General features: G+C 71.1%; 104 protein-coding genes (2 of these 104 only partly in view). 59 read left to right on the forward strand and 45 right to left on the reverse strand.

Annotation, left to right across the window (positions count from 1 at the left end):
• The 4 genes from AB0H21_RS22345 to AB0H21_RS22360 all read right to left on the reverse strand — a co-directional run.
• A protein-coding gene (locus AB0H21_RS22345; protein ID WP_358519497.1) for a hypothetical protein crosses the window boundary here: on the reverse strand, window positions 1-150 show its 5' end (the start). It extends 603 nt beyond the left edge of the window; 150 of the gene's 753 nt are visible here — the first part of the coding sequence; the start codon lies at window positions 148-150; the stop codon falls past the left edge of the window.
• A gap of 102 nt (window positions 151-252) precedes the next feature.
• Window positions 253-1014 (reverse strand): DUF6879 family protein, encoded by a 762-nt coding sequence (locus tag AB0H21_RS22350; protein WP_358519500.1) that lies wholly within the window; start codon window positions 1012-1014, stop codon window positions 253-255.
• Window positions 1015-1038: 24 nt separating this feature from the next.
• Window positions 1039-1926, reverse strand: coding sequence for a helix-turn-helix transcriptional regulator (locus AB0H21_RS22355; protein WP_358519502.1), 888 nt, complete (start codon window positions 1924-1926; stop codon window positions 1039-1041).
• Window positions 1927-2159: 233 nt separating this feature from the next.
• Complete coding sequence (locus AB0H21_RS22360) at window positions 2160-2663, reverse strand: ATP-binding protein (RefSeq protein ID WP_358519505.1); 504 nt, start codon at window positions 2661-2663, stop codon at window positions 2160-2162.
• 495 nt (window positions 2664-3158) lie between these two features.
• Between AB0H21_RS22360 and AB0H21_RS22365 the strand changes: the two genes are divergently transcribed.
• Both AB0H21_RS22365 and AB0H21_RS22370 read left to right on the forward strand, forming a co-directional pair.
• A complete protein-coding gene (locus AB0H21_RS22365; protein WP_358519507.1) occupies window positions 3159-4025 on the forward strand; it encodes a helix-turn-helix transcriptional regulator in 867 nt (288 codons plus the stop codon).
• Complete coding sequence (locus tag AB0H21_RS22370; RefSeq protein ID WP_358519510.1) at window positions 4022-4255, forward strand: DUF397 domain-containing protein; 234 nt, start codon at window positions 4022-4024, stop codon at window positions 4253-4255. The genes AB0H21_RS22365 and AB0H21_RS22370 overlap by 4 nt, the downstream gene beginning before the upstream one ends.
• A gap of 144 nt (window positions 4256-4399) precedes the next feature.
• Here AB0H21_RS22370 and AB0H21_RS22375 read toward each other — a convergent pair whose 3' ends face one another.
• The 6 genes from AB0H21_RS22375 to AB0H21_RS22400 form a co-directional block, all read right to left on the reverse strand.
• Window positions 4400-6259, reverse strand: a complete 1860-nt coding sequence (locus AB0H21_RS22375) for a sigma factor-like helix-turn-helix DNA-binding protein (RefSeq protein ID WP_358519512.1) — start codon at window positions 6257-6259, stop codon at window positions 4400-4402.
• A gap of 68 nt (window positions 6260-6327) precedes the next feature.
• On the reverse strand, window positions 6328-8397 hold the full coding sequence (locus AB0H21_RS22380; protein ID WP_358519514.1) for a UvrD-helicase domain-containing protein: 2070 nt from the start codon (window positions 8395-8397) through the stop codon (window positions 6328-6330).
• Window positions 8398-8408: 11 nt separating this feature from the next.
• Complete coding sequence (locus tag AB0H21_RS22385; protein ID WP_358519517.1) at window positions 8409-10892, reverse strand: hypothetical protein; 2484 nt, start codon at window positions 10890-10892, stop codon at window positions 8409-8411.
• Window positions 10893-10961: 69 nt separating this feature from the next.
• The gene (locus AB0H21_RS22390) at window positions 10962-11714 is read right to left on the reverse strand and encodes a class I SAM-dependent methyltransferase (protein ID WP_358519519.1); all 753 of its coding nucleotides are present in this window, start codon (window positions 11712-11714) and stop codon (window positions 10962-10964) included.
• Between the two features lie 170 nt (window positions 11715-11884).
• On the reverse strand, window positions 11885-12967 hold the full coding sequence (locus AB0H21_RS22395) for an extracellular solute-binding protein (protein WP_358519522.1): 1083 nt from the start codon (window positions 12965-12967) through the stop codon (window positions 11885-11887).
• 175 nt (window positions 12968-13142) lie between these two features.
• Complete coding sequence (locus AB0H21_RS22400) at window positions 13143-13394, reverse strand: hypothetical protein (RefSeq protein WP_358519524.1); 252 nt, start codon at window positions 13392-13394, stop codon at window positions 13143-13145.
• Window positions 13395-13499: 105 nt separating this feature from the next.
• On the opposite strand from AB0H21_RS22400, the gene fdxA reads away from it, so the two are divergent.
• The 3 genes from fdxA to AB0H21_RS22415 all read left to right on the forward strand — a co-directional run bounded on the left by fdxA (window position 13500) and on the right by AB0H21_RS22415 (window position 15689).
• Window positions 13500-13826: a ferredoxin gene (gene fdxA, locus AB0H21_RS22405; RefSeq protein ID WP_114028798.1), complete on the forward strand. Its 327-nt coding sequence runs from the start codon at window positions 13500-13502 to the stop codon at window positions 13824-13826.
• Window positions 13827-13935: 109 nt separating this feature from the next.
• On the forward strand, window positions 13936-15015 hold the full coding sequence (gene dapC / locus AB0H21_RS22410) for a succinyldiaminopimelate transaminase (RefSeq protein WP_358519527.1): 1080 nt from the start codon (window positions 13936-13938) through the stop codon (window positions 15013-15015).
• A gap of 11 nt (window positions 15016-15026) precedes the next feature.
• On the forward strand, window positions 15027-15689 hold the full coding sequence (locus AB0H21_RS22415) for a DUF4178 domain-containing protein (protein WP_358519530.1): 663 nt from the start codon (window positions 15027-15029) through the stop codon (window positions 15687-15689).
• A gap of 19 nt (window positions 15690-15708) precedes the next feature.
• Here the strand turns inward: AB0H21_RS22415 and AB0H21_RS22420 are convergent, their stop codons facing one another.
• Window positions 15709-16557, reverse strand: coding sequence for a hypothetical protein (locus tag AB0H21_RS22420; RefSeq protein WP_358519531.1), 849 nt, complete (start codon window positions 16555-16557; stop codon window positions 15709-15711).
• A 55-nt stretch (window positions 16558-16612) separates the two neighbouring features.
• Between AB0H21_RS22420 and AB0H21_RS22425 the strand changes: the two genes are divergently transcribed.
• The 3 genes from AB0H21_RS22425 (at window position 16613) to AB0H21_RS22435 (ending at window position 19604) form a co-directional block, all read left to right on the forward strand.
• A complete protein-coding gene (locus AB0H21_RS22425; protein ID WP_358519533.1) occupies window positions 16613-17449 on the forward strand; it encodes a 2,3,4,5-tetrahydropyridine-2,6-dicarboxylate N-succinyltransferase in 837 nt (278 codons plus the stop codon).
• A 16-nt stretch (window positions 17450-17465) separates the two neighbouring features.
• Window positions 17466-18545 carry a succinyl-diaminopimelate desuccinylase gene (dapE, locus tag AB0H21_RS22430; RefSeq protein WP_358519535.1) on the forward strand — a complete coding sequence of 360 codons (1080 nt, stop codon included), beginning with the start codon at window positions 17466-17468 and terminating at the stop codon, window positions 18543-18545.
• 261 nt (window positions 18546-18806) lie between these two features.
• Complete coding sequence (locus tag AB0H21_RS22435; protein ID WP_358519537.1) at window positions 18807-19604, forward strand: TIGR00730 family Rossman fold protein; 798 nt, start codon at window positions 18807-18809, stop codon at window positions 19602-19604.
• An 89-nt stretch (window positions 19605-19693) separates the two neighbouring features.
• Here AB0H21_RS22435 and AB0H21_RS22440 read toward each other — a convergent pair whose 3' ends face one another.
• The gene (locus AB0H21_RS22440; protein WP_358519540.1) at window positions 19694-21103 is read right to left on the reverse strand and encodes an FGGY-family carbohydrate kinase; all 1410 of its coding nucleotides are present in this window, start codon (window positions 21101-21103) and stop codon (window positions 19694-19696) included.
• Window positions 21104-21132: 29 nt separating this feature from the next.
• Window positions 21133-22632, reverse strand: a complete 1500-nt coding sequence (locus AB0H21_RS22445; RefSeq protein WP_358519542.1) for a PLP-dependent aminotransferase family protein — start codon at window positions 22630-22632, stop codon at window positions 21133-21135.
• A gap of 106 nt (window positions 22633-22738) precedes the next feature.
• Here AB0H21_RS22445 and AB0H21_RS22450 point away from each other — a divergent pair, with 106 nt between their 5' ends.
• Window positions 22739-23620, forward strand: a complete 882-nt coding sequence (locus AB0H21_RS22450) for an NADP-dependent phosphogluconate dehydrogenase (protein WP_358519544.1) — start codon at window positions 22739-22741, stop codon at window positions 23618-23620.
• Entirely contained in the window at window positions 23617-24150 is a 534-nt protein-coding gene (locus AB0H21_RS22455) for an SIS domain-containing protein (RefSeq protein WP_358519547.1), read from the forward strand. The genes AB0H21_RS22450 and AB0H21_RS22455 overlap by 4 nt, the downstream gene beginning before the upstream one ends.
• Before the next feature lie 301 nt (window positions 24151-24451).
• On the opposite strand, the gene AB0H21_RS22460 is transcribed toward AB0H21_RS22455, so the two are convergent.
• Window positions 24452-25768 (reverse strand): MFS transporter, encoded by a 1317-nt coding sequence (locus AB0H21_RS22460; protein WP_358519550.1) that lies wholly within the window; start codon window positions 25766-25768, stop codon window positions 24452-24454.
• A gap of 180 nt (window positions 25769-25948) precedes the next feature.
• On the opposite strand from AB0H21_RS22460, the gene AB0H21_RS22465 reads away from it, so the two are divergent.
• Window positions 25949-26983 carry a zinc-dependent alcohol dehydrogenase family protein gene (locus AB0H21_RS22465; protein ID WP_358519552.1) on the forward strand — a complete coding sequence of 345 codons (1035 nt, stop codon included), beginning with the start codon at window positions 25949-25951 and terminating at the stop codon, window positions 26981-26983.
• A 256-nt stretch (window positions 26984-27239) separates the two neighbouring features.
• Here AB0H21_RS22465 and AB0H21_RS22470 read toward each other — a convergent pair whose 3' ends face one another.
• Window positions 27240-27962, reverse strand: coding sequence for a MerR family transcriptional regulator (locus AB0H21_RS22470; protein ID WP_358519555.1), 723 nt, complete (start codon window positions 27960-27962; stop codon window positions 27240-27242).
• A 63-nt stretch (window positions 27963-28025) separates the two neighbouring features.
• Between AB0H21_RS22470 and AB0H21_RS22475 the strand changes: the two genes are divergently transcribed.
• Window positions 28026-28502, forward strand: a complete 477-nt coding sequence (locus AB0H21_RS22475) for a DUF6194 family protein (RefSeq protein WP_358519558.1) — start codon at window positions 28026-28028, stop codon at window positions 28500-28502.
• 238 nt (window positions 28503-28740) lie between these two features.
• Here AB0H21_RS22475 and AB0H21_RS22480 read toward each other — a convergent pair whose 3' ends face one another.
• Window positions 28741-29784, reverse strand: a complete 1044-nt coding sequence (locus tag AB0H21_RS22480; RefSeq protein WP_358519560.1) for a medium chain dehydrogenase/reductase family protein — start codon at window positions 29782-29784, stop codon at window positions 28741-28743.
• Window positions 29785-29891: 107 nt separating this feature from the next.
• On the opposite strand from AB0H21_RS22480, the gene AB0H21_RS22485 reads away from it, so the two are divergent.
• Window positions 29892-30548 (forward strand): TetR/AcrR family transcriptional regulator, encoded by a 657-nt coding sequence (locus AB0H21_RS22485; RefSeq protein WP_358519563.1) that lies wholly within the window; start codon window positions 29892-29894, stop codon window positions 30546-30548.
• Window positions 30549-30779: 231 nt separating this feature from the next.
• On the opposite strand, the gene AB0H21_RS22490 is transcribed toward AB0H21_RS22485, so the two are convergent.
• The gene (locus AB0H21_RS22490) at window positions 30780-32081 is read right to left on the reverse strand and encodes an aminotransferase class V-fold PLP-dependent enzyme (RefSeq protein ID WP_358519564.1); all 1302 of its coding nucleotides are present in this window, start codon (window positions 32079-32081) and stop codon (window positions 30780-30782) included.
• A gap of 362 nt (window positions 32082-32443) precedes the next feature.
• On the opposite strand from AB0H21_RS22490, the gene AB0H21_RS22495 reads away from it, so the two are divergent.
• On the forward strand, window positions 32444-34348 hold the full coding sequence (locus AB0H21_RS22495; protein ID WP_358519567.1) for a hypothetical protein: 1905 nt from the start codon (window positions 32444-32446) through the stop codon (window positions 34346-34348).
• Window positions 34349-34536: 188 nt separating this feature from the next.
• Window positions 34537-35124: a TIGR00730 family Rossman fold protein gene (locus AB0H21_RS22500; protein WP_358519828.1), complete on the forward strand. Its 588-nt coding sequence runs from the start codon at window positions 34537-34539 to the stop codon at window positions 35122-35124.
• A gap of 5 nt (window positions 35125-35129) precedes the next feature.
• On the opposite strand, the gene AB0H21_RS22505 is transcribed toward AB0H21_RS22500, so the two are convergent.
• On the reverse strand, window positions 35130-35414 hold the full coding sequence (locus tag AB0H21_RS22505; protein WP_358519568.1) for a hypothetical protein: 285 nt from the start codon (window positions 35412-35414) through the stop codon (window positions 35130-35132).
• Between the two features lie 90 nt (window positions 35415-35504).
• Here AB0H21_RS22505 and AB0H21_RS22510 point away from each other — a divergent pair, with 90 nt between their 5' ends.
• Both AB0H21_RS22510 and AB0H21_RS22515 read left to right on the forward strand, forming a co-directional pair.
• Entirely contained in the window at window positions 35505-36224 is a 720-nt protein-coding gene (locus tag AB0H21_RS22510) for a hypothetical protein (RefSeq protein WP_358519571.1), read from the forward strand.
• Between the two features lie 89 nt (window positions 36225-36313).
• The gene (locus AB0H21_RS22515; RefSeq protein WP_358519574.1) at window positions 36314-36871 is read left to right on the forward strand and encodes a DNA-3-methyladenine glycosylase I; all 558 of its coding nucleotides are present in this window, start codon (window positions 36314-36316) and stop codon (window positions 36869-36871) included.
• A 2-nt stretch (window positions 36872-36873) separates the two neighbouring features.
• Here the strand turns inward: AB0H21_RS22515 and AB0H21_RS22520 are convergent, their stop codons facing one another.
• Together AB0H21_RS22520 and AB0H21_RS22525 are read right to left on the reverse strand one after the other, a co-directional pair.
• Complete coding sequence (locus AB0H21_RS22520; protein WP_358519576.1) at window positions 36874-37749, reverse strand: enoyl-CoA hydratase-related protein; 876 nt, start codon at window positions 37747-37749, stop codon at window positions 36874-36876.
• On the reverse strand, window positions 37749-38537 hold the full coding sequence (locus tag AB0H21_RS22525) for a PaaX family transcriptional regulator C-terminal domain-containing protein (protein ID WP_358519578.1): 789 nt from the start codon (window positions 38535-38537) through the stop codon (window positions 37749-37751). Before AB0H21_RS22525 ends, AB0H21_RS22520 begins: the two co-directional genes overlap by 1 nt.
• A 179-nt stretch (window positions 38538-38716) precedes the next feature.
• Here AB0H21_RS22525 and AB0H21_RS22530 point away from each other — a divergent pair, with 179 nt between their 5' ends.
• Both AB0H21_RS22530 and AB0H21_RS22535 read left to right on the forward strand, forming a co-directional pair.
• Window positions 38717-38884 (forward strand): DUF3117 domain-containing protein, encoded by a 168-nt coding sequence (locus tag AB0H21_RS22530; RefSeq protein WP_114033903.1) that lies wholly within the window; start codon window positions 38717-38719, stop codon window positions 38882-38884.
• Between the two features lie 125 nt (window positions 38885-39009).
• Window positions 39010-40485 carry a leucyl aminopeptidase gene (locus tag AB0H21_RS22535; RefSeq protein WP_358519581.1) on the forward strand — a complete coding sequence of 492 codons (1476 nt, stop codon included), beginning with the start codon at window positions 39010-39012 and terminating at the stop codon, window positions 40483-40485.
• An 18-nt stretch (window positions 40486-40503) separates the two neighbouring features.
• Here the strand turns inward: AB0H21_RS22535 and AB0H21_RS22540 are convergent, their stop codons facing one another.
• The gene (locus AB0H21_RS22540) at window positions 40504-41154 is read right to left on the reverse strand and encodes an O-methyltransferase (RefSeq protein WP_358519584.1); all 651 of its coding nucleotides are present in this window, start codon (window positions 41152-41154) and stop codon (window positions 40504-40506) included.
• Window positions 41155-41422: 268 nt separating this feature from the next.
• Between AB0H21_RS22540 and sigE the strand changes: the two genes are divergently transcribed.
• The 4 genes from sigE (at window position 41423) to AB0H21_RS22560 (ending at window position 44954) form a co-directional block, all read left to right on the forward strand.
• Window positions 41423-42082: an RNA polymerase sigma factor SigE gene (gene sigE, locus AB0H21_RS22545; RefSeq protein WP_358519586.1), complete on the forward strand. Its 660-nt coding sequence runs from the start codon at window positions 41423-41425 to the stop codon at window positions 42080-42082.
• Window positions 42079-42615, forward strand: coding sequence for a zf-HC2 domain-containing protein (locus tag AB0H21_RS22550; protein ID WP_358519589.1), 537 nt, complete (start codon window positions 42079-42081; stop codon window positions 42613-42615). The genes sigE and AB0H21_RS22550 overlap by 4 nt, the downstream gene beginning before the upstream one ends.
• 188 nt (window positions 42616-42803) lie before the next feature.
• On the forward strand, window positions 42804-44456 hold the full coding sequence (locus AB0H21_RS22555) for a trypsin-like peptidase domain-containing protein (RefSeq protein WP_358519592.1): 1653 nt from the start codon (window positions 42804-42806) through the stop codon (window positions 44454-44456).
• 123 nt (window positions 44457-44579) lie between these two features.
• The gene (locus AB0H21_RS22560) at window positions 44580-44954 is read left to right on the forward strand and encodes a sec-independent translocase (protein ID WP_358519595.1); all 375 of its coding nucleotides are present in this window, start codon (window positions 44580-44582) and stop codon (window positions 44952-44954) included.
• Window positions 44955-45077: 123 nt separating this feature from the next.
• On the opposite strand, the gene AB0H21_RS22565 is transcribed toward AB0H21_RS22560, so the two are convergent.
• The gene (locus AB0H21_RS22565) at window positions 45078-46217 is read right to left on the reverse strand and encodes an Mrp/NBP35 family ATP-binding protein (protein WP_358519598.1); all 1140 of its coding nucleotides are present in this window, start codon (window positions 46215-46217) and stop codon (window positions 45078-45080) included.
• Window positions 46218-46336: 119 nt separating this feature from the next.
• On the opposite strand from AB0H21_RS22565, the gene AB0H21_RS22570 reads away from it, so the two are divergent.
• Window positions 46337-46786, forward strand: a complete 450-nt coding sequence (locus AB0H21_RS22570) for a MarR family transcriptional regulator (protein WP_358519831.1) — start codon at window positions 46337-46339, stop codon at window positions 46784-46786.
• A gap of 13 nt (window positions 46787-46799) precedes the next feature.
• Here AB0H21_RS22570 and AB0H21_RS22575 read toward each other — a convergent pair whose 3' ends face one another.
• On the reverse strand, window positions 46800-47306 hold the full coding sequence (locus AB0H21_RS22575; RefSeq protein WP_358519600.1) for a DUF1003 domain-containing protein: 507 nt from the start codon (window positions 47304-47306) through the stop codon (window positions 46800-46802).
• Window positions 47296-48576: a CBS domain-containing protein gene (locus AB0H21_RS22580; RefSeq protein ID WP_358519603.1), complete on the reverse strand. Its 1281-nt coding sequence runs from the start codon at window positions 48574-48576 to the stop codon at window positions 47296-47298. The genes AB0H21_RS22575 and AB0H21_RS22580 overlap by 11 nt, the downstream gene beginning before the upstream one ends.
• A gap of 175 nt (window positions 48577-48751) precedes the next feature.
• On the opposite strand from AB0H21_RS22580, the gene AB0H21_RS22585 reads away from it, so the two are divergent.
• Window positions 48752-49762, forward strand: a complete 1011-nt coding sequence (locus AB0H21_RS22585) for a DMT family transporter (protein ID WP_358519832.1) — start codon at window positions 48752-48754, stop codon at window positions 49760-49762.
• 299 nt (window positions 49763-50061) lie between these two features.
• Here AB0H21_RS22585 and AB0H21_RS22590 read toward each other — a convergent pair whose 3' ends face one another.
• Entirely contained in the window at window positions 50062-50628 is a 567-nt protein-coding gene (locus AB0H21_RS22590; protein WP_358519605.1) for a biotin transporter BioY, read from the reverse strand.
• Between the two features lie 157 nt (window positions 50629-50785).
• Between AB0H21_RS22590 and AB0H21_RS22595 the strand changes: the two genes are divergently transcribed.
• The 3 genes from AB0H21_RS22595 (at window position 50786) to AB0H21_RS22605 (ending at window position 56310) form a co-directional block, all read left to right on the forward strand.
• The gene (locus AB0H21_RS22595; protein ID WP_358519608.1) at window positions 50786-51724 is read left to right on the forward strand and encodes a CoA ester lyase; all 939 of its coding nucleotides are present in this window, start codon (window positions 50786-50788) and stop codon (window positions 51722-51724) included.
• A gap of 60 nt (window positions 51725-51784) precedes the next feature.
• Window positions 51785-52828, forward strand: coding sequence for a type II CAAX endopeptidase family protein (locus tag AB0H21_RS22600; RefSeq protein WP_358519610.1), 1044 nt, complete (start codon window positions 51785-51787; stop codon window positions 52826-52828).
• A 284-nt stretch (window positions 52829-53112) separates the two neighbouring features.
• The gene (locus AB0H21_RS22605; RefSeq protein ID WP_358519612.1) at window positions 53113-56310 is read left to right on the forward strand and encodes a hypothetical protein; all 3198 of its coding nucleotides are present in this window, start codon (window positions 53113-53115) and stop codon (window positions 56308-56310) included.
• Here the strand turns inward: AB0H21_RS22605 and AB0H21_RS22610 are convergent.
• Window positions 56300-56740 carry an NUDIX domain-containing protein gene (locus tag AB0H21_RS22610; RefSeq protein WP_358519614.1) on the reverse strand — a complete coding sequence of 147 codons (441 nt, stop codon included), beginning with the start codon at window positions 56738-56740 and terminating at the stop codon, window positions 56300-56302. The genes AB0H21_RS22605 and AB0H21_RS22610 overlap by 11 nt on opposite strands.
• 72 nt (window positions 56741-56812) lie before the next feature.
• On the opposite strand from AB0H21_RS22610, the gene AB0H21_RS22615 reads away from it, so the two are divergent.
• The 3 genes from AB0H21_RS22615 to AB0H21_RS22625 all read left to right on the forward strand — a co-directional run bounded on the left by AB0H21_RS22615 (window position 56813) and on the right by AB0H21_RS22625 (window position 59221).
• Window positions 56813-57448, forward strand: a complete 636-nt coding sequence (locus AB0H21_RS22615; RefSeq protein WP_358519617.1) for a DUF6758 family protein — start codon at window positions 56813-56815, stop codon at window positions 57446-57448.
• 154 nt (window positions 57449-57602) lie between these two features.
• A complete protein-coding gene (locus AB0H21_RS22620) occupies window positions 57603-58322 on the forward strand; it encodes an MBL fold metallo-hydrolase (protein ID WP_358519619.1) in 720 nt (239 codons plus the stop codon).
• The gene (locus AB0H21_RS22625) at window positions 58319-59221 is read left to right on the forward strand and encodes a PD-(D/E)XK nuclease family protein (RefSeq protein WP_358519622.1); all 903 of its coding nucleotides are present in this window, start codon (window positions 58319-58321) and stop codon (window positions 59219-59221) included. Before AB0H21_RS22620 ends, AB0H21_RS22625 begins: the two co-directional genes overlap by 4 nt.
• 83 nt (window positions 59222-59304) lie before the next feature.
• Here the strand turns inward: AB0H21_RS22625 and AB0H21_RS22630 are convergent, their stop codons facing one another.
• Together AB0H21_RS22630 and AB0H21_RS22635 are read right to left on the reverse strand one after the other, a co-directional pair.
• Window positions 59305-60180 (reverse strand): alpha/beta hydrolase, encoded by an 876-nt coding sequence (locus AB0H21_RS22630; protein WP_358519625.1) that lies wholly within the window; start codon window positions 60178-60180, stop codon window positions 59305-59307.
• 224 nt (window positions 60181-60404) lie between these two features.
• Window positions 60405-62291, reverse strand: a complete 1887-nt coding sequence (locus AB0H21_RS22635) for a DEAD/DEAH box helicase (RefSeq protein WP_358519627.1) — start codon at window positions 62289-62291, stop codon at window positions 60405-60407.
• Between the two features lie 398 nt (window positions 62292-62689).
• On the opposite strand from AB0H21_RS22635, the gene AB0H21_RS22640 reads away from it, so the two are divergent.
• Window positions 62690-63376 (forward strand): ferritin-like fold-containing protein, encoded by a 687-nt coding sequence (locus AB0H21_RS22640; RefSeq protein ID WP_358519630.1) that lies wholly within the window; start codon window positions 62690-62692, stop codon window positions 63374-63376.
• Between the two features lie 398 nt (window positions 63377-63774).
• On the opposite strand, the gene AB0H21_RS22645 is transcribed toward AB0H21_RS22640, so the two are convergent.
• The 4 genes from AB0H21_RS22645 to ligD form a co-directional block, all read right to left on the reverse strand.
• Window positions 63775-64005 (reverse strand): DUF3107 domain-containing protein, encoded by a 231-nt coding sequence (locus AB0H21_RS22645; RefSeq protein WP_358519632.1) that lies wholly within the window; start codon window positions 64003-64005, stop codon window positions 63775-63777.
• 107 nt (window positions 64006-64112) lie between these two features.
• Window positions 64113-64733, reverse strand: coding sequence for a TetR/AcrR family transcriptional regulator (locus AB0H21_RS22650; RefSeq protein ID WP_114033883.1), 621 nt, complete (start codon window positions 64731-64733; stop codon window positions 64113-64115).
• 159 nt (window positions 64734-64892) lie between these two features.
• Window positions 64893-65126: a hypothetical protein gene (locus AB0H21_RS22655; RefSeq protein ID WP_358519636.1), complete on the reverse strand. Its 234-nt coding sequence runs from the start codon at window positions 65124-65126 to the stop codon at window positions 64893-64895.
• A gap of 62 nt (window positions 65127-65188) precedes the next feature.
• A complete protein-coding gene (ligD, locus tag AB0H21_RS22660) occupies window positions 65189-66133 on the reverse strand; it encodes a non-homologous end-joining DNA ligase (protein WP_358519638.1) in 945 nt (314 codons plus the stop codon).
• Window positions 66134-66359: 226 nt separating this feature from the next.
• Here ligD and AB0H21_RS22665 point away from each other — a divergent pair, with 226 nt between their 5' ends.
• Window positions 66360-67283, forward strand: coding sequence for a Ku protein (locus AB0H21_RS22665; protein WP_358519641.1), 924 nt, complete (start codon window positions 66360-66362; stop codon window positions 67281-67283).
• 297 nt (window positions 67284-67580) lie between these two features.
• Here AB0H21_RS22665 and AB0H21_RS22670 read toward each other — a convergent pair whose 3' ends face one another.
• A complete protein-coding gene (locus AB0H21_RS22670) occupies window positions 67581-68099 on the reverse strand; it encodes a hypothetical protein (RefSeq protein ID WP_358519643.1) in 519 nt (172 codons plus the stop codon).
• Window positions 68100-68415: 316 nt separating this feature from the next.
• Between AB0H21_RS22670 and AB0H21_RS22675 the strand changes: the two genes are divergently transcribed.
• The 10 genes from AB0H21_RS22675 (at window position 68416) to AB0H21_RS22720 (ending at window position 82261) form a co-directional block, all read left to right on the forward strand.
• Window positions 68416-69414, forward strand: coding sequence for an alpha/beta hydrolase (locus AB0H21_RS22675; protein ID WP_358519646.1), 999 nt, complete (start codon window positions 68416-68418; stop codon window positions 69412-69414).
• 157 nt (window positions 69415-69571) lie between these two features.
• Entirely contained in the window at window positions 69572-70750 is a 1179-nt protein-coding gene (moeZ, locus tag AB0H21_RS22680; protein WP_358519649.1) for an adenylyltransferase/sulfurtransferase MoeZ, read from the forward strand.
• Window positions 70751-70953: 203 nt separating this feature from the next.
• Complete coding sequence (locus AB0H21_RS22685) at window positions 70954-71655, forward strand: hypothetical protein (protein ID WP_358519651.1); 702 nt, start codon at window positions 70954-70956, stop codon at window positions 71653-71655.
• Window positions 71649-72980 carry a S8 family serine peptidase gene (locus AB0H21_RS22690; RefSeq protein WP_358519653.1) on the forward strand — a complete coding sequence of 444 codons (1332 nt, stop codon included), beginning with the start codon at window positions 71649-71651 and terminating at the stop codon, window positions 72978-72980. Before AB0H21_RS22685 ends, AB0H21_RS22690 begins: the two co-directional genes overlap by 7 nt.
• Before the next feature lie 361 nt (window positions 72981-73341).
• Window positions 73342-74127, forward strand: a complete 786-nt coding sequence (locus tag AB0H21_RS22695; protein ID WP_358519656.1) for a hypothetical protein — start codon at window positions 73342-73344, stop codon at window positions 74125-74127.
• 5 nt (window positions 74128-74132) lie between these two features.
• Window positions 74133-75341 carry a S8 family serine peptidase gene (locus AB0H21_RS22700; RefSeq protein WP_358519658.1) on the forward strand — a complete coding sequence of 403 codons (1209 nt, stop codon included), beginning with the start codon at window positions 74133-74135 and terminating at the stop codon, window positions 75339-75341.
• A 136-nt stretch (window positions 75342-75477) separates the two neighbouring features.
• Complete coding sequence (locus AB0H21_RS22705) at window positions 75478-75840, forward strand: hypothetical protein (RefSeq protein WP_358519660.1); 363 nt, start codon at window positions 75478-75480, stop codon at window positions 75838-75840.
• Window positions 75841-75893: 53 nt separating this feature from the next.
• On the forward strand, window positions 75894-76196 hold the full coding sequence (locus AB0H21_RS22710) for an MGMT family protein (protein ID WP_358519662.1): 303 nt from the start codon (window positions 75894-75896) through the stop codon (window positions 76194-76196).
• Window positions 76197-76267: 71 nt separating this feature from the next.
• The gene (locus tag AB0H21_RS22715; RefSeq protein WP_358519664.1) at window positions 76268-79255 is read left to right on the forward strand and encodes a CDP-glycerol glycerophosphotransferase family protein; all 2988 of its coding nucleotides are present in this window, start codon (window positions 76268-76270) and stop codon (window positions 79253-79255) included.
• Window positions 79256-79420: 165 nt separating this feature from the next.
• Window positions 79421-82261, forward strand: coding sequence for an AAA family ATPase (locus tag AB0H21_RS22720; RefSeq protein ID WP_358519666.1), 2841 nt, complete (start codon window positions 79421-79423; stop codon window positions 82259-82261).
• A 182-nt stretch (window positions 82262-82443) separates the two neighbouring features.
• Here the strand turns inward: AB0H21_RS22720 and AB0H21_RS22725 are convergent, their stop codons facing one another.
• Window positions 82444-84663, reverse strand: a complete 2220-nt coding sequence (locus AB0H21_RS22725) for a M4 family metallopeptidase (protein ID WP_358519667.1) — start codon at window positions 84661-84663, stop codon at window positions 82444-82446.
• A 463-nt stretch (window positions 84664-85126) separates the two neighbouring features.
• Here AB0H21_RS22725 and AB0H21_RS22730 point away from each other — a divergent pair, with 463 nt between their 5' ends.
• From AB0H21_RS22730 to AB0H21_RS22740, 3 genes are all read left to right on the forward strand, one after another.
• Complete coding sequence (locus AB0H21_RS22730) at window positions 85127-86002, forward strand: GNAT family N-acetyltransferase (protein WP_358519669.1); 876 nt, start codon at window positions 85127-85129, stop codon at window positions 86000-86002.
• A 193-nt stretch (window positions 86003-86195) separates the two neighbouring features.
• Window positions 86196-89429: an ATP-dependent DNA helicase gene (locus tag AB0H21_RS22735; protein ID WP_358519671.1), complete on the forward strand. Its 3234-nt coding sequence runs from the start codon at window positions 86196-86198 to the stop codon at window positions 89427-89429.
• 50 nt (window positions 89430-89479) lie between these two features.
• Window positions 89480-92764, forward strand: coding sequence for an ATP-dependent DNA helicase (locus AB0H21_RS22740; protein WP_358519835.1), 3285 nt, complete (start codon window positions 89480-89482; stop codon window positions 92762-92764).
• A gap of 8 nt (window positions 92765-92772) precedes the next feature.
• Here the strand turns inward: AB0H21_RS22740 and AB0H21_RS22745 are convergent, their stop codons facing one another.
• Genes AB0H21_RS22745 through AB0H21_RS22755 form a run of 3 tightly spaced genes read right to left on the reverse strand, consistent with a single transcriptional unit; the run spans window position 92773 to window position 93927 of the window.
• The gene (locus tag AB0H21_RS22745) at window positions 92773-93216 is read right to left on the reverse strand and encodes a hypothetical protein (protein WP_358519672.1); all 444 of its coding nucleotides are present in this window, start codon (window positions 93214-93216) and stop codon (window positions 92773-92775) included.
• The gene (locus AB0H21_RS22750) at window positions 93203-93418 is read right to left on the reverse strand and encodes a hypothetical protein (RefSeq protein ID WP_358519674.1); all 216 of its coding nucleotides are present in this window, start codon (window positions 93416-93418) and stop codon (window positions 93203-93205) included. Before AB0H21_RS22750 ends, AB0H21_RS22745 begins: the two co-directional genes overlap by 14 nt.
• A 59-nt stretch (window positions 93419-93477) precedes the next feature.
• Window positions 93478-93927 (reverse strand): hypothetical protein, encoded by a 450-nt coding sequence (locus AB0H21_RS22755; RefSeq protein ID WP_358519675.1) that lies wholly within the window; start codon window positions 93925-93927, stop codon window positions 93478-93480.
• A 169-nt stretch (window positions 93928-94096) separates the two neighbouring features.
• Here AB0H21_RS22755 and AB0H21_RS22760 point away from each other — a divergent pair, with 169 nt between their 5' ends.
• The 7 genes from AB0H21_RS22760 (at window position 94097) to AB0H21_RS22790 (ending at window position 97807) form a co-directional block, all read left to right on the forward strand.
• Window positions 94097-94918, forward strand: a complete 822-nt coding sequence (locus tag AB0H21_RS22760) for a helix-turn-helix transcriptional regulator (protein WP_358519676.1) — start codon at window positions 94097-94099, stop codon at window positions 94916-94918.
• The gene (locus AB0H21_RS22765) at window positions 94894-95118 is read left to right on the forward strand and encodes a DUF397 domain-containing protein (RefSeq protein WP_358519677.1); all 225 of its coding nucleotides are present in this window, start codon (window positions 94894-94896) and stop codon (window positions 95116-95118) included. Before AB0H21_RS22760 ends, AB0H21_RS22765 begins: the two co-directional genes overlap by 25 nt.
• Before the next feature lie 102 nt (window positions 95119-95220).
• Window positions 95221-95424, forward strand: coding sequence for a DUF397 domain-containing protein (locus AB0H21_RS22770; protein WP_358519679.1), 204 nt, complete (start codon window positions 95221-95223; stop codon window positions 95422-95424).
• Window positions 95425-95481: 57 nt separating this feature from the next.
• Window positions 95482-95736, forward strand: a complete 255-nt coding sequence (locus AB0H21_RS22775) for a DUF397 domain-containing protein (protein WP_358519682.1) — start codon at window positions 95482-95484, stop codon at window positions 95734-95736.
• Between the two features lie 933 nt (window positions 95737-96669).
• The gene (locus AB0H21_RS22780; protein WP_358519684.1) at window positions 96670-96882 is read left to right on the forward strand and encodes a hypothetical protein; all 213 of its coding nucleotides are present in this window, start codon (window positions 96670-96672) and stop codon (window positions 96880-96882) included.
• A gap of 369 nt (window positions 96883-97251) precedes the next feature.
• Entirely contained in the window at window positions 97252-97596 is a 345-nt protein-coding gene (locus AB0H21_RS22785; protein WP_358519686.1) for a hypothetical protein, read from the forward strand.
• A 64-nt stretch (window positions 97597-97660) separates the two neighbouring features.
• Window positions 97661-97807, forward strand: coding sequence for a DUF397 domain-containing protein (locus AB0H21_RS22790; protein WP_358519688.1), 147 nt, complete (start codon window positions 97661-97663; stop codon window positions 97805-97807).
• A 228-nt stretch (window positions 97808-98035) separates the two neighbouring features.
• On the opposite strand, the gene AB0H21_RS22795 is transcribed toward AB0H21_RS22790, so the two are convergent.
• Window positions 98036-101350, reverse strand: coding sequence for an FG-GAP-like repeat-containing protein (locus AB0H21_RS22795; protein WP_358519690.1), 3315 nt, complete (start codon window positions 101348-101350; stop codon window positions 98036-98038).
• A 359-nt stretch (window positions 101351-101709) separates the two neighbouring features.
• On the opposite strand from AB0H21_RS22795, the gene AB0H21_RS22800 reads away from it, so the two are divergent.
• On the forward strand, window positions 101710-102858 hold the full coding sequence (locus tag AB0H21_RS22800; protein WP_358519692.1) for an AbrB family transcriptional regulator: 1149 nt from the start codon (window positions 101710-101712) through the stop codon (window positions 102856-102858).
• Here AB0H21_RS22800 and AB0H21_RS22805 read toward each other — a convergent pair.
• Window positions 102815-104374 carry a hypothetical protein gene (locus AB0H21_RS22805; RefSeq protein WP_358519694.1) on the reverse strand — a complete coding sequence of 520 codons (1560 nt, stop codon included), beginning with the start codon at window positions 104372-104374 and terminating at the stop codon, window positions 102815-102817. The genes AB0H21_RS22800 and AB0H21_RS22805 overlap by 44 nt on opposite strands.
• Window positions 104375-105253: 879 nt before the next feature.
• Between AB0H21_RS22805 and AB0H21_RS22810 the strand changes: the two genes are divergently transcribed.
• The 4 genes from AB0H21_RS22810 (at window position 105254) to AB0H21_RS22825 (ending at window position 107247) form a co-directional block, all read left to right on the forward strand.
• Window positions 105254-105886, forward strand: a complete 633-nt coding sequence (locus AB0H21_RS22810; RefSeq protein ID WP_358519696.1) for a hypothetical protein — start codon at window positions 105254-105256, stop codon at window positions 105884-105886.
• A gap of 13 nt (window positions 105887-105899) precedes the next feature.
• Window positions 105900-106064: a hypothetical protein gene (locus AB0H21_RS22815; RefSeq protein WP_358519697.1), complete on the forward strand. Its 165-nt coding sequence runs from the start codon at window positions 105900-105902 to the stop codon at window positions 106062-106064.
• A 12-nt stretch (window positions 106065-106076) separates the two neighbouring features.
• A complete protein-coding gene (locus tag AB0H21_RS22820; protein ID WP_358519698.1) occupies window positions 106077-106625 on the forward strand; it encodes an AAA family ATPase in 549 nt (182 codons plus the stop codon).
• A 115-nt stretch (window positions 106626-106740) separates the two neighbouring features.
• Complete coding sequence (locus tag AB0H21_RS22825; protein WP_358519700.1) at window positions 106741-107247, forward strand: hypothetical protein; 507 nt, start codon at window positions 106741-106743, stop codon at window positions 107245-107247.
• Window positions 107248-107342: 95 nt separating this feature from the next.
• On the opposite strand, the gene AB0H21_RS22830 is transcribed toward AB0H21_RS22825, so the two are convergent.
• On the reverse strand, window positions 107343-108095 hold the full coding sequence (locus tag AB0H21_RS22830) for a tyrosine-protein phosphatase (protein WP_358519702.1): 753 nt from the start codon (window positions 108093-108095) through the stop codon (window positions 107343-107345).
• A gap of 114 nt (window positions 108096-108209) precedes the next feature.
• Entirely contained in the window at window positions 108210-108386 is a 177-nt protein-coding gene (locus AB0H21_RS22835) for a hypothetical protein (RefSeq protein WP_358519703.1), read from the reverse strand.
• A gap of 75 nt (window positions 108387-108461) precedes the next feature.
• On the opposite strand from AB0H21_RS22835, the gene AB0H21_RS22840 reads away from it, so the two are divergent.
• Window positions 108462-108740 (forward strand): helix-turn-helix domain-containing protein, encoded by a 279-nt coding sequence (locus tag AB0H21_RS22840; RefSeq protein WP_358519705.1) that lies wholly within the window; start codon window positions 108462-108464, stop codon window positions 108738-108740.
• Window positions 108741-108821: 81 nt separating this feature from the next.
• Here AB0H21_RS22840 and AB0H21_RS22845 read toward each other — a convergent pair whose 3' ends face one another.
• The 4 genes in view from AB0H21_RS22845 to AB0H21_RS22860 are tightly spaced (at most 49 nt apart) and all read right to left on the reverse strand, a layout consistent with a single transcriptional unit that may run on beyond the window.
• On the reverse strand, window positions 108822-109928 hold the full coding sequence (locus AB0H21_RS22845) for an alanine racemase (protein ID WP_358519707.1): 1107 nt from the start codon (window positions 109926-109928) through the stop codon (window positions 108822-108824).
• Window positions 109929-109977: 49 nt separating this feature from the next.
• A complete protein-coding gene (locus AB0H21_RS22850; protein WP_358519709.1) occupies window positions 109978-111780 on the reverse strand; it encodes an IucA/IucC family protein in 1803 nt (600 codons plus the stop codon).
• The gene (locus tag AB0H21_RS22855; RefSeq protein WP_358519711.1) at window positions 111777-113654 is read right to left on the reverse strand and encodes an IucA/IucC family protein; all 1878 of its coding nucleotides are present in this window, start codon (window positions 113652-113654) and stop codon (window positions 111777-111779) included. Before AB0H21_RS22855 ends, AB0H21_RS22850 begins: the two co-directional genes overlap by 4 nt.
• On the reverse strand, window positions 113651-114574 hold the 3' portion of the coding sequence (locus tag AB0H21_RS22860) for an ATP-grasp domain-containing protein (protein ID WP_358519712.1). 222 nt of this gene lie beyond the right edge of the window; the window shows 924 of its 1146 coding nt (coding positions 223-1146); the start codon falls outside the window, past its right edge — the gene reads right to left on this strand; its stop codon occupies window positions 113651-113653. Before AB0H21_RS22860 ends, AB0H21_RS22855 begins: the two co-directional genes overlap by 4 nt.

The following is a 114574-nucleotide window of genomic DNA, read 5'->3' on the forward strand; positions in this document are numbered from 1 at the left end:
GGTGTGCTCGGTGAACTTGAAGAAGTACTGCTCCGGGTCCACGGTGATCGTGTGGCCGTTCACGCTGATCCCGGGGATCCGGTTCCAGCGCGGGTCGAACGCCTCCGGCAGGTCGACCGTGACGAGCTTCGGCGAGGTCTGAACGTTCATGCGGTGCTCCCTTTCCGTTGGGCGAAGCGCGGTGCGACACCACGATGTGCCCGCTCGACCATCCGCGACCAGGGATTTCACCGGCTTTCACCAGGGCATCGCTCAGAGCGGCTTGTACTCCGTATGCGGGATTGCGCGCTCCCACACCATCTCGAACGACCCCACGATCTCCCGCACCACCCGCGGATCGGAGATGTACTCGAACGCATCCGGCAGATGATCCCCGTTCCCCGCGTTGTGGTTGAACACCACCAGGCGCTGGTCGTACATCCAGAAGTCCGCGTGCGGCAGCATGATGCCCGACGCCTGGCGGCGCGGCAGCCACCGCACCTCCTCCCCCGCCTCCACGTTCTCATCCGTCACCGCGTACTCGTACCGGATGAACTCCGACACCGGCTCCGACACGATACGCGCCCGCCGCACCCGCACCCCACGGGCGACCGCGTCCCCGATCAACCGATTCCATCGGCCACCATCATCTACCCGGCCAGAGCCCCCGGCCTGCCAGTCCGCGAACCCCTCACTCGGCCCGTATTGTTCGCGCATCTCCAGATGCACCGCAGACCGTGTCGCCTTCGCCAACAGATCCGCGAACCCGGGCTGCCCGTGCCCATGCAGGCCCTGTTCGTAGTCACTCACCGCGTCGGCGATCATCTGCCGCATCGATGCCGGAAGCCACACCACCGCCTCGTCCTGCGCGATCGCCCCGTGCTCCCGGATCAGTGCCAGGACCGCCGGGTCGGAGACGACCCGGCCCTGGAACAGACAGTCCCCGGTCACGGGGTCGACGAATACCGCGGGGCAGTACTCCTTCTCCGATTGTGGATCTTGCCCGATGAAATCCAGACGCTCCGGACTGCTCATGCTGACTCCATTCGACTCTGCTTGTCACGAGAATCGCCCTCCCGCCGCCGGACGGTCAAGAGCCTCCAACGCCGCCACGATCAACCCCCGTGCCCGCTCCCCATGCACCGCGATCCGCGCGAACCGCTGCCACGCCTCCACATACAGCCGAACGTCCTCGGGCATCGTCAGATTCAGATACCCACTGATCAACTCCACCGACACCAAATCCGTGTCGTTCATCGAGAACGACTCCCCGGCCACCGCCCCCAGCCGCTCCGCCACGCGCGGAATGATCCCCAACGACACCGTCGGCCACGGCATCATCTCCAACAGCTGCCGCAGCTGCTCGGCGTGCACCTCCACTGGCGCCAATCGATACCACAGGACGTCCTCCTCCAGCAGGAACACCCACCGCGCATCCGGCCGATGCAGGCATTCCTGCCGTGCGAGCCGCGCCTCGACCGCCTCGGCCACGTCATCGACCGGAACGTGTTGCTCCAAGCGGACCCGGGTCAGCAGGTAGGTCATCATGCCGCGCGTCTGCAGCAACCCCGGCGGAACCCGCGTCTGATAGACCCGATGCAGCCGCAGTTTCCAGTACTCGTCCCGAACCCGCTCTTGCCGAACCTTCAACCCACCCCGGTTCAGCTCCGCATGGGTCGCCCACATACTGGCCGCCGCCGCCTGCTCGGCCAGCAGTTCCACCAACGCCTGGGGCTCCGCCCCGCAGACCGCACACCATAAGCGGACATGGTCGCCATTGATCGGCTTCTGGCCCTTTTCCACCATCGTGACCATCGCCGACGACGACCACCCGGCACGCCGCGCGAACTCCACGCCGGAGATCCGCGCGGCTACCCGCATCTGGCGTAACCGCTCACCCAGACGCTGCCGCGCGGCCTGAGCCGAAGACGACGGTGTAGCAGGCATCACCTTTATCGGATTTTGTCCGAGCCGGGCCCACAGCGCACGGCAACGGCGTTGTGAGGTTGCGGCATAGTGACGATTATTTCCTCATTGGATCCGCGTATTTATCGCCGACCAAGACCCACACGCTCAGCACTAGAGCCTAGTACCAGGTCACGGCGCCTCGGGGTCGAGGAAGGCGAGGATGTTCCTTTGCCGAAGGAGGCCTGTACGGAGTGAGGTCACGGCGCGTGCTGCTATGGCGCGTCAGTGTCGTCCGGTCGCGACAGGATCGGACTCGCAGGCGTATCCGGTCGCGAAATCGACTCTGCGGTGGCAAGGTGGGCGGCTTCCGCGTTGTGGGCGGTGAATCGCCAGCGGGCCCAGACCGTCTTACCGGGTCCGTCCGGCGGTCTGGTGACGCCGTGATCTTCGGCGAGGATGGCGACGATGGCCAGGCCCCGGCCGTGGACTGCTTCGACGTCGAGGGCAAGTCGGCGGGGTTGCTGGGGACCGTGATCGGACACGCGGACGTATAGATCCTGGGTTCCTGCCCACAGTGAGAGTCTGATGGGCGGCTCTCCGTAGGTGACGGCGTTGGCCAGCAGTTCGGCGACGACGAGAACCACATCGTCTGCGAAGTCCTGGATGCCCCAGCTGATGAGGGTCTTCATGACCTTGTGACGGGCGCCGCTGATCATTGCCAGGTCGTCGGGCAGATCCCAGCAGACGGTACGCAGGCCAGTTGGCTTCTCGATCATCGAGGCTCCTTGACGTGGGGGTGGCGTCCATCCCGGTGCGCGACGGGGCTGAATGGGCTGATCGGCATGCTGGGTAGGAAGCAGGGTGGCGTCCTCCGCCTGGCGCATCAGCGTGCGTAGTTCATATGCGGTCGATGCATGGAGCAGCAGGGCCTCGGGGACGGGCCAGGTCGCCGCAGCGTAGAAGCGCCGCGCACCGACGCCGTACCACACCATCCACGCGGGCTCCATCTGATCAAGCTGCTCCGATGATGCCCTGGCGGCAGGGTCCCATCTGCGAGCGGTGACCTCCTCGGCGGGCCTTCCGTGTCGATGCCGACCTCGCGGACGCTGAGTTGGATCGGTCCGTCTCACACGGCCACCGCCTTCCCGGGTATCCCCATCAGCCCTACCGTCACGATGTGCTTCCGCTACGCTGCACAGAGTAATGCTGATTAGATATCACGACGATGCAGGTCTGCATATTGGTTTCCTGCATCCGACCGAAGGAGGACGGTGGCGTTGACTGCCGGCTACAGCCCGAGCGTTCGCGGGCGTCAACTGATCAGCGAGTTGAAGCGCTTGCGAGAAGGCGCTCAGTTGATCCAGGCCGAGGTGGCGGAGCGCCTTGACTGGCACCCGACCAAGGTGTTTCGCATCGAAACCGGCCGTACCAGCCCACATCCCAACGATGTTCGTGCCCTGCTCGACCTGTATGGATTGACCGATCAGGGAGAACGCGATGGTCTCATTGACTTGGCGCGAAACGCTCGCAAACGTGGCTGGTGGTATGCGTATCGCGACATCCTGCCCAGCCAGTACCAGGTGTATATCGGACTGGAGTCCGAAGCCGCCTCAATCCGCAGTTTCGAACTCGCGGCCGTAAACGGTCTGCTGCAGACGGAGGAGTACGCGCGGGCCCTGATGGCCAGCGGACCGCAAGAGCTTGAACAGGAAGAGATCGAACGCCGAGTCGAGGTTCGGATGACCCGACAGAAGATCTTGGAGAAGCCCGACGGGCCCCAGCTCTGGGTGATCCTCGACGAGGCTGTGCTGCGGCGACCGGTCGGCGGACCCGACATCCTGCGCGCCCAGCTGCGCTGCTTGTTGGAGGCATCCGAGCGGGCGAAAACCACCATTCAGGTAATCCCCTTCAGCCTCGGTGCCCATCCTGGCATGATCGGTCCGTTCTCCTTGCTGGGATTCCCGCAACCCACCGATCTCGACATCGTCTACATGGAGACGATCGCCGGAAACCTCTATGTGGAGGAGTCGGGCGAGGTCGCTCGCTACGTCACGGCATTCGATCACTTAAGGGCGGAAGCTCACAACGTTCGGAAAGCGCGCGATATGCTCAACGCGGCCATGCATGACCTCGAATGATCGGTACGAGGAGGTGTGAATTGCCAGAGCGAGACCTGCCTGCCGTCGTGTGGCGCAAGAGCACGCGCAGCCAGCAGAACGGCGCGTGCGTAGAAGCGGCATTTTGCGACACAAGAGTGGCTATTCGGGACTCTAAGGATCCTGATGGGCCGAAGATCATGTTTGCCAAGAGCCGGTGGAATGCCTTCATCCGTGGGCTGAAAGATGGCACCATGCAGATCCGGTCATAACGCGCAGACGTGGTGGTCCGGGTGGTAAAGGTCGTCGTGCCTTGCTCACAGCGGCGATGCGGGACTCCCGGGAAGATGCCCGTTTGCGAGCACTGAGCCGGTGGCGCGTGTGGGGAGCAGGGTGGGCGGACACCCTGCTCCCCTTTACGGGGCCTCGGGGTCGAGGAAGGCGAGGATGTCTCGGTCGCCTCTGTCGCGGAGGCGGGTGAGGACTTCGTCGCGGGTGGCGCCGTCAGGGAGGCCGATGCGGGCGCCGATCAGGCGGAGGGCTTCGGCCTCCGAGGCGACGGGGGCGGTGTAGCCGATGAGGTGCAGGGCCATGTTGATCGGGGGGAGGCCGGGGGCGGCCTGGGGGAGGTAGCGGGTCAGCAGCTCGCCGCCGTCGGAGACGGTGAGGAAGATCGAGTCGCCCTCACCGGCGTTGTAGTCGGCGAGGACGGCCCTGATGGAGCCCATCGTGGGCTGGTTGTGCCAGCTGATCACGACGTCGCCGGACGGGGTGGAGGTGGTGAGCGAGCCGCCGGGGGCCATGCCGAGGTGGGCGGCGAAGCCGGTCGGCAGCGGGGAGCCCGAGCCGCGCAGGTGCTCGGCGTTCACGTCCACGCGGTGCCACCAGCGGCCGTCTCTGCTGCGGAACGAGCGGCGGGTCATCGACACGTCGCGGCGCGGGTGGTAGGGCTCGGCCTGCTCGGGGGCGGCGACGCGGATCCACCCCCGCTGGGTGCGCTCGAAGCCCGGGCCGCCCGCGTAGGCGCGCACGGAGCTCTCGCTGACCTCGTACCGCGCGGTGAGGTTGGCGACGATGCTGTTCACCGAGGCCTCGCCGCCCGCGCGCTCGATCTCGCGGACGATCATCTCGCGGATGCCGATGTACTCCTCGCCGCCCCAGCGCGACAGCCCGTACCGGTTCCTGTCGACGCGCAGGAAGCGGTCGTCGGCGGTGAGCTGGTTGCGGATGCCGACCAGGCTGTAGTCCTCGCCGATGCGCGCCTGGATCTCCTCGGGGCTGAGCGGCGCCTCGGCGACGGCCAGCACGGCCTCGGCCTTCTCGTTGACGCTGCGCGGCCAGGGGACGACGTGGCCCTCCAGGATGCGCAGCTGCGGGACCGAGGCGAGCCACCGCTCGGCGACGTCCTCGCGGACGCCGAGCTGGGCGACCATCGACACCGCCTCGGGCAGCTTCACCGGGCCGCCGGTGAAGAGCTGACGCGTCTTCTCCTTGAGCTCGTCGGCGCCGCCGGCGACCAGCCAGCCGTCCACCTGGTCGTACCCGGTGAGCAGGGTGCGGATGAACCGCCAGGCGGGCACGCCGAGCGTCGCCAGGTCCGTGCGGTGCCAGGGCGCCGCCGCCGCGAGGTCGTCCGCGGGGACGGCAGAGCCGAGGCGGCCGCGCAGCCAGGCGAGGTGAGCGGCCAGCGGGGTGGCCTCGGGCGTGGACAGGCGGGCCTGGACGTGGTCGCGCAGGTCGCGCTCGATCTGGCGGATGCGCTCGCGGGTGACCGAGAAGCGCTGCGCCAGCTCGTCCAGCGTGGCGCGGCGCTCGGCGTAGACGCGGTCGCGGGCGATGGCGCGCTGCCGGTCGTCGAGGACGGCGAAGATCTCGTCGATCAGCTCGGGGATCGGCCGGTCGCCCTTGGCGGGCGCGGCGGCGGTGGCGGCGTCGCGCGCGGCCGAGGCGTTGTCGGAGGCCAGCAGGCGCTCCAGAACACCGGTGAACACGGTGAGCGCCAGCTCGCGGTCGTCGGCGACGCGCAGCCCCTTGTCGGGGTCGGTCATGCGGAGGAGGGGGAGGATGTCGCCGAGCGGCAGGTGTCCCCAGCAGGCCGTGGCGAGGTCGGCGAGCCGGGCCGCCACCTGGGCGGTTCCGATGACCAGGCAGGCCCGGTCGATCGGGAGCGCCTGCCACCACGCCTCCGGTAGGCGGGGGTCGCTCGCGATCGGCTCGACCTGGCCAGGTGCGGTCCAGCGCAGGGGAGGCACGATGTCGCTAAGGCTCAAATTCATGGGGGTCCAACCGGAACGGGGCTTGGGCGGGACGAGACGGAGTCTTATCCGCGGTTCAGGTTATTGGGTCATGGCGGCAGAAAGGGACTTGCTCGGCCCGAATAGGACAGGTACAGCCTCTCGGTGGCCCGCATGCAGGCCATGTAGAGCAGCCCGCGTTCGCGCTGCACGTCGTGGGCGCGGGCCGTCGGGTCCTCACTCGCCGGGGTCAGGGTCTCGGGCGCCGGGACCACGCCTTCGGCGACGCCGACCAGCGCGACCCGGCGGAACTCCAGCCCCTTCAACCCGTGCATCGTGCTCACCCGCACGGACAGCCGGGCCTCGGTGAGCGCCGCCTTGGCGCCCCGCACGATTTCGCCCGTGCGCGCCGCGACGGCGATCTCCTCGGTCGGGACGCCGTCGTTGATCCACTCGCGCAGATGGTTGACCAGCCCGGCCAGCTCGGCCTCGTGCGAGGCGTACTCGCGCACGGCCGGGCGCGCGCCGGGGTGGGTGGAGCGGAAGCCGTACAGGTGCACCACCCCGTCGACCAGGCCGTCCGCCGCGTTCCCGCCGCGCAGCCGGATGCCCCAGGACAGGATCTCCTGCGGCAGCCGGTGGCAGATGGTGAGGTGGTGGATCTCCGCCTTGATGCCCAGCGTGCTGAGCGCCACGCGGGTGTCGAACACGCGCTGGTGGGGGTCGCCGACGATGAACAGGTCGTTGGCCGCGGGCGGTACGGCGGCCCGCAGCAGCCGCCACTGCGCCGGGTGCAGGTCCTGCGCCTCGTCCACCACGATGTGCCGGTACGGCTCGCGGGCGGGCCCCTGGTCGTCCAGGAGGTCCCCGGTGGTCCTGCCGAGCAGCGTGGAGGCCTCGGCGGCGAGCTGGAGCAGCGTGCGCCTGCCAGAGGCACGCAGGCGCTCGGTGACGTGCTCGATGGCCTTCCACACGGCGGTGCGCTGCTCGTGGTCCAACTCGACGCTGCGGCGGTCGCGGGCCGCCTCCAGGTACTCCTGCACGGTGCACAGGTTCTGCGCCAGGATGACCTGCTCCCACTCGCGCAGCAGGAACGCCGCGCTGTGCTCGTCGCCCGTGATGCGCGCGGCCTCCTGCCACAGCGCGGCCAGGTCCGGCCCGCCGACCAGCAGCGGGGGACGGCCCTCGGCCTCGGCGACGATGCGGTGGGCCAGCCGGTCGACGTTGCCGACCTCGATGCGCGCGCGGACCTCCGGGTCGTCCACCAGCACGTCCAGCTTGGCGGAGGCGTCCCCGGCGACGTTCTGGGAGAAGGTGAGGAACAGGACGCGCCCGGCGCCGGCGCGGGCGAGGTGCCTGGCGCGGTGCAGGGCCATGAGCGTCTTGCCGGTCCCCGCGCCGCCCGTGACGAGCACCGGGCCCTCGTAGAGCTCCTGGTGGGCGAGCCGGTACTGCGTGGGGTACAGGAACGTCGCCCAGTGCGGGGTGGCGAGGATGCGGTCGAGTGTCCCGGGGTCGGGCACGAACACGGCCCGGTCGGGGGTGCGTTCCAGGGCGGCGGGCAGGTCGGTGACGTCGACGGAGGTCACGGGCACGGCGACGCGCGTGTCGAGGGCCCGCCGGGCGTCGGCGACCGAGCCGCCGCAGCCGAGGGCGAGCAGCGGGGCGTACTGGCTCTCGGGCAGGAGGGGTTCCAGGGCTTCCAGGTTCGCGTCCGTCGTGATCAGCCGGACCAGCGGGATGACCTGCGCGTCGATGCCCAGCCCGAGCAGGTCGCCGTCGCAGACGTGCGCGAACAGCCGCAGCTCGGTCGAGCCGGCGGAGCGGCGCAGGGCCGGCTCCACGCGGTCCAGCGCCTCGGCGTCCCACACCTCGGCCACGCCGATGGCCGTGTTCACGGCGAAGCGGTGCCGCTGGGCGAACGACCACGCCTCGGCGTCGGGCAGCACCGTCAGCAGCCAGTACACGTCGCGCTGGCGCACGACCACCCCGCGCAGCCGGTCCGCCAGCCTCAGCGTCGCCACGCGCGCGTCGCGGGTGTTGCGGACGCGCTCCGGATGCGGCGCGGAGGCGGTGTTCAGCAGGAACCGGCGCAGCGCGACGACGGAGTCCCGGCGCGCGGACCGGTCCAGGGCGTCGAGGTCCCGGGGGACGTCGGGGGCGATCGCCAGCCGGGGCACCGGTGTTCCCGTCAGACCATCAGGGACAGCAGGTCGCGGTCCCCGCGTTCGCGCAGTCGGTTCATCAGATCGGGCAGCCCCACCGGTCCGGTCATGCCGATGCGGGTGGCGAGGACGCGGATCGTCTCCTCCAGGGTCTCGGGCGCGCCGTTGACGGTGTACCCGGCGAGTCGCAGGGCCTGCGTGTTCTTGTCGGCGTCGGCGGGTGGCGGCGGGACCAGCCCGGCCCGCAGGACCTGGTCCTCCTCGGCGACCGTGACGAACAGGCTGGACCCGGGCTGGGCGTCCAGCTCGCCGAGCAGCGGGGCGAGCGAGTCGATGACCGGGCGGGCCTGCCAGGTCAGGGTGATCTCGCCCGCGGCGCTCATGACGGTGTGGCTGTCGCCGGGCGACATGCCCAGATAGGCGGCGAATCCGCTGGGGATCGGGCATTCGGCGCCGCTGATCTGCTCGGGGCCGACGTCGATGCGCAGCCACCACAGGCCGTCCGGGTGCCGGAAGCACTTGCGGGTCATCGAGACGTCCTTGAGCTGCCCGGTGGGAGGCGTGCCCTCCTGCTCGGGGGCGGCGGCTTCGGCGGGGGGCTGCTCCGCGCCAGCGGAATTAGCGGATTTATCCGGCTTTTTCGCGCTTTGGATGCGGAGCTGGGGGACGTCCTCCAGCCACTCCTTCGCGACCTCGGGGTGGATGCCCAGCGTCGAGACCAGCTCCAGCGCCCGCGCCACCGTCGGCGGCCGCTCGGCGTTCAAGATCAGCGAGCACGTGCGTTCGCGCAGGTCCGCGATATCCCCGGCGACCAGCCAGTCCTCCTGCACGGTGTAGCCGGGCAGCGTCGCCAGCACGAACTGCCACGCCGGGATGTCCAGCGACCGCAGCTCCCTGGTGTGCCACGGGGCGGCGCCCACCAGGCGCGCCTTCGGGGCGGCGAGGCCGAGCGCGCCGGGCAGCTTCTCCAGGTACTGGGTGTACGGGGCCGCGGCCGGGCTGTCCAGCCAGGCGGCGAGCCGCTCCCGCAGGGCCTCCTCGCGCGCCACGATGTCCTCGGCCGCCACGGCGAACAGCTTCGCGAGCTCCTCGGGGGCCGCGGGCTCGTCGCTGAAGACCTGGATCTGCGCCACCGTCCACGTCTGGTCGTCCAGATCGGCGAACACCGAGTCGATCAGCGAGATCATGTCCGGCTCCCCGACGGCGATCTCGTCGGTGCTCGTGCCGGTACGGGCCTGCGGCGGCGCGTCCGCCTCCTCGCCGTCCGGCGCGGCCTCGGCGCCCTCGGCGGCCTCCTGGGAGTGCGTCGGCTCGTTCTCCGCCTCGTCCGCCGCGTCCGCCGCGTCCGTCGAGTCCGGCGCGGCCTCGGAGCCGGACTGCTCGACGGGCACCGCGGTCTCGGCGACCTGAGGGGCCGGCTGTGTCCCCGGCGCGGGCCGCGGGCCGAAGGGGTCCGGGTCGAACGGCTCGGGCTCGGGCACGAACGGGCGCGGCGCCGGGCTGGGCGCCGGGCCGTACGCGGGCTCCTCACCGCCGAACCCGCCGAGCGGGTCTGGGCCGTACGCGGGCGGCGCCTCGAACGCGGCCGGTGGCTCGAACGCGGCCGGTGGCTCGAACGCGGCCGGTGGCTCGAACGCGGGCGGTGGCTCAAATGCGGGCGGCGGCTCGAACGTGGGCAGGGGCGGCGGGGGCTCGAACCCGGGCACGGGGATCGGCGGCGGGGGCTCCACGCCGAACCCCGTGCCGATGGGCGGCGGAGGCGCCGGACGCTCGGTGCGCGGTGGCGGGGTGAACATCGAGGCGCCCGCCCGCGCGCCGGCGGCGTCCCTGGACGCGTGCTGCTCCAGCGCGGCCTCGGCCATGCGCGCCGCCGCGAGGCCGAGCGGGTCGCTGCTCTTCGTCGAGGCCGGCTGCCGCTTGGGAAGCTTGGGCAGGGGAGGGGCGGCGGGCGGCTCCGGCTCGGCGCGCCGCGCCGGCTCGCTCTCGGGCTGCGGGGTCTGGACCTGGGCAGGCTGGACCTGGGGGGCCGGGGCGTGCCCGTTCGCGGCCTGGGCGGCCGGGGGAAGGGGCGGCGTCTGGTCGCCGGTGACGGCGTCCGGGCGGTCGGCCGAGGTCAGCCGCGCGAAGACCGCGCTGAACAGGGCGGTCAGCACCGGGCGGGCCCGGATGAACGGCTGGTCGGCCAGCTCACGGCCGGTCAGCGCCAGCAGGCCGAACCAGGAGCCGACGCGGTCGAGCGCGATCGAGACCTGGGGGTCGTCCGCCTCGTCGGGGTCCATGACGTGCAGGGCGGGCAGGACGTCCCCGACGGCCGCGGCCGGCCAGTGTTCCAGGGCCAGCTCGGTGAGCAGGTCGCCGAGCGCCTCGGGGCCGAGCACGGCGAACACCCGGCTCATGGGGACCGAGCGCCACCACGCGTCCGGCAGGCCGGGCTGGTCGCGAAGCCGTGGGAACCCCGCGGCGTCGCTCCAGCGCAGCGGAGGCACGAGATCACTCAGACCGAAGTTCATCCCGTTTCCTCTCCGGTGCTTCCGTTGACGAGACCATAGTCTGGCAAATCGCTCGGGCTTGGACGGCGGTTAGGCTCTTACGGCGGCGAATCGCAGCCTCACATAGTCCGCCATCCAGCCCGATTCGCGGCGCAGCGCGGGCGCGGCCAGCTCGTTCACCCTTCTCAGCAAGGGTTCGACCGTCGCGGGCGGCACTCCGTCCAGCAGCGAGCCGGCGAACATGCGCACCCAGTCGGCGGCGCCGCCCGGGCACTCGTCGAGTGGGGTGGGCCGGTCGAAGTACTCCAGCAGCCGCACGGTGAACCCGCCCTGCTCCAGGCGGACGGCGTACTCGGCGGGGGTGGGGAAGTACCAGGGCAGGTCCGGCTCGGGCAGCCCGTACTCCCGCCAGGCGGTGAGCATCGCCGAGGTCAGCGCCGCGCAGTTCCCGGCGCCGCCCATCTCGGCGACGAACCGGCCGCCCGGCGTGAGCGCCATCCGGACGCAGCGGATCACCGCGTCCGGGTCGCGGCCCATCCAGTGCAGGGCGGCGTTGGAGAACACCGCGTCGTACGCCTCGCCGACGCGGAAGTTCGCGCCGTCCCCGACCACGAAGTCGACGCCCGGGTGCTGGAGGGTGGCGACCTCGATCATCGAGGAGGAGCCGTCCATGCCGAGGACGCGGGTGCCGCGGGCGGCGATGTCGGCGGTGAGCACCCCGGTGCCGCACCCGAGGTCGAGAATGTTCTCACCGGGCTGGGGGTCCAGGAGTTCGATCAGTGGCGCGCCGTGCGCCGAGACGTAGCCGAAGGAGCTGTCATAGGCGCGAGCGTTCCACCGCATCAAGCTCGGTGTGTCGTATCGCAAGGCCGATCAGCTCGCATTCTCCGCCATCGCTTTCCGTGTCGTGAGTAAAGACACTTTAGAGCCTTGTTGTGCTGGGGACACATCCGTCCGGAAGCTTCCCCGCACTCCCTCACGTACAGGCCCTGCGACGGCGATGGGCGGGCCGCTCACTTCATGGTCTTGGCCCAGTTCTCCTTCAGGAAGGTCTTGGCCTCGTCCGTCTGCGGGACGGAGAGCACGACCGGGGCGCCGGGCACCGCGGGCAGCCGGGCGGCGGCCTTCCGGTCCAGCGTGCCCTTCATCTCCAGCGCCTCCATGCGCGCCGGGCGGGCGAAGCCCTTGAGGAACATGTTCTGGACCTCGTCGGTGTAGAGGAACTCCTGCCAGAGCCGCGCGGCGGCCGGGTGCGGCGCCTTCTTGTTGATCGCCTGGACGTAGTAGGACGCGAGCACCGCCCCGGAGGGGATGACGACCTTCCAGGCCGGTTTGTCGTCGCCCGCGGTCTCCGCCGCCTTGGCCGCGTTCACGTAGTCCCAGTCGACGAGCGTGTTGGCCTGGGACGGCAGGCGGAAGCCGCCGCCCTGCTTCAGCTTGCCGAAGAACTCCAGCCCCCGCCTGGCCTCCGGCCTGCCTCCCTGGAGCGAGGCGGCCATGACGCCGTTGAACGCCGCCGCCGTCCGCAGCGGGTCGCCGGGAAGCGCCACGGCGTACCCGGGCTTGAGCAGGTCGGCGAAGCTCTTCGGGGCCGGGACCTTGCGCGGGTCGTACCCGATCGACATGTAGCCGCCGTACCCCGCGTACCAGTGGCCCTTGAGGTCCTTGACGGTGTCGGGGATGTCCTGCCAGGCGGCCACCTTGTACGGGGCGAACCGCTGGGCGTTGGCGATGGCGACGTCCATGCCGAGGTCGAACACGTCCGGAGCCTGCCCGGCGGGCGCGGCCTTGGCGACGTCGATCTCGCGCTGGCTGCTCGCGCCGGGCTCCACGACGGTGACGCGCACCCCGTACTCGCCGGAGAAGCGGTCCATGATCGCGCCGTAGTCGACCCACTCGCGCGGGACGCCGACGAGGGTGAGCGCACCCTCCTTGCGCGCCGCCTCGACGAGCCTGTCCAGGGTGCCGAAGCCCTCGGCCAGGCTCGCGGCCCGGGGGTTGACCGGGGGGAGCTTCTTCTCGGTGGTGGTCGCCGAGGAGCACCCGGCGACGGCGGTGGCGAGGAGCGCTATGGCGGCGGTACGACGTGGAGTCACGAATCGCATACTCGGTGTGAGATCGGCTCGCGTCGAGGAGGCACGCGGTGTTTGGCCCGGCATTGGGGGTGCTTTGGGCGGGACGGGTGTTACGGCCTCCTCCGGTTCGCGCCGCGTTCCGCCGTGTCCGTCCGCCTGCGCCCGCTAATGTCGGCCTATATCGCCTTATATCGGCCTATGCCCGCTTGGGTCCGCTCGTGCCGGGCGGGCCGGCCGGTACGACCTTGGCGGCGACGACCAGGCGCTCGGGGATCTCGACCAGCGTGCCGTCCCGTTTGCGCACCCGGAGCACCCCCTCGGCCCAGGATTCGAGCACCCCTACGGTGTCGCGGAACCCTTCGGGATCGCGGCGGCGGACGGTGATCCTGTGACCGACGTCCGAGGGAGATATCGAGATGACCAGCCTGCCGCCGAAACCGGACGTCACGCGGTTTGCCCCCCTCCCGTTCCAGCCAAGTGCCGGACACGGCAATACTAGGTTCTGCAACCCGCGGTCGAGTCGTGCGAAGGCGCGGAGAAGAAGGAGTCCGAGGTGACCTACGTCATCGCGCAGCCTTGCGTGGATGTCCTGGACAAGGCGTGCATAGAAGAGTGCCCCGTCGATTGCATCTACGAGGGCAACCGCATGCTCTACATTCACCCAGACGAGTGTGTGGACTGCGGCGCGTGCGAGCCGGTCTGCCCGGTCGAGGCGATTTTCTATGAGGACGACACGCCCGACCAGTGGAAGGATTTCTACAAGGCGAACGTCGAGTTCTTCGAGGACCTGGGCTCGCCCGGCGGCGCGTCCAAGGTCGGCAAGATCAACAAGGATCACCCCATCGTGGCGGCGCTGCCGCCGCAGGCCGAGGAGCACTGAGCCCGGCCAGTCCGTGATCACGAGGTGCCGCTGGGTACCGTGACTTTCGGTCGCGGTACCAGCCGGTGTCGTGAGCTCGTCTGCGTTTTGAACCACCGGGGGTGATTCGGTGATCGCTCTGCCCGATTTTCCGTGGGACAGGCTGGCGCCGTACAAGCAACTGGCGCTCGCCCATCCGGGCGGCATCGTCGACCTGTCCGTGGGCACGCCCGTGGACCCGGTCCCGGCCGTGGCCCAGGAGGCGCTCGCGGGCGCGTCCGACAGCCCCGGGTACCCGCTCACCCACGGTACGGAGGAGCTGCGCCGGGCCGCCGCCGGCTGGCTGGCGCGCCGCCACGGCGTGAGCGTCGACCCCGCCGACGTCCTGCCGACGATCGGCTCCAAGGAGCTGGTCGCCTGGCTGCCGACCCTGCTCGGCGTGGGCGCGGGGGACCACGTGGTCATCCCGGCCCTGGCCTATCCGACCTACGACGTCGGCGCGCGTCTCGCGGGCGCCACGCCGTACGCCTCCGACGGTCTGCTGGGGCTCGGGCCCGAGCGGGTGCCGCTGGTGTGGGTGAACTCGCCGTCGAACCCGACCGGGCGCGTGTTGCCCGCCGAGCATCTGCGCAAGGTCGTGTCCTGGGCGCGCGAGCGCGGCGCGGTGGTGGCCTCCGACGAGTGCTACATCGAGCTGGGCTGGGAGGAACGGCCGGTCTCGATCCTGCACCCCGACGTCTGCGAGGGCTCCCACGAGGGGCTGCTCGCGGTGCACTCGCTGTCGAAGCGCTCGAACCTCGCCGGGTACCGCGCGGGGTTCGTCACCGGCGATCCCGTGCTGATCAAGCGGCTGCTGGAGGTCCGCAAGCACGCCGGCATGATGATGCCGGCCCCCGTCCAGACGGCGACGGCGGCCGTCCTCGCCGACGACCGGCACGCCGACGAGCAGCGCGAGCGGTACGCCGCGCGGCGCGCCCTGCTGCGTCCGGCGCTGGAGAAGGCGGGCTGGCGGGTCGACCACTCCACGGCCGGGCTCTATCTGTGGGCAACCGATGAGCGCGGGTGCTGGGAACAGGTCCAGGCGCTCGCCGAAATGGGCATTTTGGTTGCGCCGGGCGACTTTTACGGGCAGGCCGGTTCCTCGCATATCCGAATCGCCATGACGGCCAGTGATGAGCGGGTCAATGCGGCGCTGCTTCGGCTCCAGTAGTATCCCGCGGCATGACCGTTGTGGTCGTGCTCGCAGTGGGCGCAGCCATCATCGTCGTCGTACTGGGCGTCTACCTGGGTACGCGACGACGCCCCGAACGGAAGGCTCGTCCGGCTCCCAGACCTCCTGAGCCGGCACGCGAGCCCATGCCGTCGCACCCGGCATTCGCCCGCCCGATCGTCATCGACCCGGAATCCCTCGACCCGCGCACCATCAAGGTCGGCGACACCGTCGACCGGCAGGGGGTGCGGGCCCGCGTCATCGGCGCCCTCCACCTGTCGTGGCAGGGCGACCAGTGGACCGAGTACCTCCTGGAAGACGGCGCGCGCGTCTACCAGTGGCTCTCCGTCGAGGAGCACGAGGGCGCCACGCCCGACGACCCGCCGCACCTCGAGGTCTACCTCTGGACGCCCGTGCCCACCCAGGGCATGGTGCCCGCCAAGAGCATGCTGATCATGGAAGGCGTCGAGTTCTACCCGATCGAGCGCGGGACCGCCGCCTTCCGCTCCGAGGGCACCACCGGCTACCCCGAGCGCGGGCTGGTCGACTTCGCCGACTACCGGGCCGCCGACGGGCGCCTGCTGAGCTTCAACCGCGTGCAGGGGCAGTCCTGGACGGCCGCGTACGCGCAGCCGCTGGCCCCGGGGTCCCTCTACGTCGAGCGGATGCTCTGACGCCCCCTGGGGAGCCTTCTCAGGCCAGGTCCACCCGGCCCGCCACGGCCTTGCCGTCCGTGAGCCAGCCGTCGTGGCCCGAGGCCGACTTCCACGTGACCCCGGCGTAGCTCACCTGGCGCAGGGAGTACTCGCGGGCGTTGGCGACGGACCAGGCGGCGATCAGCCAGCCCCGGCGCTCCGAGCTCGCGTCGATCCGCGTGCCGTCCCCGGCGGCCTGGCCGGCGCCGGCCTCGCCGAGGTCGCCGAGCGCCCGTGCGAGATCCTTGCGCGCCTTGGCGGGCTGCGGGGCCGGCGGCTCGTCGGCGACCGGGTACCAGCAGTGGACGCCCTTCGGCACCCGGCCGAGGAACCCCGCCGCGAGGATCTTGGCGTCCGCCTCGTGCGCGGCGTACGCCGAGCCGTCGGCCGACCGCTGCACCGCCTGGGCGGCCTCGTGCAGCGGCAGCTTCTGGTAGCGCTTGACCTTGACCAACGCCGCGAAGAACTTCTGCGTGGCGTACACCGGGTCCTGGAGCTGCTTGACCGTGCCCCAGCCCTGGGAGGGCCGCTGCTGGAAGACGCCCACCGAGTCGCGGTCGCCGTACGGCAGGTTCAGCAGCTTGGACTCCTGGATCGCGGTCACGTAGGCGATCTCGACCGCGCGGTCGGGCAGCTTGCGGCGCGTGGCGACGGCGGCGATCGTGGCGGCGATCTGCGCCTGCTCGATCTCCAGGTTGAGGACCCCGGACGTGCCCTTCACCTGGCAGAACTCGCCGAGCGGCTTCGCCTTGTTCAGAAGGTGATAGACGCCGTAAAACAGGGCGCCTGTGAGCACGACGACGATGCTGATGATCGTCAGGACCGCTTTTGAGAATCGCCGTGCCACGGCAAGAACCTACCGGTCCCGCCGACATGGCGTTGCGGGACTAAGCTCGCAGACCATGAGCGAGACCTTCGAAAGCCCATTGCCCGCCACCGTGGACGAGTTGTGGGAGAACCGCGCAGAGCTGTCGCCCGAGGACGGCGAGGCGCGCGGCGTGATCGTCGGCGCGGTGGACATGCTGGACACCGGCAAGGCCCGGGTCGCCTTCGTGGACCACACCTCCGGCGACGTGATCGTCGACGAGCGCGCCAAGCGGGCCATCCTGCTGAGCTTCCGCGTGCTCGGCATGGTCAGGAGCCAGGTCGGTGACTTTCATCACAACGACCGCATCCCGTTGAAGACCTCCCTGGAAGGCGTGCGCGTGGTCCCGGGCGCGATCGCCCGCTGGGGCGCCTACCTCGCCTCCGGCGTGGTCCTGATGCCGTCGTACACCAACATCGGCGCCTACGTCGACAGCGGCACCATGGTGGACACGTGGGCCACGGTCGGCTCCTGCGCTCAGATCGGCAGCAACGTGCACCTGTCGGGCGGCGTGGGCATCGGCGGCGTCCTGGAGCCCCCGAACGCCGTGCCGGTCGTGATCGAGGACGACGCGCTGATCGGCAGCCGCTCGATGATCGTCGAGGGCGCGCGGGTCGGCAAGGGCGCCGTGGTCGGCGCCGGGACGATCCTGTCGGCCTCCATGCCGGTCATCGACGTCGAGACCGGTGAGGAGATCAGCCGGGGACGCATCCCCGACTGGTGCGTCGCCGTCGGCGGCACCCGCGCCAAGGAGTTCCCCGGCGGCACCTTCGGGCTCCCCTGCGTGCTCGTGCTCAAGCGGCTCGCCCCCGGGCAGCGCCACGACAAGGCCGAGCTGAACGACGTGCTGCGCCAGCACGGCGTCAACGCCTGAACCGGGGAGGGGGACGATGACGGCGCCGCAGGCGAGGCCGCTCGACCTCACGGGCGACGTCCGGGCGCTGACGGCCGCGCTCGTGGACGTCGAGTCGGTCAGCGGCGGCGAGAAGGTCCTGGCCGACGCGATCGAGGCGGCCCTCGCGCCGCTCGCGCACCTCACCGTCGTCCGCGACGGCGAGGCGGTCGTCGCGCGCACCGAGCAGGGCCTCGCCGAGCGCGTCGTGATCGCCGGGCACATCGACACCGTGCCCCTCGCGGGCAACCTCCCGTCCCGCGTCGAGGGCGACCTGCTGTACGGCTGCGGCACCTCGGACATGAAGAGCGGCGTGGCCGTCGCGCTCAAGCTGGCCGCCGGGGTGCCGAGCCCCGCCAGGGACGTCACGTACGTCTTCTACGACTGCGAGGAGATCGAGGCGGCCCGCAACGGGCTGGGCCGCCTCGCCCGCACCCGGCCCGACCTGCTCGCCGCCGACTTCGCCGTCCTCATGGAGCCCACCGACGGCGAGATCGAGGGCGGCTGCCAAGGCACGCTGCGCGCCGACGTCATCACCCGGGGCAAACGCGCCCACAGCGCCCGTTCCTGGCGCGGAGTGAACGCCGTCCACGCCGCCGCGCCGATCCTCGAGCGCCTCAACGCCTACCAGGCGCGCGAGCCGGTCGTGGACGGCCTCGCCTACCACGAGGGCCTGAACGCGGTGGGCATCGCGGGCGGGGTGGCGGGCAACGTGATCCCCGACGAGTGCGTGGTCACGGTCAACTACCGCTTCGCCCCCGACCGGTCGCCGGAGGACGCACGGCGGCACGTCCACGAGGTCTTCGAAGGGTACGAGCTGCGGTTCACCGACGAGGCCCCCGGCGCCCGCCCTGGGCTGACCCACCCGGTGGCCGCCGCGTTCACGCGGGCCGTCGGCGGCACCCCGCGCGCGAAGCTCGGCTGGACGGACGTCGCGCTGTTCGCGGGCCTCGGCGTGCCGGCCGTGAACTACGGTCCCGGCGACCCGGCGCTTGCGCACCAGCAGGGGGAGTACGTCTCGCTCACCAAGATCGTCGAGTGCGAGCGGCGGATGCTGGACTGGCTCGGAGCCGCCTGATCGGCTCCTGATCGTCAGGGCCTGCGACGTCCGCGGCGCGCCCACCGGCTCACGGCACAAAAGAAAGTGGCTTTCCTCGCCGGCCATTTGGCGGGGAAAGCCACTTTCAGTCCCGAGCAGCACCCTCGTCTCTTAGACGGGGGCTCCCGGAGAAACGGTTCCGCTGCTCCGGACAGATTTTCCAAGATTCTTTACACACTGCCGGGACCGTCCCGATGCGGGAGGGCATGTCTGCTCTCGCGGACGGTTAGCGTGGCCCGCATGCACAGAAACTCACGCGAGGAACGCCGTCAGGGCCCCTCCCTGGTCCGGGGCAAGATGGTGCCCAAGTCCACCTATGACGAGCGGCTCCTCGACCGCCGCGAGCCGGCCGACTGGCTGCACCAGGACCCCTGGCGGGTGCTGCGCATCCAGGCCGAGTTCGTGGAGGGTTTCGGGCAACTCGCCGAACTGCCACCCGCCGTCACGGTCTTCGGCTCCGCCCGCACCCCCGCGAGCAGCCCCGTCTACGAGCTCGGCGAGCACCTCGGCAAGGCCCTGGCCCAGGCCGGGTACGCGGTGATCACCGGCGGTGGCCCCGGCTGCATGGAGGCCGCCAACAAGGGCGCCCGCGAGGCCGGGGGCATCTCGGTGGGGCTCGGCATCGAGCTTCCCTTCGAGCAGAAGCTGAACGACTACGTCGACCTCGGCATCGAGTTCCGCTACTTCTTCGTCCGCAAGACCATGTTCGTCAAGTACTCGCAGGCCTTCGTGGTCCTCCCCGGCGGCTTCGGCACCCTCGACGAACTCTTCGAGGCCGTCACGCTGGTCCAGACCGGCAAGATCACCATGTTCCCGATCGTCCTCCTGGGAACCGCGTACTGGCAGCCCCTCCTCGACTGGATCAACGAAACCCTGCTGGCCAACGGCATGATCTCCCCAGACGACCCCAAACTCCTCCACCTCACCGACGACCCGGACGAGGCCGTCCGCTACATCGTCGAAGGCCACCGCCGGGCCGGGCAGGCCGCCGTCGAGTCCCGCGTCCAAGCCGCCACCGCAGAGGCCGAGGGAACGTGACTCTACGGTTCACTTCTCTATTGAGGTCTGCGCCCCCGCTTGGCCTGAGGTGCATACACCCTCCTTCGTCCTCATTGGAGCCGCCTCTTTCAGCGTTTGATGAGGAAAGGGGGAAGTCGGTTGGGCGGCGCGTTGCGCTGATCGGTCGACGTCGCTGCCCGAATCGTCTCGGTCCAAACCGCCCGGGGTTGGAAAAGTGCGGAGTGTCCCGGCGCAGGCCGCGAACCCAGGCCGAGTATCGCTGCTCCAAGAAGCGATCCCTCTCGCTCGCGACTGGTTCGGACGGGCCGTCCGACGGCATCGGCGAGGAGTTGGGCGAAGATCGGGGAGCGGCTGATCACGCCGCCAGAGGCGATGAGTGTGTTGAGATCCGGGCGAGTACGGAGGAGCAGTTCGGTGAGTGAGACGAAGACCCCCAGAGCTCCGACGACGAAGGCGCGGGCGATGTCGTCGCGGTCGTGGTGTGCGCGTAGGCCGCGCAGTGACGCTGTCGCGCCGATGCGGTAGTCGGGGCCACGTTGCCCCGCGAGGTCGGGAACGGCGACGAGGCCGTCCAACGGGGGTGGCGCGCCATAGGCGAAGGCGAGAGGGTCGGCGATTCCGAGCGTGTTCCGCAGCCATTCGAGCAGGTTGCCCGCGTTCGATGCGGCGCCGCCAACGGCGGTCGGGCCGGAGGGGAGCCGGTAGCGCCAGAGGCCTCGCGGGACCGTCTCCGCAGGGGCGGAGTCGAGGATCATGCGGACTCCACCGGAGGTTCCGACGGTGACGGCGGCCTCGTGGTCGCCGACCGCGCCGACGCCGACGCTGCTGCAGAGTCCGTCGCCGAAGACCGGCAGCACGAGCGTATCCGCGAGGCCGAGCGCACGCCCCAGGCTTCCGACCGGGGCCGGGTCGACCCAGGCGGGGCCGAGCCGTGCGGGATCGAGGTCGAGGACGTTCAGGACTCCGGTGTCCCAGTCCGCGTCGTCCTGGGCCCACATGCCGGAGCCCGCGGCCATGTCACCGCTCCAGCCGATGTCGAGTCCGAGGGTGCGGCGCAGCAGCCAGCTGGGGAGGTCGGTCACCCGGGAGTCGCTGGGGATGCGGTCGCGGATGTGCCAGAACGCAGCCATCGGGTACGACGAGTGCACGTAGGACCCCGTCCGGCGCCGGTAGTCCTCCGCGTCGAGGTGGGCGTACAGCCCGTCAAGGGAGGCGTCCGGGCCGGTCGACTCCCAGGTGTAGACCTCGGTGAGCGGCTCGTCGCGGGCGTCGACCACGAGCACGCTGTGCCACAGGCTCGACACCGCGACGGTGCGGACACCGCGCAGGTTCAGGGACTCTAGGGCCTGACGAAGGAGCCGGCGCACGGGCTCGGCCGGGATGGTGCCCTCCGGGGATCGCCTGCCGCGGAAGTCGTAGCCGAGTTGCCTCTGCACGACCAGGCTCCCGTCCTGCTCGACGATACCCGCCCGAAGACTGCTGCTGCCGATGTCGATCGCGAGGACCCGTTCGGTCACCCTCGTCCTCCTTCGTTCCGCGGGAATCATCACCCTCGCCGCGGCGCGTGCCCAGAGCCGATCGCTCGGAATTGGTATGTGGTGGTCAGGCGATCCGGTGCTCCGACGTCCGTCGCCATTCGTCCCTTGGCGATTCGGTAGTCGTCCCAGGCACGGGCGAGCCGGGCGACGCCGTCGGCGAACACGTCAGCCCTCGGCCCGATGGCTAGTCGGAAGTAGCGGTCGCTGAGTCCGTCCGGGGATAGCGAGTCACCGGGGACGATCGCGACGCCGCGGCGGCGGGCCAGCTCGGCGAACGGTCGGGAGGCGCCGTGCGGCATCCGTACCCACAGCGTGATCGCCCCGTGCGCGGGCCCGACCTCGAACTCCGGCAGCGCGTGGCGCAGCACCTCCCGCGCTGCCGTGGACCGGTCGGCGATCTCGACGCGCCGGGCGGCGCCGACATCGGCGATCCGGTTGAGCAGCACCGCCGAGACGAGTTGGCTCAGCAGCGGCGTGCCGAGGTCGACGCGCGCCTTGGCCCGGGCTAGGCGCAGAATCGCATTCTCGTCGCCATGGATCCACCCGACCCGAAGTCCGCTCCAGAACAGCTTGCTCATCGAGCCGACGGTGAACACCGAGGCCTGGGGCGCGAGCGCAGCGAGCAGCGGCACCTCGGTGCGCAGCAGGTGTCGGCTGCTCGCATCCTCGATCAGGCTGCCGGTGAAGTCACGCAGCCCGCGAGCCAGCCGGCGCAGCTCGTCCGGGTCGGCAATCAGCCCCTCCGGCCCTAGCGAGGTGATCAGGTAGACCAGGGCAGGTTCGGACCCGCGGATGGCGTCTAGAACCACCCCGGCGCCCGTGGTCGAGAAGGACCGGCAGTGCCGGAGCACGACGGGCAGTTCGCGGACCAGGTCGAGCATCCCCGGCGAGGTCGGGTCCTCGACCAGCACCCCGTCCCCGGCGGTGAGCACCTGCTGGGTGAGCAGGAACAAGGCCTGCTGGTCGCCGGTGGTCACGAGGATCTGCTCGGGGGTTGTCGGTAGTCCGTCGGCGGTGAACATGTTGGCGATGGCCCGCCGCAGTGCGGGCAGTCCGGCAGGGGAGTAGCCGACCTGTTCGAGCAGCGGATCGGTCAGGTCCCGACGCAGCGAGCCGATTACCTCCGCCACCTCTGGCGCGGCGGGAAGTGACGCGGTGGCCAGGTCGACCACGGCGTCGTCCGCGGACAGCGCCGCCCGGCGCAGGGCGGCCTGGTGCGTCCGCGTCGAGGGATCACGGCCCGCCCCGGACACCCAGGTCCCCGACCCCTGCCTGCTGATGATCACACCTTCCGAACGCAGCAGGTCGTAGGCCCCGACGACGGTGCTGCGGCCCACCGCGAGCGCCCGGGCCATGTGCCGTTCTGCGGGCAGGATCGTGCCGGGCGGCAGATCGCCGCGGGCGATCGCGCGGCGCAGCGCGGTTGCGAGGCGGCGATAGAGGGGGCCGTCGTGGGTCGTCCAGTCGCTCACGACGTCCAGTACGGCGACCACGGTGCTCCGATCCAATCCGGCTGCATTGGCCCTGGCTGGACCCGGCCGGGACCGTGAGACTGGCCAATAGTGGACCCAGACGGTACCAGAGCGGGGCCAGAACGAAGGAGACGCCACAGCTATGCAGATCGGACTGGTCGGACTCGGCAAGATGGGCGGGGGGATGGCGTCGCGGCTGGCCAAGGCTGGGCTGGACGTCGTCGGGTTCGACATCTCCGCCGCTTCACGGGCCCGTGCCGTCGAGTCGGGAGCCCGGACCGTCGAGGACCTGACCGCGCTGCCGGCGGCCCTGTCCGGGCCGCGGGTCGTCTGGGTCATGCTTCCGCCCGGCGAGCTCACGCACGGGGCGATCGAGGACCTCGCCGGTGTGCTGGACGATGGCGACCTCGTCGTGGATGGCGGCAACAGCGACTTCCGGGACGCGCCCGGGCGGGCCGCGCTGCTCGCCGCGCGCGGGATCCGGTTCGCCGACATCGGGGTGAGCGGCGGGCAGTGGGGCTGGAAGAACGGGTACGGGCTGATGGTCGGGGCCGACGAGACGTCGTTCGCCGAGCTCGAGCCTGCGTTGTCGGCGCTGTCGGCCGACGACGGGTACTCTCGCGTGGGCGGGGTGGGCGCTGGGCACCTGGTCAAGGCGATCCACAACGGGATCCAGTACGGCCTGCTCCAGGCCTACGCCGAGGGGTTCGCGCTGCTCGAGGCGCACCCGGAGGTCGACAGCCTGGCTGCGATGTCGGCTTGGCAGCAGGGCAGCTCGATCCGCTCCTGGTTGCTGGAGCAGACCATCGAGGCGCTGCGAGAGAACCCCACGCTCGCTGACGTCGACTCCCGGGTGCCGGACTCCGGCATGGGCCGCTGGACCGCCGAGGAGGCGATCCGGCTCGCCATCCCGACGCCCGCGCTGTCCGCGGGTCTGCAGGCCCGGTTCGCCAGCCGCAGCGACGGCGCCCCGAACCGGCTGCTGGTGGCCGCCCGCGGCCGGATCGGCGGGCAGAAGGAGTGAGCGCCGTCGATGTCGCCAAGGCGAATGTCGCCGAGATCGCCGAGATCGTCGATGCCCTGGACTCGGCGGCGCTCGATGCCTTTGTCGCTGCCCTGCGGGACGCCCCGCGGTTGCACTGCACGGGCATCGGCCGCTCCGGGCTGTCTACGCGGGCGATCGCGATGCGGCTGATGCACATCGGCAAGGAGGCGTTCGTCGTCGGCGAGGTGGCGACCCCGGGCATCCGGGAGGGCGATTTGCTCGTCGCGGTCTCCTCCAGCGGGCGCGGCTCGATCTTGCGGCAGGCGCAGGCCGCGCGCGAGCGCGGCGCCCGTGTCGTCGCGGTGACCACCCGACCCAACGAGTTGACCGAGCTCGCCGAGGTGAGTCTGCTGCTCCCGGCCCGCGCGGAAGTCGAAACCCGCCAGCACGCCGGCTCATTGTTCGAGCAGGCCTGGCTCGTGGTGGGCGACGCCGTGTGCGCAGCGGTGCAGGCCGACCTCGGGGTGCCGAAAGAGGACCTGGACCGTAGGCACGCCAACCTCCAGTAGCCCGGACACGGGGAAGCCCCGCGCGGCATGACCGCGTGGGGCTTCCGTCGTGTGCGCCCAGCGAGCCCGTCGTGGAAGGGGCCGGTGAGTTCTGGTGAGTCCCACGGCGGAGCGTAGCGGCCGGTCGGCGCTCTTGTCGGAGGCGATGATCCCTGGTCTGGGGTGCTCGCTGTGGGAGGAGTTCGATGCGTTGATGGCGCGGGTGGCGCAGAACAACGGCTTGACGAACCGCCGGATGGGCCCGCATGTCCGGTGGTGTGAGAGGGGGACGGGCGACCCGTCCCCCTACTCGATTCCGGGCTCAGCTTGCGGCGGGGACCTCGGGACCAGTCGTGGCCGAGATGTCGCTGCGGAAGGTCTCTATCGCCAGCAGCGCCGACACGATGGTCACCACCGCCCCGCCCATGATGTAGAGCGCGACCGGCCAGGAGCCGCCGCCCGCGGCCACGAGCGCCGTGGCGATCAGCGGTGTGAAACCACCGACGATGGCCGAGGTGAGCTGGTAGCCAATGGACATGCCCGAGTAGCGGACCGTCGAGCCGAAGAGCTCGGCGAAGAACGCGGGCTCGACCGAGATCTGCACGCCCACCGCGACGGCGTACATCGCCACGATGGCGAGGATGATCCAACCGACCTGCCCGGTCTCGAGTAGCCAGAAGAACGGGAAGGCGATCACGAAGGCGAAGGTGGCACCGAAGATGAACACCTTGCGGCGGCCGATGTTGTCCGACGCGACGCCGGCGAACCAGATGACGGGCACGGCGAGCAGTGCCGCGATGGTCGTGGAGATGAGGATCTGTTCGCGGTCGACGCCGAGATTGGACACCGCGTAGCTCACAGCGAAGGTCAGCACGATGTAGCCGAGCATGTTCTCGCTGACCCGCATGCCCATCGCCAGTAGCAGGCTGCGGGTGTGCTTGCGGAACACCTCAACGAAGGGAACCTTGACGATCTTCTCCTGCTCCTTGGCCTGCTCATACGCATCGGTCTCGTTGATGCCGTGGCGGATGAGCAGCCCGACGACGACCAGGACCAGGCTGAGCAGGAACGGCAGCCGCCAGCCCCAACTCATGAACGTCTCCTCCGGCAACTGGGTGACCAGCGCGAAGACCCCGGTGGACATCACGACGCCGATGGCGTTGCCCATCTGCGGGAACGTCCCGTAGCGGCCGCGCTTGCCTTCGGGTGCCGACTCGATGGCGATGAGCGAGGCACCGCCCCACTCGCCACCGACGCCGAAGCCCTGCAGCAGTCGAAGCACCACCAGCAGGATCGGCGCCCAGACACCGATGGTGTCGGCGGTCGGCAACAGCCCGATAAGGGTCGTGGCGATGCCCATGATCAGCAGCGTAGCGACCAGGGCGGCCTTGCGGCCGAAGCGGTCCCCGATGTGGCCGAAGAAGAACCCGCCGAGCGGGCGGGCGAAGAAGCCGACGCCGAACACCGCGAAGCTCGCCAGCCTGCCGGCCAGCGGGTCGTCGGAGGGGAAGAACAGCGTCCCGAACACCAGCGCGGACGCCGTGCCGAAGATGAAGTAGTCGTACCACTCCACCGCAGTGCCGATGAGGCTCGCGGCGGCGGCTCGGCGAGGGCTCGTCCGCCCGGCCGTTCTGGTCATGGTCTGCCTCTTTCATGTACGTAGAGGCGGTGGTGGCACCGCGCTGCGCAGATCGTGCGCACCCGGGCGGGGGACCTGTAGTGCCAATGCCCGTGGATTGGTCCCATCTGTGGCAGGGACAGTCCAATTGCGTGGCGATTGGCCTCGGCAGCCCGTGCCGTGGCCGTCGATGATGGACGAATGCGCGCCGTGTCCTACCCCGAGCCCGAGTCCTTCGCCGTCGTCGAGCTGCCAGACCGTCCGTTGGCCGCCGGTGAGGTGCGCGCCCAGACCATCGCCGTGGGCCTGTGTGGCACCGACCTGCACCTGCATCACGGCGAGAACATGCCGGTCTACCCGCTGACGCCGGGCCACGAGATCGTCGCCGAGATCGTCGAGTGCGCGCCGGACGTCGACCCGGCCCGGCTGGGCGAGCGGGTCGCGGTGGACAACGTCATCTACTGCCTCCAGTGCGAGAACTGCCGGCGCGGTGACTTCAACTTCTGCCTGAACCGCCGCTCGCATGGTACGAAGCTGCCGGGCGGGTTCGCCGAGCACATCGTGGTCCCGGCCCGCAACTGTCACCCCATCGGGGACATGCCCACCGCGGACGCGGTGCTCATCGAGCCGACGGCGTGCGCGGTGCACGGCGTCGGCCTGCTGCGCATCCCCGCAGGCGCGTCGGTGCTGGTGGTCGGCGCAGGTCCGACCGGCCAGATCCTCGCGCAGCTGCTGGCGGGGGAGCAGACCTCTCGGGTCGTCGTGGCCGCGCCGACGCAGTGGAAGCTCGACATCGCGAAGCAGAACGGCGCCACCGACGCTGTGCTGCTCGACCGGGCCGACTTCTCCGCCGCCCGGGACCGTTTCACCGAGATCGCCCCGCTGGGCTTCGACGTCGTGATCGATGCGACCGGCGTGGTTGCGGTGATGCAGGAGCTCATCGGTCTCGTACGCTCCGGTGGCACCCTGATGCTCTACGGGATCAGCGGCCCGGAGGAGAAGCTGCCGATCCCGGCCTACGAGATCTTCCGCCGGCAGATCACCATCGTCGGCTCCTTCGCCCAGCAGCACGACTTCCCACGCGCCATCGCATTGATTCGCGCGGGCCGGGTCCGCAGCAGCGGCATCATCAGCACCACCTTCGCCCTCGACGACTACGCCGACGCCCTCGCCTCGCTCTCCGACCCGACCGTCCTCAAGGCGGTCGTGACCCCGAACGGGGACGCCCTGGCCTGACGCTGCGGAAGGGCGGGCGTCCGGCGGCGGTGCCGGCGTTGGCAGGGGAGGCAGGGGAGGCGGCGATGCCGCCGATGGCGGTCAGGGCGAGGGCGGTGACGACCAGTCGAAGAGCATGTCTTTCATGAGGCTCCTTCTACCTGCGGGCCGCCCAAAATTTTAAATAAAATTTACTAATAGCTTCGGCGCTCATTCAAGGGTTCGCCAGAGCGGCGCGCAAAGTTCGGTGGCCGCGTACGAGCGCCGTCCCGGGCGATCAGGTCGCTCGCCCGGAGAGCACGGCACTGAGTGCCGCGGCACCGTCGAGTAGGGCTTTGGAGCGAACCGCGATGTCGGCATCTCTGGCAGCAAGCGCGGAGGCGACGTCCTCCAATCGGCGGGCGCGCCGTAGCTCCGGGATGAGGGCCCGAAGGGGTGCGATGCGGTAACCGGCCTTGCGCAGTTGGTGAACGATCCGCGCATCCCGCACTTGGGTCGGTGTGTATCGGCGCGTTCCTCGCGCGGGGTCGCGGTCAGGGACCACGAGATCTTCCGCATCCCAGTGCCGCAACGTCGAAGGGCGCACGCCGAGAGCGGCGGCGAGTTCGGAGACGCTCATCGAGTCCGACGCACGTACGTCTCCGATCGGCTCGCTGGAGATCGCCCGGGCGGCCTCCTCGGCCCGCCTCAGTTCCGTGCGCTCCGCGTCAAGCCGGGCGTGCGCCGCGTCCAGAAGGGTGAGCACCACCTGCGAGGCGGGGAACCGGTGAACGGCACGCACGATGTTCTTGGCCTCAGTCGGACCCGCGCCTGCCGCAAGTGCTCGGTAGGCCAGCGCGGACTGTAGATGTATCTCTCCATAGATCCGGTAGCCCGTGGCTGTACGCGTCGCCGGCGGAAGCACACCGTCGCGCTCGAGATTGCGAACCTGTTGAACGGAGTACCCGGCACGCCGCGCGACATCGACGGTGCGAAAGCCCCCCGATTTGAGACCTGGCATCCTGAAGCCTCTCAGTCTCGTCGTCAAAGTCTCCACAAGCACTTCAATGCAACGCTAGAGCACATGACCATAGACGAGATCATCAGCTTGGTGGACGGCCTCGACGGCGTCCTGACCTTCAAGCCGGAACTCGGCGACGGCTCGCCGGAGATCAGCTGGGGCGACACGTTCTTCTACTACGCACCAGATGGTGTCGTCCCGACAGCGACCCAGCCGTTCGCGACGGTCGTGACCAAGGACTACCCCGGCGACGAGGCATCACGTCTGGACCGGCCGGACACCTTCCGCGTGAACATCTCCGCCGGGAAGGAAGCATTCGTCCGATGGACCGGTCACGCAGCGCGCGAACCAGCCACCACCGAGGTCGACCCCAGCGCCGTCGACACCGTGATCGCGCACCCCGTCTACGGCACCGTCGGCTGGCTGGCAGTGGTGAACCCGGGCTCGCGTACTGAAGCGGCAACCCGTGAGCTGCTGCGTGAGGCCTATCACCTCGCCCGCTCACGCTATGAGCGACGCGCTGAAGCGACGGCGCGTTGAAGCGGCCCGGAGCAACGGCGGCGGCCGCACGCTGTCGCGCCATATGACGGCGTCGTCACCGCCCCACATGCCCAACGCGCGACATCTTGGGTGAGCGGTTCGGGTTGATGTGTGCCGGCGAGGCCACGACGTGCGGCACGAGCTCGGCTGTCCAGGGGAAGCTGCGGATCACGGTACGGGTTGCATGCGCGGCCTGCCCGGCGGGCCGGCGGGGACGCGACGGCGCGGCGCATGACCCTCACGCCCCGGGGACGATGACGACCTTGCCGAAGACGGTCCGGGACTCGGCGAGCGCCAGCGCGGCAGCCGCGTCGGCGAGCGGGACCCGCGCGGCGATCTGCGGGGTCACGGCGCCGGCGGCCACCAGTCGCAGCACCTGAGTGAGGTCCCCGCTCAGCCGGCCGCGGAAGGCCGCCAGGCGGCGCCGGCCCGCCCAGAAGTTGTAGAAGTGCGCGCTCTTGCCGTTGGGCAGGTAGTTCCATGCCAGCAACCGTGCGAACAGCTTGAGCACCGGCAGGGAGGCATTGCCCTTCTCGTTCTTGCTCGACGCCGAGCCGTAGTTGACCAGCGTGCCGCCCCGCCGCAGCAACCGCCACGACCGCACCAGCCCGGGTCCGCCGACGTGGTCGAAGACCGCGTCCACGCCCTCGGGAGCGAGCTTGCGGATCTGCTCGTACATGTCGGGGTGGCGGTAGTCGACGGGGGTCGCGCCCAGCTCACGCACGGTCTCGTGGTGGCGCGCCGAGGCCGTGCCGATCACCGTGATCCCGGCGTGCCGGGCCAGCTGCACGAGGATGGAGCCGACACCGCCGTTGGCCCCCAGCACCACGATGGTTCCGCCGGTGCGAACCTTGGCCGTGCGGTGCAGCATCTGCCAGGCGGTGACGCCGTTGACGGCCACGGTCTCCGCGGTGGCCGCGTCCACCTCGTCCGGCACCGGCACCAGGTCCCCGGCCTCGACGAGCAGGTGACTGGCCCACCCGCCGATCTTGATGACCGCGGCGAAGCGGCGGCCTGCCAGCGCGGGGTCCGCACCGGGTCCGGTGGCGGTGACCGTGCCCACCACGTCGTAGCCCGGCACGAACGGGAACGGCGGCTGGTCGTAGTACTTGGCCCGGCGCATCTGCTGCTCGGCGAAGGACACGCCGGTGGCCTCCATGCGCAGGACGACCTGCCCCTCAGCGGGGGCCGGAAGGTCGCGGACCCGGACCTGCAGGCCGTCCGGCTCGACCGCGCCAGGCAGGACGATCTCCGTGGCGCGGGTGGCAATGGTGCTGTTCATGACGCACCCCTTAAGGCTTCGTCCGTTTGCTTACCTTCGTAAGTTAACGGTCGTAAGCCTGCTGGCGCAAGGTAACATCCATAAACTTCGCGGTGTATGGTTACAGGGTGAAGAACATCCAACCGGCGGAGTCCGCCGCACCGGGACCCACCCGGAGGCGCAACCGCCGTGGCGAGGGGGTCAAGCTCCGCGACGAGATCATCGCCGCCGCGGTGGAACTGCTCGACGAGGAAGGCGACGAACGCGCCATCACACTGCGCTCGGTCGCTCGCCGGATCGGGATCGCGGCACCCTCGATCTACCCGCACTTCCCGGACCAGCCGGCCATCATGCTGGCCGTCGTGCGTCAGGAGTTCGACCGGCTCGCGGCGGCCCTGCGCGCGGCCGCGGCGGGCGGCGACCAAGACCCACGGCAACGGCTGCTCGCCGCCTGCCGCGCCTACCTCGATCTGGCCCAGACCCACCCCGAGCGCTACCGCACCATGTTCGGCGGCCTGTGGATGCCGAACCTGAGCGATGGCTCGGTCACCGAAGACGACATGACCGGGCTGGGCACGGAGGCCCTGCAGGTCATCATCGACGCCCTCGACGACTGCGTCACCGCGGGTAAAGCCACCAGCACCGACCTCTTCAGCGACGCGGTCGCGCTGTGGCTGGGCCTGCACGGCCTAGCCCACCAACGCGCCGTGATGCGCGCCTTCCCATGGCCGGAGGACATCGCCGAACGCGTCATCGGTGCGCTGGCACACCTCAAGGACACCTGAACCACCTCGGGTCAGGTGCGGAAGGTCACGCGGTAGGTGATGCCTCCGGAGGAGGAGCCGGAGGTGCCGCACTGCCGGGTGCCCGAGACCAAAGGAATACGCCGAGGCGACGGCGCCGGTAGAGGGGAAGCGGATCGCGGAGGCGCCGCCGTTCGGGCTGATCTCGGAGTCGGCCGGCCGCCTCTGGGCGCCGCGCGCCTCGGTGGGAGGACGCGCGGCGCCGTCGTGGGGTCAGAACGTCCGCACGAGATCGTGCAGGGCCTCGGCCAGGCGGTCACAGTCTGCGGGGGAGTTGTAGAGCGCCGGTGTCACCCGGATGCAGTCGCCGGCCGCCACACCACCGCGGCGCACCGTGAAGATGTCGTGCCGCTTCAGCAGCCAGGCCTGGATGGCGTTGTTGTCGGCCGCGCTGGTGCGCCCCCGAAGGCGGAACGACGTGATGGCACCGTACATGCCGGGCTCGTCCGGGGTAAGGATCTGCAGGCGGTCGAGCCCGCGGACCTGGGAGACCCACCGGTCACGCAGGAACCGGAGTCTGGCCTGCTTGTTCGCCGTGCCGATCGAGTCGTGGAAGTCGAGCGCCGCGGGGACCGCGAGCACGTTCGCGCTGTTGGTCGTTCCCGTGTGGATCCGGGCGCGGACGCCGGTCCCAGGGTCCGCGTACGCGGGATCGATGTCGGCGAGCCGGTCCTTCTTGATGTACAGGAAGCCCACGCCCAGCGGCGCGCCCATCCACTTGTGGAGGTTGAAGCCCGCGAAATCGCACCGCAGGTCGGGGACGGAGAAGTCGAGATGCCCCCACGAGTGGGCGGCGTCGACGATCACGTCGATCCCCCGCGCGCGGGCGAGGTCGGCGATCTCGGGGACCGGGATCACGAGGCCGGTGCGGTGCGACAGGTGCGTGAGCAGCAGCAGGCGCGTCTTGGGGTTGGCGTCGAGCACGCGCGCGTACGCGTCGAGTACCGCCTTCCGGCTCGCGGGTTCCGGCATCGCGAACGTCACGACGTTCACGCCGCGGCGGTCGCGCAGCCAGTTCATGGTGTACTGCATCGAGTCGTAGTCGAGGTCGGAGTACACGACCGTGTCCCCGGGCTTGAGCCTGTTGTATCCGGAGATCAGCGTCTGCAGGGCCTCGGTGGCTCCCCGGGTGAGCGCGATCTCGTCCGGTGAGACCCCCGCCGCCTTGGCGACACGGGCGACGACCGCGTCGAAATCGCTGTTGAACGTCGTCCGGAGGTAGTACGAGTTGCGGCCGTTGACGCGCTTGATCATCTGCTCGTAGGTCTTCGCGACCCCGCGCGGCATCGGGCCGAAGAAGCCGTTCTCGAGGTTGACGACGTCGTCGGCCACCTCGTACTCGCGAGCCACCTTGGCCCAGTAGCGTTCGTTCCCGGCGGCGCCGGAATGCGGCGGCGGTGGCGGTAGGGAGGGCGATCCGGCCTGGGTGGCGGCGAGGGCGCCGGTGCCGTCGACGAGCGGGGAGACTGCGGCGGCACCGAGGCCGGCGAGGGTTTGACGACGAGTGAGACGCACAGAGACCTCCGAGCGAGCCTGGCCCTGGCGCGGTGGCCGGCCAGGGTCCAGCGAACCTGTCCTGTGTCCCGGGCCCACGCGGGGCACCGAGACCGGCACGGACGCTAACGTCGGAGGATTGCGGCCACGGGCCGTAGGCGTGAACGGGACGCAGCCGTCACATTCGGAAATGCCGGATCGCCGGTCGTGGCGGTGGTCGCCGGGTGAACGGTTCGGAAAATACCGGTGCCGCCCTTTCCCTGCCGGGAGTACCGCGTCAGCCGCCCGGCGTTCACACCGGCTTCGCACGCCGTAGGCGGTGCCGCTCACGGTCGGCGTGATCATTTTCCCCTGGTCAAGGACGATCCGACCAAGGAGTTCCTTTGAGGCGCATTCTGGAGAGACCACGACGAGCCGTGCGCGCGCTTGCCCTGACCGCGGCGCTGTGCACGGTCCTTACGGCCCAGGCGTCACCGGCGCCGGCCGCCGTCGATCCGAACGAGAGCATCAAGACCGTCAGGAGCCTGCCCCTTCCGACGGTCACCGTCCATCAGATCCCCACCCTGAGCACGATCCGGCCCGAGGGGTCCTTGTACTACCCCGGAGACGCCGTCATCAGCGGCGACGGAAACTGGGTCGGCTACAGCACGGCCCGGATCAGCACCGACGGCGCCACATCGTACGCGGTCAACCGGGCGACCGGCGAGACGAAGCAGTTCTACGGCGTCATCATCGGTTTCGACCAGAACGGCAGCAAGGCGGTCTACCGCAGCGCGTGCGTCTACAAGTACGCCGACTGCGGTGTCTACACGCTGGATCTCACCACCGGCGCCCGCGCCAAGGTCAGCGTGGACGGCAACGGCCGGTCGGAGTTCGGCACGATGTCCAACGAGGGCGCGAGCTACGACGGGGCGAACACCATCGTCTTCGGGACGACCGCCAAGCTGGTTCCCGGCCTGGGGGACGCGGGGCCCTCGTACTACGCGTACTACCGCGATCTCCAGAGCGGCTTCACCCAAGTGCTGAGGGACCCCCAGAGCCCGAGCACGGCCTATGTGAGGTCCGCCACCGGAATCAGCCCCGGCGGGCAGTACATCGCCTACTGGTGGTCGGACCAGGACAAGATGTACCTGTCGGTGCTCGACCAGGTCACCGGGCGGCACACCCGGATCACCAGCGTCCCCGGCGCCACCTCCGCCTATTCCCCTCCGTCCGTCAGCACCGGCGGGAAACTGGTGTTCACCACCCGTGAACGACTCGTGCCGCAGGACACGAACGACGTGGCCGACGTCTACCTCCGCGATCTCGTGAGCGGGGACACCACGCTGGTCAGCGCGGACGCGAGCGGAACGGCCACCGGCACGGCCGGCGAGGGGTCGGCGCGGATCACCGCCGACGGCCGGTACGTCATCTACCGCAGCCCGGGGAACACCGTGCTGTTCAGGGAGGTGGCGACCGGGCGGCAGAGGGAACTCACCGACCCGCACGGTGCTCCGCTCAAGTACCGCGCGGCGGAGAAGGGGGACATCGACCGTCCGGCCTCGTACTCACCGATCGGCCTGTCCAGGACCGGCCGTTATCTCGCGATGGTCGGTTTCACCGACATCGGGTTCGAGGGTCTGCTCAGGCGTGACCAGGCGCAGGACTGCGCGGGAGACTTCGCGACGATCAGGGGATCCGGGACCATCTACGGCTCGCCCGGCGACGACGTCATCTACGGCTCGGAAGGCCCCGACACGATCTACGGCTACGGCGGCGACGACGTCATCTGCGGCCTGGGCGGCGACGACGTCATCGACGGCGGCCCCGGCGACGACGCGATCTACGGCGGCGAGGGGAACGACCGGATCGAAGGCAACGAGGGCAACGACGTCGTGGACGGAGGCCCCGGCGCCGACTCCATGAACGGCGGCCCCGGGACCGACGCCATCCTGTACCTCTCCGCCAAGACCGGAGTCGACGTGAGCCTCAACCACGTGACGCCCAACGGCGCGCCCGGCGAGGGCGACCAGGTGTACAACGACTTCGAGGTGATCTTCGGCTCGAAGTACAACGACACGCTGAGCGGCCGCGAGACCTCGGACTGGCTGTTCGGCATGGGCGGCGACGATCTGCTGCTCGGCGGGGACGGCGACGACCATCTCTACGGCGGCGACGGCAAGGACGTCCTCGTGGGCATGGCCGGCGACGACGACCTCAACGGCGGCCCCAGCTGGGCGGACGCCTGCAACGGCGGCCCGGGGAACAACACCTACTTCAACTGCCAGGGCATCACCGGCCGGCCCTGAACCTGCACGGCCGGCGCCTGACGTCGCGGCCCCGGCTCCCGGCCGGCGCACCCGTGCCGCCTCCGCTCGGAGGCGGCACGTCCGGGGGCGGGGCCCGGCCGGGATCAGCGTGTGGCCGTCGTGAGGCGCCGGCGGTGGTCGCCGGACCGAGGGGGAGGGCCGGTCTGTATAGGGTTGCCCCCGTGACGATGGCGATTTGCGTATTCTGCGCGTCGAGTCAGAAGATCGACCAGAAGTACATCGACCTCGCCGCCGAGGTCGGCACAGAGCTGGCCCGGCGCGGGCACACGCTCGTCAGCGGCGGCGCCACGGTCTCCTGCATGGGCGCGGTCGCCCGCGCGGCCCGCGCGGCGGGCGGGCGTACGGTCGGCGTGATGCCCCAGGCGCTGGTGGACTTGGAGATCGCCGACACCGACTCCGACGAGCTGATCGTCACCGGGGACATGCGCCAGCGCAAGGGCCTCATGGACGCGCGCTCCGACGCCTTTCTCGTCCTGCCCGGCGGCATCGGCACGCTGGAGGAACTGTTCGAGATCTGGACGGCCCGCGTGCTCGCCCTGCACGAAAAACCCCTGGTCGTCCTCGACCCGTGGGGCCTTTACGCCTCCCTGCGCAGGCTTGTGGACGACATGTACGAGGGCGGGTTCACCCGTCCCGGCGTCTTCGACGCCATCTCCTTCACGACGACGGTCGAGGAGGCCTTCCACCTGCTAGAACGCCCCGCCCGTCCGATCACCCCCAGCCCCGAGGAGGTCGGCGAGTCGGCCGCGGGGTAGCCGCGCTAGGCGAGGCCGCGGCGCGTGAGGGCCGGCGGGCGCCTGCCGGACAGGGAGTCGGCCATGTCGACCGCCTGACGGACGCCCGTCACGTGGGGCGTGCGGAAGACGCGGGCCCCCAGCCACGCGTAGACGGCCGCGGCGGCGATCTGCGCGGTCTCGTCCCCGGCCAGCGTCACCGCGACCGTACGGCCCGCGGCGGCCTCGCGCTCGACCTCGGCGGTCGAGCGGGCCTCGGTCCAGGAGGGGTCGAGCGGTTCGTCCGGGCCGATCACGAGCACTGCAGCCATGCCGTGATTGTCACATGCCGGGGGGCCTGGCCCGCCATCGTCCCCCGCAACCATGAGCGCTCAAAGGCGCCCATGTGGCACGATTCGTATGTGCTGGTCCTACTCGCCGTCGCCGCGCTCGCCGTTCTCTACTGCGTGGTGATGGTCTCGCAGGGGCGTGGCGGGGAGCTCGTGGAGTTCGCGCCCGATGTACCGCCGGTGGAGCTTCCCGCGCCCGGGCAGCTCACCGCCGCCGACTTCATGGATCTGCACCTGCCGGTGAGCCTGGTCGGCTACCACACCCAGACGGTGGACGAGACCCTGCAGCGCGCCGCGACGGCCATCGGCCGGCGTGACACGCACATCGCCGTGCTGGAGCAGCGCCTCGAAGAGTTGCTCGCCGGGCGCATCCAGGCGCGCCAGGAGTCGTACGCGCGGCCGTCCTGGGCGCCGATCGCCACCCCCGAGCCCGGGCCGCCGATCGCCGAGCACGAGTCGGCCGAGGCCCTGTTCGGCGTGATCGGCCAGGTCACGCCCGTGCACGGCGTGTCCACGACGTCTCCTGCCGAGTCCGGGACCGGCGGCCGGGGGCTCTTGGCCGAGCCTCCGGCCGAGGAGCGCGGCCCGTTCGAGCCCGCCACCGAGCCTCCCCCGAAGCGCGCCCTGTCCGCCGCTCCCGTCGGCGACCGCGACGCGTTCGAGCCCAAAGAGCAGCCCAAGGAGCAGCCCAAGGAGCGCGGCGCGTTCGAGACGCCCGGCGGGGCCTCCGGCAGGCACGCGGCCGGAGGCGGTGGTACGGCGGGTGAGCGTCCCGATCCCGAGGACGCGTGACGGCCGGCTCGGACCGGCCGGAGCGGCGCCCGGGTAGGGAGTCCGCCGCGGGTCCGGGCGGCGGCGGAAAGCTTGTAACCTCGGACTTCGTGACCCCTGAGCTTGTGCGCTGCGGCTGGGTGACCTCCGCGCCCGACTACATCCGGTACCACGACGAAGAGTGGGGCCGTCCCGTCCGGGGCGACGACCTGGTGTTCGAGCGGCTGACCCTGGAGGCCTTCCAGTCCGGCCTGTCCTGGCTGACCATCCTGCGCAAGCGCGAGAACTTCCGCGCTGCCTTCGCCGGGTTCTCCATCGGCGCGGTGGCCGCGTTCGGCGAGGCGGACGTCGAGCGCCTGCTCGCCGACGCGGGCATCATCCGCAACCGCGCGAAGATCGAGGCGGCCATCGGCAACGCCCGCGTCGCGGCCGAGATCCCGGGCGGGGTGTCGGACCTGGTCTGGCGGTACGCCGAGCCCGCCGCGCCGACGCCGAAGACGCTCGGGGACGTGCCCGCGGTGACGCCCGGCTCCAAGGCGCTGGCCAAGGAGCTCAAGCGTCACGGCTTCCGCTTCGTCGGCCCGACCACGGCGTACGCGCTCATGCAGGCGATCGGCCTGGTGAACGACCACGTCGCCGACTGCTGGGTGCGCGCCCGGCAGGTCTGAGCTCAGCGTCCTTCGAAGGCCGGCTTCCGCTTGGCCAGGAACGCGCGGGTCGCGGAGGCGTGGTCCTCGGTCTTGGCGCAGAAGTCCTGCAGGTCGGCCTCGACCTCCAGGGAGTCCTCCAAGGTGTGCGCCGCCGAGAAGTCCAGGGCCTGCTTGATCGCGCCGTAGGCCAGCGTGGGGCCCTGCGCGAGCCGTACGGCCAGCTCATGGGCCCGCTCGCCCAGCTCGGCGCCCGGCACGACCGAGGTGACCAGCCCCAGTTCCAGCGCATCCTTGGCGCCGACGGTGTCGCCGAGCAGCAGCAACTCGCGCGCCTTGGCGGGGCCGACCAGCCGCGGCAGCGTCCAGGACGCGCCGGAGTCGGGCGCGAGGCCGATGGCGCCGAAGGCCATCGCGAACTTCGCGGTGTCCGCGGCGACCCGGAAGTCGCAGGCGAAGGCCAGCGAGGCGCCCGCGCCCGCGGCGACGCCGTTGACGGCCGCGACGACCGGCTTTCCCATGCCGGTGACGGTGAGGATGATCGGGTTGTAGTGCGCCCGTACAGTGTTGTCGAGGCCGACGCCCGCCGCGAGGTTCGCCGTGTGCTCCTGCAGGTCCTGCCCGGCGCAGAAGGCGCGCCCGGCCCCGGTGAGCAGCACGGCCCGCGCCGCGGCGTCGTCCCGCGCCCGTTCGAGGGCCTCCAGCAGGCTGGCCTTCATCTGGACGGTCAGGGCGTTCATCGCCTCCGGCCGGTTGAGCGTCACGACGGCGACGCCGTCCTCCACCGCGTAGAGGACGTGGTCGTGGCCGTGCGCGTCGGCCGTCGGGGACGCCTGCGGCGCGGCGGCGGAGGAGGCGGTGCCCGCCTTTGCGTCCGGCTGCTTGTCCGGCTGATCCATCAGTGGACCCCCTTGTCCAGATTGCGATCGACGAAGGCGGCCGCCGCCGGCAGCAGCCGCGCGGCCTCCTGCTCGAAGTAGGCGCGGGCCTTCTCGCCCGGCCAGGCCGGCGGCAGCAGCTCCGGCGGGAGGCCCGGATCCCGGAACAGGAAGTTGCGCCATCCGTGGACCAGTCTGCTACGCACGGCGAAGACGCGGTCGTCGGGGGCGTCGCACGGCAGCGCCCCGACCAGGTCGACGGCCTGGATCGTCCACGCGTCATAGGCCCTCGCCAGCGCGCCCAGGTCCCAGGCGCGGGCGACCAGTTCCTGCGGGTCGCCGTCCAGGGTGCTCTCGAACCGGTCGGCGCGCACCTGCTGCTCCTCCAGCAGCCCGGCGAGCTCCGGGGAGGCCCGCGAGCCGATCCACGTGGTCTCCGACAGGCAGGCGTACCCGAGAAAGGTCAGGTCGGCGCGCAGCCGCTCGCGCCTCGCGCGGTCGCGGACGGGCTCGAAGACCAGGACGTGCCAGCGGCCGGACCAGGCGGTGGCGCCGGTGCGGTAGATGCGCGCGGCGCTCTCGTCCATGCGCAGGACGCTCTTCGGCGTCAGCGCGTACCCCGGGCCCTGCGGGAGCCGGACGGGCCTGAGCCACTCCTGCCGGACCATCCGTGAGATCGCGGTCCGTACGGCCGGCGCGGCGATGTCGAGCGGGGCCACCAGCCGGACCAACGCGGCCACGGACGCGCGTCCGGCACGAATGCGCAAGTGATCTCCGTAGAGATCGAAAAGCGCGGCACGGGCGTTCACAGAGACCAGTTTGGTCGGCGCAAGGGCCCTGGACAACGCATTCTGGGAGGAGATCGTTACCCATGTGCGCTCGCGAGGCGGGATAATGGGACGTCACAGAAGACGTGAAAGCGGCGGGCGGCCGGGCGCGGAGCGCGTGCCCCGGAATCGCGCAGGCCGAGGCAGGAAGGGATACACGCATGGCGGCGATGAAGCCGCGGACCGGCGACGGTCCGCTGGAGGTCACCAAGGAAGGACGGGGCATTGTCATGCGGGTCCCTCTGGAGGGTGGCGGCCGGCTTGTCGTCGAACTCTCACCGGACGAGGCCAGAGCCCTTGGCGACGCTCTGAAGAACGTCGTCGGCTGACATACCCCTGACCCGACCCATCGACACAGGCGACTTGACGGCCCCGGCGGCCGGGCCGCGCGCCCCACGCCGGGGCTGTCGCACATCCAGGCCGGCCATTCCGCCCAGGCCCGGGGAGGACCACCATGCCAATCGAGACCTCGCTGCGATTCACCGAGGCCCGCGCCATGTCTCCCGGCGGCGACGCCGACCTGCTCGCGGTGCCCTTCGGCAGTGATCTCACCGCCGACGTCGAGCTTCCCGTGCCCGTCCACGCCCTGCTCGCCCACCACGAGGTCAAGGGCGAGGCCGGCGAGGTCGTCGAGGCGCCGGTCGCCTACCGCGCCGAAGGCGGCGAGGACGGCGACGCGGGCGCGCAGGGTGTGCGGCGCGTGCTGCTGTACGGCGTGGGGGACGCCTCGCCGTCCGCGCTGCGCAGGGCCGGAGCCGTCCTGGCGCGCAAGGCCAAGGGACGCGGGTCGCTGGAGGTCCGCCTGCCGGAGCACGCCGGCGAGCGCGCGTGGTCGGCGCTGGCCGAGGGCGCCCTTCTGGCCTGCTACGGCCTGCGCATCGGCGCGAGCCGCGGCAAGGCCGTCCAGGAGATCGTCCTGACCGGGCCCGGAGAGGCCCGCCCGGCGGTGGAGCGCGGCGAGGTCATCGCCCGCGCCGTGGCCCTCACCCGCGATCTCGCCAACACGCCGTCCTCCGAGAAGAACCCCGCCTGGCTCGCCGCCCGCGCCGAGGAGATCGCCGGGCGCTCCGGACTCCAGGCCAAGGTGTGGGAGCCGGACGACCTGGCCGCCGGCGGCTTCGGGGGCATCCTCGCGGTGGGGCAGGGCTCGGTCAGCCCGCCCCGGCTGATCCAGCTCGCCTACGAGCCCGCCGATCCGGACGGCACGCACGTCGTGCTGGTCGGCAAGGGCATCACCTTCGACAGCGGCGGTCTGTCCCTCAAGCCCACCGACGGCATGAAGTTCATGAAGACCGACATGGCGGGCGGCGCGGTGGTGATCTCCGTGCTGGCGTCGCTGGGTGCGCTCGGCGCGCGCACCCGCGTGACGGGCCTGGTCGCCGCGGCCGAGAACATGCCGTCCGGCTCGGCGCAGCGCCCGGGCGACGTGATCACCCACTACGGCGGCCGCACGGTGGAGGTGCTCAACACCGACGCCGAAGGCAGGCTGGTGCTGGCCGACGCCCTCGCGTACGCCGACGACGTCCTGCGGCCCGACACCGTGATCGACATCGCCACCCTCACCGGGGCCATCGGCATCGCCCTCGGGCGCGACATCGGCGCGGTGTTCTCCCCGAGCGACGACCTGGTCAAGGAGCTCGTGGAGGCCGGCACCTCCTCCGGCGACCCCCTGTGGCGGATGCCCCTCATCGACGAATACCGCCCGGCGCTCGACTCGCCCGTGGCCGACCTGACGAACATCGACGCCGACGGCACCTACGGCGGCGGCGCGATCACGGCGGCGCTGTTCCTGCGCGAGTTCACCGGCGACCGCCGCTGGGCCCACCTGGACATCGCCGGGGTCGCCCGCAGCGCGGCCGACGACGGCATCTTCAGCAAGGGCGCCACCGGCTTCGGCACCCGGCTGCTGCTGGAGTGGCTGACCGCGTAGCCGCGGGGCCCCGCCGGGTCAGTTGGCGGTCTTCACCGCGGCCAGCAGGCCGTCGCCGAGCGGCATCATCAGCGCACGCAGCCGTTCGTCGCTCTTCACCAGCTTGCCGAGCTCGCGGATCGCGACGGTCTCCGGGTCGCGCTGGGCAGGGTCGGCCACCCGGTTGTGCCAGAGCGCGTTGTCGAAGGCGACGATGCCGCCGGGCCGCAGCAGGCGGATCGCCTCGGCGAGGTAGTCGCCGTACTCCTGCTTGGCCGCGTCGCAGAAGACCAGGTCGTACCCTCCGTCGGCCAGGCGGGGCAGGACGTCGAGGGCGCGGCCCGCGATGAGGCGCACTCTGCTGCCCGAGAACCCGGCCTCGGCGAAGGTCTGGCGGGCCAGCCGCTGGTGTTCCGGCTCGACGTCGACGCTGGTCAGCGTGCCGTCCGCGCGCATGCCGCGCAGCAGCCACAGGCCGGAGACGCCGCAGCCCGTGCCGACCTCGACCACGGCCCTGGCGTTGATCGCCGTGGCGAGGAAGCTCAGCGCCGCGCCGCCGCCGGGCAGGATCGGGACGGCCCCGACCTCCAGCCCGCGCCGTCTCGCGGCCTGTAGCACCTCGTCCTCGTAATGGAACTCCTCCGCGTAGGCCAGGGTGGCCTCCACCGGACTCGTCGGCGTCGGGGCCATCGGCCTCTCCTCCCCGCTTTCGCCGGACGCACGTATTGGTCCACGTATTGGTCGCAGCCTAGGGGAGTCGGGGCCGAACGGGAACTCACGCCACAACGGGTACGTTGCACGCTTTGAACGACCTTTGTCGAAGCAGGTTCACTCGAGTTCGGGGAAGTTCGCGAACGCTCATGAACGTTATGAAGGTCGTGTGCGACGCGCACGCGGGGAGCCCACGGCGCGACCAGGTTGGGCCGCGGGTACGCAGGAAGGGACGAAAGCAGGCACTATGGCTGTAGCGGTGGTCCCGGAGAGAGGAGTGCTGGTGGACGACTACCACCAGGCTGAAACTCCAGATGACGCGTTGGCGGGGGGCGACCCCCGGTCGGCCGACGGAGCATGGACGCCTCCCACCTGGGAGGAAGTCGTCCGCGCGCATTCCGCGCGCGTCTATCGGCTGGCCTACAGACTGACCGGAAACGTTCACGACGCCGAGGACCTCACGCAGGAGGTCTTCGTCCGGGTGTTCCGGTCGCTGTCCAGCTACACCCCGGGCACCTTCGAGGGCTGGCTGCACCGCATCACGACCAACCTCTTCCTGGACATGGCGCGGCGTCGCCAGCGCATCCGGTTCGAAGGGCTCGGTGACGACGCCGCCGAGCGCCTGCGCGGGCGCGAGCCGTCGCCGGCCCAGGTGTTCGACGACGCCCAGCTCGAACCCGACATCCAGGCGGCGCTCGACTCGCTCCAGCCGGAGTTCCGCGCGGCCGTCGTCCTGTGCGACATCGAGGGGCTGTCGTACGAGGAGATCGCGGCGACGCTCGGCGTGAAGCTGGGCACCGTCCGCAGCCGTATCCACCGCGGTCGCAGCCAGTTGCGTGAGGCCCTCGAGCACCGGGCGCCCCGCCGCGACGAACTCCCCCCGACCGTAACCAGGGAGGGAGCATGAGCCATCTCGGAGAGCGCGCCTCAGCGCTCATGGACGGTGAGCTCGGTCACGCCGAGCGTGAACGGGCCCTGGCGCATCTGACCTTCTGCGCGGACTGCCGCGCGGAGCTCGACTCGATCCGGGCGCTGAAGAGCCGCCTGCGGTCGCTCGACCCGCCGGCGGTCCCGGCGGACCTCACGATGTCGCTGCTGCGCATGGCCGAGCCGGGCGGGCCGATCCCGCCGCGGGTGCGCCCCTTTCCCAGTACGACCTATGCGATGACTCCGATCTCGCCGTCGGACAACAGGCCGAGGCGCGGCGGCGGCTTCTCGGGCCCCGGGCGCGCGCAGGGAGGCCGCCGGGCGGGTTACGTCGCCGTCGGCGTCGCCTCGGCGGCCGTGGCGCTCGGCACGCTGTTCATGGTGGGCGGCACCGGCGACCGGCCGGCGTCCCCGCCGGTCGAGATGTTCGCCAACCAGCACCGCACGTCCACGTCCCCGCCGGTCGGCGGGCTCGTGCCGGGGCGCGGGGGCACCATCTCGCGGCAGCCCTGACCTTCGGGAACTTCGGGACCTTCGGGAACAGGGCCGCAGGCCGGACGGGCCGCCGCCCGTCCGTGCCGTTCACGCGCGGGCGGGCATACGATCGGGTGGACCCTTGACGGGCGGCGTTTACGGCGTTCGTATGCGGTCGGAGGGACAATCTGACGTAGCCGACGCCGAGCCTGGGAGATGAGCGTTCGATGACCGACGAGACACGTGCCTACGACGCAGGGGACGTGGCCGCTTCATCCCAGCGCTCCGGTGAGGGCTCGTCGCCGGCGGAGCCGGGCGGCGTGATGCGAGTCCGCCCCGAGTTCCTCCCCGCCTCCGACGGTTTCCCGGGGTCCGCGCCCGTGTCGGGCCCGGACGCCTTCACCGGCCCGAACCCGTTCGCCGCGAGCCGGCCGGGTCCCGAGGGCGCCGACCCGTTCGCCCCCGACCCCTACGCGCCGCGCGACGCCATGACCGACACGCTGGTGCCCTTCGCCTCCGAGTCCGGCGACGACGCCGGGCGGCGGCAGGGAGGCGAGGCGTCGGCCGGCTGGGGCAATCCGTCCGGCCCGGTCCCGCCGTCGCCGCAGGGCCCGTACGCCGGCCCGTCCGCGTACTCCGGCGGCCCCGGCGGCCTCGGCGGTCCGTACGGCCCGCCCCCGCCGCGCAACCCGTACGGCATGGGCCCGGGCTGGGCGCCGCCGCCCGGCGCGCCGCGCGTCGAGACCGGCGCCGCCGGTTCGCGCGGGCCGAGGACGGGCGTGCTGGCCACGCTCGCCGTCGTGATCGCCCTGGTGGCCTCGACCGCGGGCAGCGTCGGCACTTACCTGCTCACCCGCTCGAACGGCGGCGTCGACCCGTCGTACAGCCTCGGCACGCCCACGGGGGCGATCGTCAACCGCGCCCCGGACTCCGTGGCGGGTGTCGCCTCCAAGGTCCTGCCGAGCGTGGTGTCGCTGGACGTCCGGGGCAACAGCGAGGCCGGCACGGGCTCGGGCTTCGTGATCAAGGGCGGGTACGTCGTCACGAACAACCACGTCGTGGCCGCGGCGGCGCTGACCGGCAACATCAAGATCACCTTCAACGACAAGAAGTCCACCGCGGCGAAGATCGTCGGGCGGGACCCGAGCTCCGACATCGCGGTGGTCAAGCCCGACGACACCTTCGGAGCCCCGGAGATCACCATCGGCAACTCCGACCGCGTGGTCGTCGGCGACCCGGTCATCGCGATCGGCTCGCCGCTCGGGCTCACCGGCACGGTCACCACGGGCATCGTCAGCTCGCTCAACCGCCCGGTGACGGCCGGCGGCGAGAGCGGCTCGGAGTCGTCGTTCATCAACGCGATCCAGACCGACGCGGCGATCAACCCCGGCAACTCGGGCGGCCCGCTGGTCAACGGGGCCGGCGAGGTCATCGGCGTCAACTCGGCCATCGCCACGCTCGGCAACAGCTCCTTCGGCTCGCAGAGCGGCAGCATCGGGCTTGGCTTCTCGATCCCGATCAACCATGTGCGGCGGGTGGCGGAAGAGCTGATCACCACCGGCTCGGCCAAGAAGTCCCGCATCGGCGTCCAGCTCGACCCGGACTACCAGGGCGAGGGCGTGCGCATCGCCACGACCGCCGAGCAGGGCCAGCCGCCGGTGGTCCCGGGCGGTCCGGCGGACAAGGCGGGGATGAAGCCCGGGGACGTGATCCTGGCGATCGACGGCAACCCGGTGAGCGACCAGTCCGAGCTGATCGTCGCGATCCGCAGCAAGGCGCCCGGCACCACGGTGACGCTCAAGTTCCGCCGCGATGGACGGGACATGACCGCCAGTGTGACGATCGACGCCATTCCGGTGCCGACCCCCCAGCCGTCGTGATATACGCCTCCCGTATGGTGCCTCTTGCAGGACCGTGGCATTAGTCTGGGGTTAGCCGAGGTCGCCGTCGGCTGCTCCGGGCCGGGCGGCAGGCAGCGGCGTGGGAGAGCCTAGGAGATCACAGTGTTCGGACTCGGGTGGCCGGAGATGTTGGCGCTCGTGGTGATCGCCCTGCTGGTCTTCGGGCCTGACAAGCTTCCCGGCGCGGCGGCCCAGGCGGGCCGCATGCTGCGGCAGGTCCGGCAGATGGCGAACAACGCGAGGAACGACCTGCAGGACAACCTGGGTCCGGAGTTCAAGAACTTCGACCCGACCGACCTGCACCCGAAGAACTTCGTCAGGAAGCACCTCCTGTCGGATCTCGAGGACGACTGGAACCGGCCGGCCGCGAAGGTCGACGACCCTTCGTCCCCCTACGACGAGCCGTACGCGATGGCGGGGGCCGGCGGCGAGCTCAAGTACGGCGAGATCCCGCCGTACGACTCCGAGGCCACCTGACGGGCCGTACGCCGCCGGGCACGCCCGGCCGTACGCCACCGAAGACGCGAAGAAGGGGACCTGCCGCAAGGGCGGTCCCCTTCTCTCGTGTGCAGGGGCTCCAGGCGGGCCTGGAGCGGCGTCTCAGCGCCCCGCGGGCGACAGCCCGAGCTGGAGGCCCTTCAGGCTGCTCGACCTCTTGCCGAGGCCCTCGGCGATGCGCCGCAGCTCGGTGGCGGCGGGGCTGTCGGGGTCGGTGAGCACCAGCGGCTTGCCGTTGTCGCCGCCCTCGCGCAGGCGCAGGTCGATCGGGACCTGGCCGAGCAGGGGGACGCGGGCGCCGAGGGCGCGGGTCAGGCCGTCGGCGACGCTCTGCCCGCCGCCCTCGCCGAACACCGCGATGCGCTCGTCGCAGTGCGGGCAGGGCAGCCAGGCCATGTTCTCGATGACGCCGGCGATCTGCTGGTGGGTCTGGGTGGCGATCGACCCGGCGCGCTCGGCGACCTCGGCGGCGGCCTGCTGCGGGGTGGTCACGATGAGGATCTCGGCGCCGGGCATGCGCTGGGCCACCGAGATCGCGATGTCGCCGGTGCCCGGGGGCAGGTCCATGAGCAGGACGTCCAGGTCGCCCCAGTAGACGTCGGCGAGGAACTGGTGGAGCGCGCGGTCGAGCATCGGCCCGCGCCACACCACGGGGGAGTTGCCCGGCGGCTTGAACATGCCGACCGAGATGACCTTGATGTCATGCGCCACCGGCGGCATGATCATGTCCTCGACCTTGGTGGGGCGCTCGCTCACGCCCAGCATGCGCGGCACGGAGTGGCCGTAGATGTCGGCGTCGAGCACGCCGACCTTCAGGCCCGAGGTGGCCATCGCCGCGGCCAGGTTGACCGTGACGGACGACTTGCCCACACCGCCCTTGCCGCTCGCGACGGCGAACACGCGGGTCAGCGAGCCGGGCTTGGCGAAGGGGATCTCCTTCTCGGGGCCGCGGTGGCCGCGCAGCTTGGTCTGGAGCGCCTTGCGCTGGTCGGTGCTCATGACGTCCAGGTCGACCTGGACGCGGGTGACGCCGTCGAGCTTGGAGACGGCGGCGGTGACGTCCCGCGTGATCGTGTCACGCAACGGGCAGCCCGCGACCGTGAGGTAGACGCCGACCCGCACCACCCCGTCCGGGGAGATATCGACGCTCTTGACCATGTCAAGGTCGGTGATCGGCCTGCGGATCTCCGGGTCGTTGACCGTGGCGAGCGCAGCCGTCACCACTTCTGGGGTTGGTGCCATGGATCCATGCTACGAACCCAGGGCCGATCCTACGAATCACGACCCTTGCCGTAAGGGCAAGAGACGGCCACCGCGCGGTGTGTGGTTATGCGACCTTCTAGGATGACCGCGTGACGTCCATGACTGCGGAGATCACCCCCCAGCAGCTCATCGTCTGGCGCGTTCTGCAGCGGGCCCAGGTCCAGATCACCCGGAGCCTGGAGGTCGCGCTGATCAGCCGGCACGATCTGGCGCCCGCCGCCTACGACGTGCTCGCCCGGCTCTCCGAAAGTCCTGGGCGGCGGCTGCGCATGAACGATCTCGCCGACCGCGTGCTGCTGTCGCGCAGCGGGCTGACGCGGCTGATCGACCGCCTCCAGCGGGACGGGCTGGTGGAGCGCGAGGCCTGCCCGAGCGACGCGCGCGGGCTGTACGCGGTGCTCACCGCGGCGGGCGAGGCGCGCTTGTCGGAGGCCACCCCCACCTACCTGCGCGCCGTCCACGGGCGCTTCCTCGGTCCGCTGGACGACGAGGAACTGCGGCAGTGCGCCGCCACGCTGGTCAAGCTCTTCCCCTTGGCCTCCGACTGAGTCCCGGGCGCGCTCAGGTGTCCCGGGCCTCGATCCCGGGCCGTCCCCGGCCGTCCGGCGAGGCCTGGACCTCCTCCAGCAGGCGCTCCAGCTCGCCCCTGAGGTAGTCGCGGGTGGCGAGCTCGCCGATGGCCAGCCGGAGCCCGGCCAGCTCGCGGGTGAGGTACTCGACCTCGGCCTGGTTGCGCTCGCCCGCCATCCGGTCCTGCTCGCCCTGGACGCGGTCGCGGTCGGCCTGGCGGTTCTGTGCGAGCAGGATCAGCGGCGCGGCGTAGGAGGCCTGGAGCGAGAGCATCAGGGTCAGGAAGATGAACGGGTAGGGGTCGAAGACCAGGCCTTCCGGGGCGAGGGCATTCCAGAGCACCCAGACGGCGATGAACCCCGTCATGTACACCAGGAACCAGGCCGTGCCCAGGAACCGGGCGAACCGCTCGGAAAGCCGTCCGAACGCCTCGGGGTCGTAGTGCGGGCGAAAGGTGCGCCGGAGCTCGCGCGGCTGGTCGAGCCGGTCAGTCGCCACCGCTGACCTCCGGTGGCCCGGCGGTGCCGAGCGGCGGCGTGCCCGCGGCGTGCCCGTCCTGCTCGCGCCAGTCGGCGGGCAGCAGGTGGTCCAGCACGTCGTCCACGGTCACGGCGCCGACGAGCCGCCCGAGCTCGTCCACCACCGCGACGGCCACCAGGTTGTAGATGGCCAGGTAGGACGTCACCTCGCGCAGCGGCAGGTCGGGCCGGATCGGGTCGACGCTGTTGTCGATCGCCGCGCCGAGCAGCGAGGACGGCGGCTCGCGCAGCAGTCGCTGGAAGTGCGCCACGCCCAGGTACTTGCCGGTGGGCGTCTCTGCGGGCGGCCGCGCGACGTACGCCTGGGCGGCGACCGCCGGGGTGATGTCCTGGCGGCGGATCTCGGCCAGCGCCTCCGCGACCGTGGCGTGTGGCGGCAGGACGATAGGCCGGCTGGTCATCATGCCGCCCGCGGTGTTCTCCTCGTACGGCAGCAGGCGCAGGACGGGCGCCGCCTCGCGGGGCTCCATGCGGGCGATCAGTGCCTCGGCCTGCGCGGGGGGCAGGTCCTGGAGCAGGTCGGCGGCGTCGTCGGGGTCCATGGCCGCGAGTACGTCGGAGGCCCGCTCGGCGTCGAGCCGGCCGAGGATGCCGATCTGGTCGCGTTCGGGCAGTTCCTCCAGGACGTCGGCGAGGCGATCGTCGTCCAGCGCGGCGGCCACTTCGGCGCGGCGCTTGTCGGGCAGGTCGCGCAGGGCGTTGGCGAGGTCGGCGGGGCGGGTCTCCTCGAAGGCGGCGAGCAGGCCGGCCGCGGCCTGGTCGGTCTGCACGGCGCCGACCCCGGCGACGTCCGCCCAGTTCACGATCAGCGTCTCGCCGCGGCGGCGGCGCAGGCCGCGCCCGGCCCCGCGCAGGACGGCCACCTTGGTGACCAGCCACTCGCCGCCCCTGGCCTGCTCCATGGCGAGGTCGAGGACGGTCGCCGGCTCGCCGTTCACCTCCACGGCCAGGTCGAGCAGCTCGCCGATCACCAGGGACTCGGTCGCGTGCTTCTCGAAGCGCCGCAGGTTGATGGCGCCGGTGAAGATCACGGCGTCGGCCTCGATGCTGCGGACGCGCGTGATCGGCAGGAACACCCGCCGGCGCGGCTGGACCTCGACGACGAGCCCGTGCACGCGCGGAGGATCGTTGGGCCGCATGGCGACCACGACGTCGCGTATCCGCCCGATCTGGTCACCCGCCGGGTCGAACACCGGGGTTCCGGCGAGCCGGGCGACGAAGATCCTCACTACCGCAGCGTACGAGGTCAGAGGGGATGTTCCACGCCGGGCCCCGTAAAAGCCCTCTCAACCGGTCTCGGCATGCGGGACACCTCCTTGATCCCACTTGATCCCGCCAAAGACCGCATGACAGGATCAAAACCGTTTAACACTCATTACAGAGACGGAGCCGGTCGTGAAGGGCATGGCGCTGGGAATTGCGGTCCTGTCCGCCTGGTGTTTCGGGTTCTCCGGCCCCATGGCCAAGTTCGTCGGCGCGGCCGGTCTCACCCCGATGCAGGCCGTCTGGGTGCGCATGGCGGGCGCCGCGATCCTGCTTTTCGCGATCCTCGCCGTGTTCCGGCGCGGGTCCCTGCGCGTCCCCCGGGGCAGGATCGGCTTCTACGCCGCGTACGCGCTGGTCGCCGTGGCCGGGGTGCAGGCGCTGTTCTTCGTGATCCTCACGCGGCTGCCGGTCGGCGTGGCGCTGCTGCTGGAGTACACCGCGCCGGTGCTGGTCGTGCTCTGGGTGCGGTTCGTCCGCGGGGTGCGGCTGCCGCGCTCGGCTTACGCGGGGTCGGTGATCGTCCTGCTGGGCCTGTGCGTGGTCGTGGAGGTCTGGCACGGGATGGCGCTGGACGGCCTCGGGCTCGCGCTCGCCCTGGTCGCCGCCGGCTGCTGCGCCGGCTACTTCCTCATGAGCGAGGGCTCCGGCGGCGAGATCGACGCGCTCAGCCTGATCGCGTGGGGGCTGGCGGGCTCCGCGGTGGCGCTCATTCCGCTCGCGCGGCCCTGGGAGATCGCCTGGACGGCCTTCGGGACGAGCACCACGATCGGCGGCCACACACTGCCCGTGCTCGGCGCCGCCCTGTGGCTGATCACCGTCTCCACCGTCACCGCCTACGTCACCGGCGTCGCCGCCGTCCGACGCCTGTCGGCCGCCGTCGGCGCCACCGTCGCCTCCCTGGAGGTCGTCACCGGCGCGCTGATCGCGTGGCTCCTGCTGGGGGAGCAACTCGGCGCGGCGCAGATCGCCGGTGGCGCCGTCGTGCTCGCGGGGGCGCTGCTCGCTCAGACCGCCACGGCCGGGGTCAGCCGGACGACCGACGAGGCGGCGGCCCAGCGGGCGGTCAGCCCGGCGGAGTCGACGGCGTTGAGGCGTTCCTTGGCCAGCGCCGCCACGGCCCCGGCGTCGGCCTCCGACGGCGAGGCCTGATCGACCACGCGCACGTCCGCCTCGAAGGCGACCAGCCGCGCGCCGTTGTCCTTGCTGCGCAGCGTCACCGTGACGCGGGCGGCGTCCACGAGCCCGGGCAGTTCCTGCTCGCCGCCGCCGGTGACGACGTAGACGGCCCCGTCGTGCCAGACGTGCCAGGCCAGCCGGGCTCCCCCGGGCAGGGAGACCCACAGCACACCCGACCTCTTCGCGCCCTCTTCGATCAGCGACATGCTCACATGAGCAATGTACGGCCCGATCGCCCGGCACGGGTGGCCCCGCCGGGCGATCGGGGGCGTTCAGCGGCGGGTGAGCTTCCAGGCGGCGGGCAGGAGGGCGGCGGCGGCCAGCACCTTCAGGCCGTCGCCGATCAGGAACGGCACGACGCCCTTGTCGAAGGCGGTCCCGAAGTCCATGCCGGTCGCCACCATGAGCCACGGCAGGCCCACGGCGTAGATGAGCACCGTGCTGATGGTCATCGTCGCCACCGTGCGCAGCGCGGTGCGGTCGCCGCCCCTGCGGGCGAGCGCACCCGCCGCCGAGGCGGCGAGGATGAAGCCGACGACGTACCCCAGCGTGGCGTTGCCGGCGTCCGGCGCGAACCACGGGACGCCGAGCTGACCGATCAGCATGTACAACGCCATGCCGAAGAAGGCGCGCGGCAGGCCGAGCGCGGCGCCGGACAGCAGGACGGCGAAGGTCTGGAGCGTGAGCGGGACGGGAGTGCCGGGCAGGGGGATGCTCACCTGGGCGGACAGCCCGACGAGCCCGGCCGCGCCCACCACCAGCGCGACGTCCCTGACGAGCTTGCCGGGGATGAGATCGGACAGTACGGCGGGACGAACCGCCACAGACGCATCACTCATTGTCTAACTCCCTTTACCTTTGCTTGGAGACCATTGTCGGGAATGCCGCCCTGAATGGCTGTACGAGATCCGCGCCAAGAACCGGCGGCGACCTTTGTGACGCCTCCACAGGACCCGCGGGCGTGCCGGGGCCGGTCAGCGGGCTACGGTTGTCGCCATGCGCTCCCGTCGTTCCTGTCTCGCGGTGCCCGGCAGCAACCCCCGCTTCCTGGAGAAGGCCCAGGGGCTGCCCGCCGACGAGGTCTTCCTCGACCTGGAGGACTCCGTCGCGCCCCAGGCCAAGGAACAGGCCAGGAAGAACGTCGTGGACGCGCTGCGCACCGGCGACTGGGGCGGGAAGACGCGCGCCGTCCGGGTCAACGACCTGTCCACCATGTGGACCTACCGCGACGTGATCGAGGTCGTCGAGGGGGCCGGGGACGCGCTCGACTGCCTCATGCTGCCCAAGGTTGAGGACGCCGGGCAGGTGGCCTGGCTGGACACGCTGCTCACCCAGATCGAGAAGGCCGCGGGCCTGCCGGTCGGCCGCATCGGCGTCGAGGCGCAGATAGAGAGCGCGCGGGGCCTGGTCAACGTGGACGCCATCGCCGCCGCCTCGCCGCGCCTGGAGACGCTGATCTTCGGCCCGGCCGACTTCATGGCGTCGATCAACATGAGGACGCTGGTCGTCGGGCAGCAGCCCCCCGGATACACCGAGGGCGACGCCTACCACTACGTGCTGATGCGCATCCTCATGGCGGTCAGGACCTGCGACCTGCAGGCCATCGACGGGCCGTACCTGCAGATCAAGGACCTGGACGGGTTCGCCAAGGTCGCGCGCAGGTCGGCGGCGCTCGGATTCGACGGCAAGTGGGTGCTCCACCCGACGCAGATCGAGGCGGCCAACGAGATCTACTCGCCTTCCCAGGACGACTACGACCACGCCGAACTGATCCTCGACGCCTACGAGCACGCCACGACGGTCGACCTGCGCGGCGCGGTGATGCTCGGCGACGAGATGATCGACGAGGCCTCCCGCAAGATGGCCCTGGTCATCGCCGCCAAGGGCCGCGCGGCCGGGCTCGCCCGGACCAAGAGCTTCCAGCCGCCCGCCTGAGCCCCGGCCCGCGCGCCCCCAGCCGCCGGGCCGCGCGGGCTGCCGGGGAGAATGTCAGGTATGCACGATCCGTCGCAGCCGCACCAGCCGCAGCCCTCGGAGCCGCCCTATGGGGCCGAGCGCCCGGCGGTGGGCGGCCCGGCGGGTGGCCCGTACTACCCGGGGCCCCAGCCCTGGCAGGCGCCTCCTCCGCCGGTGCGGTGGACGGTCCCGCCGCCGCCCGGCACGCGCTACGACCACCTCGCGCGCACGCCGGTGAACCGCTGGTGGCGCCCGGTCGTGGGCACGATCGCGCTCGCCGTCGCCTTCGTCGGCGTGTCGGTCGTCGTGCTGCTTTTCGGGAGCGTCGTCGCGGCCCTCGCCGGCGTCCCGGTGATCATGGGCGGCGGCCGGCTGTTCGGCGACCCGGTGTTCGAACTGGCCGTGATGCTGCTGTCCATCGCGGCGGTCCTGCCCTTCGCGTTCGGGACGGCCTGGCTGGTCCAGCGGCGCCCGCCCGGCACGCTGTCGTCCGTTCTGGGGCGGTTGCGGTGGAAATGGCTGCTCCTGTGCGCGGGCGTGGCCCTGGTCGCGCTGATCCTCGGGCAGCTCGCGATGATCGCGACGTACGCGGCGACGGGCCAGGACACGGGCGAGCTGTTCGGCTGGGTCGGGTGGGAGCGGTTCCTGCCGGGGCTCATCGTGATCGTCCTGCTGGTGCCGTTCCAGGCTGCGACCGAGGAGTACGTCTTCCGGGGCTGGGTGATCCAGGCCTTCGGCGCGTACTTCCGGACGCCGTGGCCGGGCATCCTGTTCGGGGCGACGGTGTTCACCTCGCTGCACGCCTACACCGACTGGGGCATTGTGGACGTGTTCAGCTTCGGCGCGCTGATGGGCTGGCTCGCGGTCCGCACGGGCGGGCTGGAGGCGCCGATCGCGCTGCACGTGATCAACAACGTGGTGAGCTTCCTCCCGGCCGCCGCCTCCGGCGATCTCGGGGACGCGCTGCGCCAGGGGGCGGTGCCGTGGCAGGCCCTCGCCGGGACGGTCGTGCAGTTGGGCTTCTTCGCCGTAGTGGTCGTAATAATCGCCCAGAAGCGGGCAATTCAGACCGTCTCTAGATAAATCTGACTAGAGAGGTCTCGCCAGAAGGGCCCTCCTCGTGTTGCCCTTGGATGGTGTGCGGGCCGGCGGGCGGCCCCCCCCAGGGAGGTGCGCGCTGACGGCGAGGGCGAGGGGCGTGGTCCGGTGTGGCCGTGCCCGGTCAGGTGATCACTGGGCATGGCTTGGGTATCGGTACGATCGCGAGTGATCTGTAGTCGACGCGACGCATTCGCGGGACATCAGTGGAACGGTCCTGAGTCACCGCCTTCAAACTGGGTTAGGCTGCCGATGAGGAGGTGCTGAGCGTGGCCTCGGGCCCCCACGACCCGCGCTCTTCATGGTGGTCGGCCGGCGATGACGCCGACCACGATCGCATTCCAGGCCGATCCGGGTCCCACCAGACCCACACGCCTCCTCCGGCTCTGCACCACTCCCCGCCGGATCCCTCGGAGGTCCGCTCGCGCGGCCTGCCCCTGGACTCGCCGTGGGCGCTGCCGCCCTTCGGCGCCCCCATCGACGCCCCTTCCGGCACCCCCGCCGGTGACGCGCAGGACGAGCCCGCCCGGCAGCCGTCACCAGGCCGCCACCCCTATGTCCGGCCGTACGGCGGCACGTCCGAGCCCCGCCACAGCGTGGGCCGTCCCGGCGCCGAACCGCCCCGTCCGCAGGACCACATGCCCGCCGGGGACCATCCCGCCGGCGACCACTCAGGCGACCACACCGATGACCATGAGGACGAGTACCCCGCCGGGGAGCCGACACAGCCGGCCCGCCCGCCGCGGCGCCTGGTGACCCGTCCGGACAAGCTGGTCGCCTCGGGCCCGCCGCGCACGCCCCCGGCGCGCCCCGCCGCCCCTGTGCCGCCCTGGGAGGCCGAGCCCTTAGCCGACGGCCCCTCCACGGCTCTTCCCGCGGCCTCAGGGCCGGAGCGCCACGGCATCCGGGTCGAGCCGCGCATCCCCGCCGAGCCGGAGGTCACCTACGACCCCGATGACGACCCAGACGACGCAGACGACCCCGGCGTCCCCGTCGGTGAGCGCATCGGCGGGCCGCCCCCTGGCCGCCCCGCGACCCCCCGCCCCGACGTCCTGGTGGCCGGCGGACCGGCCCGCCCGCGCGGGTCCGGCCGGGGACGCCACCACCGCGACCAGCCCGTCCCCCGGCCCCGCCGCACCCCCACGCCGCCGCGCCGCTACGTCGTCGGCCGTCGTCGTCTGCTGACCCCCGTGATCGTGGCCGTGGCCGTCCTGATGGCCGCCGGGCTGGGGCTGGTCATCGTCAACTGGGTGAACTCCCCGGTGAGCTCGGGCCTGCGCCTCGCCGCGGGCGACGGCGGGTCCGGCGACCAGGCCTTCGCCGCGCCGCCGGGCGTCAGCGGCACCGGGTCGAGCCAGGTGCTCAACGCGGTGACCTCGGTCGGCTCCACAGTGGTGGCCGTGGGCAGCGACACGACCAGCCCGGTGCCCCGCCCGCTGTTCCTGGTCTCGCCGGACGGCGGGAAGTCGTGGGAGCTCGGCCGCGTGACCGGGCCCGCCGGGTACCAGCCCGCCGGGTCGGCCGGGCGCGTGACCGGCGGGAACGGCCGCTGGCTGGCCGCCGGCACCGAGGCGCCCGGCGTGACCGGGTCGGCGCGCGGCCTGTGGACCAGCGCGGACGGGCGCTCCTGGACGGCCGTGGACCCCTCGCGGCTGTCGGTCTTCTGGAGCGGCGACCGCATCACCGACCTCGCCCGCACGGCCGGCGGCTTCGTCGCCGTCGGCTCCACCACCCTCCAGGACGGCGGCTACGGCCCGGTGGCCTGGGTCTCCCCGGACGGGCAGAGCTGGAGCCGGGTCGACACCGGCCAGATCGGCACCACCGACAAGGTCCGGGCCATCCGCGCCGTCGTGGCCAAGGGCGACGCCGTGGTGGCGCTGGCCGACCCCGGCGCGGGCGACACGACCTCGGTCATCCTGCGTTCCCCCGACGGCGGCAGGACGTGGCTGCGCACCGCCGCCGCCCTGCCCGGCGTGCGGCCGGAGCCGGGCGCGCTGGCGGTCGCGGGCAAGGGGTTCCTGCTGGTCCCGACCCTGCAGAAGTCCGACGCCGGCGACGTCCGCGTCTACTGCTCCGAACTCGGCGACCAGTGGCGGCAGTGCGGCGTGATCGGCGGCCTCGGGCACGAGGCGACCGGCGTGCGGGGCCTCGCGTCCTCGGCGGCCGGGGTGGCGGCGGTCGCCGAGTCCGGGTGGGAGCGGTACGCCGTCTACACCAGCGGCGACGGCAGGAAGTGGACCGAGGACACCGACCTCGGGCAGATCCCCGGCACCCTGCGCGGCCTGTCGATCACCGACGCGGGCACGCTCGTGGCCGCGGGCGACCAGCGGGCCGGGGGCCTGGACAACCTGCCGGTGCTGATGACGGCGAGCAAGGGCAAGGCCGCCGCGCCCGTGGCACTCGGCGACATCGACGGGCTGACCCGCTCGGCCCGCGACACCGCCGCCCTGGTCGCGGCCGGTGACTCCTTCGTCGCCGTCGGGTCGGTCAAGGGGGACGCCGGCATCTGGACGAGCCCGACCGGCCAGAACTGGAAGGCCGTCAACTCTCCGGCGCTGGGCGGCGCGGGCAGGCAGTCGCTCAACGACGTCGCCCACGGCCCCCACGGGTGGCTCGCGGTCGGCAGCACCACGGCGGACTCGGCGTTCATCCGGCCGCTGCTGGCCACCTCCGGCGACGGGCGTAGCTGGCGGGCCGCGCCCGAATCGCCCGCCCTGGCAGGCTCCGGGCGGTACGCCGTGGTCCCGCGCGTGGTCGCGGCCGGGCCGAAGGGGTACGTGGTGGCGGGCGACGACAGCGGCCCCGGCGGCGTGGTCGCCGCGCTGTGGTTCTCGTCCGACCTGCGCCGCTACTCGCGCGCGGCCCCGCAGGGCCTGCCCGCCGGGGGCGCCGACGTGCGGATCGAGGACATCGTCGCCACACAGGGCGGCTACCTCGCCGTCGGCGCGTCGGGGACGACGGGACGGACCTCCGGCGTGGTCTGGGTGTCGAAGGACGGGCTGAACTGGACGGCGCGCAAGCGGGTGGTCCCCGAGGGCGCCCGCTCGGCCTCCCTGCGCCGGGTGGTCGTCCACGACGGCCGCGTGGTCGCCGTGGGTGGCGCGACCACGGATGCCGGCGCCGAGCGCCCGTTCGCGGCGGTCTCGTCCGACGACGGGGTCACCTGGGAGTACGCCTGGCTGCCCGCCGAGGACACCGCGGTCGTGCTGGACATGACCGCCTCGAAGTCGGGGCTGGTCGCCGTCGGCTCCTACGGGCCGCCCGCGACCGGGGACAGCGCGGTCTGGACCTCGCAGGACGGCCTGGACTGGCAGCGCCACGCCCTCACCGGGGACGGCATGGCCGGCGACGGGGCCCAGTGGCTCGGCGCCATCGCCGTCGTCGGCGACACGGTGGTGGCCATCGGCCGTTCGACGACCTACACCACCGACCACCTGACCCTGTGGCGGACCACGTTCAGCCGCTGACCCCGCGGGCGTGGAACACCCGCCACGCGTCCAGCACCTCCAGCAGCCCGGAGGTGAGCGGCAGCCGGTCGAGGTCGCCGCGGCCGAACCAGCCGGCCGCGGCGGCGTCGTCCCCTGCCCGGAGCGCGCCGCCCGTGCCGTCCCCGGCGGCAGGGGCGCCCGCCCGCGGCGCGGCGAAGTAGTCGTGGACCTCGTACACGACGCCGGCCGGTCCTGGACGCTCGACGGTGCCGGCCAGGCCGCCCGCGACGACCGCGAGGCCGGTCTCCTCCAGGAGTTCGCGTTCGAGGGCCTCGGCGTCGGACTCGCCCGGCTCGACCCGGCCGCCGGGCAGGGACCACAAGCCGACGCCGGGCGGGCGTCCCCGCCGGACCAGCAGCAGGCGCCCCGCGCCGTCCAGGACGATGCCGCCCACGCATCTCACGCGCATACGCCAAGATTACGTTGGGATAACGGGATTCCCCTTGACTTTCCCGCACCGCCGGAAGCACGGTGGATAATTGTGAGAGCGGCGCCCACCTGTCCAAGGTGTTTCGGCACGCTGCGCCCGCCGAGCGCATGGTCAAGCTCATGGCGGTGCCGGGTGCACGGCGCCGTCCTGCCCTTCCAGGCCAGACGTCCCTCCGCCGAGTCGCTCGACGTGGTGCGCAGGGACTCCCGCGTCCCCTTCTGGCTTCCGTGGCCGCTGCCCACCGGCTGGCTCGTGACCGGCTTCGGCGACGCCGGGGACGAGCGCACCGGCACCCGCGCCGGGGTGGTCGCCCTGTCCGGTCCGTCCGTCACCCACGGCCCCGCCGACCTGATCATCGTCGCGGAGGAGCCCGGTATGGGCCTCGGCGCCGCGTTCGCCGGGCTCGACGGCCCCGACCCCGGGCCGGGCTTCGACGAGGGGCCGCCCAACGCCAAGGTCGAGACGCTCGGCCATCCCACGCCGCTGTGGTGGGTGGAGGGCCTGCCCGACCGCGCCGTCTACGTCGGCGAGGCGATGGGCGACTGGCTGTGGTTGATCGGCTGGCCCGCCGAGGCCGGGTGCCTGGTGGCGCTCGCCGACCTGTCCCTGCGCGACCTGCGGGAGCACGACCAGGAGCTCGACCTGCCGTTCGGGGCGTTCTCCCCGCGCCTGGGGGACGAGCCGTGACCTCCGGCGCCCGCCGCCCGGCGGCCCGTCCCGCACTTATGGCCGCGCCTCCGGCACGGCGGGTTCGGAGCGCGCCCCGAACTCTTCGCCGGCTTTCGACGCGACCCCGGTTTACCTATCCTGACCGGTTCGACTGTTCGGTAAGGTCGTGGCCGTGACAGCGCGTATCGAGCGAGTGGTGACCGAGGGCGTCGTGACCGTCGACGGCTCCGAGTACAAGGTCGAGAACAACACCTGGATCGTGGGCGACGACGAAGAGGTCATCGTCATCGACCCCGCGCGTGACGCGGAGGCGATCCTCGAAAGCGTCGGCGAGCGCGAGGTCCTCGCCGTGATCTGCACCCATGGCCTGCCCGACCACGTCGGCGGCGCCATCGAGGTGGCGGCGCGCGACGAGGCGGTGGTCGCCCTCAACCGCAAGGACCGCCGGCTCTGGCGCGAGACGTGGGAGGAGACCTACCCCGACATCGACATGGAGGACGAGGGCGTCTTCGGCGTCGCCGACGTCGAGCTGGAGGTCATCGCCACCCCCGGCATCACCCAGGGCGGCGTCTCCCTCTACGTCGAGGAGCTCGGCGTGGTGTTCACCGGCAAGACGCTGCTGGCCGACGGCCCCGGCAAGATCGGCGGTGAGTACCCCGCGCTGGCCGACCAGCTCACCGCGATCGGCGAGCGGCTGTTCACCCTGCCGGGCGACACCCGCGTCCTGCCCGCCCACGGCGAGGAGACGACGATCGCCGACCAGGAGCAGCACTTCGACGAGTGGCTGGCCGGTTCGCTGACCGGCGACCGCGAGCCCGAGGACGCCACGGAGGGCCTCCTGGCGGACGGCACGAAGGTGTCGGGCATCAAGCTCAGGCTCGACGACGAGTGACCCAGCAGGGGCAACTCCCGCTGGACGGCATGCCCAAGCGGCTCTACACCTGCACGCCGTCCCGGCTCAACACCTGGCTGGACTGCCCGAGGCGCTACCGCTTCACCTACCTCGACCGCCCGGCCCCGCTCAAGGGGCCGGCCTGGGCGCACAACAGCGTGGGCGCCTCGGTGCACAACGCGCTGGCCGGGTGGTGGCGCGAGCCGTACGAGCGCAGGACCCCGGCGATGGCGGCGATCCTCCTGAGCAAGGGGTGGATCACCGAGGGGTTCCGCGACCAGGAGCAGTCGACGCTGTGGCGTGACCGCGCGCGGGCGATGGTGTCGGGGTACGCCTCGACGCTGGACCCCTCCGACGAGCCCGTCGGGGTCGAGCGAACCGTCGCCACCCGCACGTCGGTGATCGCCGTCTCCGGCCGCGTCGACCGCATCGACCGGCGCGGCGACGAGCTGGTGATCGTCGACTACAAGACCGGCAGGCGTCCCCTCACCGAGGACGACGCCCGCTCCTCGCTGGCGCTGGCGATCTACGCGGTGGCGTCGGCGCGGGTCATGCGCCGGGCCTGCCGTACGGTCGAGCTCCATCACGTGCCGACCGGGTCGATCGTCCAGTGGACGCACACCGACGAGTCCCTCGCCCGCCACATCGGCCGGGCCGAGGACATCGCGCGGGAGGCGTCCGAGGCGGACGAGCGCTACCGCGACTGGCGTGCCGGCACTGGTGATCGGGCCAGTGATCGGGCCGGCGCGGGCGCGTCGATCCCGGCTGGGCTCGACGCGAGCCTGCCGCCGAGGCCGGGGCCGATGTGCTCGTGGTGCGACTACCGCCGCCACTGCCCAGAGGGCCAGGTCGCGAGCACCCCTCACCAGCCCTGGGACGGCCTGGCCGACACGGACTGACGGGACGCCGGCTCAGGCGTCGAGCGGGCCCGGTCGGGCGGGCCCGGCCGACGCCGAACTGTCGTGCGGTCTGCCGCGCGGGCTCAGTTGTGCATCAGGCGCTGCTCGGCGGCGTTCCAGAAGCGCGTGAGCGCGTGGGCCGTCGTCTCCGGGGCCTCGACCGCCGGGGAGTGCAGCGCCCCGGGCACGACGACGCACTCGGCCTCCAGCCGCTTGGCCATCTCGGCCTGCAGGGCGGGCGGCCAGCCGTCGTCGTGCTCGCCGTACAGGACCAGCGTGGCGACGTCGACCTCGACCAGGTCGTCGAGGCGGTCGACGGCGCCGATCACCTGCTCGGCCATCGTGACCAGCGCCGTCGGCGAGTTGGCGAACAGGCGTTGCCGCAGGAAGGCCACGATGTGGTCGGGCACGCCCGCGGCGATCGCCTCGGGCTCCACCCGGTTCGTCCAGATGTGCTCCAGGCCGACCTCGGGCAGCGTGCGCAGCATGAGCCGGGCCGCCTGCTCGCGCGCGCCGATGATGCCGGCCGGCCCCGAGTTCATCAGCGTGTGCGACGCGGGCTTGAGGACCCCGCCGATCACCGCCTCGCGGGTGACCAGGCCGCCGAAGGAGTGGCCGACCAGGTGGACGGGCTCGCCGCCGCCCACGGCCTCGGCCACGGCGTCGATGTCCTCCCCGAGGGCCTCGCAACTGTAGGCCGCGGGATCGTCCGGGCCCTTGGTCTCGTACTGGCCGCGCATGTCGATCGCGACGACGCGGCGCCCGGCCTGGGCGAGCGTCTGGAAGATCGCGAGGAAGTCCTCTTTGCTGCCGGTGTACCCGGGGATCAGCAGGGCGGGCCAGCGCTCGGGCACGCCGCTGACCGGCAGCGCCTCAAGGGCGGCGAAGGAACCCACCGGTGTCTCGATGCGCTGCGCGCGGACACCGGGCGGGAGAGTCAGGAAGCGCGGCGTACTCACGTGGCACCACGATACTGAGGATTCATCCCGGCGACACCGCCGAACGCCGTACGTCGGTCGCGTGGTTGCTTTTGCACTTTCCCACCTGGTCGGATGGCGCCTCACCACGCCACGGGCGGGCCGCCGGGGACGGCGGCCCGCCACGAGGGCCGTCCACCGTTCCCGGCGGCTCTCACCGGCCGATCACCGGTGTCGTGCCGCGATGCCTGATGCGCCGCCTGTTCTCATCCCCTCCGGGGGGAGCGTTGCTGGGACGGCCTGCGGCGCTGGACGCGCTCGGAGGCCGCGGAGGGGGCCACATCATCGTCGTCCACCGCCAGGTCGGGCGAGCGGAAGATGATGGCGAACGGAGAGGGCGGGATGATCCGCTCCGGCTCGGGGCGGGCGACGGGCGCCTCGGGCGCCTCGGGCGCGGCGGGCCGGTACGCCGCCGCTTCGGTGTCTCGTGCGAACTCGGTGTCGTCCGCGCGGTCGAAGTGGTCGGAGTCGTCGAACTCGTCGGAGTCCCCGAACTCGTCGAAGTCGCCGGAGTCCCCGAAGCGGGAGTCGCCGGCGTTCCCGGCCAGGCGGCCGCGGTCCGTGGCGCCCTGGGAGACGACCTCGCCGGACTCGGACGACGGCTCCCGCGCCGCTTCCTTCGCGGAGGCGGCGGGCACGTCGGCGAGCGCCTCGGACAGCGCCGACCGGTTCGCGCCCCTGCGGGAGCGCCGCGGCGCCGCGACCTCGGCGGCCTCCTCGACGACGGGCCGGGCCTCGGGGGCCAGGACGTCACCGGCGGGCACGCTCTGGACGGCGGGCATGGTCTGGACGGAGGTCTCGGCGACGGTCTCCGGGGAGGCCGGCTCCTGGCCGCCGCGGGTGCGCCTGCGCTGCCGGTTGCGCGCCGGGCGCTCACGGCGCTCGGCCCGCTCGGTGCGCTCGTCGCGTTCGCGGCGCGAGCGGTGGCGGCCGGTCTCGCCGAGGTCCTCGATGTGCTCGGCGGACAGCCCCGCGCGGGACCGCTGGGCGCGGGGCAGCACGCCCTTGGTGCCCTCGGGGATGTGCAGGTCGGAGTAGATGTGCGGCGAGGTGGAGTAGGTCTCGACGGGCTCGGCGAACTCCAGGCCGAGCGCGTTGTTGATGACCTTCCAGCGGGTCAGTTCCTCCCACTCGACGAAGGTCACCGCCACGCCCGTGCGGCCCGCCCGGCCGGTGCGGCCGATGCGGTGGACGTAGGTCTTCTCGTCCTGCGGGCAGTCGTAGTTGACGACATGGGTGACGTCGTCGATGTCGATGCCGCGCGCCGCGACGTCCGTCGCCACCAGAACGTCGATCTTGCCGTTGCGGAACGCCCGCAGCGCCTGCTCGCGCTGGCCCTGCCCGAGGTCGCCGTGCACGGCCGCGGCGGCGAAGCCGCGCTCCTTGAGCTGCTCGGACACCATGTCGCACGCGCGCTTGGTCTCGCAGAACACCATCGTGAGCCCGCGGCCCTCGCACTGCAGCAGGCGGCCGACGATCTCGATCTTGTCCATGCGGTGGGTGCGGTACACGAACTGGGTCGTGTTCGACTTGTCGTCCCCGTCGGCGTCCGGGTTCTCGGCGCGCACGTGGGTGGGCCGCGACAGGTAGCGCCGCGACAGGCCGACGATCTCGCCCGGCATCGTGGCCGAGAACAGCATGGTCTGCCGCTCGGCGGGGATCAGCTTGATGATGCGCTCGATGTCGGGGAGGAAGCCGAGGTCGAGCATGCGGTCGGCCTCGTCCAGGACCAGCATGGAGACCTGGCCGAGGTCGAGGTGCTTCTGGTTCACCAGGTCGAGAAGCCGGCCCGGGGTTCCGACGATGACGTCGACGCCCTGCTTCAGCGCCTCGATCTGCGGCTCGTACGCCCGCCCGCCGTACACCGTGAGGATGCGCGAGCCGAGCTTGCCTCCGGCGACGACCAGATCTTCGGTCACCTGGAGCGCCAGCTCGCGGGTCGGGACGACGACGAGGCCGCGTGGCTTCTTGCGGTTCTTGCGGGGCTTGCCGACGCGCTGGAGCATCGCCACGCCGAAGGCGTAGGTCTTGCCGGTGCCGGTGCGCGCCTGGCCGATGACATCCTGCCCGCTGATCGCGAGGGGGAGGGCCATCTCTTGAATGGGAAAGGGTGAGATGATGCCCTCTGTCTCGAGGGCATCAGCGATCTCCGCTATGACTCCAAGGTCTCGGAACGTGGTCAGCTCGGCCTGCCTAGGTCTCCTGCGAAGGCGGGCCTCCGGGACCGCCGGCCTGGTGCCGGGTCCGCGCGGAAAAGCCAACCCTCATCCGTCTCGGCGACCGCCGCGACGTGGCGCGTGTGGGGGCTATCAGGCGATATTCGCCCTGAATAACATACTGCGGTCGCACTCTTACAGGTCAGTGTACTCGATACCACAACTGCGGGCCGATTTCTTGGCGTTCCATCCGGTAAGTCGCGGCCGAATTGATGCCGGCCGTGTGCGCCCCGCGACGGGACCGGCGGCCGTCCCGAAGCTCGTACGCTGCATCCATGAGTGATTCCCCTGCCGGTGTCGTCGGTGTCGTCGACCTTCTCGGCGTCCTGGCCTACGCCGAGCTGACCGCCTTCCTGCGGCTCGCCGAGGACGCCGCCGCCCTCGCCCCCTCGCTCACCGACCGCGCGGCGCTCAGCGGCCTCGCCGCCGTCGAGTACGCCCACTTCAGCCTGCTGCGCGACCGGCTGTCCTCGCTCGGCGCGGACCCGGAGGAGGCGATGGCCCCCTTCGTCGAGGCGCTCGACGACTGGCACGCGCAGACGCGGCCGGGGGACTGGCTGGAGGCGCTGGTCAAGGCGTACGTCGGCACGGGCATCGCCGGGGACTTCTACCGCGAGGCGGCCCGGCACGTGGACGCCGACACCCGCAAGCTCGTGGACGAGGTGCTGGCCGAGGAGATCCGCTCGGAGTTCGTGGTCGACCGGGTGCGCACGGCGCTCGTCGGGAACCCGCAGGCCGCCGGGCGGCTCGCGCTCTGGGCGCGGCGCATGGTGGGCGAGGCGCTGAGCCAGGGCAACCGGCTCGCGCTCGCCCGTCCTGAACTGGCGCTGCTGCTGGTCTCGGAGGCCGCCGGGACGGGGCAGGGGGACGCCGGCCTCATCGGCATCGGCCGGCTGTTCGCCCGCCTGACCGAGGAGCACGGGAAGCGGATGGCGGCCCTCGGTCTGGTCCCGGGTCCGTGAAGAAGAGGGACGCGTGGGCCCTCAAAGGTAAGGTTTCGGACTTCTGGCCAATTCGGTCCGGTGATCGAGGGGCGCGAACGCCCTCACCGGTTGTACCGTTCGAGACATGAGGGCCTCGCGCCGCTACGGCAGTTCCTTGATGAGATGTGGACCGAACCGCTGGACCTCGCGGCCCGTGCTGAGAAGGGGAGGCGCGGACTGCCCGGCCTTCGGCCACAAACGGGACGAAGTCCGGAGGTCACGCCGCCCCTGCGGCTGCTCGCTCCCTACCCGCGAGGAATGCGCGGGAATCTAGGATCCGCACCGCGAGTGATCTGAATGTCCAGCGAAACGGCGCCACGCGCCGCGCGGACCCGGGCGCTTTGGGGAGCCGCCAGGAGCCCCCCAAAGCGCCGGGCTCAGAGCGTGCCGCCGAAACCGACGGGACGCGACTCGTCCTCGCCGATCTCGACGAAGCCGAGCGCGGTCACCGGCACGATCACGCGCCGCCCCTTGACGTCGGTGATGGAGAAGACGCCACGATCCGCCGCCAGCGAGTTCCGCAGTTCCTGCTCCACCTCTTCGGTGGTCAGGTCGGTCTCGACGATGATCTCCCGGTGCACGGAGCGTACGCCGATCTTGACTTCCATCGGGCTCCCTTTCGACGACCAGATGTGCTCGTCCCATCGTGGCCCGCCGCGGGCCGGGTGACGCCACTGATCGCGTCAAGCGAACAATCCCGGGGCGGTTCGCGGGGCTAGGACGTCCGGGGGAAGCCGCCGATGCCGCGCCAGGCGAGCCGGGCCATGAGCTGCGTCGCGACGTCCTTGGGGATCGTGCCGTGGCTGGCGAGCCAGTAGCGGGCGCTGACCTCGGCCATGCCGACCAGGCCGACGCCGAGCAGGTGGGCCTCGTCGCTGGAGCAGCCGGTGTCCTCCTGGATCACCTGGCTGATCATCTCGGCGCTCTCGCGCAGGGAGCGCTCGACGCGCTGGCGCACGGGGGCGACGTTGCGCAGGTCGGACTCGAAGACCAGGCGGAAGGCCTCGCCCTGGCTGGAGACGAAGTCGAAGAACGCGCCGATGGCCGCCTGGACGCGCTGCTTGTTGTCGGTCGTCGAGGCGAGCGCCTCGCGGCAGCGGTTGGCCATGTCGTCAACGTGGACGTCCAGCAGCGCGAGGTACAGCTCCAGCTTCCCCGGGAAGTGCTGGTAGAGCACCGGCTTGCTCACGCCGGCCCGCTCGGCGATCTCGTCCATCGCGGCCGCGTGGTAGCCGTTCTCCACGAAGACCTCCTGCGCCGCGTTGAGCAACTGGCGGCGGCGGGCCAGCCGGGGCAGGCGGGTGCCCCGGGGCTTGGCATCCGGGGTAGCGGTCACGGGATTCTCCTTGGACGGTCTCGCCGTCGCGCGATCGTCGAACGCGCTCCGGTTCGTGCTGAACGGATCAACGCCGGATCTCCGCCGGTCAGGCGCCTGCCTGCCCCCTCGCCCCGGGATCCGGTCCGGGGTTCACATCCTACGCGCGGGTAATCCGGGTCAGCGATATTCGTCGTCTTCCAGATCGACCGTCCGCCACTGGTCGGCGGCGTCGGCGGGATCGGCGTCGTAGGGCACCTCCAGCACCCATGCCTGCCGCTCGCCGCCGATGATCCGGTGCTGCTCGACGGCGTCGGCCTCCGGCACCTCGGTGTCGAACTCGTCCGCGACGTCGTCGAGGGGCTCCAACTCGTCCAGCGGGACCTCGTTCCCGTGCACATCCATCTCCGACATGTGCGGCACCCTCCGTCGACGGCGAGCCTGACTCGCACGCTCCATACCCCGATGCGTCCAGCCTAAGGCCCCTCCCCCGCCCCGCCGCGTTCCGGCGGCGCCATCAGGTCGCCGAACCGCTCGACGCGCTCCAGCACGTCCCCGGCGGTGAACACCAGGTCCTCCGGCCGGGCGTTCTCGACCTCCTCCCAGGTCAGCGGGGTCGAGACGGTGGGAGTCGCGTTGGCGCGCAGCGAGTACGGCGCGATTGTCGTCTTGGCGGGGTTGTTCTGGCTCCAGTCGATGAGCACCTTGCCGGGGCGCAGCTTCTTGGCCATCTGGCTGACGATCTCGCCGGGCCGTTCCTTCTCCAGCCGCTGCGCGAGCGCCTTGGCATAGGCGGAGGCGTCCTCCTCACGGCCGGCCCAGGGGACGTACACCTGCATGCCCTTGTTGCCGCTGGTCTTGGGGCACCCGTCCAGGCCGTCCTCGCGCAGGGCCTCGCGCAGGCGCAGCGCCACCCGGCGGCACTCCTCGATCGTGGCGGGCGGGCCGGGGTCGAGGTCGAAGACCATGATGTCGGGAGGCAGGGCCTGCCCCTCGTCGTCCACCCGCCACATCGGCGTGTGGAGCTCCAGGGCCGCCAGGCCGGCGAAGTAGACCAGCGTGGGCAGGTCGTCCACGATCGCGTAGTCGATGGTGCCGCGGCCCTTGGTGCTGCCCGGCGCGGGCAGGCGGGCGGTGCGCACCCAGGAAGGCGTGTGCGGGGGACGGTTCTTCTCGAAGAAGAACAGCCCGTCCACGCCCTCGGGGTAGCGCTTGACGGTGAGCGGCCGTCCCTCGATGTGCGGCAGCATGTACGGCGCGACGCGGCTGTAGTAGTCGATCACCTCGGCCTTGGTGAACCCGGCCTGGGGGTACAGCACCTTGCCGAGGTTGGTCAGCGTCAGCTCCCGGTGGTCGACCCTGACCCTGACCTTGTCCGTGCTGTCCGTGCTGTCCGTCTTGTCCGCCACTTCGCCCGCCACGCCATCTCTTCTTCCCTGTGTCCCGGGACCCTTCCCGGGGCAGGTCTCCGCCCGGGGTTTCTTCCGTCGTGCGGACGTCCTCTGCCGTGCCTATCACGGGTCCACCAGTGGTGGCTTGACCGGATACGGCATTCCACACTGGGTATCTGCCCATTTAGATACTGCTTTGCGCCCTTGCCACTACCGAACATGTGTTCGATAGTGGCAGTAGAGGTGAGGAGAGGCCATGCGTAGCATCTGGAAGGGTGCCATCTCGTTCGGGCTCGTCACGATCCCGGTGAAGCTCTATTCCGCGACCGAGCAGAAGGACGTGACGTTCCACCAGGTGCACCGCGAGGACGCCGGCCGTATCAAGTACAAGCGGGTGTGCTCCATCGACGGCGAGGAGGTGCAGTACTCCGACATCGCCAAGGGGTACGAGCTGCCCGGCGGCGAGGTCGTCGTGCTGACCGACGAGGACTTCGCCGACCTGCCGCTGAGCACCTCGCGCCGGATCGACGTCCTGCAGTTCACCCCGGCCGACCGGATCGACCCGATCCTGTTCAACAAGTCGTACTACCTGGAGCCCGAGAACACCGGCGTGAAGCCGTACATCCTGCTGCGCGAGGCGCTGGAGCGCACCGGGCAGGTGGCCATCGTGAAGGTCGCGCTGCGGCAGCGCGAGTCGCTGGCGACCCTGCGCATCCGCGACGGCGTGTTCGTGCTGGAGACCATGTTGTGGCCGGACGAGGTGCGCGAGCCGGGGTTCCAGTTCAAGGACGAGGACATCGAGGTGCGCCCGCAGGAGCTGCGGATGGCCGAGTCGCTGATCGAGACGATGGCGGGGGAGTTCGACCCCTCCGAGTACCGCGACAGCTACCGCGAGGCGCTCCAGGAGGTCATCGAGGCCAAGATCCAGGGCAAGGAGCTGGCCCGGCCGGAGGTGCCGGAGCAGGCGGGCCCGGCGGTCGACCTGATGGCGGCGCTGCGCGCCAGCGTGGACGCGGCCAAGCGGGAGCGCGAGGGCGGCCGCGAGAAGGCTCCGGCGCCGAGGCGGAAGGCGGCGGCGAAGGCCGCCGGCGGCGAGGAGGCCCGCGCGGAGGAGGCGGGGGAGAAGGCCGAGAAAGCCGAGAAGAAGCCGGCCAAGCGCCGTCCCCGCAAGACCGCGTGACCGCATTTCGCCGTAGGACCCGCCCCATCCGGGGACGGCGGCCTGATATTGGAGAGCCCGGCAAATGGTATGGGCTTGGCGGTGAATGTTTGTTCCGCGGGATGAGCGGAGCGGCGGCCTGGACGGGAATTCACCTCGAGCATCAGGGTGCGGACATTGAGGAGGCCCCGGAGCGGAATTCGCTCCGGGGCCTCCCGTGTCTGCTAAGCGGCCATTGCTACCGGGCCGGATACCGCCCGGTCGTCCCGCCTAGATTCTTGATTTCGGTATGGGTCGGTATGGATTTGGTGTGGATTATCAGCGGTCGTGCTTGTGGTGGTGGTGCCTGCCGTGGTGGTGGTGCTCCGGCCTGAAGTGACGGTGGCGGTCGTCGCGGAAGAAGTTGTGGTGCCCGCCGCCGTGGTGGTTGTTGCTGATGATCGCCCGGAAGAAGCGCGCCTCGACGACCTTGAAGAAGCAGTTGCGGTGGCCGCCCCCGTGGCTGTGGTGGTGACGGTGGTGGCGGCGGTTGTGGTGGCCCTTGCCGCCCCAGCCGCCGTCGTCGTCGAAGTCGCCGTCGAAGCCGAAGCCGCCGTGGTGGCCGTGGTGGCCGTGGTGGTGTCCCCCGTGGTGGTGGCAGTGGCCGCCGCCACCGCCGCCGTCGAAGCCACCCATGCCACCCATGCCGCCGAAGTCGTCACCGAAACCGAAGTTGGTGGTGACGGCGGCGGACGCGTTGGCGCTCGTGGCGGTGGTGGCGGTGCTAAGGCCGATGAGACCACCGGTGAGTGCCGCCGTGACGGTCGCCATAGCGGCGTATTTCTTGACGTCGGGCATTGCGTTTTCCCCCTTGACGCATCGGGTTGCCCAGCGGATGCATTTAGTGGCTTTTCTCCGCTAAATGCCGGGTGACTCGGAGTGAGTCTTCCCAGTTGTCGTTTTTTCCGACGCACCGATACGACAAACGGGGATCGCTGCCTTTTGGCATCTACTTAACCTGCCCTTATGTCTTTCAGTTCAATATTTCCCGATATGTCCGATATTTCCCGTGATCTTGGGCCGTCGGGGGTGCCCCCAAGCCCGGCGTGGACGGTCGCGCCAGGTGTACGGCAGCGGGTTATGGTCAGAACGGAGGGTGAACAGGAGGGGGAAGATGGTGGAGGAACCGATTCCGCACTGGCCGGGGGAGCTCGTCGACCTGGGCGGGCTGACCGTCCACGTCCGGTCCACGCCCGAGCCGAAGACCGCCGCGCCGGCCGAGACCGCCGTGTTCGTGCACGGCCTGGCCGGGTCCGCGACCAACTGGACCGACCTGATGGGCGAGCTGCGCCACGACGTGCGGGGGTACGCCCTCGACCTCCCGGGGGCCGGCTTCTCGCCCGAGCACCCTGAAGGCGATTACTCGCTGGCCGCGCACGCGGAGGCCGTCATCGCCTTCGTCGAGCACCTGGGCGGCGGCCCCGTCCACCTGCTGGGCAACTCGCTCGGCGGCGCCGTGTCCGTCAGAGTGGCCGCCACGCGCCCCGAACTCGTCCGCACGCTCACTCTCATCTCGCCCGCCCTGCCCGACCTCCTTCCCCGGTACGGTCCCGCGCGCGTCGTGCTCTCCGCGACCCCCGGCCTCGGCCAGTGGGCCATGAGCCGGCTGCGCGGGCTGCCCGCCGAACGCCGTATCCGCGCCACCATGGCCATGTGCTTCGCCGACACCGACCGGGTGCATCCCCTGCGCCTGGAGGACGCCGTCAGCGAACAACGCCGCCGCGACGAGCTGCCATGGGCGGGCGCCGCGCTCATCTATTCGGCGCGCGCCCTGGTCAACGAGTACTTCCGGCGCGGCGAGGACAACCTGTGGCGGCTGGCCGCCAAGGTGACCGCGCCCACCCTGGTCGTGCACGGGCGGCACGACCGCCTCGTCGACCCGCGCATGGCCGCGCGGGCGGGGCGCGTGTTCCCCGACGTCCGGCTGGTGCTGCTGCACGACGCCGGGCACGTCGCCCAGATGGAGTACCCCACGCTCGTCGCCCTCCACGTCCGCGCCCTGCTGCGGGAGGCCGCGACGGTCGGCGTGGACGTCCCGGCCCGGGCGCCGGCGGCCCGGCGGGTTCCTTTGGTGCCGGGAGTGCTGAAAGCGCGCAAGGCCGCAAGTACGTGACCAACGCGAAGAACACCAGGGAAAGGGCGCGCGCCGGGTAAGATCACCGATTCGGGAATGCGGGGGCGACCGGGTTAGGTTGTGACAGACGGCGGGACGCGTAGCCTTTCGGTAATCCGCCATTTGGGAAGATCCCCCGAAACGGGAGCGTAGAACTGTGTCGTTGCCACCGCTGGTAGAGCCGGCCGACGATCTGACCGTTGACGAGGTGCGCCGCTACTCTCGCCACCTGATCATCCCCGACGTGGGGATGGCCGGGCAGAAGCGGCTCAAGAACGCCAAGGTGCTCTGTGTGGGCGCGGGCGGCCTCGGCTCCCCGGCCCTGATGTACCTCGCCGCCGCCGGAGTCGGCACGCTCGGCGTCATCGACTTCGACGTCGTGGACGAGTCCAACCTCCAACGGCAGATCATCCACGGGCAGTCGGACGTCGGCCGTCTGAAGGCCGAGAGCGCCGCCGCGAGCGTGCGCGAGATCAACCCCTACGTCAACGTCGTGATCCACAACGTGGCCCTCACGACCGACAACGTGATGGACATCTTCGCCGGTTACGACCTGATCGTGGACGGCACCGACAACTTCGCCACGCGCTACATGGTGAACGACGCGGCCGTCCTGCTCGGCAAGCCGTACGTCTGGGGCTCGATCTACCGCTTCGACGGCCAGGCCAGCGTCTTCTGGGCCGAGCACGGCCCGTGCTACCGCTGCCTGTACCCCGAGCCCCCGCCTCCCGGCATGGTGCCCTCCTGCGCCGAGGGCGGCGTGCTCGGCGTGCTGTGCGCCTCCATCGGCTCGATCCAGGTGAACGAGGCGATCAAGGTGCTCACCGGCGTCGGCGAGCCGCTGGTCGGGCGTCTGATGATCTACGACGCGCTGGAGATGAAGTACCGCGACGTCAAGGTCCGCAAGGACCCGGAGTGCCCGCTCTGCGGCAAGAACCCCACGATCACCGAGCTGATCGACTACGAGGCGTTCTGCGGCACCATCTCCGACGAGGCGCAGGAGGCCGCCACGGGCTCCACGATCACCGCCCAGGAGCTCAAGGACATGCAGGACCGCGGGGACGACATCTTCCTCGTGGACGTCCGCGAGCAGAACGAGTACGAGATCGTCAACATCCCGGGCGCCGTGCTGATCCCCAAGGGCGAGTTCCTGCGCGGCACCGCTCTGGAGCAGCTCCCGCACGACAAGAAGATCGTCCTGCACTGCAAGTCGGGCGCCCGCTCGGCCGAGGCGCTGGCGGTCGTCAAGAACGCCGGCTTCACCGACGCCGTCCACGTAGGCGGCGGCGTCCTGAGCTGGGTCAAGACCGTCGACCCCTCTCTGCCGACGTACTGACCCGGTCCGCGGACCCACGGCCCGCCCGTCCATCAGGACGGCGGGCCGTCGCTTTCCCGGCGTCTTACGGTCTGAGAACGCGACTGCCATCCTGTCCTTTTAGTAAGGAAAGCGTCACCTTCCAGCCCGCCAAGTCCCATCCATCCGGGTCTATCCCTATGAACGCAGGATCCGCCCCTGCTCCCCGCGTTAAGGTCGGGCGGGTGAGCAGAGCGAGCACCGTGGGGGTCATGGCCTTGATCTTCGCCGTCGTCGCCGGAGTGGCCGGTGGCGCGGCGGGGGCCGAGCTCACGCGGGGGCCGAGCGCCGCCGAGGTCCAGCAGGCGTCCCACGAAGAGATGGCGCGCCGCTGGCAGTCATGGCCCGCGGGCAAGGTGTTCCCGCCGCTGCTGCCGTACGTCGCCGAGCAGGGCGGGCAGGAGAACGCCCGCAGGGTGGGCATCTCCTCGCGCACCGACTGTTCGGCGGCCGTGGACGTCGAGCTGAGGGCGGCGCTGAAGGCGGCGCGCTGCCGGGCGGTGCTGCGGGCGACGTACCTGGACGCGCTCCAGGGTGTGGTGGTGACGATCGGCGTCGCCGCCTTCCCCGACCAGGCGTCCGCGCTGAGGGCACGGGCGGCGTTCCCGCCCGGGGGAGTGCCGTCCCCGGGCCTGCGGGCGCTGGCGTTCCCGCGGACGGTCGCCGACCGCTTCACGGCCTCGGCCCGCCAGGCGTCCTCGCTGGCACAGGCGGGGCCGTACCTGGTGATCGCGACGGCGGGCCAGGTGGACGGCAGGCCGGCGCGGTCGGTCGGCCGCCAGCGGTCCACGATCTTCGCCTTCACCACCGACCTGGAGGAACGGATCGTCCGGACGCTCGCCACGCCGGCGCGTCCCGACTGCGCGGGCAAGGACTGGCAGTGCTGACTCCACCCCCACCCGCCCCGCCGGATATTTCGCGATTCATCCCCGCACGCACCGCCAGGGGACGCCGGGCGGCCCGTCCCGCCCTCCTGGCGATCCTGCTCGTCCTGGCCCTCGTGACCCTGATGGGCACCGCGCCGGCGCGGGCCGACCAGGTACGCGGCAGCCAGAGCCAGGTCCTGCGCACGCTCGACGTCGACGCCGCGTGGCGGATCACCCGCGGCGCCGGGGCGAAGGTCGCGGTCCTGGACTCGGGGGTGGACCCTCGCCACCACGACCTGGCCGGCTCGGTGGTGACCGGGCCCGACTTCACGGCCGGCGCCAACCCGCGCGGCGTCGCCCCCCGTCGCCTGCACGGCACGTACATGGCGTCGCTCATCGCCGGGCACGGCCACGGGCCGGGCGGGGCGGACGGGGTGATCGGCGTGGCCCCGGCCGCGAAGGTGCTGTCGGTGCGGGTGATCCTGGAGGACGACGAGCCGGGGTTCCGGGACTTCAACTCCGAGCCGAGGTTCGAGAACGTCGTCGCGCGGGGCATCCGCTACGCGGTGGACCGGGGGGTGGACGTGATCAACCTGTCCATCTCCAAGGACCAGCCCACGCGGCAGGAGCGCGCGGCGATCCGCTACGCGGTGTCCAAGGGCGTCGTGCTGGTGGCGGCGGCGGGCAACGACGGCGCGGGCCGCAAGACCGGGCCGTACTCCTACCCGGCGTCGCTGCCCGGGGTGATCTCGGTGGCCGCGGCCGACCGCGGCCTGCACAAGGCGTCGTTCTCCAACCGCAACTCGCTGGTGCTCGTGGCGGCGCCAGGGGTGGACATCTACGGGGCGGGTCCGGGCGACCAGTACTGGGTCGGCAGGGGGACCTCGCAGGCCACGGCGCTGGTCTCCGGGGTCGCCGCGCTGATAAAGGCGAAATATCCGCGCATGTCCCCGGCGCTGGTCGCCCAGGCGCTCACCACAGGCGCCACCCGCCGTCCCTCACCCGGCTACGACCCCGGCATGGGCTTCGGCGTCGTCAACGCCGCACGCGCGTTGGCCGAGGCCGCCCGGCTCTCCCGCCACCGGTTCGCGGCCCGGGGCCCCGGCGTCCAGGACCCCGCCCTGCCGATGGCCTCGGGCGCGAAGGCCGCCCTGACACCCGTCCGGGTGGTGCGCAGGGACACCCACATGATCACGATGTACGGGGCGATCGCGCTGTCCGCGGGCGCGCTGGCGTGCGGCGGCCTCGCCGCCCTGATCGTGATGGTCCGCCGCGCCAGGCGCCGCCGCGCGCACGAGGACGCGAGCCTGTGGGCGTCCCCCCAGTGGGAGCGGGCCCCGACATGACCCGCCCGCCGGGAAGTCCGCGCACATGACGAAAAACCGGCCGGATCCCGGAATGGGACACGGCGTGGCGGGAAGGTGCGCGGAAGGGCGTTCACGTGCGGCGAAGAGGCATCCGGCCACGGATCCGCACGGGGCAACCTGACCGACAGGGCGGGGCGACGCCGACGGAACACGAGGGGTGGCGAGGGCGCGTGCGGAACCCCGGAAGCGGGCGCCGACGTAGCATCGGAGTATGTCGCCTGAAGAGCCACGGGCGCGGCCGGCGCCCTGGCCCCCGCGCGGCAGAGGCACGTCCTTCAGAGGGCGGCTTCCTTCAGGTGGCGTCTCGCACGGGGCGGCCTCCGGGGCGTCGCGGCCGTGGATGGGCTCACGGGCCCGCGCCGCGAGCCTGCGCGAGTTCCAGGATCGCCTGGCGCTCGAACGCGGGGTCCGTTTTCGATCCCTCTTCCTGCTGATCATGGGGACGTTGCTCGCCGTGGCGGCCACCGACGTGCTGCTCGGCGTCGTGGGCACCCTTCAGGAGACGCGGTCCCGGCCGTTGACGTTCGCCGAGCGCGCCCGGTACTCCCAGGAGGACGTCGCCCGGCGCTGGTACACCTGGCCGGCCGACGCCGTGTTCCCTCCCCAGATCGAGTACGTCGGCCTGTCCCGGGTCCGGCAGTACGCCAGGCGGGTCGGCATCGCCCCGGAGGCGCCGTGCCCCGCGGTCGTGGACGCGCCCGTCGGCTCGGTGCTGCGGCAGTTCGGCTGCCGCACGATGCTGCGGGCGACCTACGTCGACCAGACCTCCTCGTTCGTGGTGACCGTCGGGGTCGCCGTGCTGGCCGACGAGGAGACGCGGGCGCGGACGGCGGGGCAGCTCCCCGTGGACGACCGGGTGGGCGTGCGGCCGGTGGCGTTCCCGGGCACGGTGACCGAGTCGTTCGGGGCGGCGCAGCGCCAGCGCACGGGCTGGGTCGGCGCGGGCCCGTACATCGTCTTCACCACCGCGGGCTACGCGGACGGGCGTACCCGCGAGGCCATCTCCCGGGATGAGATCACCCACAGCGAGCTGTGGCCGGCCGCCCAGTCCATCGCCGGCCGCATCGGCCGCGAGCTCTCGGCGCCTCCCGACATCCCGCGCTGCACCCAGGGGAACGTGTGTTGAGGTGCGTGAGGGCCGGCGGCCTGCGCCGGGCGGTGGCGGCCGTGGGGGCGATGGCGCTCGTGGGCCTGCTGCCGGCGCCGCCGGCCGTGGCGGACCCTTCGGTGGCGTCCGACGACGTGCGCGGCGCCCAGCGCTGGGTGCTGGACGCGCTGAACGCCGAGCAGGCCTGGCAGGTCACGCGCGGCGCGGGCGTGACCGTCGCGGTGATCGACAGCGCGGTCGACGCCCAGGTGCCCGAGCTCGCGGGCAAGGTGACCGTCGGCCCCGATCTGCGCTCGGACACCTACGACGGCGCGGCGCCTCCGGTGGGCGTGCACGGCACGGCGATGGCGTCCCTGATCGCGGGCTCGGGGCGGGACGGCGGCCTGACCGGCCTGGCGCCGGATGCGAGCATCCTGTCGATCCCGGTGCTCACCGACCAGCCCGAGTACCAGCTCGTCAACCCCGACGACGGGCTGGGCGCGCCGGCCGAGACGCCGATCTCGCGCGCCATGCGCTACGCGACCGACAACGGCGCGCGGGTGATCAGCATGTCGCTGGGTGAGTACGTCCCGCAGCGGGCCGACCGCCAGGCGGTCGCGTACGCGCTGGAGCAGGGCGTGGTGTTGGTGGCGGCGGTGGGCAACGACGGCGACTCGGTGGCGGCGCGCAAGTACGGGACGTCGTTCTGGAGCTTTCCCGCGGGGTTCGCCGGGGTCATCGGGGTCGGCGCGGTGGACCGGCTGGGTAAGCACGCCGCTTTCAGCAGTGACAATCTGTCGGTGCTGGTGGGCGCGCCGGGGGTGGCGGTGCCGGCGGTGAAGGCGGGCGGCGGGTACGTCCTGTTGGAGGGCAGCAGCGTGTCCACGGCCCTGGTCTCCGGGGTGGTCGCGCTGATAAAGGCGAAATATCCGCAACTGGGCCCCGAGCTGGTGGCCCGCGCCCTCGCGACCACCACGCGCGGCAAACCCGCAGGCAGCTACGACGACAAGATCGGCTTCGGCGTGGTCGACGCGGCGGCGGCGCTGCGGAAGGCGGGCGAGCTCACGGGGTATCGCTCCGCCGTCCCCGTCCAGAGCGGCCTGCACTTCGGGAAGGGCGCGACCTCGCCCCCGCCCGCGCGCCCTGGGCCGGATCCGGTGCGGCTGTGGGTGTACGGCGCCGGCGTGCTGCTCGGGCTCGTCGGGTTCGGCGCGGGCGTGGTGGTGCTCACGCGGCGCGCGGAACGCCGATGATCACGTGATGGCGGCGATTCGAATGCTTTTCGGCCGCCTTTCGGCAGCAGTTCGGATGCGGTCATATCGATCGCACGCGATCCCGTACCGGTGATCGCTAAAGGTTCGCTATGGTTCCCATCTCGTGGGATACGAGTTGCGCGTACAACGTGAATCGCCGCTCGCCTACGCCGAGCTCACGCGAGCGACGGCGTCGGCCGACGCCGGCTTGGAGCTGCGGGGAACACCCGAGGACGCCGAGGTGATCGCCCGTCACGGCGACGCCGAGCACCGCGTCGCCGTCTGGCAGGGCCGCCTCTACGGGGAGCCGACGTCCGACTGGAACGTCTCCCAGCTCGCCCGTCTGGCCGCTCTGGTCGGCGGCAGTCTGGTCGGGGAGGACGGCGAGGCCTACGTCATCCGCGACGGTATCGTCGAGCAGGTCAACGGCAAGACGGTCTACGAGTTCGGCAAGCTGGAGGAGATCCTCTCCCAGGGCCCCGTCCAGTGGGCCGCCTGACGGGCCCCGCGCCCGCGCCGCGAGCGCCCGAGAGGAAGCCCCGGAAGGACCACGTGAGCGATCCGACGCCCTTCGCCGAACGGGTGCTCGACGTCGTCGAGCGCATCCCGCCGGGCAAGGTCATGTCGTACGGCGACATCGCCGAGTACCTCGAAGAGGGCGGCCCGCGGCAGGTCGGCCGGGTGATGTCCACCTGGGGCGGCGGCGTCCCGTGGTGGCGGGTCGTGCACGCCGACGGGACCGCGCCGCCCGGCCACGAGGCCAGGTGCCTGGCCTTCTGGCGGGACGAGGGCACGCCGCTGCGGGGCGAGCGGGCCGACATGCGCCACGCCCGATGGCTCGGTGATCACCCATGAGTTCTCAAGAATGCGCATTACCATTCCAGGAACGCCCTTTGCGGTAGACCTGGAAAGGCGGTGCCTCCCCGATGGCCACCGGTGCCACGCCCGCGCAGGCCGGCGACAGCGTCGATAGCGTCGACAGCGTCGATAAAGTCGCCGATCGGCTCCGGGCCGCCCAGGACCTGTATGACAAGGGAGAGCCGCTCGACGCGCTGATCGCGGCCGTCACCTCCCACGGGCTTTCGCGCGCGGAGCGCCGGCGGCTGCACGCCGAGGCGCTGAACGGGCCGCTCGCCCTGCGTCTGGAGGCCGCCGCCAAGAGGGACGCCACCCGCCTGCGGCAGGCGATCGACCTGCTGCGCGACTACCTTTCCGGCGTCGACCCCTCGGTCAAGCGCGCCCTGCCGGTGGCCCGGCGCCTGGCCTACCACCTGATCGAGAACCGCGACCCCGCGGCCCTCGCCGAGGGCGGCGAGCTGGCCGGGCTCGTCGCCGCCACGGGCGAGCCGGTCAAGCGCGTCCGCAGGGGCCTGCGCTGGTACGCCGACCTGCCCGTCGAGGCGCCGCGCTCGCTCTTCCGGCTGCGCGGGTCGGACCTGGTCCCCGTGACCGAGGTGTCCGACGTGTCCTGGCACGACGGGCGGCTCCGCGTCACCGGCCACGCCTACCTCGTGGGGCTCTCGGTGCGCAGCCGCCGCCTGAACCGCGCCACGGTGGTGCTGCGCGGCCCGCGCGGGCTGCCGCCGATCGCCGCCCGCACCCGCCGCGTCTACCGCCCCGAGGCGACGTGGGGGTCGGCCGAGCCCGGCTGCAACTACGACTGGGCGGGGTTCGTGGCCGAGGTGCGGCCGTGGTCGCTGCGCTGGCGTGCGGCCATCCGCGCCGCCTACCACGGCGCCAGGCGGCTGCTGCGCCGCCGTCCCCTGGTCCCGGACACGACGACCTGGCGCGCCGACATCGTCATCTGGAGCCGGGGCGCGTGGGCGACCGGCGCCGTGCGGGGGCCGGTCATGGGCCGCACCGAGCGCCCGGCGGGGCTGCGCGTCGGTCCCGGCTGGTGGGTGCGCCCGGCCTGGACGTCCGACCGCGTGCTGCAGATCGTGCTCCAGCCCACCCGCGCCGAGCTGACCGGCGTCGTCCACGACGGCGACCAGATCGAGCTGAGGGGCTTCCTGCCGGGCACGACGGCGACCAAGGGCAGGGCCCGTCTCGGCGGCCACCGCATCGCGGCCGATTTCGCCCCGGCCGAGGGCGGCACGAACTTCTCGGTGCCGCTCGCCGTCGCCGCGCTGATGAAGGAGCGCGACGCCCGCCGGCTGTGGATCGAGCCCAAGGGCGACCCGGCCGCCCCCGTGATGATGGACGACGACGCCGAGACGCGCATCGGCCTGGACCGCAGCGAGGTCACCGTCCTGCGTGACCGCCGCGACCGGGCCGTGGTGTCGGCGCACCGCGTGTGGCCGGTGATCACCTCGGCCGAGTGGGGCGAGGACGGCGCGCTCACCCTCGCGGGCACCTACCACGACCCCGACCCCGGGCCGCGCGAGCTGGTGCTGCGCCAGCGCGCGGGCCTGGCATACCGGGTCCGGCTCACCCGGTCCGGCCCGGAGTTCTCGGTGCGCGTCGCCCCGGGCGCGATGCCGAGGTTCGGGTCGGCGGTCGCGCTGGCGTCCGGCGCCTGGAGCCTGTCGGTGGCCGGCGGCAAGGGCACCACGGCCCCGCTGCGGGTGGACCACCGCCTGCTCGACACGCTGGACGAGGGCGTCCACATCGTCGGCGACCGCGAGTACCGCCTGGTGGCGACCCGCTTCGACGTGCCCGTCATCGTCGCCGCCGAGCACGTTCCGGGCGACGAGAAGGGCGCGGTCGGCCTGTGGTCGACGCGCCGCGTCCACTACCCGGCCGAGCGCCGCCGCGAGCTGCGCGACGCGACGGTGTACGTCTCGTTCGACGGCAGGTCGTACTCCGACAGCGCGCGGGCGGTCTACGAGGAGCGGCTGCGCCGGGGCGACGACCGCGAGCACATCTGGGTGGTCAAGGACGGCGCGTTCGTCCCGCCGGACTCGGCGGCGCTCGGCCTCGGCCCGGGCATCACGCCCACGGTGGTCCGCGAGGGCAGCCGCGAGCACTACACCGCGCTGGCCCGGTCCCGGCACATCATGACCAACACGCTGCTGCCGCAGTGGTTTCGCGCCCGTGAGGACCAGCTCTGCGTCCAGACCTGGCACGGCAGCCCGCTCAAGCAGGTGGGCGGCGACCAGCGGCACATGACCCGCGAGCCTCGGCCACCCGCGTGGTACCGGCAGGCCGCCGAGGTCGCGAACTGGGATCTTCTGGTCACTCAGAGCCCGTGGGCGTCCGGAATCCTGCGCCGCGCGTTCGGGTACGGCGGCGAGATCCTGGAGTCGGGGTACCCGCGCAACGACGTCCTGGTGTCCTCCGACCGCGCCGAGCTGGCGGCGGCGGTGCGGCGCGATCTCGGGATCCCGGCCGGCAAGCGGGTGGTGCTGTACGCGCCGACGTGGCGCGACCACGACCGCAGGAACAGCTCGGTGCGTCTCGACCTGGCGGAGGCCAGGCGGGTGCTCGGCCGTGACCATGTCCTGCTGGTCCGGGGGCACACGATGCAGGCGGCGCCCGCGGCTGTGGGTCTGGTGGTTCCCGGCCCGGACTCGCTGGTGCGCCCGGGGCCGATGACCCGCGAGTACCCGTTCGCCATCGACGTCACGACTTATCCGGATATGGCCGATCTATTATTGATCGCCGACGTCCTGATCACCGACTACTCCTCCGTGATCTTCGATTTCGCCGTCACCCGCCGCCCGATCGTCTTCTTCGGCTACGACCTGGAGCGTTACCGCAACTCCCGCGGCCTCTACCTCGACCTGCGCACCGAGGCGCCCGGCCCCCTGCTCGCCGAGGCCGCGGACGTGATAGAGGCCGTGCGCCTGATCGACGCGCTCGCCGGCGACTACACCGACCGCTACGAGGAGTTCGTCCGCACCTACGCTCCTCGCGACGACGGCAAGGCGACCGCCCGCCTCGTCGACCACGTCTTCACGCCCGGCTCCTGACGCCGGACGAGGGGCAGCCACCCTCCGTGTCCGGATGTCTTACAGAGTGACGCCCGACTTGACGGGATCCGCAACAAGGCTGTTACAGGGAGGGGTTGACCTTCGCCGAAGGTATGGGGATAACTGGGCCGGGGAGTCCCGAAATCCCTACCCTGGGAGCTGTCGATGAGCAGCGTGCCTTCGCTCGCACTGGTCGGACGTGCTTCGGAACTACGGACAGTCATCGATGTGATCGCTCGCCCTCCGGCGGTCGTGCAGGTGGAGGGTGAGGCCGGCATAGGGAAGACCCGTCTCGTGCGCGCCGCGCTCGGCCACGTGCCCGGCGACCGGGTGGTCCTTCTCGGTTACTGCCATCAGATCCGTGAGCCCTTCCCCTACGGGCCCGTGTTCGAGGCGCTCCGTGACATCGCCGGCCGGCTCCCGGATCCCGGCGCGCTCAACCCGGTGACCGGCGCGCTGGCCGGCTACTTACCCGAGCTGGCGGGCGCGCTCCCGCCGGCGCCCCCGCCCCTGGGCGACCCCCGGGCCGAACGCCACCGCGTCTTCCGGGCGATCCGTGCCCTGCTGGCCGCCGTCGGGCCGGCCGTTCTCGTCATCGAGGACCTGCACTGGGCCGACGACGGCACCCGCGACCTGCTGCGCTTCCTCATCGACCAGCCGCCCGCCGGGCTGGCCCTCGTGATCACCTACCGCCGGGAGGACCACGGCGCGACCCGCGCGTCCCTCGGCCGCGCCTACCGGCACCACCCGGAAACCACCAGCGTGGTGGTGCCGCTCGTGCCGCTGGACGTGACCGACGTCGGCAACCTGGCCGGGGCGCTGCTGAACCGCTCGGACCTGTCGTCCGGGTTCGTCACCCGCCTGCACGAGCGGACCGCGGGCATTCCGTTCGTGGTGGAGGAGGTCGTGCGGTCCCTGCGCGACCCGGGGGAGCCCGAGGCGCTCGACCGCGCCGGGGTGCCGCTGCTGCTGCGCGAGGCGATGGCCGAGCGCATGGCGTCCCTGTCCGTGGCGGCGGTGCGCACCGTGCACGTCGCGGCCGTGCTGCGGCTGCCCGCGGGGGAGCAGCTGATCATCGCGGCGGGGGGCGACTCCGCCGGGCTCGGCGAGGCGCTGCGGGCCGGCGTCCTGCACGAGGACTCCCGCGGCCGGTACGGCTTCCGCCATGCGCTGGCCCAGCAGGCGGTGTACGACGCGATCCCCGGGCCGGAGCGGCGGTCGGCGCACGAGCGGGTGATGGGCGCGCTCGCCGCCATGGACTCGCCGCCGCTCGTCCAGCTCGCCTTCCACGCCCGGCAGGCCGGCGACATCGAGGCATGGCTGCGTCACGGCGCGGCCGCCGCCCACCGCGCCGCCGCGCTCGGCGACATGGCCCTGGCCATCGAGGTGTTCGAGGGCATGCTGGACGATCCGGACCTGCCCGAGTCCGAGCGCGGGCCGCTCGCCCTCCAGCTCAGCAAGTTCGCCGGGAGCGGCCTGTCGCACCAGCGGGTGGTACGGCTGCTGCGCCACGTGCTGCGCGACGACTTCCTGTCCCCCGACGCCCGCGCCGAGGCGCGGCTGCACCTCGGGCTGCTGCTGTCCAACCAGGCGGGGGACACCGTCGGCGGCCGCCCGGAGATCAAGGCCGCCGTCGAGGAGCTCACCGACCAGCCGACTCTGGCCGCGCGCGGCCTGGCCTGCCTCGCGATGCCTCCGTGGGGCACCGAGTCGCTGGACCAGCACGCCGAGTGGATGGACCGGGCCGAGAAGCTGGTCGCGAGCGCGGACAACCCCGAGGTCGCCACGGCCGTTCTCGCCAACCGCGCGTCCTTCCAGATGGCGATCGGCGCCCCCGACGCGTTCGCGGTCGCCGCCACCCTGCCGATCGCCGACACGCGCATGTCGGTCCGGCGCGAGGCCGCCCGGGGGTATGCCAACCTCTACGACTCGCTGATCACGCTCGGCCTCTACCCCGAGGCCGAGAAGATCGCCCGCGAGGGACGGCGTCTGGCCGCCGAGACCGGGGCCGACTACAGCGCCTACATCGTCGACGTCTCGGCGATTCGCATGGAGTGGCTGACCGGGCGCTGGGCCGGCCTGCGCGAGCGGGCGATCGCGATGAGCGAACTGGTCGCGGACACCCCGCAGATCGCGGTGGACGTCTGGCTGGTGCTCGGCATGCTCGCGCTCGCGACCGGCGAGTGGGACGGCGCCGCCCGGCACTTCCACGCCGCCGGGCTCGACGCCCCCGACAGCCGGTACGCGCCCGTCGTGGACGCCGCCGGCGGGGGGATGATCGAGCTGCACCTGGCCAGGGGCGCGCTGGACGAGGCCGTCGCCGAGGCCGAGCGCGCGGTCGCCCGGCTGCGCCGCAAGGGCGTGTGGGTGTGGGGCGCCTACCTCGTGCCGTCCGCCGTCAACGCCCTGGCCTGGGCCGGGCGGACCGAGGAGGCCGCCGGACTGGTCGCCGAGTACGCCGCCGGCGTCGCCGACAAGATCTCGCCGGCCGCGCACGCCGCGCTGGACTCCGCGCGGGGCGCGCTCGCCGCCGCGGAACGGCGGCACGCCGACGCCGCCGCGCACTTCGCCCGCGCCCGCGAGGCGTACGCCGTCATGCCCCAGCCGTACGCGGCGGCGCGGGCGGGGGAGGGCGAGGCGCGGGCCATGCTCGCGGTCGGCGACCCCGCCACCGGGGCCGCCTTCGCCGAACTGGCCGAGCGGTACGGGGAGTTCGGCGCCACCCATGACGCCGCCCGCTGCCGCCGCGTCCTGCGGGACATCGGCGTGGAGTTCCAGCTTCCGCGCGGACGGCGGGGCAAGGCCGCCGCGCCCTCCCCACGCGGGAAGGCCACCGCGCTCTCCCAGCGCGAGACGGAGGTCGCCCGCCTGGTCGCGCTCGGCCGGACGAACAAGGAGATCGCCGACGTGCTCTTCCTGTCGACCCGCACGGTCGAGAGCCACGTCGCGACCGTCTTACGCAAGCTCGGCGTGCGCTCGCGCACCCAGGTGGCGCCGCCCGCCTGAACGACCGCGTCTCCTCTCCGGAAACGGCGAACCCCCGGGACCGGAGGTGCCCGGTCCCGGGGGTCTCAAGGCCGTCGTCTCAGACGCTCAGGCCCTGCTCAGCTGTGTTCATGGCCTCACTTCGCTCGGCCTGTTCGGGGCGCCCTTTTAGGCGGCGTTCTTCCGCCGCGCCCCGAACAGGGTCAGAGGGTGATGCTCCAGGAGTCCAGGAAGCCGGTGTCCAGGGTGTACTGGTCGGTGACTTCGAGGGTCCAGGTTCCGGCGGCCGTCTGGCTGACGGGGACGGAGTAGTTGCGGGTGCCGAAGGACGTGCAGAAGATGCCGCCGCTGCTCTTGACGGTGTAGAACGTCCCGCTCGGGCCGCGCAGGCGGATCCGCAGGTCCTCGGCGCAGGTGTGGCTGATGACGATCGTCAGCTGGACCGGGGAGACCGCGCTGCCCGAGGCGGTCGAGGTGATCGGGCTGTTGATCGTCGACAGGTCGTTGATCGTGTAGTCCGTGTCGTTGCGGAACGTCCGGCCGCCGGTGGTGCCGACCGTCAGCGTGTAGGTCGCCGTGTGGGTCACGGACCCGGTGCCGGTGATCGTCACGCTGTAGGTGCCGTTCGGCGTCGACGTCGAGGTGGAGATGGTCAGCGTCGAGGAGCCGCCCGAGGTGACCGAGGCCGGGCTGAAGCTCGCGGTGGCGCCGCTCGGCAGACCCGAGGCCGAGAAGGTGACCGTCTGCGCGCTGCCGGAGGTTGTCGCCGTGGAGACGGTGGCGGTGGCCGAGCCGCCCGCGGTGACCGAGCCGGAGGTCGGGTTCAGCGAGATGGAGTAGTCGTTGCCGGGGCTGTCGGTGCAGGTGGGCTCACCGGACTGCACCGGGACGCTGACGGCGTTCCAGGCGGCCTTGGTGGCGGCGCACTCGGGGCTGCTCGCGCCGTACAGCTCGACGGCCGCGGCCAGGGAGGCGGTGCGGACGTTGATGTAGCGCCAGCTCGACGTCTTACGGCTGAGGGCGCCCATGTAGATCTTGCCGGCCTTCTGGATGCCGATGCCGGTCACCGAGGACGGGCCGCCGGAGCAGATCGGGCTGCCGGGCTTGCCGCCGCCCGGGGCGGAACCTTCGGCGAGCAGGTAGAACCAGTGGTTTATCGGACCGGCCGCCGCGTGCACCTCGGTGCTGGGGATCGAGGAGGAGTAGCAGTTCGGGTCCCCGGCCAGCGACGGGTTGTACATGTAGCGGATCGGGCCCTGGCCGACGAGGTCGACCTCTTCGCCGACCTGGTAGTCCGGCGGGTCGTTCGGGTTGTTGGCGTAGGCCTCGGTCAGCGCGCCGAAGATGTCGCCGGTGCCCTCGTTGATGCCGCCGTTCTCGTTGCCCGACCCGGCGCCGCCCGGCGTGGTCTGGAAGATCGCGTGGCCGAACTCGTGGCCCACGACGTCGATCGGCGTGGCCTGGCGCTGGTTGTCCTGCGAGTGGCCGAAGTTGGTGTAGCTGCCGTTCCAGTACGCGTTGACGTCCGCGAGGCCGACGCGCGCCGGGAAGCCGCCGCCGCTGCCGTTGATGCCGCTACGGCCGAGCCAGTCGCGCAGCATGTCCCACTCGCTCTGGACGCCGTACAGGGTGTCGACGCAGGCGGTCTCCAGGTTGGTGCCCGAGCCGTTGCCCCACGCGTCGTCGGTGCCGGTGTAGGCGGAGCCGTTCTGGCCGCCACAGCGGATGCCGCTGCGGGTGGAGTCGGTCATCGAGAACGAGCTGCCGGAGCCGCTGGTCTGGATGGTGACCGTGCCGTAGTAGTACCCGTTGCCGGTGCCGGCCTTGACGTCGTCGTAGGAGTCGGCGATCGCGCCGGTCTTGGCGTCCACGAAGACGTGCTGGATGCTCGGCTTGCCGTTCGAGATGCCGGAGACCGTGGACTCCCAGGCGAGGCGCGGCTGCGCGCCCCAGGCGAGGACGACCAGGCGCGCCGGGCGGCTGTCGTCCACGCGGTCCAGTTTGGTCTTGGAGGTGGCCAGCGCCTGCTCGGCGCTCACCGTCGCCTCGGTCGACAGGCCGACGGTCGGCGCGGCGGCGGACTCGGTGTCGCGGACGCGCCCGGCGGAGTCGGTGACGACGACCGCGTCGCCGCCGATCACGGGCAGGCCCTTGTAGGACCGCGCGTACGTCGCGTAGAACGAGCCCCCGACGCTGGGGGTCACGCCGGTGCGGGTGAAGACTTCGTCGGTGCCTTTGCGGAGGGCGTCCAGCTGGCTGGCGACGGCCTGGTCGGCCGCCAGCGTCGCGCGCTGGAGCGGGTCCGCCGCCAGGGGCGTGGCCGTGAACCCGGGCGGGGGCTTGGCGGCCGCGGGGGTTGCCGGCGCCGCGACGGCCACGATGGCCAGACCGGCGGTCACCGCGAATAGAGCTCTGCGCCTCATGCGCGATTTCCTTTCTAGTGCCTCCCGCCGCCGCGTCTCTCGCCGTGTACGCGGGCGGCGGTCGTCACGCCACCGGGCACCGTCGACCGGCGGGGTGAGTGAAGGGATCAGGGGGTGATGAGACAAAGGAGAACGGGATGCGTTCGCCGGTTGGGGGTGACCTGGCCGGGCGGGCCGTGTCCGGCGGAGTCTCCGTGCGAGTGAAGCGGCTAGGGCGGTAAGTGGGGGAGTGTCTCCACAGCGCTCCTTACTCGGCTCACGCGGCCGGGTGAACTGACCTGTGCGTGACGCTAAGTGCCGGTTCGCGTTCTGAACATCCGTAGTGGCATCCGTACATGTACGGAAAAAAGGACTGAACGAACAGCAATGCCGGTCTGCAAATTAAGTGGATGTATCGGCAGATGTGGTCGATGATGCGGACGGAAGGGGTTCGAAGGCCCGGACGCCGTCATCGGGGGTGTGCGTGATCCATTCCACCCGCCGGCCGAGCGTGGGCGACATGCCCGTCCGCAGGCTCGGCCTCGGTGACCTCCGCGACTGCCTGATGCTCGCCATCGACCGGCAATGGCTGCCGGAGGAGGCCAAGTGGAGGCTGCTCTTCGAGGTCGGTGAGGTGTACGGCATCGACGACCCCGGCGGAGGACTCGCCGGCACGGCCGTCCTCGCCCGCTACGGCCGCGACCTCGGCGCGGTCAGCATGGTCCTGGTGGCCAGCCGGTACGGCCGCATGGGGCTCGGCCGCCGGCTCATGCTGCACGTCCTCGACCGGGCAGGGGACGCGACGGTCTTCCTCTCGGCGACCGAGTACGGCCGCGGGCTGTACCAGAAGCTCGGCTTCCGCGCGGTCGGCCGGATCGTCACCCACATCGGGCACTTCCGCCCCGAGCCGGAGGACTTCAAGCACGACGGCCTGCGCCCGGCGCGCGAGGCCGACCTGGCCGCGATCCGGGGCCTGGACGCGCACGCCTCCGGCGCCCCGCGCACCGGCCTGATCACCCGGCTGTCCTCCATCGCCGAGCGGACGTGGGTCGCCGAACGCGGCGGGAAGGTCGTCGGCTTCGGCGCGGCGTGGCGCAACGTCGACAACGTCGTGGTCGGCCCGGTGATCGCCGACAGCACGGCCATGGCCCGGGGCCTGATCGCCGAGCTGGCCTCCGAGCTGCACGCCCCCGTACGCCTGGACCTCGGCGCCGACCACGCCGACCACACGGACCTCGCCGGCTGGGCCGCCGCCCGCGGCGTGCGACCGGCCTTCACCACCACCCTGATGACCCGCGGCGGCCCCCTCCCCGGCGCCCGCGCCCGCATCTACACCCCGGTGATGCTTGCCCTCGGCTGATTGTGCTTATGGCCGCGCCTCCGGCACGGCGGTTCGGGGCGCCCCGGAGGCGGTGGAGACATGGGCGTGTCATTGCTCGGCGTGTCGGCATGACCCCGATAACCTGCTTTGTCACCCGCCACGGAGATTCGCGGGCGTCGGTACCGGCCGAGTCGGCACGATCTACCCGCGTGGTCTGGTGGAATAGCGTGTTGTGAGTGGTCAGACCTACCGCCTGGTACGCAGGGGAACCGCGCGACAGGCGGCGCCTCCCGCGCTCGACGAGAACCAGCGCGCGGTCGTCAACCACCCGGGCGGCCCGCTGCTCGTGCTGGCGGGCCCCGGCACCGGCAAGACCACCACGATCGTCGAGAGCATCGTCGAGCGCGTCGAGCGGCGCGGCGTCGACCCCGAGCGCGTGCTCGTCCTCACCTTCAGCCGCAAGGCCGCCCAAGAGCTGCGCGAGCGTATCACCGCCCGCATGCGCCGCACCACGCGAACGCCTCTCGCGCTCACCTTCCACAGCTACGCCAACGCCCTGCTGCGCCGCGAGGCCGTCCTCGCCGGCGACCCGCCGCCGCGCCTGCTCACCGGCCCCGAGCAGCTCCTGGAGATCCGCCGCCTGCTCCACGGCGACCTGGAGGACGGCGCGCGCCAGTGGCCGCCGAGCCTGCGCGAGGCGCTGAAGACGCGCGGGTTCGCCGAAGAGCTGCGCGACTTCCTCGCCAGGGCCGCCGAGCGCGGCCTGGACGGCCCCGACCTTGTGGTGCTCGGCCGTGAGCACGGCCGCGCAGACTGGGTGGCGGCGGGCCGTTTCGCCGACCGGTACAACGACCGGTTCGACCTCGACCCCACGCCCGCCCTCGACTACGCCGAGTTGATCCGCGCCGGCGCCGGCCTGCTGAGCGACCCCGAGGTGCGCCTGCGCGAGCGCGGGGCCTACGACGTCGTGTTCGTGGACGAGTACCAGGACACCGACCCGGCCCAGGACCAGCTCCTGCGCCACCTCGCCGGCGACGGCCGTGACCTGATCGCCGTCGGCGACCCCGACCAGTCGATCTACGGCTTCCGCGGCGCCGACGTCCGCAACATCCTGTCCTTCCCCGAGCGCTTCCGCACGGCCGACGACCGCGAGGCCCCGGTCGTCGCGCTGCGCGTCTGCCGCCGCAGCGGCGCCGGCCTGCTGGCCGCCTCCCGCCGCCTCGCCTTGCGCCTGCCCGTCCCGCCGAGTCCCGGCCGCGGCGCCCGTCCCCACCCCGACAGCCACCGCGACCTGCTCGCCGTCGACACCGCCGACCCCGGCGAGGTCCGCGTCCTACTCGCCGACAGCGAGACCCAGGAGGCCGCCGTCGTCGCCGACACGCTGCGCCGCGCCCACCTGCTCGACGGCGTGCCGTGGTCGCGCATGGCCGTGCTGGTGCGCTCGGCCACCCGCCAGGTGCCGATGCTGCGCCGCGCGCTGCTGTCGGCGGGCGTCCCCGCCGTGGTGATGGGCGACGAGGTGCCGCTCATCCAGCAGCCGGGCGTGCGGCCGCTCGCCACGCTGCTGCGCGTCGCGCTGCGCCCCGAGACCCTCGACGTCACCACCGCGGAAGAACTGCTCACCGGCCCGCTGGGCGCCACCGACGCGATCGGCGTGCGCCGCCTGCGCCGCGCCCTGCGCGTGGCCGAGCTGGAGGCCGCGGCCATCGACACCGGCACCGAAACCGGCACCGGCACGCCGTCCCCGCCGCCGCGCTCCTCCGACGAGCTGCTCGTCGCCGCCGTCCGCGACTCCCGCGAGCTGACCTCGATCGAGCCGCACGTCGCCGCCTGCGCCGAGCGCGTCGCCGCCCTCATCAAGGTCGCCCGCGCGTCTGCCGACCGCGGCGACACCGCCGAGGAGGCCCTGTGGGCGGTGTGGCAGGCGTCCGGCCTGGCCGAACGGTGGACGGACGCGAGCGTCGCCGGGGGGGCCAGGGGCGCGCAGGCCGACCGTGACCTCGACGCCGTGGTGGCCCTGTTCGACCACGCCGCCCGCTTCGTCGACCGCCTGCCCCACGCCGGCGCCGGCGTCTTCCTCGACGACCTGGTCTCCCAGGAGATCGCCGGCAACACCCTCGCCGCCCACGCCCCCGACGGCGACGCCGTCCGCATCCTGACCGCCCACCGCTCCAAGGGCCTGGAGTGGGACGTCGTGGTGGTCGCCGGCGTGCAGGACGGGGTGTGGCCGGACCTGCGGCTGCGCGGCTCGCTCCTCGGCATCGAGCAGCTCGTCGCCCTGTCGGAGGGCTCGGTGCTCGACGGCGTGGACGCCGCCACGGCCGCCCTCGCCTCCAAGCTCCTCGCCGAGGAACGCCGCCTGTTCTACGTCGCCGCCACCCGCGCCCGCCGCCGCCTGGTCGTCACGGCCGTCGGCGGGGAGGACACCGACGAGCGGCCCTCGCGGTTCCTGGCCGAGCTGGTCCCCGGCGCGGCCGAGGACGCGAACGTCGACGATCGCGCCCGCTGGCTGAGCATGTCCGCCCTGGTCGCCGACCTGCGCGCCGCCGTGTGCGACCCCACCCGTCCCGAGGCGATGCGCAGGGCCGCCGCGGGCCACCTCGCCCGCCTGGCACGCTCCGGCGTCCCCGGCGCCCACCCCGACGAGTGGTACGCGCTCACGCGCATCTCCGACGACCGTCCCCTCACCTGGCCGGACGGCATCGTCCGCATCTCGCCGTCCACCGTCGAGAGCTTCACCAAATGCGGCCTGCGCTGGCTGCTGGAGACCGCCGTCGGGGCGTCCGGCACCGACATGTCGCGCAGCCTCGGCTCGGTCATCCACGCCGTCGCCGTCCTCGCCGCCGCGGGCCAGGAAGGCGACGCGCTCGGCAAGCGCATCGACGAGGTGTGGGACGAACTGGACTTCGGCGGCCTGTGGTTCAACCGCAAGCAGCGCACGGTCGCCGAGCAGATGCTCTCCCGCTTCCTCACCTGGCACGAGCAGAACCCGCGCGAGCTCGTCGCCGTCGAAGAGGCGTTCACCGCGATGCTCTCGGAGCACGTGCAGATCAAGGGCCGCGTCGACCGCGTCGAGCGCGATGGCGACGGCCGGGCCGTGATCATCGACCTCAAGACGGGCACCAGCAAGCCCTCCGACCACGACCTCGACCGGCACCCCCAGCTCGGCGTCTACCAGCTCGCCACGCTGCTCGGCGCTTTCGAGCGTCACGGCCTGACCGAGCCGGGCGGCGCGGCGCTCGTCCAGCTCGGCAAGGCGGCGGGCAAGGACGCCAAGCTGGCCCGCGAGCAGGTCCAGGGCGCCCTCGGCGACGACCCCGAGCCCGGGTGGGCCGGGGAACTGGTCGACACGGTCGCGACCGGCATGTCCTCGCGGGTCTTCACCGCGACGGTGAACGACGGCTGCCGCACGTGCGCCGCCAAGGCGAGCTGCCCGGTCAACGACGCCGGAGGCCGGGTTTGCTAGGCCCGAGCTCTCCCGGCGCCACCCCCGGCGCCGAGGGCGTGCGACCCGCGATCATCGGCCCCGCCGAGCTCGCCGACCGGCTCGGCGTCCCGCCGCCCACCCCCGAGCAGGCCGCCGTCATCGAGGCGCCGCTCGGGCCGATGGTGGTCGTCGCGGGCGCGGGCTCCGGCAAGAGCGAGACCATGGCCGGGCGCGTCGTCTGGCTGGTCGCCAACGGGCTGGTGCGCCCCGAGCGTGTGCTCGGCCTGACGTTCACCCGCAAGGCCGCCGCCGAGCTGGCCGCGCGCGTCCGCAAACGGCTCACCCGGCTCGCCGAGGTCGGCCTGGCCCCGGCCGAGCTGCTCGACAGCGAGCCCACCGTCTCCACCTACCACGCCTACGCCGCCCGCCTGGTCACCGACCACGCGCTGCGCGAGGCTCTGGAGCCGACCATGCGGCTCGTCACGCCCGCGATCTCCTGGCAGATGGCCTCGCGCGTGGTCGGCCAGTACGACGGGCCCATGGACCGCGTCGACCTCGCGCCGTCCTCGGTGACGGCGGCGGTGCTGGAGCTCGCCGGCGAGATGGCCGAGCACCTGCGCACCCCCGGCGAAGTCCGCGAGGTCGGCCGGTGGCTCGCCGAGCGCCTGGCCGCCGTCCAGGGGCGCACGACGCTGCCGCAGCGCCGCCCGGTGCGCACGCAGGAGATCCGCGAGCAGTTGCTGCCGCTCGCCGAGGCGTACGACCGGCTGAAGCGCGCCCGCGAGGTCATCGACTACGGCGACCAGATGGCGCTGGCGGCGCGCATCGCCGACGGGCACCCGGACGTCGGCATGATCGAGCGGGGCCGGTTCTCCGTCGTGCTCCTGGACGAGTACCAGGACACCAGCCACGCGCAGCTCGTCCTGCTGCGCGCCCTGTTCGGCGGCGGCCACCCCGTGACGGCCGTCGGCGACCCCTGCCAGTCGATCTACGGCTGGCGCGGCGCCTCCTCGGGCAACCTCAAGCGGTTCGTCCGCGACTTCCCCACGGCCACCGGCGAGCCGTCGCCCGTGCGCCGCCTTTCGGTCAGCTTCCGCAACGGCGAGCGGGTCCTGGACGTCGCGGCGCGCGTGCAGGTGCCGCTGCGCGCCGAGGCCCGCGAGGTGCCGGTGCTCGTCCCCGGCGTCAACCGCGTCGGGCGCGGGCGCGTGCTGTGCGCCTTCCACGAGACCGCCGAGGACGAGGCCGCCTGGATCGCCGACGGCGTCGTCCACCTGCTCGGCCACGAGACCGCCCCCGACGGCCTGCCGTGGGGCGAGGGGGAGCGGGACAAGGCGAAGGCCAAGGCGGGCGCCTGGGGCGGCCCGGCGGCCCTCCAGCCGCAGGACGTCGCGATCCTCGCCCGCAAGCGGTCCCAGTTCCCCGCGCTGCGGCGGGCCCTGGAGGCCAAGGACATCCCCGTCGAGGTCGTCGGCCTCGGCGGCCTGCTCACCGTCCCCGAGGTCGCCGACGTCGTCGCCACCCTGCGCGTCATGTACGAGCCCGCAGCCGGCGACGCGCTCGTCCGCCTGCTCGCCGGGCCGCGCTGGCGCATCGGCGTCGCCGACCTGAAGGTGCTCGGCGACCTCGCCCGCGAGCTCACCGTCTCCCAGCGCGGCGGCCCCGATGACCCCCTGGAACAGGTCGTCAGCGACATGGCCGCCGAGCGCGGCAGCCTCGTCGACGCCCTCGACGAGCTGCCCGACCGTCCCGAATGGCTGGAGCCCTTCTCCCCCCTCGCCCGCGAACGGCTGCCGCGCCTGGCCCAGGAGCTGCGAGTCCTGCGCGCCCACGCCGGGCAGCCGCTGCCCGACCTCATCTCCGAGGTCGAACGCCGCCTCGGCCTGGACGTCGAGGTCGCGGCCCGGGGCGGCGGCCCCCTCGCCGCCCGCGCCGACCTCGACGCGTTCCTGGACGCCGCCTCCCGCTTCGCCGGCGACGCCGAGGACCCGACGCTCGGCGCCTTCCTCGCCTACCTCCAGGCCGCCGAGACCGAGGAGTTCGGCCTGGAGGCCGGGCGGGTCGGCGAGACCAACAGCGTCAAACTCATGACCGTCCACGCCTCCAAGGGCCTGGAGTGGCCGGTCGTGATCGTCCCGGGACTCTCCCAGGTCACCACGCAGGCGGGCGGGCTGGCCCGGGGCAGCGTCTTCCCCGCCACGCCCGCGACCAACTCCCGCTGGACCGAGAACCCGCGCAAGCTGCCCTACCCGCTGCGCGGCGACCGCTCCGACCTGCCCGTCCTCGACGGCCTGGAGAAGGACGACCTCGCCGCGTTCGACGAGCGCTGCCGCGAACGCGACCTCCTGGAGGAACGGCGCCTCGCGTACGTCGCCGTGACCCGGGCCCACTACCTGCTCATCGCCTCCGGGTACCGCTGGGGGACGGCCGCCAAGCCCCTCGAACCGTCCGACTTCCTGCTGGAGATCCGCGAGGCCACCGGCCAGGCCGCCACCTGGGCCCCCGACCTCCAGGAGGACGCCGTCAACCCCCTGCTGGCCGAGCCCCCGTCCGAGGAATGGCCGGTCACCCCCGGCGGCGAGCGGTACGAGGCGGTGCGCGGCGGCGCCGGCATGGTCATGGACGCCATCAACGGCGACGTGTGGCTCCCGCCCGGCGACGCCGACCCTTTGAAGGAGTGGGAGCAGGAACGCGTCCGCTCGTGGGCCCGTGACACCGAACTGCTGCTGCGCGAGCGCGACCAGGCCCGGCGGCGCGGCGGCGCGGTCGTCGACCTGCCCGCCCGGCTCACCGTCTCGTCCCTGGTCACCCTCGCCTCCGACCCGGCCGCCCTGGCCCGGCAGATCCGCCGCCCGCTGCCCCACAGACCCGCGCCGCTCGCCCGCCGCGGCACCGCCTTCCACCGCTGGCTGGAGGGCCGCTGGGAGCAGCAGCGCCTCATCGACGACTCCGAGCTGCCCGGCGCCGCCGACGACCTTTCCCCCACCGACGTCCAGCTCGCCGAGCTGCAGCAACGCTTCGAGGAAAGCGTGTGGGCGACCATGGAACCGGTCGACCTGGAGATCCCGTTCGAGACGGTCATCGCCGACCGGGTCGTCCGCGGGCGCATGGACGCCGTCTTCCCCGAGGGGGACGGCGGCTACGTCATCATCGACTGGAAGACGGGCGAGCCGCCGCGCGGCCGGGGCGCCCGCGCCGCCTCCGTCCAGCTCGCGGCCTACCGCCTCGCGTGGTCCCAGCTGTCCGGCGTCCCCCTCACGAAGGTGAGCGCCGCCTTCCACTACGTCCGCGCCAACGAGACCGTCCGCCCAGTGGACCTCCTCGACGCCAACGGCCTGATGAAACTCATCGAATCCATCCCCGAGGACAAATGAGCCCCGGGTCAAAGAGCATCACCACGCGGGCGGCCGATGTCGGGCGGCAGGTGTTCTTCACGGCTGTTCTCACGGCTTCCAGGTGACGCGACGGCGGGCGGGCGGCACTCGTCGCGGATCAGTAGCGTGAGCCAGTGGATCACCTCGGAGACCTGGCCGATGGGGAACTGGAACACGGGCCGGTCGTCGCCGGGGGTGACCAGGAAGGCCGTGCCCCAGACCCTCGTGCGGACGACGACCTTCGCGCGCCCACGTCCGTCCGGGCCGTAAACGATCAGCTCTGTGGGGTTGTAGGCGCGCTGCGGCGGGACGGCCTCCGTGCCGATCGAAAGGCGTACCCGTTTGAAGATCAGGGACCGGATTCCGTCGCCAGCCAGGTGACGGTGCAGGATGGCGAGCAGTTCGGCGTCCTCGTCGGCGCGCTTTTCCGAGACGGTGTCAGCGGTGCTCATCGATCTGGGCCCATTCTTCGTCGGTGGGTGAGGGGAGTCCGAGCGCCTCGGCGGCGGTGGCGAGGTCCTCGCGGCCGAGTCCTCGCGCGCGCATCGCGCGGGCGGCCCGCTGCCACGCCTGCTCGAACTCGGCCGACCGGCGCACCGTCTCGCGGGCTCGGCGCGCAGTGTGCCGGACGGCGGAGCGGGCTGATATGTCCACCGCTCGGACAGAAGGCGATGCGTGGACATGCCGGCCGAAGCCGGGAAAGCAGAGGTACATCATGCGGGCCCCGCGATGCTCGGGCGGTCGCCGGGGCCTCGGGCTTCGTCCTTGCGGAGAACGGCCTGCCCGGTGAACCGGGGGATCTCCCAGCCGTCCCGTATGGCGGCGAGCATCTCGACGATCGCCGCCGAGTGCGGGTGGTTCCGGCAGGCCTCGGCGAACCGGAAGGCCACCCGGCGGGCCACGGATACGGGATCCCGCACCGGCCCCCAGGCGTACAGCTTGCGCCCGGGCGCCGCGTACCGTCCCGACCACCACCAGTACCCGAGCTCGCCGTGCGTCCAGACGATCAGATCCGCCCACACCGACACCAGCGCGATGCCGCTGCCGACGTTGACATCGGTGGAGATCGCGAACGCCCCCAGCGCCCGCCGCAGCCGATCCGCCGCCTCCAGGGCAGTGTCCGGCTTCGGTAGTAGACGCGGATGCGTCCAGTAATAGGGCATTTCGGAATTACGGGGTTGCGGAAGCATGGCCTGAACCGTCTTTCGGTGATTTCCATTTTTTGCCTTCCCCAGACTGCCTTCATCCATTACTCTCCGTAAGAGACCGATCACAACAAGCGCTCGATGCTTGCTGTTTGCCCTTGGTTGGGCTGAGGTGGAGGAAGCGCCTATGCCTCGTAATAGCGAACTGAACCCCGAATCGTCCCCAGCCGCACGTTTCGGCTATGAAGTGCGCAAACGCCGGAATCATGTGCACATCAGCCAGGAGGAACTAGGAAGGAGGATCGGCTACACCGGGGCCATGGTCAGCATGGTTGAGATAGGCAAGCGCCTGCCCAGCGCGGACTTCGCCCGCAAATGCGATGAGATCCTAGAGCTGGACGGCGCGCTGCTCCGCGTATGGGAAATGTGCAGGTCCGACGGCGCGCAGCAGTGGTTCCTTCCATGGCTGGAGGTCGAGCAGACCGCCACGACGCTGCACACGTGGCAACACTCTCTCGTCCCAGGGCTTCTCCAAAGCTTCGACTACGCGAAAGCGCTATTCCTCGGTGTGCCTGGGACGCACCGTGCCATGATCGACAACGCGGTAACGTCCCGGATCGAGCGACAGGCCATCTTCGACCGCGAGCGCCCCCCTATGATGTGGGCCGTACTCGACGAGGTCGTTCTCATGCGGCCCGTCGGAGGCCCGGCCGTCATGCGGGGACAGCTCGAGCACCTCTTGTCCGTGGCCGAGCAGCCACATATCACAGTCCAGATAGTCCCCCTTCCTGTCGGTTGCACGGCAGGATTGGGAGGAGCGTTCGTCCTGGCTCACGCTCACGGGCACGATCTGGGCTATCTCGAAACCACATACAACGGCGTGGTGACCGCCGTTCCCGAGAATGTCAAGCAACTACAGATCCGCTACGACGTGATAAGAACTCACGCGCTCCCGCGCGACGCCTCGCATGATCTGATCAAGGAATGGATGCAGAAGTGGATGAGCTGAACAGTGTGACGTGGGTCAAGTCCTCATACAGTGCCGACCACGGCGGCGACTGCGTTGAGCTGGCCGTATTACCTGGCAGCGGGATGGCGATCCGTGACAGCAAGCGAGCGCATGGCCCGGTGCTACGCCTCACGGCCGCCGAGTGGGACGCCTTCCGCCGGGGCGTCAAAGCAGGCGCGTTCGATGACATGACCGCCTGATCCAGTCGCCCACAAAGGGCCCGCACTCCCGATGCGGGCCCTTCTCGCCGACCCAAAACCGCGACGGAACTCACCGGACCTGATCAAAGAATGGGTGCAGAGATGGACGACCTGAGCGAAGCGAAGTGGATCAAGTCCTCATTCAGCGGCGACAACGGCGGCAATTGCGTCGAACTGGCTATGCTGCCGGGCCAGGGTATGGCGATCCGTGACAGCAAGCGTCCGCACGGCCTAGTGCTGCGTTTCACCGGTGCCGAGTGGGATGCGTTTCGTGTCGGCCTCAAGCGTGGCGAGTTCGGCGTCTGACGCCTAGCGGGAGTAAACGAGGGGTCCGTACCCCCTGGTGCGGGCCGAAATAAAACCGTGACCGAACCCACCGGACCTGATCAAGGAATGGGTGCAGAGATGGATGACCTGAGCAAAGCGAAGTGGGTCAAGTCGTCTTACAGCGGCGGCAACGGCGGGGACTGCGTGGAACTCGCTGCGGTGCCCGGGGCTGGCATGGCCATCCGTGACAGCAAGCGGCCGCATGGCCCGGTGCTATGCCTCACGGCCGCCGAGTGGGACGCCTTCCGCCGGGGCGTCAAAGCAGGCGCGTTCGATGACATGACCGCCTGATCCAGCCGCAGACAAAGGGCCCGCACCCCCGGTACGGGCCCTTCTCGGAACCGTGGACCCCTGACCGCACTCGGTGAACAACGACGGCCACGAAAACGTCGAGGACGCGGCACGCGCCGCCGTCGCCAGATCAACCGAAGGAGCGCATCATCCCGCGAATAGTACGCGGACAGCTCGATGTCGATGACGCGATACGAGCCTGCGCCCCTCACATGCTTGCCGCGGTGCGTCTCGTCGTCCAACGCATGCACCGTATGGCTGTGATCCCCGACCCCGTTCGCTCCCCCCGGTGACCTACCGTCACCACACGAGATCACCTAACGTGATCAACCGGCAACGCGAGTCCGGCGAATTACGAAGAGCCATCTAATGCAGGGGAGCTCATTGGTGGGAATTCGTCAAGCCATAGAGTTTATGCGGCCCTTGGCGGGGGTTGCGCAACAACATTCTGAAATTCCCCGTCGGGCAGGGTGGGCAGTGTAGGATCTGGAGACCCTGACTCAGTAGAGGAGCATAATGTCGGTTCGTGATTTTGTGCGCGGAGCATCTCGCGTCTCCCTTGCTTTAGTCGCTCTTGTATTCGGGGTCAGCTGCTCCTCTCAAGCTGTACGAGATCATTCCAGTCCCACTGTGAAGCCGTCGAGCGAGAGCGGGTCGCGGCCGTCAGAGCCGGTAAACGAAAGTGTACGACGAGCCCTGCTCGGCGCCATAGAAAAATACTTAGAAGAGGATCCTTCGCAGCTGGAATCAAATTATTTGGTGAATGAGCACCCGGAGTTAATGCCGCGAACTTTCTGTTCAGTGCGGATGGTCGAACTCAGAACCGACCGATCCACGTACATCGCGGGCGTGTACTCTCAATGTCACGAGCTGGCTCGAAAAGGCAATACCGTGGTAGCGGGTACGGGTTTTTCAGTCCCTCAGTTAGCTCGCATGGAAATACATAATGGCACTCCTCGGCTCGTCTCACTTGACGAGCCCGGGCCTGGCGACCGCTATCTACCCGCGCTGAGAAAAATGTTCACAGAAGAGGGGGTGCGTAAGATCACTGAAGGAGGGGTGTCAGTGCCCCTAGAGACAATCTATGCTGAGGCCCGCAAAACCTTTGGCCTTCCAGCCGACGCAAAGATCATCGACGACTTCTGAGCGCAACTCCAGAACCTGCCCCGGCTACCACGGTCGGCCGTGCAGATCCCTCATTTAAAGACCCTGACCCAGCAGAGGAGCATAATGCCGGTACGTGATTGTGTGCACGGAGCACCTCGCGTCTCCCTTGCTCTATTCGCTCTTGTATTCGGGATCAGCTGCTCCTCTCAAGCTACACGAGATCATTCCAGGCCCACCGTGAAGCCGTCGAGCGAGAACGGGTCATGGCCGTCCGAGCCGGGAAACGAGAGCGTCCGGCGGGCCCTGCTCGGCGCCATAGAAAGATACTTAGAAGAGGATCCTTCGCAGTTGCGACAAAAATATTTGGCGAATGGGCACCCGGAGCTCATGCCGCGAACTTTCTGTTCGGTGCAGATGATCGAACTCAGAACTGACGGATCCACGTACATCGCGGGCGTGGACTCTCAATGTTACGAGTTGGCTCGAAAAGGCAATGCCATGGTAGAGGGTACGGGTTTTTCAGTCCCTCAGGTAGCTCGCATGGAAATACACGGCGGCATTCCTCGGCTCGTCTCACTTGAGGAGCCTGAGGATGGCGCGCGCTATCTACCCACGCTGCGAAAAATGTTCACAGAAGAGGGGGTGCGCAAGATCACTGAAGGAGGGATGGAAGTGTCCATAGAGACAGTCCGTGCTGAGGCCCGCAAAGCCTTCGGCCTTCCAGCCGATGCAAAGATCATCGACGACTTCTGAGCGCAGCTCCAGGACCTGCCCCGGCTACCACGGTCGGGCGCCGCCGACCACGGTGGGCAATTGCGTGGAGCTTGCTGCGCTGCCCGGCGCCCGCATGGCCATCCGTGACAGCAAGCGCCCGCATGGCCCGGTGCTACGCCTCACGGCCGCCGAGTGGGACGTCTTCCGTCAGGGCGTCAAAGCCGGCGCGTTCGATGACATGACCGCCTGATCCAGCCGAAGACAAAGGGCCCGCACCCCCGGTACGGGCCCTTCTCGCCTAACCAGAACCCCGACGGAATCCGCCGGAGCTGCTTCTTCGTCGGACGCCTGACCGGACACCTCCGGCGCGCACAGGCGGTGATCATAACGGCCGGACAAGTACTGCTCGGGCCGCTCCCTGTGATCGACCGCTGTAGCTCGCGGCGGCTGGCGTCGGTCGGGCCGCCGCGTCTGCGGTTTAGTGGGCGATGCGGTTGACCCAGAGCCGCATCTGACCGTTTGTCGGCTCGAGGGTCACGTAGTCCTCGTCACCGTCCTTGTCGGCGTCCATGAACCGGACCTTGTTGCCGTCGCCCGTGCCGGCCGCGACGAGGCCCAGGCTCTCCCAGCCACCGCCCCCGGCACGGTCGCCGCCGTTGTTGCGCCAGGCCAGCATCGCTCCCTGCGTGCCGAGGACGATGTAGTCGTCGTCCCCGTCACCGTCGATGTCCATGAAACGCACCGATGAGCTGGGAGCGCCGGTGCCGGCCGCGACCCGTCCGAGGCCCTTCCAGCCGTGCCCGCCGGAGATGTCGCCACCGTCGTTGAGCCAGACATCCAGCTCTCCATTCGAGCCGAGGACCCCGTAGTCGGCCTTCCCGTCCTTGTCGAAGTCCAGGAAGACGACCTTGGAACCGTCGCCCGTGCCGGCCGCGACCCGTCCGAGGCCCTTCCAGCCGTGCCCGCCGGGGATGTCGCCGCCGTCGTTGAGCCAGACATCCAGCTCGCCCTTTGGGCCGAGGACCGCGTAGTCGTCCTTCCCGTCCCCGTTGAAGTCCAGGAACCGGACCTTGGAACCGTCACCGGTGCCGGGCGCGACCCGTCCGAGGCTCTTCCAGCCGGAGCCTCCGTTGCTGTCTCCACCATTGTTGAGCCAGACGTCCAGCTGGCCGGCGGACCCGAGGACCGCATAGTCGTCGGCCCCGTCTCCGTCGAAGTCCATCAGCCGGACCGACGCGGCGGAAGCCGCACCTTGAGCGTGGATGCCGGTGCCCTGCCATCGGCTTATGTCGTTCAACGTGTACTTGGTCGTGTCGATGAGCGCCAGTCCGGTGCCGCTCGCTCCGCCGCCGCCCGCGATCTGACCCGTTCCTCCGGTCTCTGCCCCGGCCGCCCCGCCGTCGAGGACGCGGTTGATCCAGAGCCGCATCTCACCGTTTGCCGGCTCAAGGGTCACGTAGTCGTCGTCACCGTCCCTGTCGGCGTGCATGAACTGGACCTTGGAACCGTCGCCCGTCCCGACCGCGATGAGGCCGAGGTTCTCCCAGCCATGGCCCCCGGCACGGTCGCCGCCGTTGTTGCGCCATGCGATCAGAGCGCCCTGGGTCCCGAGGACGATGTAGTCATCGTCACCGTCGCCGTCGAGATCCATGAACCTGATGGCGTCCCGAGGGCCGGCACCCTTCGCGTCACGGCCCATATTCGTCCACCCGTGCCCGCCGGGGACGTCGCCGCCGTCGTTGCGCCACAGGTCCATCTCTCCATTCGGGCCGAGGATGACGTAGTCGTCGTCGCCGTCGCCGTCGGCGTCCATGAACCGAATGTTGCCGCGTGTGGACAGGCCGCCCTTTGCGACCTGTCCAAGGTTGGTCCACCCGTGCCCGCCGGGGACGTCGCCGCCGTCGTTGCGCCAGACGGTCAGCTCACCGTTGGGGCCGAGGATCCCGTAGTCGTCCTTCCCGTCCCCGTTGAAGTCAAGGAAGCGGACGTTCGCCGGATCCGTGAGGCCGCCCAGCGCGACCTTGCCCAGGTTGGCAAAGCCCTTTCCTCCGTAGGTGTCGCCGCCGTCGTTGCGCCAGACGTACAGCTCACCGGCGGGGCCGAGGATCCCGTAGTCGTCATCGCCGTCCCCGTCGAAGTCAAAGAAGCGGACCGACGCGGCGGGAGCCGCACCTAGAGCGTGGACCCCTCCGGTGCCGAGCCACCTGGCGACATCGTTGAGCGTGTAGTCCGCCGTGTTGATCGTGGCGAGCCCGCCGCCCGAGCCCGGCTGCGTGCCGTCGCCCGAGATCGGGCCTGCGACAGGGCCGTTGCCCCAGGTTTGGGTCTCATCGGCGCCGGCCACCGTGACGCCGGGCAGCAGCCCTCGCTTGATACCGTCCGCGACGCCGTTGGAGAAGATCGCTGCCATCTGCTGATACGACGCATCGTTGGGGTGCACGAAGTCCGGCCACCCTTGCGTCGACACCCCGGACATCTCCACCAGGACGATACGGTCGCCCTTCGACACCCGCGCTCCGACTTGCTGCCGGACCTGTGCGTTGTAGGAGTTCATACGAGCCTGAACCGCCGGATCGGTGCACGGGGTCAGCGTCGCGACGACCACGAACCCGGCCGGGTTCGCCGCCAGCACGCCATCGATCAAGCGCTGCAGCCGGTTGATCGCGTTACCCGGGTCGACGTTGTGGATCATGTCGTTGGTACCCGCCATGAGCGTGACCACGTCCGGACGCATCACCGGAACGTCCCTGCCCGCAGGCCCGGCGATCTGATCGATGGTCCATCCCGGGTACCCGTTGTTCTCCCGGTCGGCCATGGTGCCGCTCGTCTGCGAGCCAACGAAGTCCACATAGACCAAGCGCCGCTGGAGTGAGGCGGCCAGGTGGTCGCGATAGCCGTTCCCGTCCGGATCACCCATGCCGTAGGTGATCGAGTCTCCGAGGGGCATCACCCGCACCTGGGTACGCAGCCCGCCCCAGTCCCTCATCGCTTCGTCGAGGAGTCCCTCCAGTTCCTCAAGCTGCTGGCCGAGATGATCCGCCCCCTCGGCGGCACTGGTTCCGAGCCAGGAGTCGACCCAGGGCACCCTGGACCTGATCCAGGTACCGACGTCCTTGAAGGCCCTGGCGACATGGGTCTTCGCCCACGGGGAGAAATACTTCTCCCACAGGGCGCCGATGGTCAGTCCGACCAGCCCGCCGATGATGATGTCCCTGATCGACTCCTTGGAGCCCAGGTCTCCGGCGAACCCGTGGTTCACGATCGCCGTCACGATGCCGGTAACGGCACCTTGGAGGGGGGTGCAGACCAGCGGAATGGTCGCGGCGCCCACCCCGGTGGACGTCAAGCCCGCGATGCACAGCACCCTGAGCCCGTACCCCGCGGCGTAGCCGATCAGCGAGGCGGCGACCCCCGACCAGAAGCCGGCGGTGGTGATCTGCCCCCTCGGGACGGTGATGGCCAGGCCGGCGCCGCCCGAGGTCACGTCCACCGTGCCCTGGAAATTCGGCCACTCCGAGGTATTGACGTTGGTGCTCACATGGCTGTCCGCGAGCGTCTGCTTGACCGCGTTGCCCAGTCCGCCGTGGTCCCTGATATCCGCCTGCATCGCGGGAACGATGTTCCGCAGGTCGGCAGGATTCACGCCGATGTCCGAGGCGTTGAGGGTGAGGACGAGGTTTTCGCTGAGCCCTCGGTCGTCTGCCGCTGCCACCGGGGATATCAGGCCGACGAACACAGCCAGCACGATGGACAGGACCAAGGCCACACGGCCGGTCGATCTTCGCGTGTTCACGCTTACCTCTCAAATCGGGGGGAGGTGATCTTCTCCAGCCCAGACGAGTGCGGAGTGAACGTTTCGTTAACTTAGATTCGCCAGCGGGTTTCGGTTGCTGCTTTTCGCCTGTAATGTCCTCTCCTGTTAGATGACGGGCCGTCGCGTGACGCCGCGGGTGCGCCGGGTTCCACGGGCCCGGAGATTGCAGGTTCTCCTTCTTCCTGGTCCTCGTCAGGGCGTGAGCCGACCGTCAGGTGGCGGCGCACCACCTCTCCGGGCGCGGCCCTCGCCGTCGGCGCGGCATGGTTCGGCAAAGGGGCGGGACAGGCTCGGTGCGGTGTCGAGGGGTGGTCGGCCGGTGTCGGTAGCGTGGCGGTGTGGACAGAACCCCCGGGGGGCTGGGTTCGGGGCACATGTCGTCGCTGTTCGGCTCCGGCGGCCAGTGGCGAAGGGCGGGATGGCCGGCATTGATCTTGGCCGCCGTTGCCGCCGGTGAACTCGCCGAACCGGTGCTCCCCGCCGCTCACCTTCTGGCCCCGCTGCTGATCGGATTGGTCCTCGCGGTGGCGGGCCTGATCGTGCACCGCGTTCCCGCCGGGCTCAACTCCGCCTGCCAGGCGGGGCTCGGCGTCCTCATGGGCAGCTATCTCAACCCGGCGAGCCTGCACCAGGCGGCCGGGTCCGTGTTCCCCCTCGTCCTGGTCACCGGGGCCACCATCCTGCTCAGCCTGGGCGCCGCCGCCGTCCTCACGCGCATGGGCCATATCGACCGGGCCAGCGCCACTCTTGGCATGGTCGCCGGAGGTTCGGCGGCCGTCGTCTCCACCGCCCGCGATCTCGACGCCGACAGCCGCGTGGTCGCCTTCCTGCAGTACCTGCGCGTCGTGATGGTCGCCGCGACCGCTCCCATCCTGGTGAACTGGCTGCTCAACCCGCACGCGGTCATGGGCGCCCTGCCGGACACCGACGGCGAGCTCGGCCCGGTCGTCGCCAACGCCCACCAAGGCGCCGGGCTGGCGCTGCTGGCCGCCGTCGCGGTCGTCGGCGTCCTGGCCGGCCGCGCCGTACGCCTGCCGAGCCCCGCGCTCCTCGGCCCGATGCTGCTGACCGCCGCCCTCACCGCCAGCGGCGCCCTGGGAGGCTTCGCGCCGACCGGCTCCCTGCGCACCGTCCTGTTCACGATCGTGGGCCTGGACATCGGCCTGCGCTTCACCCGGTCATCCCTGGCCCGCGTGGGCCGCCTGCTGCCGCTCGCCGCCGGCTGCACGGTCGTGATCAGCGTCGCCTGCGGGGTCCTGGCGTGGCTGCTCGCCACGATCGAGCGCATCCCCTTCGCCGACGCCTACCTCGCCACCACCCCCGGAGGCATCAACGCCGTCCTCGCCACGGCCGTCGCCACCCACGCCGACGTCCCGCTCATCTCCAGCGTGCAGAGCCTCCGCCTGTTCGCCATGGTGCTCATGGCTCCCTTGGTCATCCGCCTCAGCGGGCTAGCCCTGCTCCGATACCACCGATCCCGCCATTAGATCGCGACGTACCCACCCGATCGTGGCGACGGACGACGGAAGCCTCAGCTCGGGTCGCCACCTTGTGGCGCGTATTACGACCGGACCCACCAGGCAACAAAAGCTGCCGCCACCCCAGAGAAGTGGTTCCGGCGTCAAGGGCCAGAGCAAGGGCGACACAAAGCATGGGAATGGCGGGCAACCAGTATCTACTGTCGTAGGACGTCACAGCAATCGGGCCAATGATCAGGGCGAGTGCAACGCCCAGCGGTAATACGGCCTTCCTCGCCGCCTGCCGTCCCGCACCGGACATGCGCACCCGCACATAAAGGCAACACGCACCGATGGCAAGAACACCAAGAAACGTCCCAGGCACGAAAAAATAGCCCTGATAGCCGCGCATGATCGACGCCGCCGGCTCATGGAAGGTCGTACTGACACCACCTTGCTCATAAGCGGTCAGATCCTGATGAATCGTGGCGCCGGGGATTCTCACTTCATCGGGAAGCGGATCGACAACGTTTGGAAAAGCATAACGATTGAACCCGATCACCGACCCGACCGGATTGGGCCCCCGCTTCCAATTTAGCGTTTGATTTAAGTCTTTTAGTACCGTTCCCAGGTAGTCGACGGGCTGGCTCAAAATGGCATGGACGGCGAAATCGCCGGATAACTTGTTCAGTCCGGGATGGAACAGGTCGGCCCGCGCAGAGATGGTGTATCCGGGCACACGCCTAAGAGGCGACCAGTCCGACCAGATGAAATAGGGAGACGCCGGGCGATGGCCCAAGGCCTGCGTAGGACAGAGTAGCGACTCATCCCCGGACGGACGAATCCTGTCGCAATCCGCGAACGGCATGGTCCGAGCCCACAACCACACTCCGCCTCCGCCATTTAAACCAAAGGTTCCGTGCCATGATGCGTACCAAAAACCATAACCTCCAAGAGGGAGAAGAACAGTTATCAATGCCACACACAACGGACGCCAACCAGAGCGAAACAGGTAGTAAGCAAGTATCGGCAGCAAGGCCAATCCGATGGATCGAGTAATAGCCGCTGCGGCCAAAAGTCCGCCGGCAACCGCGACGCTGACCAGCGAGGGGTTCGCCCTCCACAAGAGGACCGTTACCGCCGTCGTCACCAGGAACGAGAATAAAACATCGCTCAGAATAGTGTGTTCAAAGAACATCTGATAAACATCGAGCAGAACGGGGGCGGCCGCCAAAGCAGCCAACTCCCTGCGCAGACCGCTCGCCCGGCGAAGGACCAGCGCATAAACCATCACACCCATCGCGAGACCCATTAAATGCTGAAGGAGAGTCACGAAGGTGAAACTATGTAATGGCTCCAGCAGCCACAAGAAAAGAGAGTATCCGCTGGGGCGGACCGCGTACGGTTGCATACGCTGAGCCACCCCAACATATTCGAAAGAGTCTTCGAACCAGATGACAGAGTACCCAAGCAGGATCAGAGCACGAAGCATGATGGCCAGAGCCAGAATTGTCGCAAACAGCCAGTGCTGGCGTAATAATCGCATGTACGGACAGATCCTTCCCAGACGGGCGAGGCCTCCGGTGACTGACGAGATGCATGGTGCCGCCGAGACATGCCCGTGGCTGGTCTTGCCCGGTCTTGCCCCCACAGCATCAACTGACGTGGGCCTCGTGTGTTGTACCGACCGGCCCCCTTCGGAAGCCCCATACCTTTATCGAGTCAATGTCACAGCCAAGGAACCCAAAGCAAGACTGACCGCCGTGAGAGCCCATGGCGAAAAACTGGCAGCAGGCTGTTCGACCCACTCCCACCAACTCGGTCGCCCCCAATCGCCGACGCCACAGGCAATATCCAAGGGATCGTCCAGCCGAACAACCTACCCGATAGCAGGGACGTCCCCAACCAGTCGAGTAGGGCACGGGTGGACGTCATCGCGACCTCGCCTGAATATATTACAGTATCGATAAATGCCATCAGAGCGATCACCGAGAGCGCAAGTGCGCCGACGTGAATACGACGGGCCTGTCTCGAACACCGAGAAGCCACCGCCTCTGTGGAATTCGTCGCACTGTTCAGACTGCCAGCCATAATGCTCGCGATACGGCCACACTCCAACCCAGTAAAGCTGCCGTCCGAAAATGCCCGCAAGATCGATGACGTCCAGCACCGGCCATAACCATCGCAGCGGAGAATTGCGTAACTCAATGTAAAACAGTCGCCGCCCGCCCGTAGCCGACCCTGGCCGCCGTTCCGCCCGGGGTTAGTCGGGTGCCGTACGGACAGGTCACCAACGGCCACATACGGCCAGTCTTTGGATCGCATGGAACATTCGCCGCACAAATCACGATCTTGACGGTAGGAAGGTATCGTGACTAACAATCAGCGGCATGGCGGTCAGGACCGCTCGCGTGTGACCCGTCCCGTGGAGATCCTGGTGAGCGCCCTGACGGTCGGAGCGGGATTCGGTGCGGCGACCTCCCTCGTGAACGCCCTCTCCCACAGCTACGCCGACCTTGAAAGCCGTTCTTATACCACCAGCGGGTGGTCAGTCGCGGAAATCGTGAGCGTGCTGCTCGACTCCGGCTGGGCTTGGGCGGGTTTGGCGGTCGCAGTGGGGTGGCTGGTCACACGCGCCAGGGAGAGCCGTCCCGCAGTGCCGGCGCTGGGGGGCGCCGCCGCTGGTGCACTGGCCCTGCTTGCGGCCACAGCCGCCTACAGCATCGTGGACACCATCCGTGGCGGCGGGCAGTTCCCCTGGTACGAGTCCGAACCGCCCCTGTGGTGGGTCGCCAGTGTCGTCCTCGGAGCGCCCCTGGGTGCCGTTGGTGCATGCGTCAAGCGACCGGGAGCGATCGGTTTGCTCGCGAGATTGACCGTGCCGGTCGGCGCGGCCGTACAGATGGTCGTGCTCCTGCCCGGCAGGAACGAGGTGGTCCAGACCATCGGGAAGACGATCGTATGGACGGCGGCTGCCGCGAGTATCGGCTTCATCGTCGTCCGCTTTCTCCTCGTGGAGCGACGCCGGCGCTCTCCGGCACCTGTGGAGTCGCCGTAGGAAGGCCCCGAAAATGATCGCCACGCTCGAACGCGAACGCGACCTGATGACCGAACGCATCACCTGCCTGACCCGCAACAGGGACGCGATAGCCGAGTATCTCGACGCGGTACGCCGCGGCGACCACCCGGAACCCGCCCCGGAAAGCCCACGACGACCTGACGGTCCACGAAGTTAGGCGACGATCACCATGAGCACACCCGCACAGTTCGTCGTGGTCACCGGTGGTCCCGGCGCCGGGAAGACGACGCTGATCCAGGCGTTGGGCGACGCTGGATTCGCCTGTGTCGCCGAGGCGGGCCGGGCGATCATCCAGGACCAGACGGCCATCGGCGGGCGGGCCCTGCACCAGGCCGACTCGGCCCTCTTCGCTGAGATCATGCTCGCCTGGGAGATGCGCTCCCACCACCACGCCCGTGCCCACACCGGCACGGTCTTCTTCGACCGGGGCGTTCCCGACATCGTGGGCTACCACCTGCTGCTCGGCCGTCCCGTCCCTGCACACGTTACGGCCGCGGCGGACATGTTCCGCTACCACCGCCGCGTCTTCGTCGCCCCGCCCTGGCCGGAGATCTACGTCCACGACCTCGAACGCAAGCAGGACTTCGACGAGGCCGTCCGCACCCACGACGCCGTCGTGGACGGCTATACACGCCACGGCTACGAGCTGCTCACCCTGCCCAAGGCCGATGTCGCGACGCGCGTGGCCTTCGTCCACCGGCACCTGCCCACCCCATGACCCCGCTCCGGCAGGACGAGAACGATGACGGGGGGATCGTGACCCTGCGGGCGGGATGAAAAGGACCGGATTCGCTGACGGTAGATGTCAGGGAGCCCGCTCTAGCCTTCCCGCCATGTCAGAGAACACGAGCGCCGCCGACGGCCGTCACGACTTCGACTTCTTCCACGGCCGGTGGAACACGCGCAACCGCAAGCTGGAGAACGTGCTCGACCGCGCGTGCACGACGTGGGTCGAATTCGACTCGTCCCTGAACTGCGAGCCCGTGCTCGGCGGCCTGGGCAACGTCGAGCCTTTCACCGCCCCCGCCATGCCGCCCTCCGGCGAGCGCGTCGAGGCCATGACGTTGCGGCTGTTCGACGCGCGGGCGGGGAACTGGCGCATCTGGTGGATCTCTCCGCGGACGCCGGGCCTGCTCGACGAGAACCCCATGGAAGGACGTTTCACCGGAGAACACGGCGAGTTCTTCGGCGTCGACACCATCGACGGCGAAAAGATCAGCGTGAAATGGGACTGGGACGACCTCGGCCCCGAAGGCGCGCGCTGGCAGCAGAGCTTCTCCTACGACGACGGCCTGACCTGGACCGTGAACTGGACCGCCCACCACACCCGCGCGGACTGACGCAGGCGCTCATGGGCTGAACGGCCGGGTACCGATGGGGGAGGCCACCGGAACCCGGGCCGGGCCGATCGGTCAGCCGGTGACGGGGGAGGCGGTCATCTCGCCGGTTCCAGGAGCCTTTCGCGGAGGAATCCGACTTCCTCCTCGGTGAGGCCGGCGGCGCGCACGTACGCCTCGGCGTCGAAGCCGTCCAAGGCGGCGAGGACGGCGGCCCGGGCGGTGGTTTTCTTGCGGGCGAGGATGTCCTCGATCTCGCGGGTCTGGTCCTCGATCGCGAGCGCGGCGAACAGCGGCGGCAGGCGGTTGGTGCTCTGGTCGTAGTCGGCGGCGATGTCCTCGGGCGCGGCGCCGACGAGCGCGAGCAGGAGCAGGGCGATCATCCCGGTCCGGTCGCGCCCGAGCCCGCAGTGGAACAGGACGCCCCCGGGCCGCGCGTTCGCGATGGCGGCGATGACCTCGGCGCACAGCCGCGGCTTGCGTTCGAGGAAGAGCCGGTAGTACAGCGGTGTGCCGTCGAGTTCGTTCGCCCGGATGTGGTCCCACAGCTCGACGTCCTCCGTGTCGTCCAGCCGCACGCGGACCGTGGTCACCTCGGCCGGGCGCATCCACAGGTCACCTTGGTGCTCGCCGTCGTTGCGTAGGTCGACGATGGTGCGAACGCCGTGCGCGGTCAGCGCCGCCCACCCGGCGCGCGTCAGCCGCTCGGGATTGTCCGACCGCACGACGGCCCCCGGCCGCGTCACCATCCCCCCGGGAACGGCGATCCCGCCAAGATCGCGAACGTTGAAACACCCATCCCACGCAAGCTCCCGCCCGTCACCCATCCCCGCCCCCCAGAGCGCCCACATCGAATACGACCCGCGCCCGCCCGGCCCACAGTCTTACCGCCACGGAACACGAAAAGCCTCACCCCCGTGAGACGTCCCCCGCCCCCAGATCGTTCGCTGGAACACGCGGCGAACTCACATTTGGTTCGGTTCTCCGAATCCCTCCGCGAGCAGGTCATCGACTCGCTCGGCGATTGTCGGATCGCCGCTGCGGAACAGCGGGAGTCTGGGGCGCGGCCGCACGGCCGGGGGTGCCGAGTCATCACGAAGCGACCGTTCGATCGCGCTCCGCATGTACTGCTCGTCGGACATGTGACGCCTCCACCCGAACTTGGTTGCATTGAGTATTGTGTCGATCGCAAAGCGTTAAGCTCGCCATCAAGGAGTGTGGCCATTGTCGGCTTCGTCGCCATCGTTCGGGCTGGTTTGATGCAGGACAAGATCCGCCTGACGCCGAGAGAGGTGGCCAGGCTCTTGGCGCTGTCCCAGCCCTATGTCAGCCGGTTGCTGGACGAAGGGGAGATTCCTTCGCGGAAGGTCCCCGGGAGCGGGCATCGTGTGGTGCGCCTGCCAGATGTTCTGGAGTTCCAGGCTCGGCGGGAGCGTTGTGCCGAAGGGCGTCGCAGGATCATGGAGATCGCCGAGCAGGCAGACCTTCCTTACTAGTCCCCGAGGGGCTTCGCCGGTGGCCCGGGACGTCGTTCTTGTACTGGGCCGTGCTGGGGTCCGTGGGTTCGCTCCGGCGGCTCAGGTCAGGTAGTGGAAGGCGGGTTTGGGGTGCATGAGGAAGTCGTGGTGGGAGATGGTCCAGGCGTAGGCGCCGGCCATGGCGAAGGCCACGATGTCGCCGACGTTGATCGTGGTGACGACGCGGCGGGCGAAGACGTCCTTCGGAGTGCAGAGCTGGCCGGCCAGGGTGACCGGCTCGTCGGTCACGCCGGGGCCCGTGCGGCCCACCGGCAGGACGGCGAAGGGGTGGTCGTGGCCCTTGGCGGCAGGGGTGCGCAGGTGGTGGGTGCCGCCGCTGACCACGGCGAACACCTCGCCGTGCACGCGCTTCACGTCGATCACCCGGGTGAGGTACCAGCCGCAGTAGGCGGTCAGGGCCCGTCCGGGTTCGATGCGCAGCGTCTCGCCCGGCGCCCGCAGCTCGCCGAGGCCCGCGCCGTACGCCTTCCAGTCGAACAGGTCCTCCGGGGCGTGGTACGACACGGCCATGCCGCCGCCGAGGTTGATCTCGGCCGCCTCCAGTTCCCGGCCGAAGCCGAGGACGGCCTCAGCCAGGGCGAGCAACGCGGGGGCGTCCAGGCCGCTGGCGAGGTGGGCGTGGATTCCGCGCAGCCGCACCCGGTTCTGCCCCCGTACCAGCTCCAGGCATTCGAGGACGTCGTCCGGGTCCATGCCGAAGGGGGTGGCGCCGCCGCCCATCGTCAGCGACGCGCCCTGGACGGGGACGTCGAGGTTGACCCGGAGCAGGGCGTCCACCGGCCCGCCGACGTCGATCAGCCGGCGCAGCTCGTTCGGGCTCTCGACGTGCATGCGGTGGACGTCGAGGGCCAGCTCGCCGTCGGTCTTGCCGGGGCCGCCGAGGGCCAGCCGGGCGTCCGGCAGGATCGACCGCACGTGGGCGACCTCGCCGATGGACGAGACCTCGAAGCCGTCCGCGTACGGGGCCAGCACGTGCAGCAGCGCCGGGTCCGGGTTGGCCTTGACCGCGTAGTACAGCTCGATGCCGGGCAGCGCCCGCCGTACGGAGGCCGCGTGCCGGTCCAGGGCCGCGAGGTCGTAGACGTAGGCGGGCAGGGCGTCGGCGAGCCGGACGGCGCGCTCGCGCACGGTCTCGGGGACGATCACGCGTCCACCTCCTCGTGGTCGACGGCGGCCGGGGCGGGCCGGTGCGCGGTCACCCGGAGACCTCCGCGAAGGGATTGGATATCGGGACGTATCCGGCGTCCCGGTCGGCGGAGCGGGCCCACCGGGCGGTGAGGTTGGCCTTGGCCGGCAAGGGCGCTCCGGCGAGAAGGTCGGACAAGGGGAGCGGGTCGCCGATCTCGGCGGCGTACCGGGCGATGCGTACGCGCGCCTCGGCCCAGAGCCCGCGAAGGAGCTCGTCCGCGTCGTGTGTCTTCGTGGGGGCGTCGGTGTGCGCCGCCGTCCGCGCGACCGTGGCCGCGATCTCGGGGAGATGGTTGACCATGATGCAGTAGACCACGCGATTCCAGCCTCGCGTGGCGTCATAACTGGCCGCGCCGGCGACCAGGTCCGGCAGGTCGGAGACGTCGTGGCGTCCGATGACCAGTTTTGTCCCTTCCAGATCCCGAAATATGGCCTCAATCGGCAGGCCGTCGGCGGCGATGCCCACGAGCACGTTCTGAAGATGGGGCTCCAGCACGACGCCGTGGCGGAAATAGGCGTCGAAGACCGGTATCGCTACATGCCCGATATAAGCCCCGAACCAGCCGACCGGATCGTGCGCCATCGCCCCCGCCACCCGCCCGGCCTGGTCGCCGGCGCCGTGGCCGGGGACGGCGAGTGCTCCCGCCAGCATGGGTGTGATGCCCGGCCCGACGACCTCCCACGGGCTGTCGCGGACGATCACGCCGAGGCCCTCCAGCAGGCGCGTGCCGAGCGCCGCGGAGCGGTAACCGGGCTCGGCCAGCCACCGCGTCCCCGGGAACCGCCCGGCGAGATCCGCGAAGACCGGCTCGAGGCGGCCGCTCAGCTCCGAGGCGGCCGCCAGCTCGTACCAGGCGTTCTTTCGCACACAGTTGGTGATGCGGACGTTCAAGCTGAATTTCAGACATTTCCCGATACGCGGCTCGTACACCGTCCGTACGGACGAGGTGGGGATCGCGAGCCCTGCGGCGTCCCCGAGATCCAGCAGTCGCCCGTCCGCGAGCGGGCCTGCCGGCTCCGCGCCGAGCAGGTCGAGCTGCCACGGATGCGCAGGAAGCAGGACGTACCCCGCCGGAGCCTCGCCCAGCGCGTCCATCACCCCGGGCTCGCCCCCGGAGGCCAGCACGTCCTCCCGCACGCCCAGCAGCCGCAGCGGGAAGGACGCGTGCGCCTCGGGCGCGTACCGCTCCCAGCCCTCCCCGCCGCGCGCCTTCGGCGACGGATGGAACGGGTGCCCGAACACCAGCGACTGCTCCGACGCCAGCCACGGATCCTCCGGCGCGACGGTCCTGGCCCGCGCCCGCACCAGCACCGCCATGGCCGCCCGGCTCCCGGCGACCTGCCCGGCGAACTCCTCGTTCACCGCGGTTCCCGTGCCGGTGTACGCGTCCGGTTCGGCGCTCAGCTCTGTTTCGACGAGTCGTACGAGGTGCTCCAGGGAGAGCGCGCGCCACGCGCCATGCTCCAGGCGTTGGGCGAGGCCCTCGAAGCGGAGCGCCGGGCCGCCCGAGGCACGGACGCGGAGCAGGCTTCCGCCGAGGCGGAACGTGAGGTACGGGCCCGCCGCCCACACCTGGCCGCGCGGGCCCGCGACCTCGCGCAGGCAGCAGCGCAGCAGCGCGGCGAGCGACTCCCGCTCCGCCATGGTCTCCGCCACGTCGTCCGAGTGGTCCGAGTCCGCGTCGTCCGCGTCGTCCGCGTCGTGCACGTCGTGCACGTCGGCCGTCATGACGTCCGCCGCGTACGTGACGTGCCGCGTGCCGTCGTCCTCCGTGAAGCCGGCGGGGGAGTCCAGCGCGGCGCGGTTCATTGGGATGCCTTTCTGCGGTGGTGGTGACGCAGGTAGTTGGGGCCGCTGGTGCCGTAGTGCTTGTTGACGTCGGCGGCGACGCGTCCGCGGTCGGCGAGCGTCCCGGCGGTCACCATCGACTTGCCGACGAGCCGGGCCGCGTCGAGGGTGCGCGCGCGCAGCAGCCGCGCCATCGGGTGCCCTCTGTGCTCGGCGAGGGCCTTCTCCAGGGCGTCGGCGACGAGTTCGCCGTACCCGGCGCCGAAGGCCACCGCCGCGGCGGCCAGGTGCAGGGTTATGGTCACGAACACGTCGGCGAGCGCGTGCGGGTCGTCGGTCAGCACGCGCGGGTCGGTGAACCCGGGGACGGCGAGGCCCGCCGCGCGCAGGCGGTCGGGCGAGGCGAGAATCCCGTCGTTGTCCTTCACCAGCAGCCGTGGCGGCGTGCCCGGCTCCGTGAAGACCAGCGCGAGGTTCTGCTGGTGCGCTTCCAGCGCGATGCCGTAGGTCACCAACAGCCGGACGTTCCAGGCGAACAGCAGCCGCAGGTAGCCGGCCAGCAGCCCGGCGACGTCCCCTCCCGCGTGCCGTGCGGCCACGTGGTCGAGCACGCGCGGCACGGAAGGGCGGGCGTGGGCGTGGTCGACGACGGGGGACAGTACGGCCAGTTCCGGGGACGGCACACCCGTGAGCGGCGAAGGCGCGAGCAGGGCGGCGACCGGGACGATTTCGCCTGCGGGCAGGCGGCGGGCCATCCAGCCGAGGTACTCGTGCCCGGCGTGGGCGTAGGTCTGCTCGTCGGCGAGGACGACGTCCAGGTCCGGCTCCCGGCGCAGCACCTCGCGCAGCAGCAGCTCGGCCCGCGCGCCGTCGCCGAGCGTCCCCGGTTTGATCGACCGGCGGTTGCGCGCGCCGAGCGTGCTGATGGGCAGCGGAAGCTTGAGGTGGGTGCGCGGGCCGACCTGGACGGTGCGCATCGACAGGGTGGGGCGCGCCGTCAGGTACGGCCGGTCGAGGACGGTCACGCCGGGAATGCCGCTCACCACCGGAACGGTGAGCGGGTGGACGGGGAACAGCACGTACGCCGGGTCGGACGGCCACCCGTCGGACGCGCCGGACGGCCACCCGTCGGACGCGCCGGACGGCCACCCGTCGGACGGGCCGGACGGCCATGCGTCGAGCGGCTCGGACGGCCACGCGCCGGACGGGTCGGACCTGGGCGGATGGTGCGGCCACGCGCCGGGCGGATCGCCGGCGCCGGTCACCCGTTCCCGGGGCACCCGCGCCCAGCGGAGCCGGAAGGCCGGCGCGAACTCGGGGGCGAAGGCCACCGTGTCCATCTCCGCGAGGCCGAGCCGCGCACGCGAGGCGGGGTAGACGGGGTGCTCGGCGAAGGCGGCCAGCGACTCGTACACGATGCTCCGCTCGCCGTCCCCAGAGCCCGCGCCATCCCGTGAGCCGGCGCCGCCCCCGGCATCCACGCCGCCACGGGTGCCCGGGTCCGCCGCGCTCGCCATGTCGCCGCCCGAGGCGCCGGCGCCGTTCCAGAGGAGTGCCAGGCGGGTCAGCACCTCGTCGCGGCGGGCGTCGAGCCACTCATGGCCGCGCAGCGCCGCCCGGCACTCCTCGCCGAAGGCGGCCACCCCGCCGGAATCCTGCGGCCCGGCGACCTCGGCGAGTGTCCCGAGCACCTCCCCGAGCGTCAGCCCCTCCTCGGGAGCGGACACGAAGTCCTGGTACAGCAGCCCCGGCGCGAGCCGCACCGCCCTCCCGGAGGCGAGGACGAGCCGGACGCCGTCCTTGTCGCGGGTCATGCGGGAGGCGAGCCCGCCGTAGTCCTCGCGCAGCAGCGCGGACAGGACGCGGGCGGCGAGATGGCGCTCGGCGCCGGTCACTCGATCACCCACGGGTGGCGGGCGCGGAAGCCGTCGATCGCGCGCTCGACGGCACGCCGGTCCGGCCCGGCCGCCCGGACGATGCCGAGGTAGTCGCGGTTGGTGTTGGTCAGCTCGACGACCTCGCCGGGCGCGCGCAGGGCCCGGTGGCGCAGTCGTACACCCCTGGTGTCCTCGGCGACGTCTCCCGGCCCCTCCTTGATCGTCCCGGAGCGGTCCGCGACCAGGCTGACCGCGACCCCGTGCCCGTGGACGCGCGGCGGCGCGGGGACGGGCTCGCCGAAGTGGGCGCGCAGGATCTGCTCGTGCAGCGGGATCCCGAGGATCTCGGCCATCAGGAAGTCGCAGGTGTCGCCGATGAGCCGGTAGTTCACCTCGATGACGCGCGGCCCGGCGGCGGTCAGGACGTACTCGGTGTGGCACGCGCCGAACCCGGCACCGATCGCGCCGAGCGCCCGCATGACGTGCGCGTCCGCCACCGGGTCCCAGTCGAGCCGTTCCTCCACGAAGTGCGGCAGCGGGCCGAGCGTGGTGCGGAACCCGCCGAGCACGCGCACCTCGCGCCCGTCGCCGAGCGTCTCCAGCGTCCGCAGCTCGCCTTCCAGGTACTCCTCGGCGACCAGCGTCGCGTCCGGCCTGCGCGCGCGGATCGCGGCTTCGGCCCGGGACAGTTCCTCGTCGTCGCGGGCCAGGACGACGTCCTCGCTTGCGACGCCCTCGCGCGGCTTTACGACGACCGGGTACGGGAGGTCGCGGGGTGGCGGGTCGCCGGGGACGAGCCGTGCGGATCGGACGACCTCCACGCCCGCGGCGGCGAGGGCGCGCCGGGTGAGGGCCTTGTTCTTGGCCGTGAGGCAGGCCCGCCAGTCCTTGCCGGGCAGCCCGAAATAGGCCGCGGCGAGCGCGGTCTCGGGCTGGAT

This window comes from Sphaerisporangium sp. NPDC051011 (assembly GCF_040653595.1).
GTDB lineage: Bacteria > Actinomycetota > Actinomycetes > Streptosporangiales > Streptosporangiaceae > Sphaerisporangium.

Bases quoted from the DNA above. Each gene is read 5' to 3' on its own strand.
- AB0H21_RS22415 (WP_358519530.1), top strand. From the start codon at position 15,027: ATGACCGTTGTGGTCGTGCTCGCAGTGGGCGCAGCCATCATCGTCGTC.
- AB0H21_RS22540 (WP_358519584.1), bottom strand. From the start codon at position 41,154: ATGGCCCCGACGCCGACGAGTCCGGTGGAGGCCACCCTGGCCTACGCG.
- AB0H21_RS22850 (WP_358519709.1), bottom strand. From the start codon at position 111,780: ATGAACCGCGCCGCGCTGGACTCCCCCGCCGGCTTCACGGAGGACGAC.
- AB0H21_RS22375 (WP_358519512.1), bottom strand. From the start codon at position 6,259: ATGAATTTGAGCCTTAGCGACATCGTGCCTCCCCTGCGCTGGACCGCA.
- AB0H21_RS22475 (WP_358519558.1), top strand. From the start codon at position 28,026: ATGACCATAGACGAGATCATCAGCTTGGTGGACGGCCTCGACGGCGTC.
- AB0H21_RS22480 (WP_358519560.1), bottom strand. From the start codon at position 29,784: ATGAACAGCACCATTGCCACCCGCGCCACGGAGATCGTCCTGCCTGGC.
- AB0H21_RS22805 (WP_358519694.1), bottom strand. From the start codon at position 104,374: ATGCGATTATTACGCCAGCACTGGCTGTTTGCGACAATTCTGGCTCTG.
- AB0H21_RS22830 (WP_358519702.1), bottom strand. From the start codon at position 108,095: ATGTGGGCGCTCTGGGGGGCGGGGATGGGTGACGGGCGGGAGCTTGCG.
- AB0H21_RS22670 (WP_358519643.1), bottom strand. From the start codon at position 68,099: ATGCCCGACGTCAAGAAATACGCCGCTATGGCGACCGTCACGGCGGCA.
- sigE (WP_358519586.1), top strand. From the start codon at position 41,423: ATGGCTGTAGCGGTGGTCCCGGAGAGAGGAGTGCTGGTGGACGACTAC.
- AB0H21_RS22725 (WP_358519667.1), bottom strand. From the start codon at position 84,663: ATGAGGCGCAGAGCTCTATTCGCGGTGACCGCCGGTCTGGCCATCGTG.
- AB0H21_RS22520 (WP_358519576.1), bottom strand. From the start codon at position 37,749: ATGGATCAGCCGGACAAGCAGCCGGACGCAAAGGCGGGCACCGCCTCC.
- AB0H21_RS22720 (WP_358519666.1), top strand. From the start codon at position 79,421: ATGAGCAGCGTGCCTTCGCTCGCACTGGTCGGACGTGCTTCGGAACTA.
- AB0H21_RS22570 (WP_358519831.1), top strand. From the start codon at position 46,337: ATGACTGCGGAGATCACCCCCCAGCAGCTCATCGTCTGGCGCGTTCTG.
- AB0H21_RS22530 (WP_114033903.1), top strand. From the start codon at position 38,717: ATGGCGGCGATGAAGCCGCGGACCGGCGACGGTCCGCTGGAGGTCACC.
- AB0H21_RS22385 (WP_358519517.1), bottom strand. From the start codon at position 10,892: ATGAACTTCGGTCTGAGTGATCTCGTGCCTCCGCTGCGCTGGAGCGAC.
- AB0H21_RS22770 (WP_358519679.1), top strand. From the start codon at position 95,221: ATGGACGACCTGAGCGAAGCGAAGTGGATCAAGTCCTCATTCAGCGGC.
- AB0H21_RS22500 (WP_358519828.1), top strand. From the start codon at position 34,537: ATGGCGATTTGCGTATTCTGCGCGTCGAGTCAGAAGATCGACCAGAAG.
- AB0H21_RS22640 (WP_358519630.1), top strand. From the start codon at position 62,690: ATGAGTGATTCCCCTGCCGGTGTCGTCGGTGTCGTCGACCTTCTCGGC.
- AB0H21_RS22645 (WP_358519632.1), bottom strand. From the start codon at position 64,005: ATGGAAGTCAAGATCGGCGTACGCTCCGTGCACCGGGAGATCATCGTC.
- AB0H21_RS22435 (WP_358519537.1), top strand. From the start codon at position 18,807: ATGCACAGAAACTCACGCGAGGAACGCCGTCAGGGCCCCTCCCTGGTC.
- AB0H21_RS22635 (WP_358519627.1), bottom strand. From the start codon at position 62,291: ATGGCCCTCCCCCTCGCGATCAGCGGGCAGGATGTCATCGGCCAGGCG.
- AB0H21_RS22535 (WP_358519581.1), top strand. From the start codon at position 39,010: ATGCCAATCGAGACCTCGCTGCGATTCACCGAGGCCCGCGCCATGTCT.
- AB0H21_RS22745 (WP_358519672.1), bottom strand. From the start codon at position 93,216: ATGAGCACCGCTGACACCGTCTCGGAAAAGCGCGCCGACGAGGACGCC.
- AB0H21_RS22555 (WP_358519592.1), top strand. From the start codon at position 42,804: ATGACCGACGAGACACGTGCCTACGACGCAGGGGACGTGGCCGCTTCA.
- AB0H21_RS22715 (WP_358519664.1), top strand. From the start codon at position 76,268: ATGGCCACCGGTGCCACGCCCGCGCAGGCCGGCGACAGCGTCGATAGC.
- AB0H21_RS22695 (WP_358519656.1), top strand. From the start codon at position 73,342: ATGGGCTCACGGGCCCGCGCCGCGAGCCTGCGCGAGTTCCAGGATCGC.
- AB0H21_RS22825 (WP_358519700.1), top strand. From the start codon at position 106,741: ATGTCAGAGAACACGAGCGCCGCCGACGGCCGTCACGACTTCGACTTC.
- AB0H21_RS22815 (WP_358519697.1), top strand. From the start codon at position 105,900: ATGATCGCCACGCTCGAACGCGAACGCGACCTGATGACCGAACGCATC.
- AB0H21_RS22450 (WP_358519544.1), top strand. From the start codon at position 22,739: ATGCAGATCGGACTGGTCGGACTCGGCAAGATGGGCGGGGGGATGGCG.
- AB0H21_RS22565 (WP_358519598.1), bottom strand. From the start codon at position 46,217: ATGGCACCAACCCCAGAAGTGGTGACGGCTGCGCTCGCCACGGTCAAC.
- AB0H21_RS22505 (WP_358519568.1), bottom strand. From the start codon at position 35,414: ATGGCTGCAGTGCTCGTGATCGGCCCGGACGAACCGCTCGACCCCTCC.
- AB0H21_RS22425 (WP_358519533.1), top strand. From the start codon at position 16,613: ATGAGCGAGACCTTCGAAAGCCCATTGCCCGCCACCGTGGACGAGTTG.
- AB0H21_RS22350 (WP_358519500.1), bottom strand. From the start codon at position 1,014: ATGAGCAGTCCGGAGCGTCTGGATTTCATCGGGCAAGATCCACAATCG.
- AB0H21_RS22765 (WP_358519677.1), top strand. From the start codon at position 94,894: ATGGATGCAGAAGTGGATGAGCTGAACAGTGTGACGTGGGTCAAGTCC.
- AB0H21_RS22760 (WP_358519676.1), top strand. From the start codon at position 94,097: ATGCCTCGTAATAGCGAACTGAACCCCGAATCGTCCCCAGCCGCACGT.
- dapE (WP_358519535.1), top strand. From the start codon at position 17,466: ATGACGGCGCCGCAGGCGAGGCCGCTCGACCTCACGGGCGACGTCCGG.
- AB0H21_RS22595 (WP_358519608.1), top strand. From the start codon at position 50,786: ATGCGCTCCCGTCGTTCCTGTCTCGCGGTGCCCGGCAGCAACCCCCGC.
- AB0H21_RS22590 (WP_358519605.1), bottom strand. From the start codon at position 50,628: ATGAGTGATGCGTCTGTGGCGGTTCGTCCCGCCGTACTGTCCGATCTC.
- AB0H21_RS22470 (WP_358519555.1), bottom strand. From the start codon at position 27,962: ATGCCAGGTCTCAAATCGGGGGGCTTTCGCACCGTCGATGTCGCGCGG.
- AB0H21_RS22780 (WP_358519684.1), top strand. From the start codon at position 96,670: ATGGAAATACATAATGGCACTCCTCGGCTCGTCTCACTTGACGAGCCC.
- AB0H21_RS22835 (WP_358519703.1), bottom strand. From the start codon at position 108,386: ATGTCCGACGAGCAGTACATGCGGAGCGCGATCGAACGGTCGCTTCGT.
- AB0H21_RS22585 (WP_358519832.1), top strand. From the start codon at position 48,752: ATGGCGCTGGGAATTGCGGTCCTGTCCGCCTGGTGTTTCGGGTTCTCC.
- AB0H21_RS22755 (WP_358519675.1), bottom strand. From the start codon at position 93,927: ATGCCCTATTACTGGACGCATCCGCGTCTACTACCGAAGCCGGACACT.
- AB0H21_RS22390 (WP_358519519.1), bottom strand. From the start codon at position 11,714: ATGCGGTGGAACGCTCGCGCCTATGACAGCTCCTTCGGCTACGTCTCG.
- AB0H21_RS22370 (WP_358519510.1), top strand. From the start codon at position 4,022: ATGATCGGTACGAGGAGGTGTGAATTGCCAGAGCGAGACCTGCCTGCC.
- AB0H21_RS22355 (WP_358519502.1), bottom strand. From the start codon at position 1,926: ATGCCTGCTACACCGTCGTCTTCGGCTCAGGCCGCGCGGCAGCGTCTG.
- AB0H21_RS22655 (WP_358519636.1), bottom strand. From the start codon at position 65,126: ATGTCGGAGATGGATGTGCACGGGAACGAGGTCCCGCTGGACGAGTTG.
- AB0H21_RS22360 (WP_358519505.1), bottom strand. From the start codon at position 2,663: ATGATCGAGAAGCCAACTGGCCTGCGTACCGTCTGCTGGGATCTGCCC.
- AB0H21_RS22460 (WP_358519550.1), bottom strand. From the start codon at position 25,768: ATGACCAGAACGGCCGGGCGGACGAGCCCTCGCCGAGCCGCCGCCGCG.
- AB0H21_RS22550 (WP_358519589.1), top strand. From the start codon at position 42,079: ATGAGCCATCTCGGAGAGCGCGCCTCAGCGCTCATGGACGGTGAGCTC.
- AB0H21_RS22665 (WP_358519641.1), top strand. From the start codon at position 66,360: ATGCGTAGCATCTGGAAGGGTGCCATCTCGTTCGGGCTCGTCACGATC.
- AB0H21_RS22465 (WP_358519552.1), top strand. From the start codon at position 25,949: ATGCGCGCCGTGTCCTACCCCGAGCCCGAGTCCTTCGCCGTCGTCGAG.
- AB0H21_RS22820 (WP_358519698.1), top strand. From the start codon at position 106,077: ATGAGCACACCCGCACAGTTCGTCGTGGTCACCGGTGGTCCCGGCGCC.
- AB0H21_RS22600 (WP_358519610.1), top strand. From the start codon at position 51,785: ATGCACGATCCGTCGCAGCCGCACCAGCCGCAGCCCTCGGAGCCGCCC.
- AB0H21_RS22675 (WP_358519646.1), top strand. From the start codon at position 68,416: ATGGTGGAGGAACCGATTCCGCACTGGCCGGGGGAGCTCGTCGACCTG.
- AB0H21_RS22610 (WP_358519614.1), bottom strand. From the start codon at position 56,740: ATGCGCGTGAGATGCGTGGGCGGCATCGTCCTGGACGGCGCGGGGCGC.